Annotated in this window: 116 protein-coding genes and 1 pseudogene (2 of these 117 running past the window's edge); 51 read left to right on the forward strand and 66 right to left on the reverse strand. The window is 31.2% G+C overall.

Annotation, left to right across the window (positions count from 1 at the left end; translation table 11 throughout):
* From ACXAG4_RS13925 to ACXAG4_RS13935, 3 genes are all read right to left on the reverse strand, one after another.
* On the reverse strand, positions 1-271 hold the 5' portion of the coding sequence (locus ACXAG4_RS13925) for a DNA topoisomerase IV subunit B (protein WP_475296691.1). It extends 1,586 nt beyond the left edge of the window; only the first 271 of its 1,857 coding nucleotides appear in the window; the start codon lies at positions 269-271; its stop codon lies beyond the left edge, outside the window.
* A 215-nt stretch (positions 272-486) separates the two neighbouring features.
* Positions 487-1,581, reverse strand: a complete 1,095-nt coding sequence (gene ychF / locus ACXAG4_RS13930; protein WP_475296692.1) for a redox-regulated ATPase YchF — start codon at positions 1,579-1,581, stop codon at positions 487-489.
* Positions 1,582-1,925: 344 nt separating this feature from the next.
* A complete protein-coding gene (locus tag ACXAG4_RS13935; RefSeq protein WP_475296693.1) occupies positions 1,926-2,279 on the reverse strand; it encodes a 4Fe-4S dicluster domain-containing protein in 354 nt (117 codons plus the stop codon).
* A gap of 76 nt (positions 2,280-2,355) precedes the next feature.
* On the opposite strand from ACXAG4_RS13935, the gene ACXAG4_RS13940 reads away from it, so the two are divergent.
* The 9 genes from ACXAG4_RS13940 (at position 2,356) to ACXAG4_RS13980 (ending at position 10,883) form a co-directional block, all read left to right on the forward strand.
* Positions 2,356-3,414: an acyl-CoA reductase gene (locus tag ACXAG4_RS13940; protein ID WP_475296694.1), complete on the forward strand. Its 1,059-nt coding sequence runs from the start codon at positions 2,356-2,358 to the stop codon at positions 3,412-3,414.
* A 77-nt stretch (positions 3,415-3,491) separates the two neighbouring features.
* Positions 3,492-4,556, forward strand: a complete 1,065-nt coding sequence (serC, locus tag ACXAG4_RS13945) for a 3-phosphoserine/phosphohydroxythreonine transaminase (protein ID WP_475296695.1) — start codon at positions 3,492-3,494, stop codon at positions 4,554-4,556.
* Positions 4,557-4,686: 130 nt separating this feature from the next.
* Positions 4,687-5,637: a D-2-hydroxyacid dehydrogenase gene (locus ACXAG4_RS13950; RefSeq protein WP_475296696.1), complete on the forward strand. Its 951-nt coding sequence runs from the start codon at positions 4,687-4,689 to the stop codon at positions 5,635-5,637.
* A gap of 105 nt (positions 5,638-5,742) precedes the next feature.
* Positions 5,743-6,378 (forward strand): DUF937 domain-containing protein, encoded by a 636-nt coding sequence (locus ACXAG4_RS13955; protein ID WP_475296697.1) that lies wholly within the window; start codon positions 5,743-5,745, stop codon positions 6,376-6,378.
* 214 nt (positions 6,379-6,592) lie between these two features.
* Positions 6,593-7,045 carry a DUF6146 family protein gene (locus ACXAG4_RS13960; RefSeq protein ID WP_475296698.1) on the forward strand — a complete coding sequence of 151 codons (453 nt, stop codon included), beginning with the start codon at positions 6,593-6,595 and terminating at the stop codon, positions 7,043-7,045.
* Positions 7,046-7,130: 85 nt separating this feature from the next.
* Complete coding sequence (locus ACXAG4_RS13965; RefSeq protein WP_475296699.1) at positions 7,131-7,433, forward strand: DUF6787 family protein; 303 nt, start codon at positions 7,131-7,133, stop codon at positions 7,431-7,433.
* A 51-nt stretch (positions 7,434-7,484) separates the two neighbouring features.
* Complete coding sequence (locus ACXAG4_RS13970; protein WP_475296700.1) at positions 7,485-7,835, forward strand: hypothetical protein; 351 nt, start codon at positions 7,485-7,487, stop codon at positions 7,833-7,835.
* A gap of 43 nt (positions 7,836-7,878) precedes the next feature.
* Positions 7,879-10,278 carry a TonB-dependent receptor gene (locus ACXAG4_RS13975; RefSeq protein WP_475296701.1) on the forward strand — a complete coding sequence of 800 codons (2,400 nt, stop codon included), beginning with the start codon at positions 7,879-7,881 and terminating at the stop codon, positions 10,276-10,278.
* A 29-nt stretch (positions 10,279-10,307) separates the two neighbouring features.
* Positions 10,308-10,883: a type 1 periplasmic binding fold superfamily protein gene (locus tag ACXAG4_RS13980; RefSeq protein ID WP_475296702.1), complete on the forward strand. Its 576-nt coding sequence runs from the start codon at positions 10,308-10,310 to the stop codon at positions 10,881-10,883.
* 57 nt (positions 10,884-10,940) lie between these two features.
* Here ACXAG4_RS13980 and ACXAG4_RS13985 read toward each other — a convergent pair whose 3' ends face one another.
* Together ACXAG4_RS13985 and folE are read right to left on the reverse strand one after the other, a co-directional pair.
* On the reverse strand, positions 10,941-11,207 hold the full coding sequence (locus ACXAG4_RS13985) for a hypothetical protein (protein ID WP_475296703.1): 267 nt from the start codon (positions 11,205-11,207) through the stop codon (positions 10,941-10,943).
* Positions 11,208-11,260: 53 nt separating this feature from the next.
* The gene (gene folE, locus ACXAG4_RS13990) at positions 11,261-11,848 is read right to left on the reverse strand and encodes a GTP cyclohydrolase I FolE (RefSeq protein WP_475296704.1); all 588 of its coding nucleotides are present in this window, start codon (positions 11,846-11,848) and stop codon (positions 11,261-11,263) included.
* Between the two features lie 139 nt (positions 11,849-11,987).
* Between folE and ACXAG4_RS13995 the strand changes: the two genes are divergently transcribed.
* Positions 11,988-12,650, forward strand: coding sequence for an ABC transporter ATP-binding protein (locus ACXAG4_RS13995; RefSeq protein ID WP_475296705.1), 663 nt, complete (start codon positions 11,988-11,990; stop codon positions 12,648-12,650).
* Positions 12,651-12,711: 61 nt separating this feature from the next.
* Positions 12,712-13,926, forward strand: coding sequence for a sensor histidine kinase (locus ACXAG4_RS14000; RefSeq protein WP_475296706.1), 1,215 nt, complete (start codon positions 12,712-12,714; stop codon positions 13,924-13,926).
* Between the two features lie 59 nt (positions 13,927-13,985).
* Here the strand turns inward: ACXAG4_RS14000 and ACXAG4_RS14005 are convergent, their stop codons facing one another.
* Positions 13,986-15,155, reverse strand: coding sequence for an MFS transporter (locus ACXAG4_RS14005; RefSeq protein WP_475296707.1), 1,170 nt, complete (start codon positions 15,153-15,155; stop codon positions 13,986-13,988).
* Between the two features lie 128 nt (positions 15,156-15,283).
* Positions 15,284-16,093: a hypothetical protein gene (locus ACXAG4_RS14010; RefSeq protein WP_475296708.1), complete on the reverse strand. Its 810-nt coding sequence runs from the start codon at positions 16,091-16,093 to the stop codon at positions 15,284-15,286.
* 186 nt (positions 16,094-16,279) lie between these two features.
* Between ACXAG4_RS14010 and ACXAG4_RS14015 the strand changes: the two genes are divergently transcribed.
* Both ACXAG4_RS14015 and ACXAG4_RS14020 read left to right on the forward strand, forming a co-directional pair.
* Complete coding sequence (locus ACXAG4_RS14015) at positions 16,280-17,044, forward strand: TIGR02757 family protein (protein WP_475296866.1); 765 nt, start codon at positions 16,280-16,282, stop codon at positions 17,042-17,044.
* Positions 17,045-17,091: 47 nt separating this feature from the next.
* Positions 17,092-18,579: a S10 family peptidase gene (locus ACXAG4_RS14020; RefSeq protein WP_475296709.1), complete on the forward strand. Its 1,488-nt coding sequence runs from the start codon at positions 17,092-17,094 to the stop codon at positions 18,577-18,579.
* A gap of 71 nt (positions 18,580-18,650) precedes the next feature.
* Here ACXAG4_RS14020 and ACXAG4_RS14025 read toward each other — a convergent pair whose 3' ends face one another.
* Positions 18,651-20,543 (reverse strand): M61 family metallopeptidase, encoded by a 1,893-nt coding sequence (locus ACXAG4_RS14025; protein WP_475296710.1) that lies wholly within the window; start codon positions 20,541-20,543, stop codon positions 18,651-18,653.
* Positions 20,544-20,640: 97 nt separating this feature from the next.
* Between ACXAG4_RS14025 and ACXAG4_RS14030 the strand changes: the two genes are divergently transcribed.
* The 12 genes from ACXAG4_RS14030 (at position 20,641) to ACXAG4_RS14085 (ending at position 31,458) form a co-directional block, all read left to right on the forward strand.
* Positions 20,641-21,648, forward strand: a complete 1,008-nt coding sequence (locus ACXAG4_RS14030) for a glycosyltransferase family 2 protein (protein ID WP_475296711.1) — start codon at positions 20,641-20,643, stop codon at positions 21,646-21,648.
* A 113-nt stretch (positions 21,649-21,761) separates the two neighbouring features.
* A complete protein-coding gene (locus ACXAG4_RS14035; protein WP_475296712.1) occupies positions 21,762-22,334 on the forward strand; it encodes a magnetosome magnetite crystal formation protein family in 573 nt (190 codons plus the stop codon).
* Between the two features lie 171 nt (positions 22,335-22,505).
* Positions 22,506-24,431 carry a BatA domain-containing protein gene (locus ACXAG4_RS14040; RefSeq protein WP_475296713.1) on the forward strand — a complete coding sequence of 642 codons (1,926 nt, stop codon included), beginning with the start codon at positions 22,506-22,508 and terminating at the stop codon, positions 24,429-24,431.
* Positions 24,428-25,684: a dihydroorotase gene (locus ACXAG4_RS14045; protein ID WP_475296714.1), complete on the forward strand. Its 1,257-nt coding sequence runs from the start codon at positions 24,428-24,430 to the stop codon at positions 25,682-25,684. Before ACXAG4_RS14040 ends, ACXAG4_RS14045 begins: the two co-directional genes overlap by 4 nt.
* 2 nt (positions 25,685-25,686) lie before the next feature.
* Complete coding sequence (locus ACXAG4_RS14050; RefSeq protein WP_475296715.1) at positions 25,687-26,025, forward strand: hypothetical protein; 339 nt, start codon at positions 25,687-25,689, stop codon at positions 26,023-26,025.
* Positions 26,026-26,028: 3 nt separating this feature from the next.
* Positions 26,029-26,682 carry an alpha/beta hydrolase gene (locus ACXAG4_RS14055; RefSeq protein ID WP_475296716.1) on the forward strand — a complete coding sequence of 218 codons (654 nt, stop codon included), beginning with the start codon at positions 26,029-26,031 and terminating at the stop codon, positions 26,680-26,682.
* 167 nt (positions 26,683-26,849) lie between these two features.
* Positions 26,850-27,926 carry a LamG domain-containing protein gene (locus ACXAG4_RS14060; protein WP_475296717.1) on the forward strand — a complete coding sequence of 359 codons (1,077 nt, stop codon included), beginning with the start codon at positions 26,850-26,852 and terminating at the stop codon, positions 27,924-27,926.
* Between the two features lie 189 nt (positions 27,927-28,115).
* Positions 28,116-28,727, forward strand: a complete 612-nt coding sequence (locus tag ACXAG4_RS14065) for a Crp/Fnr family transcriptional regulator (protein WP_475296718.1) — start codon at positions 28,116-28,118, stop codon at positions 28,725-28,727.
* Positions 28,728-28,795: 68 nt separating this feature from the next.
* Entirely contained in the window at positions 28,796-29,593 is a 798-nt protein-coding gene (locus ACXAG4_RS14070; protein WP_475296719.1) for an alpha/beta hydrolase, read from the forward strand.
* On the forward strand, positions 29,577-30,146 hold the full coding sequence (locus tag ACXAG4_RS14075) for a hypothetical protein (RefSeq protein ID WP_475296720.1): 570 nt from the start codon (positions 29,577-29,579) through the stop codon (positions 30,144-30,146). The genes ACXAG4_RS14070 and ACXAG4_RS14075 overlap by 17 nt, the downstream gene beginning before the upstream one ends.
* 57 nt (positions 30,147-30,203) lie before the next feature.
* Positions 30,204-30,623, forward strand: a complete 420-nt coding sequence (locus tag ACXAG4_RS14080) for a hypothetical protein (protein WP_475296721.1) — start codon at positions 30,204-30,206, stop codon at positions 30,621-30,623.
* Positions 30,624-30,741: 118 nt separating this feature from the next.
* Positions 30,742-31,458 (forward strand): hypothetical protein, encoded by a 717-nt coding sequence (locus ACXAG4_RS14085; protein ID WP_475296722.1) that lies wholly within the window; start codon positions 30,742-30,744, stop codon positions 31,456-31,458.
* A gap of 89 nt (positions 31,459-31,547) precedes the next feature.
* Here the strand turns inward: ACXAG4_RS14085 and ACXAG4_RS14090 are convergent, their stop codons facing one another.
* The 13 genes from ACXAG4_RS14090 to ACXAG4_RS14150 all read right to left on the reverse strand — a co-directional run bounded on the left by ACXAG4_RS14090 (position 31,548) and on the right by ACXAG4_RS14150 (position 44,172).
* A complete protein-coding gene (locus ACXAG4_RS14090) occupies positions 31,548-32,252 on the reverse strand; it encodes a response regulator transcription factor (protein WP_475296723.1) in 705 nt (234 codons plus the stop codon).
* 5 nt (positions 32,253-32,257) lie between these two features.
* Positions 32,258-33,793, reverse strand: a complete 1,536-nt coding sequence (locus ACXAG4_RS14095; protein WP_475296724.1) for a sensor histidine kinase — start codon at positions 33,791-33,793, stop codon at positions 32,258-32,260.
* A 113-nt stretch (positions 33,794-33,906) separates the two neighbouring features.
* Positions 33,907-34,494, reverse strand: coding sequence for a dephospho-CoA kinase (gene coaE / locus ACXAG4_RS14100; RefSeq protein WP_475296725.1), 588 nt, complete (start codon positions 34,492-34,494; stop codon positions 33,907-33,909).
* Positions 34,491-35,450: a YbbR-like domain-containing protein gene (locus ACXAG4_RS14105; RefSeq protein ID WP_475296726.1), complete on the reverse strand. Its 960-nt coding sequence runs from the start codon at positions 35,448-35,450 to the stop codon at positions 34,491-34,493. Before ACXAG4_RS14105 ends, coaE begins: the two co-directional genes overlap by 4 nt.
* 30 nt (positions 35,451-35,480) lie before the next feature.
* Entirely contained in the window at positions 35,481-36,485 is a 1,005-nt protein-coding gene (locus ACXAG4_RS14110; RefSeq protein ID WP_475296727.1) for a glycosyltransferase family 2 protein, read from the reverse strand.
* Between the two features lie 204 nt (positions 36,486-36,689).
* The gene (locus ACXAG4_RS14115; protein WP_475296728.1) at positions 36,690-37,508 is read right to left on the reverse strand and encodes an enoyl-ACP reductase FabI; all 819 of its coding nucleotides are present in this window, start codon (positions 37,506-37,508) and stop codon (positions 36,690-36,692) included.
* A 131-nt stretch (positions 37,509-37,639) separates the two neighbouring features.
* A complete protein-coding gene (gene recN / locus ACXAG4_RS14120) occupies positions 37,640-39,292 on the reverse strand; it encodes a DNA repair protein RecN (protein ID WP_475296729.1) in 1,653 nt (550 codons plus the stop codon).
* A 46-nt stretch (positions 39,293-39,338) separates the two neighbouring features.
* Positions 39,339-40,226, reverse strand: a complete 888-nt coding sequence (gene porD / locus ACXAG4_RS14125) for a type IX secretion system protein PorD (RefSeq protein WP_475296730.1) — start codon at positions 40,224-40,226, stop codon at positions 39,339-39,341.
* The gene (gene coaBC, locus ACXAG4_RS14130; protein WP_475296731.1) at positions 40,219-41,430 is read right to left on the reverse strand and encodes a bifunctional phosphopantothenoylcysteine decarboxylase/phosphopantothenate--cysteine ligase CoaBC; all 1,212 of its coding nucleotides are present in this window, start codon (positions 41,428-41,430) and stop codon (positions 40,219-40,221) included. Before coaBC ends, porD begins: the two co-directional genes overlap by 8 nt.
* Before the next feature lie 8 nt (positions 41,431-41,438).
* Entirely contained in the window at positions 41,439-41,765 is a 327-nt protein-coding gene (locus ACXAG4_RS14135; protein ID WP_148544482.1) for a DNA-directed RNA polymerase subunit omega, read from the reverse strand.
* 11 nt (positions 41,766-41,776) lie between these two features.
* Positions 41,777-42,631 (reverse strand): outer membrane protein assembly factor BamD, encoded by an 855-nt coding sequence (locus ACXAG4_RS14140; protein WP_475296732.1) that lies wholly within the window; start codon positions 42,629-42,631, stop codon positions 41,777-41,779.
* A 145-nt stretch (positions 42,632-42,776) separates the two neighbouring features.
* Positions 42,777-43,652, reverse strand: coding sequence for a 4-hydroxy-tetrahydrodipicolinate synthase (dapA, locus tag ACXAG4_RS14145; protein WP_475296733.1), 876 nt, complete (start codon positions 43,650-43,652; stop codon positions 42,777-42,779).
* Positions 43,642-44,172, reverse strand: coding sequence for a DUF6913 domain-containing protein (locus ACXAG4_RS14150; protein WP_475296734.1), 531 nt, complete (start codon positions 44,170-44,172; stop codon positions 43,642-43,644). The genes dapA and ACXAG4_RS14150 overlap by 11 nt, the downstream gene beginning before the upstream one ends.
* Positions 44,173-44,230: 58 nt before the next feature.
* On the opposite strand from ACXAG4_RS14150, the gene ACXAG4_RS14155 reads away from it, so the two are divergent.
* Positions 44,231-44,989 (forward strand): 5'-nucleotidase C-terminal domain-containing protein, encoded by a 759-nt coding sequence (locus ACXAG4_RS14155; protein ID WP_475296735.1) that lies wholly within the window; start codon positions 44,231-44,233, stop codon positions 44,987-44,989.
* Positions 44,990-44,999: 10 nt separating this feature from the next.
* The gene (locus ACXAG4_RS14160; protein WP_475296736.1) at positions 45,000-45,908 is read left to right on the forward strand and encodes a bifunctional metallophosphatase/5'-nucleotidase; all 909 of its coding nucleotides are present in this window, start codon (positions 45,000-45,002) and stop codon (positions 45,906-45,908) included.
* On the opposite strand, the gene ACXAG4_RS14165 is transcribed toward ACXAG4_RS14160, so the two are convergent.
* Positions 45,894-46,685, reverse strand: coding sequence for a hypothetical protein (locus tag ACXAG4_RS14165; protein WP_475296737.1), 792 nt, complete (start codon positions 46,683-46,685; stop codon positions 45,894-45,896). The genes ACXAG4_RS14160 and ACXAG4_RS14165 overlap by 15 nt on opposite strands.
* Positions 46,686-46,858: 173 nt before the next feature.
* On the opposite strand from ACXAG4_RS14165, the gene ACXAG4_RS14170 reads away from it, so the two are divergent.
* Positions 46,859-47,239 carry a DoxX family membrane protein gene (locus tag ACXAG4_RS14170; RefSeq protein WP_475296738.1) on the forward strand — a complete coding sequence of 127 codons (381 nt, stop codon included), beginning with the start codon at positions 46,859-46,861 and terminating at the stop codon, positions 47,237-47,239.
* A gap of 7 nt (positions 47,240-47,246) precedes the next feature.
* On the opposite strand, the gene ACXAG4_RS14175 is transcribed toward ACXAG4_RS14170, so the two are convergent.
* The 4 genes from ACXAG4_RS14175 to ACXAG4_RS14190 form a co-directional block, all read right to left on the reverse strand.
* On the reverse strand, positions 47,247-47,975 hold the full coding sequence (locus tag ACXAG4_RS14175) for a hypothetical protein (RefSeq protein ID WP_475296739.1): 729 nt from the start codon (positions 47,973-47,975) through the stop codon (positions 47,247-47,249).
* Positions 47,976-48,059: 84 nt separating this feature from the next.
* Positions 48,060-50,054, reverse strand: coding sequence for an NAD-dependent DNA ligase LigA (gene ligA / locus ACXAG4_RS14180; protein WP_475296740.1), 1,995 nt, complete (start codon positions 50,052-50,054; stop codon positions 48,060-48,062).
* Positions 50,054-50,905: a peptide chain release factor N(5)-glutamine methyltransferase gene (gene prmC / locus ACXAG4_RS14185; protein WP_475296741.1), complete on the reverse strand. Its 852-nt coding sequence runs from the start codon at positions 50,903-50,905 to the stop codon at positions 50,054-50,056. Before prmC ends, ligA begins: the two co-directional genes overlap by 1 nt.
* Positions 50,902-51,393 (reverse strand): GNAT family N-acetyltransferase, encoded by a 492-nt coding sequence (locus ACXAG4_RS14190; RefSeq protein ID WP_475296742.1) that lies wholly within the window; start codon positions 51,391-51,393, stop codon positions 50,902-50,904. The genes prmC and ACXAG4_RS14190 overlap by 4 nt, the downstream gene beginning before the upstream one ends.
* 47 nt (positions 51,394-51,440) lie before the next feature.
* Here ACXAG4_RS14190 and ACXAG4_RS14195 point away from each other — a divergent pair, with 47 nt between their 5' ends.
* Genes ACXAG4_RS14195 through ACXAG4_RS14210 form a run of 4 tightly spaced genes read left to right on the forward strand, consistent with a single transcriptional unit; the run spans position 51,441 to position 54,174 of the window.
* Positions 51,441-51,902 carry an LEA type 2 family protein gene (locus tag ACXAG4_RS14195; protein WP_475296743.1) on the forward strand — a complete coding sequence of 154 codons (462 nt, stop codon included), beginning with the start codon at positions 51,441-51,443 and terminating at the stop codon, positions 51,900-51,902.
* A gap of 2 nt (positions 51,903-51,904) precedes the next feature.
* Entirely contained in the window at positions 51,905-52,957 is a 1,053-nt protein-coding gene (ribD, locus tag ACXAG4_RS14200) for a bifunctional diaminohydroxyphosphoribosylaminopyrimidine deaminase/5-amino-6-(5-phosphoribosylamino)uracil reductase RibD (RefSeq protein ID WP_475296744.1), read from the forward strand.
* Positions 52,950-53,558 (forward strand): HAD family hydrolase, encoded by a 609-nt coding sequence (locus ACXAG4_RS14205; protein ID WP_475296745.1) that lies wholly within the window; start codon positions 52,950-52,952, stop codon positions 53,556-53,558. Before ribD ends, ACXAG4_RS14205 begins: the two co-directional genes overlap by 8 nt.
* Entirely contained in the window at positions 53,518-54,174 is a 657-nt protein-coding gene (locus ACXAG4_RS14210) for an IMPACT family protein (protein WP_475296746.1), read from the forward strand. The genes ACXAG4_RS14205 and ACXAG4_RS14210 overlap by 41 nt, the downstream gene beginning before the upstream one ends.
* Here the strand turns inward: ACXAG4_RS14210 and ACXAG4_RS14215 are convergent.
* The gene (locus ACXAG4_RS14215; RefSeq protein WP_475296747.1) at positions 54,171-54,569 is read right to left on the reverse strand and encodes an acyl-CoA thioesterase; all 399 of its coding nucleotides are present in this window, start codon (positions 54,567-54,569) and stop codon (positions 54,171-54,173) included. The genes ACXAG4_RS14210 and ACXAG4_RS14215 overlap by 4 nt on opposite strands.
* 186 nt (positions 54,570-54,755) lie before the next feature.
* On the opposite strand from ACXAG4_RS14215, the gene dnaA reads away from it, so the two are divergent.
* From dnaA to ACXAG4_RS14230, 3 genes are read left to right on the forward strand one after another with little or no spacing between them, the layout of a single operon-like run.
* Positions 54,756-56,183, forward strand: coding sequence for a chromosomal replication initiator protein DnaA (gene dnaA / locus ACXAG4_RS14220; protein WP_475296748.1), 1,428 nt, complete (start codon positions 54,756-54,758; stop codon positions 56,181-56,183).
* Positions 56,184-56,195: 12 nt separating this feature from the next.
* Complete coding sequence (locus ACXAG4_RS14225; RefSeq protein ID WP_475296749.1) at positions 56,196-56,648, forward strand: low molecular weight protein-tyrosine-phosphatase; 453 nt, start codon at positions 56,196-56,198, stop codon at positions 56,646-56,648.
* Between the two features lie 4 nt (positions 56,649-56,652).
* The gene (locus tag ACXAG4_RS14230; RefSeq protein ID WP_475296750.1) at positions 56,653-57,366 is read left to right on the forward strand and encodes an SAM-dependent methyltransferase; all 714 of its coding nucleotides are present in this window, start codon (positions 56,653-56,655) and stop codon (positions 57,364-57,366) included.
* A gap of 33 nt (positions 57,367-57,399) precedes the next feature.
* Here ACXAG4_RS14230 and ACXAG4_RS14235 read toward each other — a convergent pair whose 3' ends face one another.
* From ACXAG4_RS14235 to dapF, 5 genes are all read right to left on the reverse strand, one after another.
* On the reverse strand, positions 57,400-58,050 hold the full coding sequence (locus ACXAG4_RS14235) for a peptidoglycan-binding protein LysM (protein ID WP_475296751.1): 651 nt from the start codon (positions 58,048-58,050) through the stop codon (positions 57,400-57,402).
* Between the two features lie 111 nt (positions 58,051-58,161).
* A complete protein-coding gene (locus tag ACXAG4_RS14240; protein ID WP_475296752.1) occupies positions 58,162-59,073 on the reverse strand; it encodes a DUF2279 domain-containing protein in 912 nt (303 codons plus the stop codon).
* Positions 59,073-60,116, reverse strand: coding sequence for an endolytic transglycosylase MltG (gene mltG / locus ACXAG4_RS14245; RefSeq protein WP_475296753.1), 1,044 nt, complete (start codon positions 60,114-60,116; stop codon positions 59,073-59,075). The genes ACXAG4_RS14240 and mltG overlap by 1 nt, the downstream gene beginning before the upstream one ends.
* A gap of 1 nt (position 60,117) precedes the next feature.
* Positions 60,118-60,642 carry a GNAT family N-acetyltransferase gene (locus ACXAG4_RS14250; RefSeq protein WP_475296754.1) on the reverse strand — a complete coding sequence of 175 codons (525 nt, stop codon included), beginning with the start codon at positions 60,640-60,642 and terminating at the stop codon, positions 60,118-60,120.
* Positions 60,639-61,412, reverse strand: coding sequence for a diaminopimelate epimerase (gene dapF, locus ACXAG4_RS14255; RefSeq protein WP_475296755.1), 774 nt, complete (start codon positions 61,410-61,412; stop codon positions 60,639-60,641). The genes ACXAG4_RS14250 and dapF overlap by 4 nt, the downstream gene beginning before the upstream one ends.
* 218 nt (positions 61,413-61,630) lie before the next feature.
* Here dapF and ACXAG4_RS14260 point away from each other — a divergent pair, with 218 nt between their 5' ends.
* The 3 genes from ACXAG4_RS14260 to ACXAG4_RS14270 all read left to right on the forward strand — a co-directional run bounded on the left by ACXAG4_RS14260 (position 61,631) and on the right by ACXAG4_RS14270 (position 65,383).
* Positions 61,631-63,034 carry a trypsin-like peptidase domain-containing protein gene (locus ACXAG4_RS14260; protein WP_475296756.1) on the forward strand — a complete coding sequence of 468 codons (1,404 nt, stop codon included), beginning with the start codon at positions 61,631-61,633 and terminating at the stop codon, positions 63,032-63,034.
* Positions 63,035-63,171: 137 nt separating this feature from the next.
* Positions 63,172-64,620 (forward strand): glyceraldehyde-3-phosphate dehydrogenase, encoded by a 1,449-nt coding sequence (locus tag ACXAG4_RS14265; RefSeq protein ID WP_475296757.1) that lies wholly within the window; start codon positions 63,172-63,174, stop codon positions 64,618-64,620.
* A gap of 139 nt (positions 64,621-64,759) precedes the next feature.
* The gene (locus tag ACXAG4_RS14270) at positions 64,760-65,383 is read left to right on the forward strand and encodes a tRNA (guanine-N1)-methyltransferase (protein WP_475296758.1); all 624 of its coding nucleotides are present in this window, start codon (positions 64,760-64,762) and stop codon (positions 65,381-65,383) included.
* A 73-nt stretch (positions 65,384-65,456) separates the two neighbouring features.
* Here ACXAG4_RS14270 and guaB read toward each other — a convergent pair whose 3' ends face one another.
* The 6 genes from guaB to ACXAG4_RS14300 form a co-directional block, all read right to left on the reverse strand.
* Entirely contained in the window at positions 65,457-66,929 is a 1,473-nt protein-coding gene (gene guaB, locus ACXAG4_RS14275) for an IMP dehydrogenase (protein ID WP_475296759.1), read from the reverse strand.
* Positions 66,930-67,054: 125 nt separating this feature from the next.
* On the reverse strand, positions 67,055-69,478 hold the full coding sequence (locus ACXAG4_RS14280; RefSeq protein ID WP_475296760.1) for a TonB-dependent receptor family protein: 2,424 nt from the start codon (positions 69,476-69,478) through the stop codon (positions 67,055-67,057).
* Entirely contained in the window at positions 69,459-70,826 is a 1,368-nt protein-coding gene (locus ACXAG4_RS14285; protein ID WP_475296761.1) for an HTTM domain-containing protein, read from the reverse strand. Before ACXAG4_RS14285 ends, ACXAG4_RS14280 begins: the two co-directional genes overlap by 20 nt.
* A gap of 17 nt (positions 70,827-70,843) precedes the next feature.
* Positions 70,844-72,028, reverse strand: a complete 1,185-nt coding sequence (locus ACXAG4_RS14290; protein ID WP_475296762.1) for an imelysin family protein — start codon at positions 72,026-72,028, stop codon at positions 70,844-70,846.
* A gap of 124 nt (positions 72,029-72,152) precedes the next feature.
* Complete coding sequence (locus ACXAG4_RS14295; RefSeq protein WP_475296763.1) at positions 72,153-73,352, reverse strand: DUF4856 domain-containing protein; 1,200 nt, start codon at positions 73,350-73,352, stop codon at positions 72,153-72,155.
* Positions 73,353-73,490: 138 nt separating this feature from the next.
* The gene (locus ACXAG4_RS14300) at positions 73,491-74,354 is read right to left on the reverse strand and encodes a hydroxymethylglutaryl-CoA lyase (protein WP_475296764.1); all 864 of its coding nucleotides are present in this window, start codon (positions 74,352-74,354) and stop codon (positions 73,491-73,493) included.
* Between the two features lie 240 nt (positions 74,355-74,594).
* Here ACXAG4_RS14300 and ACXAG4_RS14305 point away from each other — a divergent pair, with 240 nt between their 5' ends.
* Positions 74,595-76,517, forward strand: a complete 1,923-nt coding sequence (locus ACXAG4_RS14305; protein ID WP_475296765.1) for a M43 family zinc metalloprotease — start codon at positions 74,595-74,597, stop codon at positions 76,515-76,517.
* Here the strand turns inward: ACXAG4_RS14305 and ACXAG4_RS14310 are convergent.
* Entirely contained in the window at positions 76,510-77,544 is a 1,035-nt protein-coding gene (locus ACXAG4_RS14310) for a quinone-dependent dihydroorotate dehydrogenase (protein WP_475296766.1), read from the reverse strand. The two genes, ACXAG4_RS14305 and ACXAG4_RS14310, sit on opposite strands and share 8 nt — an antisense overlap.
* Positions 77,545-77,668: 124 nt before the next feature.
* Between ACXAG4_RS14310 and pepT the strand changes: the two genes are divergently transcribed.
* On the forward strand, positions 77,669-78,901 hold the full coding sequence (gene pepT / locus ACXAG4_RS14315) for a peptidase T (protein WP_475296767.1): 1,233 nt from the start codon (positions 77,669-77,671) through the stop codon (positions 78,899-78,901).
* 199 nt (positions 78,902-79,100) lie between these two features.
* Positions 79,101-79,433 (forward strand): PID-CTERM protein-sorting domain-containing protein, encoded by a 333-nt coding sequence (locus tag ACXAG4_RS14320; RefSeq protein WP_475296768.1) that lies wholly within the window; start codon positions 79,101-79,103, stop codon positions 79,431-79,433.
* Positions 79,434-79,677: 244 nt separating this feature from the next.
* Here the strand turns inward: ACXAG4_RS14320 and yajC are convergent, their stop codons facing one another.
* The 3 genes from yajC to nusB form a co-directional block, all read right to left on the reverse strand.
* The gene (yajC, locus tag ACXAG4_RS14325; protein ID WP_475296769.1) at positions 79,678-79,971 is read right to left on the reverse strand and encodes a preprotein translocase subunit YajC; all 294 of its coding nucleotides are present in this window, start codon (positions 79,969-79,971) and stop codon (positions 79,678-79,680) included.
* A gap of 10 nt (positions 79,972-79,981) precedes the next feature.
* A complete protein-coding gene (locus ACXAG4_RS14330) occupies positions 79,982-80,455 on the reverse strand; it encodes a DUF1573 domain-containing protein (RefSeq protein WP_475296770.1) in 474 nt (157 codons plus the stop codon).
* 83 nt (positions 80,456-80,538) lie between these two features.
* Positions 80,539-81,450, reverse strand: a complete 912-nt coding sequence (gene nusB / locus ACXAG4_RS14335) for a transcription antitermination factor NusB (protein ID WP_475296771.1) — start codon at positions 81,448-81,450, stop codon at positions 80,539-80,541.
* A 240-nt stretch (positions 81,451-81,690) separates the two neighbouring features.
* Between nusB and ACXAG4_RS14340 the strand changes: the two genes are divergently transcribed.
* Both ACXAG4_RS14340 and ACXAG4_RS14345 read left to right on the forward strand, forming a co-directional pair.
* A complete protein-coding gene (locus tag ACXAG4_RS14340) occupies positions 81,691-83,448 on the forward strand; it encodes an ABC transporter ATP-binding protein (RefSeq protein ID WP_475296772.1) in 1,758 nt (585 codons plus the stop codon).
* Between the two features lie 151 nt (positions 83,449-83,599).
* Entirely contained in the window at positions 83,600-83,992 is a 393-nt protein-coding gene (locus tag ACXAG4_RS14345; protein WP_475296773.1) for a PUR family DNA/RNA-binding protein, read from the forward strand.
* Between the two features lie 49 nt (positions 83,993-84,041).
* On the opposite strand, the gene ACXAG4_RS14350 is transcribed toward ACXAG4_RS14345, so the two are convergent.
* On the reverse strand, positions 84,042-84,377 hold the full coding sequence (locus ACXAG4_RS14350) for a tRNA-binding protein (RefSeq protein ID WP_475296774.1): 336 nt from the start codon (positions 84,375-84,377) through the stop codon (positions 84,042-84,044).
* Between the two features lie 47 nt (positions 84,378-84,424).
* Here ACXAG4_RS14350 and ACXAG4_RS14355 point away from each other — a divergent pair, with 47 nt between their 5' ends.
* A complete protein-coding gene (locus tag ACXAG4_RS14355; RefSeq protein WP_475296775.1) occupies positions 84,425-84,982 on the forward strand; it encodes a thioredoxin family protein in 558 nt (185 codons plus the stop codon).
* Here the strand turns inward: ACXAG4_RS14355 and ACXAG4_RS14360 are convergent.
* The 5 genes and pseudogenes from ACXAG4_RS14360 to ACXAG4_RS14380 form a co-directional block, all read right to left on the reverse strand.
* Positions 84,966-85,452, reverse strand: a pseudogene (locus ACXAG4_RS14360) (N-acetyltransferase family protein). The gene ACXAG4_RS14355 and the pseudogene ACXAG4_RS14360 sit on opposite strands and share 17 nt — an antisense overlap.
* Positions 85,453-85,454: 2 nt before the next feature.
* Positions 85,455-85,997, reverse strand: a complete 543-nt coding sequence (locus ACXAG4_RS14365) for a YfiT family bacillithiol transferase (protein ID WP_475296776.1) — start codon at positions 85,995-85,997, stop codon at positions 85,455-85,457.
* 42 nt (positions 85,998-86,039) lie between these two features.
* Positions 86,040-86,459 carry a hypothetical protein gene (locus tag ACXAG4_RS14370; RefSeq protein ID WP_475296777.1) on the reverse strand — a complete coding sequence of 140 codons (420 nt, stop codon included), beginning with the start codon at positions 86,457-86,459 and terminating at the stop codon, positions 86,040-86,042.
* A 122-nt stretch (positions 86,460-86,581) separates the two neighbouring features.
* Positions 86,582-87,514 carry a peptidylprolyl isomerase gene (locus ACXAG4_RS14375; protein WP_475296778.1) on the reverse strand — a complete coding sequence of 311 codons (933 nt, stop codon included), beginning with the start codon at positions 87,512-87,514 and terminating at the stop codon, positions 86,582-86,584.
* A gap of 93 nt (positions 87,515-87,607) precedes the next feature.
* Positions 87,608-89,812, reverse strand: a complete 2,205-nt coding sequence (locus ACXAG4_RS14380; protein WP_475296779.1) for a RecQ family ATP-dependent DNA helicase — start codon at positions 89,810-89,812, stop codon at positions 87,608-87,610.
* 203 nt (positions 89,813-90,015) lie between these two features.
* On the opposite strand from ACXAG4_RS14380, the gene ACXAG4_RS14385 reads away from it, so the two are divergent.
* The 5 genes from ACXAG4_RS14385 to ACXAG4_RS14405 all read left to right on the forward strand — a co-directional run bounded on the left by ACXAG4_RS14385 (position 90,016) and on the right by ACXAG4_RS14405 (position 93,571).
* On the forward strand, positions 90,016-90,981 hold the full coding sequence (locus tag ACXAG4_RS14385; protein WP_475296780.1) for a KpsF/GutQ family sugar-phosphate isomerase: 966 nt from the start codon (positions 90,016-90,018) through the stop codon (positions 90,979-90,981).
* Positions 90,981-91,805, forward strand: coding sequence for a twin-arginine translocase subunit TatC (tatC, locus tag ACXAG4_RS14390; protein ID WP_475296781.1), 825 nt, complete (start codon positions 90,981-90,983; stop codon positions 91,803-91,805). Before ACXAG4_RS14385 ends, tatC begins: the two co-directional genes overlap by 1 nt.
* The gene (locus ACXAG4_RS14395; protein ID WP_475296782.1) at positions 91,798-92,142 is read left to right on the forward strand and encodes a carboxymuconolactone decarboxylase family protein; all 345 of its coding nucleotides are present in this window, start codon (positions 91,798-91,800) and stop codon (positions 92,140-92,142) included. Before tatC ends, ACXAG4_RS14395 begins: the two co-directional genes overlap by 8 nt.
* An 83-nt stretch (positions 92,143-92,225) precedes the next feature.
* Positions 92,226-92,966: an LPS export ABC transporter ATP-binding protein gene (gene lptB, locus ACXAG4_RS14400; protein ID WP_475296783.1), complete on the forward strand. Its 741-nt coding sequence runs from the start codon at positions 92,226-92,228 to the stop codon at positions 92,964-92,966.
* Positions 92,967-93,073: 107 nt separating this feature from the next.
* The gene (locus ACXAG4_RS14405; RefSeq protein ID WP_475296784.1) at positions 93,074-93,571 is read left to right on the forward strand and encodes a hypothetical protein; all 498 of its coding nucleotides are present in this window, start codon (positions 93,074-93,076) and stop codon (positions 93,569-93,571) included.
* Here the strand turns inward: ACXAG4_RS14405 and ACXAG4_RS14410 are convergent.
* Entirely contained in the window at positions 93,568-94,395 is an 828-nt protein-coding gene (locus tag ACXAG4_RS14410; RefSeq protein ID WP_475296785.1) for a TerC family protein, read from the reverse strand. The two genes, ACXAG4_RS14405 and ACXAG4_RS14410, sit on opposite strands and share 4 nt — an antisense overlap.
* A gap of 9 nt (positions 94,396-94,404) precedes the next feature.
* On the reverse strand, positions 94,405-95,130 hold the full coding sequence (locus tag ACXAG4_RS14415; protein ID WP_475296786.1) for a CDP-alcohol phosphatidyltransferase family protein: 726 nt from the start codon (positions 95,128-95,130) through the stop codon (positions 94,405-94,407).
* A gap of 117 nt (positions 95,131-95,247) precedes the next feature.
* Between ACXAG4_RS14415 and ACXAG4_RS14420 the strand changes: the two genes are divergently transcribed.
* Both ACXAG4_RS14420 and ACXAG4_RS14425 read left to right on the forward strand, forming a co-directional pair.
* The gene (locus ACXAG4_RS14420) at positions 95,248-96,318 is read left to right on the forward strand and encodes a putative type IX sorting system protein PorV2 (RefSeq protein ID WP_475296787.1); all 1,071 of its coding nucleotides are present in this window, start codon (positions 95,248-95,250) and stop codon (positions 96,316-96,318) included.
* On the forward strand, positions 96,318-97,493 hold the full coding sequence (locus ACXAG4_RS14425) for a lipoprotein N-acyltransferase Lnb domain-containing protein (protein ID WP_475296788.1): 1,176 nt from the start codon (positions 96,318-96,320) through the stop codon (positions 97,491-97,493). The genes ACXAG4_RS14420 and ACXAG4_RS14425 overlap by 1 nt, the downstream gene beginning before the upstream one ends.
* Positions 97,494-97,509: 16 nt before the next feature.
* Here ACXAG4_RS14425 and ACXAG4_RS14430 read toward each other — a convergent pair whose 3' ends face one another.
* From ACXAG4_RS14430 to ACXAG4_RS14505, 16 genes are all read right to left on the reverse strand, one after another.
* Entirely contained in the window at positions 97,510-98,901 is a 1,392-nt protein-coding gene (locus ACXAG4_RS14430; RefSeq protein WP_475296789.1) for an exopolysaccharide biosynthesis polyprenyl glycosylphosphotransferase, read from the reverse strand.
* Positions 98,902-98,957: 56 nt separating this feature from the next.
* A complete protein-coding gene (locus ACXAG4_RS14435) occupies positions 98,958-99,968 on the reverse strand; it encodes a glycosyltransferase family 4 protein (protein WP_475296790.1) in 1,011 nt (336 codons plus the stop codon).
* A 15-nt stretch (positions 99,969-99,983) separates the two neighbouring features.
* The gene (locus ACXAG4_RS14440) at positions 99,984-101,345 is read right to left on the reverse strand and encodes an O-antigen ligase family protein (RefSeq protein ID WP_475296791.1); all 1,362 of its coding nucleotides are present in this window, start codon (positions 101,343-101,345) and stop codon (positions 99,984-99,986) included.
* Complete coding sequence (locus ACXAG4_RS14445; protein ID WP_475296792.1) at positions 101,345-102,418, reverse strand: glycosyltransferase; 1,074 nt, start codon at positions 102,416-102,418, stop codon at positions 101,345-101,347. The genes ACXAG4_RS14440 and ACXAG4_RS14445 overlap by 1 nt, the downstream gene beginning before the upstream one ends.
* A gap of 2 nt (positions 102,419-102,420) precedes the next feature.
* The gene (locus tag ACXAG4_RS14450) at positions 102,421-103,533 is read right to left on the reverse strand and encodes a glycosyltransferase family 4 protein (RefSeq protein WP_475296793.1); all 1,113 of its coding nucleotides are present in this window, start codon (positions 103,531-103,533) and stop codon (positions 102,421-102,423) included.
* Positions 103,530-104,531, reverse strand: coding sequence for a glycosyltransferase family 2 protein (locus tag ACXAG4_RS14455; RefSeq protein WP_475296794.1), 1,002 nt, complete (start codon positions 104,529-104,531; stop codon positions 103,530-103,532). The genes ACXAG4_RS14450 and ACXAG4_RS14455 overlap by 4 nt, the downstream gene beginning before the upstream one ends.
* Position 104,532: 1 nt before the next feature.
* Positions 104,533-106,071 (reverse strand): glycosyltransferase family 2 protein, encoded by a 1,539-nt coding sequence (locus ACXAG4_RS14460; protein ID WP_475296795.1) that lies wholly within the window; start codon positions 106,069-106,071, stop codon positions 104,533-104,535.
* Entirely contained in the window at positions 106,068-107,210 is a 1,143-nt protein-coding gene (locus ACXAG4_RS14465; protein ID WP_475296796.1) for a glycosyltransferase family 4 protein, read from the reverse strand. The genes ACXAG4_RS14460 and ACXAG4_RS14465 overlap by 4 nt, the downstream gene beginning before the upstream one ends.
* On the reverse strand, positions 107,207-108,283 hold the full coding sequence (locus ACXAG4_RS14470) for a glycosyltransferase family 4 protein (protein WP_475296797.1): 1,077 nt from the start codon (positions 108,281-108,283) through the stop codon (positions 107,207-107,209). Before ACXAG4_RS14470 ends, ACXAG4_RS14465 begins: the two co-directional genes overlap by 4 nt.
* Positions 108,274-109,671: a hypothetical protein gene (locus ACXAG4_RS14475; protein ID WP_475296798.1), complete on the reverse strand. Its 1,398-nt coding sequence runs from the start codon at positions 109,669-109,671 to the stop codon at positions 108,274-108,276. The genes ACXAG4_RS14470 and ACXAG4_RS14475 overlap by 10 nt, the downstream gene beginning before the upstream one ends.
* Positions 109,672-109,724: 53 nt before the next feature.
* Positions 109,725-111,434 carry an asparagine synthase (glutamine-hydrolyzing) gene (gene asnB, locus ACXAG4_RS14480; protein WP_475296799.1) on the reverse strand — a complete coding sequence of 570 codons (1,710 nt, stop codon included), beginning with the start codon at positions 111,432-111,434 and terminating at the stop codon, positions 109,725-109,727.
* A 1-nt stretch (position 111,435) separates the two neighbouring features.
* Positions 111,436-112,134, reverse strand: a complete 699-nt coding sequence (locus ACXAG4_RS14485; RefSeq protein WP_475296800.1) for an acylneuraminate cytidylyltransferase family protein — start codon at positions 112,132-112,134, stop codon at positions 111,436-111,438.
* On the reverse strand, positions 112,134-113,294 hold the full coding sequence (gene neuC, locus ACXAG4_RS14490; protein ID WP_475296801.1) for a UDP-N-acetylglucosamine 2-epimerase: 1,161 nt from the start codon (positions 113,292-113,294) through the stop codon (positions 112,134-112,136). Before neuC ends, ACXAG4_RS14485 begins: the two co-directional genes overlap by 1 nt.
* Positions 113,291-114,292, reverse strand: a complete 1,002-nt coding sequence (locus ACXAG4_RS14495) for an N-acetylneuraminate synthase family protein (RefSeq protein ID WP_475296802.1) — start codon at positions 114,290-114,292, stop codon at positions 113,291-113,293. Before ACXAG4_RS14495 ends, neuC begins: the two co-directional genes overlap by 4 nt.
* 97 nt (positions 114,293-114,389) lie before the next feature.
* On the reverse strand, positions 114,390-114,938 hold the full coding sequence (locus ACXAG4_RS14500; RefSeq protein ID WP_475296803.1) for a methyltransferase domain-containing protein: 549 nt from the start codon (positions 114,936-114,938) through the stop codon (positions 114,390-114,392).
* Positions 114,916-115,343, reverse strand: partial view of a hypothetical protein gene (locus ACXAG4_RS14505; protein WP_475296804.1) — the 3' portion only. It continues 388 nt past the right edge of the window; the window shows 428 of its 816 coding nt (coding positions 389-816); its start codon lies off the right edge, out of view; its stop codon occupies positions 114,916-114,918. The genes ACXAG4_RS14500 and ACXAG4_RS14505 overlap by 23 nt, the downstream gene beginning before the upstream one ends.

Genomic DNA, 115,343 nt, shown 5'->3' on the forward strand with positions numbered 1-115,343 from the left:
CATCAACCACTTTACCTAAAGGAATACCACGCCCGTAATCGCGCACTATAACTTTATTGCCTTGAATTGAAATATCGATGGTTTTACCTGCACCCATTACAAACTCATCAATAGAGTTGTCTAAAACTTCTTTTAGAAGGATGTATATACCATCATCTGGCGAAGAACCATCACCTAATTTACCAATATACATCCCTGGGCGCATTCTAATATGCTCTTTCCAGTCTAATGAACGTATATTATCTTCGGTGTAATTGGTTTGTTCAGCCATAAAGAAAGTAGATTTTTAGTGATTGCTTGCTAATATAATACAACACCACAAAATATAAAATAGGGTGCGCACAAAATAATTAACAATTGTGTGTAGATTGTTGTTGAGAACGTTTATTAAACGTTCTATTGTGGGTTTTTAACCTATAAAATCACGAAATTTCTTATGTGCTTTACAAAGAAACCATATGTATTTGTAAAATAACCTGGTTGGTTTTACACGTTAAATAAGAAATGCATTATATCGCCATCTTTAACAATGTAATTTTTACCTTCAACACGCATTTTACCGGCTTCTTTAACTTTGGCTTCGCTACCAAATGACACATAATCATCGTAAGCTATAACCTCAGCTCTGATGAAACCTTTTTCAAAATCGGTATGAATTACGCCTGCTGCTTGTGGTGCACTGGCGCCAACATCAACAGTCCATGCTCTTACTTCTTTTACACCGGCAGTGAAATACGTTTGCTGATTTAATAGTTTGTAAGCTGCTCTAATAAGTTTTGAAGCTCCTGGTTCTTCTAAACCAACATCTTCTAAAAACATTTGACGTTCTTCGTAGTCTTCTAATTCGTTAATATCGGCTTCGGTGCCAACTGCAAGCACTAAAACTTCAGCATTTTCATTTTTAACGGCTTCTCTAACCTGTTCTACATAATCATTTCCTGAAACAGCAGATCCTTCATCAACATTACAAACATACATTACTGGTTTATCTGTAATAAACTGTAATGGTTTTACGTAGTCTTCATAATCTTCTTCACTAAACTCAATAGCTCTTACAGATGTTCCTGCTTCTAAAGCTGCTTTAATTTTTAACAATACAGCCTCTTCTGCTTGTGCTTCTTTATTGCCTGTTTTAGCGGCACGCTTAACTTTATCTAACTTTTTATCGGCTGTTTCAAGATCTTTTAATTGTAGCTCCATATCAATGGTTTCTTTATCTCTAATAGGGTCTACACTACCATCAACATGTACAATATTATCATTATTAAAACAACGCAACACGTGCAAAATAGCATCGGTTTCTCTAATATTTGCTAAAAACTGGTTTCCTAAACCTTCGCCTTTGCTGGCGCCTTTAACTAAGCCTGCAATATCTACAATTTCAACAGTTGCAGGAATTACGCGTTCTGGGTTTACCAATGTTTCTAATTTTTCCAGTCTTGGGTCTGGAACATTCACCACGCCTATATTAGGTTCTATGGTACAAAAAGGGAAGTTTGCACTTTGTGCTTTTGCGTTTGATAAACAATTAAATAATGTTGATTTACCTACATTTGGTAATCCTACAATGCCTGCTTTCATTGAACTATATTTTTCATTTCCGTGAAAAACGGAAATTTTTTAACTTCTATTTCTTATATAAATTTCCCCACTACATGGGAATCTATTTTGCGAGTGCAAATGTAGTTAATTAGATGATTAGATTATTTAGAAATTTTGTTTTATTACATACTAGTAAAAAAGAAACCAAAAACTAAGAACATAAAACAAACAAAAACACTTACTATAGTAAAAACAACTATAAAGAACATTAGTTTACCAAAATACATCCAAAAGCCTTTATATGGTTTTTCATCATGCATTTTTCTAAAATAAAAAATCCTAAGCTTTCACTCAGGATTTTTATATAAAATAACGCTTAGCGTTTAATCTTCTGGGTGCATAAAACGTTGTTTAGCCAATAATTCTTCTTCTGTTTCAACAACATCTTCATCTGGCACACAACAGTCTACCGGACAAACAGCAGCGCATTGTGGCTCATCATGAAACCCTTTGCACTCTGTACATTTATCTGGTACAATGTAGTATAACTCATCACTAATGGGTTCTTGTGCCTCATCGGCATCAACTTCAATACCGTTAGTTAATACTATTTTTCCTTCTAAACTTGTACCGTCTTTATAACGCCAGTCATCGGCGCCCTCATAAATTGCAGTGTTTGGGCATTCTGGTTCACAAGCGCCACAATTTATACATTCATCTGTTATTATAATTGCCATACCGTTTTTTCTCTTGAGTTTGCTTAAATTTGCAGTTGCAAAAATAAAGCCAAAACCATTCAAAACCAAATTAAGCATGCATTTAGAACAAAGAATTAATGCTTTTGTAAAATTAGGAGATTTTTTAAGTCAATTTTCTAATGAAGTTGTTACTAAACACGATAATATTGAATATAACAACCTGTTTTTTGATGGTTTTAAGCATCAAATAAAACTAGCAAAAGAACACAATGGTTGGTTTACCACAGAAAACCTTCATTTTGCCTTTAAAAATTGGGCAAATGCTTTAACAACAAACAATATAAAAACTTGGTTAAAGCCTTATCAAATAGACGTTTTAACTCCTAAGAAGGTAGCTATAATTATGGCTGGAAACATTCCATTGGTTGGGTTTCATGATTTTTTATCGGTACTCATAACAGGGCATCATGTGCTTGTAAAACAATCATCAAATGATAAACATTTACTACCATTTTTAGCTAAATATTTAGAACATGTTGAACCCTATTTTAAAGGCAAAATAGCTTTCACACAAGAAAAATTAGAAAATTTTGATGCCGTAATTGCTACTGGCAGTAACAATACCGCTCGTTATTTTGAATATTATTTTAAGGGAAGACCTTCAATTATTAGAAATAACCGTAATTCTGTAGCTATTTTAACTGGTAATGAAACCGATGAAGATTTACAAAATCTTTCAGAAGATATTTTTAGATATTACGGTTTAGGCTGCCGCAGCGTTTCAAAACTTTTTGTGCCAAAAGGCTATAACTTTGACGCTTTTTTTAAAGCCATTTACCATTGGCATCCTATTATAGAAGGCGCCAAATACGCTAATAATTACGACTACAATAAAGCCGTTTATTTAATGAGCGAATTTGATATGCTAGAAAACGGTTTTTTAATGATAAAAGAAGATGAAAGTTACGCATCACCCATTGCAACCGTTTTTTATGAATTTTATGACGACATTACCCGTTTAAAAGAAAAATTAAACGATGAAGCGCAGCAAATACAATGTATTGTTGCTAAAGGTTTTTCTGAAAATGAAGTGGCTTTTGGAGCTACTCAAAATCCTAAACTTTGGGATTATGCGGATAGTGTCGATTCTATTGAATTTTTATTATCAATTTGACGAAAAAATTATTGAATTTTCACCAACAATTAGGCAATTAATTGCAAACTTTGCATCTTTAAATTTTACCACACAAAATGAGAAAACACAACTTTAGTGCAGGACCTTGCACTTTACCTCAAGAAGTATTATTAAAAGCATCACAAGCTGTTGTTGAGTTAGATAATAGCGGTTTATCACTAATAGAAATATCTCACAGAAGCAAAGCCTTTGTAGACATAATGGAAAACGCTAGAGCGCTTGCTTTAGAGTTGTTAGGTTTAGAAGGTAAAGGCTACAAAGCCTTATTTTTACAAGGTGGTGCTAGTACACAATTTTTAATGGTTGCTTTAAACCTATTAGAAAAAAGAGCTGGTTATTTAAACTCTGGTGCTTGGGCTGCAAAAGCTATTAAAGAAGCTGCCATTTATGATGATGTTTATGAAGTAGCATCATCAAAAGACGCCAACTATAACTACATACCTAAAGGGTATGAAATTCCTGAAAACTACGATTATTTCCACTGCACATCAAACAACACCATTTATGGTACGCAAATGAAAGCGTTCCCAAAATCGCCAATACCAATGGTTTGCGACATGAGTAGCGACATTTTTTCGCGTAGTTTAGATTTTTCTCAATTCGATTTAATATACGCTGGTGCTCAAAAAAATATGGGGCCTGCAGGTACAACATTAGTTGTTATAAAAGAAGATATTTTAGGTAAAGTATCGCGTAAAATACCATCAATAATGGATTACAAAGTACACATAGACAAAGGTAGTATGTTTAATACACCTCCTGTTTTTGCTGTGTACACATCAATGCTAACATTACAATGGTTAAAAGACCTTGGAGGTATTGCCGCTATTGAAGAAGAAAACGAAAAGAAAGCGCGTTTAATGTATTCTGAAATAGATTTAAACCCATTATTTAAAGGTTTTGCCGCTAAAGAAGACCGTTCTACAATGAATGCTACCTTTACTTTAGAAAACGAAAACCTTAAAGAAACGTTTGATACTATGCTAAAAGAAGCCAACGTTAACGGCTTAAATGGTCATAGAAGCGTTGGTGGTTACAGAGCATCAATGTACAACGCCTTATCTTTAGATAGCGTTAAAGCTGTTGTTGAAGTAATGAGCGAATTAGAAAGAAAAGCTTAAATAGTTTACCGTAAACAATTGCAATGTGCAGTTGCTTGCTCAAACTAAAAAATAAAATCAATATTACGTTGAAAGCCTTAAGTTTAAAAAAACTTTTAACTTTTAACATTACAACTTTTAATTAAAAAAAATGAACGTATTAGCAAATGATGGTATTTCACAAAGTGGAATAGATGCTTTAGAAAAAGCAGGTTACAATGTTAGCACAACAACAGTAGCCCAAGAGCAGTTAATAAATTACATTAATGAAAAAGACATCAGTGTACTTTTAGTACGTAGCGCAACCACTGTGCGTAAAGATTTAATTGATGCTTGCCCAAACCTAAAAATAATTGGTCGTGGTGGTGTTGGTATGGATAATATTGATGTAGAATATGCCAGAGAAAAAGGCTTACACGTAATTAATACACCAGCAGCGTCATCACACTCTGTAGCAGAATTAGTATTTGGACACCTTTACGGTTTAGCACGTTTTTTACATAACGCAAACCGCGAAATGCCTTTAGAAGGCGATAGTAATTTTAAGGGTTTAAAAAAGGCGTATGCAAAAGGCACTGAGCTTAAAGGTAAAACTTTAGGTGTTTTAGGCTTTGGTAGAATTGGTCAGGCAACAGCAAAAGTAGCTTTAGGTGCTGGTATGAAAGTTATTGCTTTTGATCCGTTTTTAGAGAAAGCTAACTTAGAGTTAGAATTTTTTGATGGCCAAAAAGTAAATTTTGATATTGAAACTATCTCTAAAGAAGAGGTTTTAAAACAAGCCGATTTTTTAACATTACACGTACCTGCACAAAAAGATTACGTTATTGATGAAGCTGAATTTAACATGATGAAAGATGGTGTTATTTTAGCTAATGCAGCACGCGGTGGTGTGGTAAACGAAGTTGCTTTAGTAAAAGCTATTGAAAGCGGAAAAGTAGCAAGAGCAGCACTTGATGTTTTTGAAAAAGAACCAAAACCAGAAATTCAATTATTAATGAATCCTTCATTATCATTAACACCTCATACTGGTGCAGCAACTAATGAAGCTCAAGATAGAATTGGTACAGAATTAGCATCGCAAATTGTAAGCATACTTGGGTAAACACTCAAAATGTGACCAAAATATTATAAATGAGTCTCAACTATAGAAGTTGGGACTTTTTTTGTACCTTCAAAATCCATTTTTTAACCATAAAAACTAATACAGATGTCTGGAATTTTAGATTTATTAAACAGCGACCTTGGAAAAACACTTATTAACGGTGTTGCGGGTCAAACCAACCAACCACAAAACAAAACACAAGATGTTTTAACAATGGCTTTACCAGTGTTAATGCAAGCTATGAAACGTAATGCTTCTACACCAGAAGGTGCCCAAGGCTTAATGAGTGCATTAAACAATAAACACGATGGTAGTATTTTAGATAACCTTGGCGGTTTATTTAATGGTGGTGTTGATGATAATGTAATGAATGATGGAAGTAAAATTTTAGGACACGTATTAGGTGGCAAACAACAAGCCGTAGAAAATACTTTAGGCGCAAAAGCAGGTATGGATGCTGGTTCTGTTGCACAAATATTAAAAGTTGCTGCACCAATTTTAATGGGTGTTTTAGGCAAACAAACAAGACAAAATAATGTAAGCAACCAAAATGGTATTACAGATTTACTAGGTGGTTTAATTGGCGGAAGTTCTGCTAGTAACGAGCAAAGCTTTTTAGAATCTATTTTAGATGCCGATGGTGATGGTAGCGTAGTTGATGATGTAGCAGGTATGGTACTAGGAGGAAGTAAAAAGAAAGGTGGCCTTGGCGGATTATTAGGTGGCCTTTTCGGAAAATAAATGTGTAATTTATTTTATTTATACAAAGACTGAGTTTTAAAACTCGGTCTTTTTTTTGTTAAAACTGTTATACAACAACCATTTACAGATTCATTTTTGTAAATTTAATACAAAACACAACGTTTACTCAAGCAAATAAACCGTTACCTCATTCACACTTTAAAAACTTAAGTAATGGTTTTAATTTTAGGGTATTATTATAAAAATATTCATCATGAAAAAACTAAATTACATACTTGTATTATTAATAACTAGCGTAATAGTTTTAAACTGTAATACCACCAAACAGCCTGTAAACAATAAAAATATTACAGAGCAAACTGAAAACTTAAAAGTTAATGATACTGTAAAAATTGCTAATGAAGAACTAGAATACGAGATTATAATTATAGATCCTGGTTACGCTACTTGGTTAGCATCTATGGCAAGACCCGAAGGTTTTTATTCACAACAATACATGGAAAACAGAAATAGAATTTTTGTTATTGAATGGAACCAACGCGTACTACAACCAAATGTTTACAATCCTAGTTTATATGAACTTCAAATAGATTACAGTCCGCAAATTGATTATGGTTATGAGGTAAATTATAAATTATACAATTACTTTATTTACTTTCAGTTAAAATACAACCAAAAGCTTGGGCCGTTTAATGTTAGAATTTAGCAATGCTTAAATAAACTCTAGTTCTTTAAAATTCTAAATTTTAATATGTGAAAAAGTTATGTACTTTTGCACACAAATTAACGCTGTGAATAAATTAAAAGAACGTTGGGGTATAGAATCTAATTGGCAAATTGCTGTAATTTTTATAGTTTTTGCTGTAACAGGCTCAACGGCATCGTACATTGGGAAACCCATATTAAAATTTTTAAATATAACTACAGAAGGTTTTGGTAGTTTTGGCTATTGGGCTATACGTATTGTTTTACTTTTTGTAGTATATCAATTTTTACTCGTTTTTTTTGGTTGGCTTTTTGGGCAGCACAAATTCTTTTGGAACTTTGAAAAGAAAATGTTGCGTAGATTTGGACTCTTCAAAGAAAAAAATTAAGATTTTATTAGCTTTTGTTTATTCAGTAAACTTTATATTTGCAAAATTGCAATGAAAAGCTATTTAACGAAAATACCTGCTCTTTTTTTTCTTTCAATATTGCTACTAAGTAATGTTGCTAATCTTCACATATACTTACATGATGAAATTCAAGACCAAAATCACCATAAAAATGATTTAGGTTGCGATAATGAAAACGAAGAAAATACTACTTGCGACATTTGTGTTATAGCCTTCAACATTAACAATTTAAAATATAGTTATACACCACAATTTTCTTTCACACCAAAAACTACTGTTCTCAAAATATCTGGTAAAGAAACATTTGGTTATGTTAATACACTTCAAAAACAGCTCTATTTAAATAAAAATAGAAATAAAGCACCACCGTACAGCGCTTAATACTTCACAAGAATAAATAAATTAGTAACTATGATATTTAAGTATGAAAAATATCTGCCTAATCTTATTTATACTATTATCAAGTTTTAATTACAGCCAAAAATGCAATAGAATTTTTATTGGTGATGTTACAGATTTTCATAATAATACACCCTTAGAAAACGCAACCATAAAACTTGTTGGTACTAATAAGATTACTATAACAGACCATAACGGTAAGTTTACATTTAATGAGTTATGCAACGGTATGTACACTGTTGAGGTATCTCATTTAGGATGTAAAACCAAAACATTAACATTAAGCATTAATGGCAACACACATAAAGCCATAAGTTTAGAGCATCACTTAGAAGCCCTAAACGAAATTGTAATTACAAAAAATATTAAAACAGCCACTACAAGTGTAGAGCAATCTATTTCTAAAAACGAGATTGAGCGTTTTACTGATAAATCTCTTGGTGATGCACTAAACACTGTAAGCGGTGTATCTTCCTTAAACACCGGCAACACAATTGTAAAGCCAATGATACATGGCTTACACAGTAGTAGACTTTTAATTGTAAACAATAATGTACGCCTATTTGACCAAGAATGGGGCGATGAACACGCACCTAATATTGATATAAATGCAGGCGGAAACATTACTGTTGTTAAAGGAGCCAATACATTAATATACGGCAGTGATGCTATTGGTGGGCTAATTTTAATTAAACCAAATAATTATGCTATAAAAGACAGCCTATTTGGAAGCACTGGGGTATCTGTAAACTCTAACGGATGGGGCAGATCTATTAACACTGAATTAGTAAAAACTTTTAAAAATGGATTTTACAGTAAAATTCAAGCCAATCAAAAAGTGTTTGGTGATTTTAGTACTCCTAATTATCAATTGTCAAATACTGGCTTAAAAAGCTTAAATGGTTCTGTTAGGTTTGGGTATAAATCTTTTGAAAAAGGCTTTGATGCCTTTTACAGTTACGTAAATAATACTATTGGTATTTTAAGAACATCACACATTGGTAACACCAATGATTTGGTACAAGCTATTAACAGTGGAGAACCCCAATATGTAAGCAATTTTTCATTTAACATTGAAAACCCTAAACAAGATATTGTTCATCACCTTGCTAAAATTGAAGCTTTTAAACGCTTTAAAGCTTTAGGTAAACTGTCTTTACAATACGATTTTCAATTAAACAGAAGAAAAGAATTTGATTTAAGACGCGGTGATAGAAAAAACACACCAGTAATAGATTTAAAACTACTTACAACATCATTACAACCCAACCTTAGAATAGATGCCATTGATGATATTAAAATTAATACGGGTTTTTTACTCAGATATCAAAAAAACCAACCAATATCGGGTACTGGTGTAAGCCCAATAATTCCAGATTTTGAAAAATATGAAGCTGGTATATACGCAACAGGAAGCTACAACTTAAATTTGTTTACTGAAATTAGTGCTGGCTTAAGATATGATTATTCTAAAATTGAAGCTGAAAAACGCTACAGAGTAACTGATTGGTATGATACATATAATTATGATGAACTTTTCCCTGAATTTGATACAGGCATCATAACCTCATCTAGAGTACTTACACTACCCCAATTTACATTTCATAATATTTCTGCAAGCTTGGGTTATGCTAGGCACTTAAGTAATGATTTTGATATTATGCTTAATTATGGTTTAGCATCAAGAACGCCTAATCCTTCTGAATTATTTAGCGATGGCTTACACCATAGTGCTGCCAGAATTGAAATAGGGCAACTAACTATAAAAAAAGAAGTTGCTAATAAACTGATAGCTTCAATAGAAAGAAATAATAAAAATTTTGGCTTTACAATAAGCCCATATTATAAGCGTATAAATAATTTTATTCAATTAATTCCGGTAGGTACAACAACAACCGTTAGAGGTGCTTTTCCTGTATGGGAATACAACCAAATAGAGGCACAAATTTTTGGCGTAGACGTAACTATGAATAAAAAAATAACACACAATTTTAATTATAATGGAAATCTTAGTTTACTAAAAGGTGATAATTTAACAGACAATGTTGCCTTAATAAACATGCCTGCAATAAACTTTACAAATACCATAACTTATACCAATAATAAGTTAAACCAGTTAACTGTAAACTTAACTCAAAAAACAGTATTGCAACAAAAAAGGTATCCTAATTATAATTTTTACACTTTTAACGCCGTACAACAACAAGATGTTTTTGTAGACATTAGTTCTCCTCCACCATCTTACACTCTATTTAACTTTAATACAGCTTTTATTTTTAAAACACTCAATAACAACACTTTAAAAATAGAATTCAACATTGAAAACCTTTTTAATACTTCGTATAGAGACTATTTAAACAGACTACGATATTTTACTGATGATGTTGGAAGAAATTTTAATATAAAACTCAAATTCAATTATTAATAATTATGTCACACTTTAAAATTAACACCATGAAACAAATCAAATTATTAGCCTTATTATTTTTATCAAGTTTAGCTTTTGTTAGCTGTTCTGATGATGACAACCATGATGACCACGACCATGATCATGAAGAGGAACTAATTACAACTGTAGTTTATACCTTAACAAACAATGATGACGCTACAGATGTTATTACTTTAACTTTTGAAGATTTAGATGGTGAAGGCGGTGCCGATGGCACTTATTCCGTTGAAGGTGAATTTACAGTAAACGCTTCATATTCTGGTGAAATAACATTATGGAATGGCACAGAAAATCCTGCTGAAGATATTACTGAAGAAATTGAAAACGAAAGTAATGAACACGAGTTCTTTTTCTCAAACACTGCTGGTTTAACTATTACAAAAACTGATAATGATGGTAACGGCAACCCTTTAGGCTTAAAAACCACCATTAGCACAGGTAATACACCTACCACTGGTACTGTTACTGTTATTTTAAAACACGAACCAACAAAACCAAACGATGGCACAGTTGAGAATTCTGGCGGAGTTGCCGAGGTTAATGTTACTTTTAATGTTACAGTAAATCCTGCTGCAGTTTAACAAACAATTATATTTCAATAAAAAAATCCCTTTCAAATTTTGAAAGGGATTTTTTTATTATTTAATAATATTTTCTTTCTGTGTTTTTAAAACAAAAGTATTCAACCACATTAACGTAAAGGTTGGTATAACATCTAAATAGGGAAATGCTTCTTCAATAAATGATATAACCGCAGCAATTTTCCCCTCTTTTCCTTTGTAAAGTTTTGTCATTAAATAAGCCGATGCTGGTGCCCAAATAAAATCGAACGCCGGAAAAATAAATGACACATACCCTAAAGCATCAAAAACAATACTTAAGGCTAATATTTTGTATCTACTCATAAATTATTTTTTAATAATTTAATTACAAGAAATATACCAAAAATTAGTAACTGCTACTTCCCTATTAACTTTAAAAACTCGTTACGTGTTTCAATTTTTTCAAATTGACCTCTAAAACCAGATGTTGTGGTTGTAGAGTTTTGTTTTTGTACACCACGCATCATCATACACATATGCGATGCTTCAATTACAACAGCAACACCTTGTGGTTTTAAAGTATCATTTATACAATCTAAAATTTGTTCAGTTAAACGCTCTTGCACCTGTAGCCTTCTTGCAAACACATCAACTATACGTGGTAATTTACTTAAACCAACAATATGTCCGTTTGGTATGTAAGCAATATGAACTTTACCAAAAAATGGTAATATATGATGTTCGCAAAGCGAATAAAGCTCAATATCTTTAACAATAACCATTTCATTGTAAGACTCTTTAAACATGGCGCTTGTTAAAATTTCAACAGGGTCTTGCTCATAGCCTTGTGTTAAAAATTGCATGGCCTTAGCTGCGCGTTCTGGCGTTTTTAAAAGGCCATCGCGTTTGGTGTCTTCACCTAAATCTTCAATAATTTTTTTATATCTATCTTTCACATCATCAGTTACCTGTATGCTGTATTCTTCAAACTTTTTATAAGGCATTGTATATATTTTTTCTTTTAAAGTAACATTTGCAAGTTAAAGTAGTTTTTTTATTAATAAATATCAAAAAAAACACCATCACATTAATTTTGCTGGTTAACATCTAATATAGTATTTTCATAGCCCTAATAAAAATTGCATGATTAAAGCCAAAAACATACATAAGTTTTATAATGATTTACACGTTTTAAAAGGTGTTGATGTTGATGTTAAAAAAGGTGAAGTAGTATCAATTGTTGGTGCTTCGGGAGCTGGTAAAACAACTTTGCTTCAAATTTTAGGCACTTTAGATAATGCTTCAAAAAAGGAAGATTTTGAGTTAAACATTAATAACACCAACCTAACATCACTATCTGATAAAGCTTTGGCTAAATTTAGAAATAACCATATTGGTTTTATTTTTCAATTTCATCAATTACTGCCCGAATTTACTGCTATTGAAAACGTTTGCTTACCAGCATTTATTAAAGGCACACCAAAAAACGAAGCAGAAACCAGAGCTAAAGAATTGTTAGATTTTTTAGGCTTAAAACACCGTTACAACCACAAACCTAGTGAAATGTCTGGTGGTGAACAACAACGCGTAGCGGTTGCTAGAGCTTTAATTAATAAGCCCGATTTAATTTTTGCTGATGAACCTTCGGGTAATTTAGACAGCGAATCGGCTGAAAATTTACATAATTTATTTTTTAAACTTCGTGACGAATTTGGGCAAACATTTGTTATTGTAACACACAACGAAGAACTGGCAAATATGGCCGACAGAAAGCTAACCATGGTTGATGGCAAAATTATTTATTAAGAAAAACTCTTTTTTTGTTTAGTTTTTTACTATTTTAGTTGAACACTTACAAAATAGAAAGATGCAGCTAAATACCATACCAAAAAATGAAGATGATAGGCTTTTAGCTGTAAAAAGCTATAATCTTGAAAGAAATCAAGACAACGCAGATTTTAATAATATTACAGAACTTGCTAGCGCTTTAACTAATATACCAAATGCCTTAATTTCAATTGTTGATAAAGAAGAGGTTTGGTTTAAATCGGCTAAAGGACTGGATATTTGTAGCTCAGACCGTAATTTATCATTCTGTAATTATGCCATAAACAGCAACGATGATGTTTTTACTATTGAAGACACCACAAAAGATTTACGTTTTATAAATCACCCATACACCAAGAATGATAAAAACCCTATTATATTTTATGCAGGCGTTTGTTTAATAGATGAAAACAACTATAAACTTGGTACTTTATGCGTTATAGATAGTAAGCCTAATTCTATAAATACTAAACAAAAAAACAATTTAAAAATTCTTGCTAAACAAGTTGTAAAACTTATTGAATTAAATAAAAGTAATGCCAAATTAAAGCAAACTAAAAGAAAACTAGTAAAAAGAAACAAAATGTTAAAAGGGTTTGCATCTCAAGTTGCACATGATATGAAAATGCCTTTAGCTAATATGATTTTAACCTCAGATATTTTAAAATCTAAATACAAAAAAAATTTAGATCAAAAAGGTGAAGATTATATTAACAACATTAAAAGTGCGTCATTATCACTTAATAACTACATTAACAACCTTTTAAATTACTACGAAAACAGTAATTTAAGTAAAAAAAATGTGGAAATGTTTTCATTTAATCAATTACTTGAAGAAGTCATTGATATGCTAAACATAAAAGTAAATTGCTCTGTAAATATTCCTGATAGAGACCAAGATATAACCACCAACAGAGCTGCGCTTGAGCTAATTTTGCTTAATTTAATAACCAACAGTTTAAAATACAACAACAAACCTGAAACTATAATTGATATTGATTTAAATACAACACAAAACGATTTTTATATTATTGAAGTTTCAGACAATGGCATTGGCATACCTAAAGAAAAACAAAAGAAAATTTTCAAATTATTTTCAACCATTGAAGAAACCGATCGTTTTGGGCAAAAGGGTCATGGTATTGGCTTATCTACTGTAAAAAAATTAGTAAGCAAATTAGGTGGCAATATTAGCGTAAAATCTACAATTGGCATGGGCAGCACCTTCAAATTTTCAATAAAAAAGAGACCTTAAATTTATAAATTTCAGTCTATTTTAAGGTGTTTTTTTAATGTACACTCTTCGGTTTTTAATTAAAACTTCCGTTTCACAAATACAAAAAGTGCTAATAACGGACCAATAGCTAGAATTAAAAACAAATATTGAACTGGTAAAACAAGCGTTAAATAATTTAATGTTTGTATACTTATTATGGTAATGCTAAACCCCAAACAATTAACTATTGTGAGTGCTGTACCTTTTTGATTATTAGGAACATTATGAGCTACCAAGGCCGAGAACAAAGGCGAATCTGCAATAACAACCATACCCCAAAAAATCATAAATAATAAAAACATATTTTTTGATGCGTATAAAAAAAACAGCGGTGAAACTATACAACATATGCAAGATAGCAACAATGCCATAGAAGCCACTAATTTAGTAGTGTAAACCTGAGATAACTTACCCGAAATTACACAAGCCAAACCACCAACAGCAATTATACAAAAAGCTAATATTGATACATTAAAATTAAAAATTTGGTGGTGTGCTTTATAAGCATTTAAAATGAAAGGAATAAAAGCCCAAAAAGCATAAAGTTCCCACATATGCCCAAAATAGCCAAGGGCAGCTACCCTAAACTTTTTGTTTTTAAAAACATTAAAAGTTACTTTAAAATTGAAACGTTGCAATGGGGCTCTAAATGGTCCGTTTGGTACAAAAACAACAACCAATAAACCACCAAAAATAGCTAGTAAAGATGTAGTATAAATAACAAAATTTATAGAGCCGCTAATACTAAAATAATTTAATAAATGCGGAAACGCAGTACCTAAAACTAGAGCGCCAACCAAAAACCCTAATGATTTTCCTAAATTGTTTTTATAATAATCTGCTGCTATTTTCATACCAACAGGATAAATACCCGCTAGAAAAAAACCTGTAAAAAACCGTAGAACAATTAAACTATAAACGCTATGGTTACCTATAAGCATAAACTCATTAAAAACTGAAGCTATACAGGCACTAACAAAAAATACTTTTGAAGGCGAAAACCTATCAGCAATTGTAAACATTGCAAATAAAAACGTTCCTAAGATAAAACCAAACTGTACAGCAGCTGTTAAATGCCCTAATGCCTGAGCGTTCAAACTAAAAATAATAACTAAATCTTTAATTATAGCATTTCCAGCAAACCAAAGTGACGTGCAACAAAACTGTGCTAAAACTATTATGGGTAAAATATGTTTACTAATGGGCATTAATTGTTTTTTATACCAAATATACGTCTGTTAAACACACTATTATTTACAAAATTTTCAAAAAAAATATGTCATAAAAAAAGGGCTTACATTAAAGTGCAGCCCTTTTTTTACTATAACGTTTATAATTAATCTCCAAACGGATATGATTTTCCAAAAACTGTAATTGTTGATGTTGTGTAGTTTATTTTAATGCCATTAATAGCGCCAACTTGTACATTTAAAATACCAGATTTTACTTGGCGTGGTAGCAATGTAAAATGTAAAGGCTCTTCAACAGTTAAAGAATAGCCAACATTTTTTGAGCTAATACCGGTTTGTGTACCTTCTAGTAAATATTCATCATCCCAAATGTTTAAAGGTGTATCACTACCCGCTACCCAAGTTCTTGTTGAATTCTCGGTATAATTTATTTCTACACCAGAATCTTTAATAATTTTTCCATTATTTATAGTTACTTCATACTGTAAATTACCATTTGTATTGGCTCCTAAATTTTTAGTTTTATGCGTGCCTTCAACTTTAAAATTATTATGGTAATAGTTTGTAAATGTTGTGGTATGCTCACTATTTACATTTCTATACCAGTCTGTTGAAACAATAGTTGCAATACCTTTTCTTGTTACGCCATCTTTACAAACAATGCCAGTTCCATAATCAATAGTTATTGTTTTAGGAAATGTGGTAAAATCTAAAGGTTCTACTGTAATTGATGGCGCATCATTTTTAGCTAGTATACTTTTGCTAGTAGCTGCGTTTTCTGAAACTAAAACAGCGTCTCCACTATTATTACCAATATCTTGAAAAACTTTGTTTATAGTGGTATACTCGGTTAGGGCTTCAACCGCTTCGGTTGTATTTTCTGCATTTGTTAATTGTTCAGTTTCTTCACAACTAAACAATATTAATAAAATAATTGGGGCTAAAATTTTTTTCATTGTTATTTTGGTTTGTTTTGTTAAATAACGCAAAAAGTTTCATATTATTAAAAACTCAAAGAACTATTTCATTTAAAACTAGCCATTTAAATGCATTTCATCGGATATTTATAAATAAATTGTTCTTTATCATATGAGTATTTTTAATGGCATTATTACTTTTGTAAAAAAACACATTTGAATTTTATTAAAACTGAAGATCTAAAAGATTTTTTAAACGAAAAAGTTTCACAATACAACAATCCTAAATTTATTGAAAGTGACCCTATTCAAATTCCGCATTTATTTTCTAATAAAGAAGATATTGAAATTGCCGGATTTTTAACAGCTACAATAGCTTGGGGCAACCGTAAAAGCATTATTAATAATGCTAAAAAACTTATGTTTTTGTTAGACAATGCACCTTTTGATTTTGTTAAAAACCATAAAGATACTGATTTAGAAAAGCTAGCACCCTTTGTACACCGTACTTTTAATGGTACTGATTGTATACAGTTTGTTAAAAGCCTTAAAAATATTTACATAAACCATAACGGACTTGAAAAAGTGTTTGCTACATATGCTGAAAAAGATTCTTTGCAAACAGCTATTTCTCAATTTAAATCTATTTTTTTTGAAATAAACCATTTAAAAAGAACCCAAAAACATGTAAGCGATCCATTAAAAAATTCTGCTGCAAAACGTATAAATATGTTTTTACGTTGGATGGTAAGAAACGATAATACAGGTGTAGATTTTGGTATTTGGAAACAACTTTCACCAAAGCAATTATCATGTCCTTTAGATGTACATTCGGGCAATGTGGCACGTAAATTAGGTCTACTAACTAGAAAACAAAATGATGCTAAAGCTCTTTTTGAGTTAGATACAAACCTTAGAAAACTTGACAGTGAAGATCCTGTAAAATATGACTTCGCCTTGTTTGGATTAGGAGTTTTTGAAGGATTTTAACATTTCTTTTAATTATCTTTAAAAAATATTTAAAATTTCAAATATTTATGAAAAAAACGTTTTTATTACTACTCCTATGTATTGCATTTGCTTCTAAAGCGCAATCTGTTAAAATTCCCACAGACACCACTGTTGTTACCACACATAATACAACTGTAAAAGGCACATCATTTACCTACACTGCCGAAACTGGTATGCAGCCTGTTTGGAACAAAAAAGGCGATGCTATAGCAACTTTGTATTACACATACTACAGCCGAAATAATGTAAAAAATAATGCAAAAAGGCCTTTGCTTTTTTCTTTTAATGGCGGCCCTGGTTCTGCTTCGGTTTGGATGCATATTGCTTATACAGGCCCAAAAGTTTTAAATATTGATGACGAAGGCTACCCAATACAGCCTTATGGTGTTAAAGATAACCCAAATTCTATTTTAGATATTGCTGATATTGTTTACGTAAACCCAGTAAACACAGGCTACTCTAGAATGATTGCCGATAAAGATGGAAAGTTTCCAAAGCGTGATACGTTTTTTGGCATAAATGCCGATGTAGCCTATTTAGCCGATTGGATGCACACGTTTGTTACCAGAAAAAATCGTTGGCAATCTCCTAAATATATTATTGGCGAGAGTTACGGTGGCACCCGTGTAATGGGGCTTGCTAAAGAACTACAAGCTAAACAATGGATGTATTTAAATGGTGTAATTATGGTATCTCCTGCAGATTATAAATTATATAACACCTCGCAACCCATTTATTCGGCCTTAAACTTACCGTATTTTACAGCTGCCGCTTGGTATCAAAAAGCATTGCATAACGATTTGCAGCAGCAAGATTTACTTGATATTTTACCTGAAGCTGAAGATTTTGCCATAAATAAACTAATGCCTGCTATTGCCAAAGGTGGTTTTATTTCAGAAACTGAAAAGCAGGAAATTGCTAAAAAAATGGCGCATTTATCTGGTTTAAGTGAAAAAGTTATTCTTCAGCATAATTTAGAAGTACCAACCTCATTTTTTTGGAAAGAGTTACTTCGTGAAAAATCAGGTCACACTATTGGCAGATTAGATTCTAGATACTTAGGTATTGATAAAACTGAAGCTGGCAATAAACCCGATTATAATGCTGAATTAACCTCATGGTTACACTCTTTTACTCCTGCCATTAACTATTACATTAGAGAGCATTTAAACTTTAAAACCGATGTTAAATATAATATGTTTGGTAATGTACACCCATGGGACCGTAATAATAATGATGTACGCGAAGGTTTAAGGCAAGCTATGGCACAAAACCCTTATTTAAAAGTGCTTATACAATCTGGGTATTATGATGGTGCTACTACCTATTTTGGTGCAAAATATACCATGTGGCAAATTGACCCTAGCGGAAAAATGAAAGACCGTTTTACCTTTAAAGGTTACCGCAGCGGCCATATGATGTATTTAAGGCATGATGATTTAATTAAAGCTAATGATGATATTAGAACGTTTATTAAAAACTCATTAAGCAACGGTAAACCTGCTAAATACTAATGACTTATACAAAAAAAAAGAGGCTATCTAAAAATAAGATAGCCTTTTTTTTATGCTTAAAGCTTATTGTTTTATCCTTTTAACCATGCTTTGCGTAGCGCTTTTTGAGCTTCGCTTACATTGGTTAATTCTACAATTTTTTGACCTGTAGTATAAGGCTGTTTAGTTTTAGTTTTTATGATGATTTCTTTACCATCTCTAACTAAAATTACTTCAACATCTTGCCCTTCTTCCCATAAAAACACTTCTTGTAAAACAGTATTAGCGTTTTGCAGTGTTAAATTGGTGCCGTTAATAGTTTTAATAACATCATTTGGCAAAGCACCTTGCTCAGTCCAAAAGCTATTTTTGGCTACCATATCAGAAAAGTAAATGATACCTTTTTGTCCATCGCCACCAACAATGGGCATTCCTTCCATTAAAATATAATTGGTTTTAACTTTACCTTCACCAATTTCTAAGCCTACTTTATTGAAAAACGCATTGTAATTTATAGGTGTATCTCCAATAACATGTGTGTTGAAAAATTCGGCTAAAGATGGATACGTCATTGTTACAATTTCATCAATTAATTTATCATCTTCAAACGGTTTATTTTTCCCGTATTTATTAGATAATTCTTTCATTAAAGATAAAATACCTCGATTACCATTACTTTCTTCACGCAATAAAATATCAATACACATACCTATTAATGCGCCTTTTTGGTACACATTTACGTATTGGTCTTTGTAAGGATCTTTCAGAACGTTTTCACTCATAATGGTAAAACTCATGCTGTCATCCATTAAAGCGGCCGATTGTATTTTACCCATAACTTTATTGTAAAATTCACTTTCATCAACCAAATCTTGATTTACCTGAAACAAGGTAGCAAAGTACTCTGTAACACCTTCATACATCCATAAATGTTTTGAGAAGGTTGGGTTATTATAATCAAAATAATGTACATCTTCAGAGTGTACGCTTAATGGTGTTACTATGTGAAAAAACTCATGAGACACAACATCTATCATACCTTCAGCTAAAGCATCATCACTCATGCTTTCTGGCATTACTACAACAGTAGATGTATGATGCTCTAAAGCGCCAAAACCTTTTGGTGAGTCTTCCTTTTCTTCTGATAGGTATAAATAAATATCATAGCGCGGTGTAGCATTAATATCGCCCATATATGTTTTTTGGGCTTGCATCATTTTATAAATAGTTTCTTTTAAAGACTTTGCAGAATGCACTTTATTTGGCGAGTACACGCTTAATACAATTTTAATATCGCCTACTTTAAATTCTTCAACATCTAAATTACCGTACATCATTGGGTTATCGGTAATATCAAAATAACGCGGTGCAAAATAACTTGTGGTTAACATTTCGCCATTAGCGCTTTTTGTTGTGTTTACCGTTTGTAGTGCCGATGTTCTAACAAAACTTGCTGGTGCGGTAACATCAACTTTGTATTGGTTGTTTTTTAAAGAATCAAAATACCCAATAAATCCGTGTAAGTTTAATACATAATTATTAGGTTCAATATTTGTGCCCGATGGCGAAAATGGTACATCTTTGCCAATACCACCCTCATCTTCTTCATCATAAGTATCGTTTACTAAATAGGTAATTTTGTCTAAATTTTTAGCTTGGGCAATGCTCCATGAGTTATCATCTAATTTAGTAACAGGCATTTCTTCACCTTTATAATTAATGGCTTTAAACCCTTCAATATATTTTCCAAAATCACTAACAGCATAAGTGCCTTGTACAACTTTTGGCAATCTGTAAGTTACGGTTTCACTAGTAAATCTTCCTGGGTTTATGGTTACCGGAGCTTTATCATTAGTTACCGCCGATAAATTTATGGTGGTTTCAATAGGGTTACTCACAGCTAAATCATTAACACTGTTTTTTGTAGAGCTACAACTAGCCAATACTATACCAGAAAAAATAGCTGCAAAAGTTCTTTTATTCATTATTTGTTAATTTTTAAGTTTGTTAAATGACGTGCAAAATAGTATTATGTTACAATTTCTCATCATAAGTTTTTGTTAAACATAGTATATTCGCACAATGCAAAGTACACTTATAAGTATTCTTACACCTTTTAAAAATACTGAAGTTTATTTAAATGAATGTATAGATTCTATTTTAAATCAAACTTACACTAATTGGGAATTATTAATTATTGATGATCATTCAACCGATAACAGCTACCAAGTTGTTGAAAAATATGCCCAAAAAGATAACCGCATTAAGCTTTACAAAAACAACGGCAGCGGCATTATTGATGCTTTACAACAAGCCTTTGCTAATAGTAGCGGTACATTTATTACCCGTATGGATAGTGACGATATAATGACCCCTAACAAATTAGAGGTTTTGGCCAACAATTTAATAACCCACGGTAAAAAACACGTGGCTATTGGTTTGGTAAAATATTTTAATGCCAATGGCGTTGGTGCTGGTTATAAAAGTTATGAAACCTGGTTAAACCAACTTACTTTACATGGTAATAATTATAATGAAATTTATAAAGAATGTGTAATACCATCGCCTTGTTGGATGATTCACAGAGACGATTTATTGGCTTGTGATGCTTTTAACCCAAATATTTATCCTGAAGATTATGATTTAACATTTAGGTTTTACAAACATAATTACAGCTGCATACCTTGTAATGAAATTATACATTACTGGAGAGATTACAGCACCCGAACATCTCGCACGCACGTACATTATGCACAAAACCACTTTACAAGTTTAAAAGTGCATCATTTTTTAAACATAGATTACAACCCCAACAAAACACCTGTAATTTGGGGCGCTGGCACCAAAGGAAAACTCATGGCTAAATTGTTTATTAATCATAACATAACGTTTAAATGGATTTGTGATAACCCTAATAAAATTGGTAAAGATATTTACGGAAAAACATTGCTGAAATTTAATGCATTAGCCAACATAAAAAACCCACAAAGTTTAATTACTGTAGCAAATAAAACTGCTCAAAAAGAAATTAAAACGTATTTAAAAAGTTTAAATTTAGAACCAATTAAGGATTATATATTTTTTTGCTAAAACTCAACAAAACAAACGTTTTGCACAAATGTCGTAAAAATGTCATGAATAAACCGCTATTAAAATATATAATAGAATTTAATTTTGAATCTATGATAAATTAAATATGCTTTATGATTGATATAGGTACCAAAATAAAAAATATTAGAAAAAAGAAAGGTCTTACGCAAGAAGAATTAGCAGAAGCTTCTAGAGTAAATTTAAGAACAATTCAACGCATTGAAAAAAATGAAAATGAGCCTCGTGGAAAAACACTTCAATTAATATGTGAGGCCCTTGAAATAAATACTGAAGAAATAATAGATTATGGCAAAGTAGATGACAAAAATTATTTAATTGTATTACATTTATCTGTAATTTCTTTCATCATTATTCCTCTAGGTAATATTATAATACCCCTTATAATATGGTTATTCAAAAAAGATAAAATTGTTGGCTTAAAAGAAACAGGTGTTAGATTATTAAACTTTCAAATATTCTGGACATTTATATCGTATTTAGCATTAATTATCTGTATAATCATGGCTATGATGCATATTGATTTTGGTTTTATTTCCTTTAAATCACTTTTGTTATTATTTTTCTTTGTTAATATTGTAAATATTGTACTTCCAATCATTTACACTATTAAAACAAGCAATAATCAAAAAGGCTTATACCCCAATATCATCAAACTAATTAGGTGATACATTATCATTTCATTAACCTAACGCTTTCAGGAATAAGTTTTTTTTTCATAATAAATTTATTTTATTGGACTTAATTCTCATTAATTCATAATAAAGCTTAATGTAAAATTATAATTATGCGTTTTAAAGTTGAAAATTTTACTTAATTTTGATTAATCAAAAAACAGTATGCAGTTTAAACACCCCGAACTTCTTTACGCTTTATTTTTACTGCTAATTCCAATTATTGTTCATTTATTTCAATTACGCAAGTTTAAAAGAGAAGCCTTTACAAATGTGGCATTTTTAAAAGAAATAAAACAAAACTCGCGTAAAAGTTCTCAAATAAAAAAATGGTTTATACTAGCCACAAGGCTTTTACTTTTAGCAGCTATTATTATTGCTTTTGCACAACCTTTTACAGCAAAAAACAATACGTTTAAAACCGAAAAAGAAACCGTTATTTATATTGATAATTCTTTTAGCATGCAAGCCAAAGGTAGCAAAGGCGAACTTTTAAAGCGTGCATTACAAGATATAGTTAGTAACTTACCTGAAAACAACAAGGTGTCAATATTAACCAATAACAGCCTTTTTAAAAACACCACATTAAAAGCCATAAAAAATGATGTTTTACAAATAGATTATACGGCTAATAAACTTACTTTACAAGCCGTTTTACTTAAAAGTAAAACACTTTTTAGCAAACAAAAAAACACGCAAAAAAACCTTGTTTTAATTTCAGATTTCCAAGAAAACAATTCTAATTTAACTCCAGAAATTGACACGTTAACCAACATACATTTGGTACAATTAAAACCCGTTAACACCAATAATATTGCTATAGATAGTGCTTATGTTGCTTCACAAAGTTTGGCCAACACACAACTAACGGTACTTTTAAAAAATAGTGGTAAACCTGTTAAAAATGTACCTGTTTCAATATTTAACAATACACGTTTAATTGCAAAAACATCGGTTGATATTAATAAAGAAGCCACCACAACGTTTTCTTTACCAAACACTAAAAATATAAACGGTAAAATAACCATTAACGATGCTAGTTTAAGGTTTGATAACAGTTTGTTTTTCAACATTAACAACAACCATAAAATAAACGTTTTAGCCATTAATAATGAAGATGATGACTATTTAAAACGCTTGTTCTCAAAAGATGAATTTAATTTAACATCGGTAAAAGCTAATGCGTTATCATATAACATAATTGACACTCAAAATCTTATAATTTTAAACGAACTTAACAACATACCAAATGCCCTAACATCGGCTTTAAATCATTTTACAAGTCAGGGTGGTATTGTTCTGTTAATTCCTTCAAAAACTAGTAATTTACAATCTTACAATACTTTTTTAACGCACAGAAACATATTATTTAACGCGTTAAATACTTCAGAAAAAAGTGTTACAACCATTAATTATGCTCACCCAATTTACAATAACGGTGTTTTTGAAAAGCAGGTTAGTAATTTTCAATACCCCAAAGTGCAAAGTTTTTTTGAATTAACCCCAAATAACGCAAGTTCTGTTTTAAGTTTTGAAGACGGCAAACCACTTTTACTTCAAAATAAAAACACCTTTATTTTTACAGCCGCTTTAAACACAAAAAACTCAAATTTTAAAAGCTGGAATGTTATTGTGCCAACCTTTTACAATATTGCAAAACAAAGCTTTAAAGCACCAAAACTTTATTATTCAATAGGGAAAAATAATAGTTTTGAAATTGAAACTCAACTGCAACAAGATGATATTTTAACACTAGAATATGAAACCATTAGCCTTATACCAAGGCAAAAATATTTTAACAACAAAGTAGAAATAAACACTCAAGAAATGCCAAATGTATCGGGTGTTTACGCTGTTAAAAACAAGAATTCAATTGTTAGCAATGTTAGCTATAATTATGATAATTCTGAAAGTGATTTAACCTATAAAAATTTAGAAAACATAAAAAATGTAACTGTAAGCAATTCAATAACCAATGTTTTTAATATATTAAAAAGTGACGCCAAAGTTAATGCCTTATGGAAATGGTTTGTTATTTTTGCATTAGTATTACTCATTATTGAAATGCTCATCTTAAAATATTTTAAATGAACATACTTATAAAATCTGCCACTATAATTGATTCAAAAAGCGAATTTCACAACGCAAAACAAGATATTTTAATTGAAAACGGCACGATTTTAAAAATTGCCAAAAGCATAAAAAACCCAAATAATTACCTTGAAATTACGCATGATAATTTGCATGTATCTCAGGGTTGGTTTGATAGTAGCGTATCTTTTGGTGAACCTGGTTTTGAAGAACGCGAAACCATTGAAAACGGACTTAAAGTTGCTGCGGCATCAGGCTTTACAACTATTGCTTTAAATGCAAATACCAAACCGGTGTTAGATTCAAATTCTAATATCACCTTCATAAAAACTAAAACTGCTAATAATGCTGTAAGCGTATTACCAATTGGCGCCTTAACCGTTGGCGGAAAGGGCGAAGATTTAGCCGAATTATATGATATGACCACTGCTGGTGCTGTTTCGTTTTATGATTACAAAAAGCCTATTAGTAACCCAAACCTCATGAAAATTGCATTACAATATGCTGCAAATTTTAATGGTTTGGTGCAATCATTTCCGCAAGAAAACAAAGTGGTTGGCAAAGGCGTTGTTAATGAACATATAACCAGTACAAAATTAGGCTTAAAAGGTATTCCGGCTTTAGCCGAAGAACTACAAGTGGCTCGCGATTTATTTTTATTAGAATACACGGGTGGCAAATTACATATTCCAACCATTTCAACAGCAAAATCTGTGGCACTTATAAAAGAAGCGAAAAAGAAAAAGTTAGATGTAACGTGTAGTGTAGCCATTCATAATTTATATTTTACTGATGACGTTTTAACAAGCTTTGACTCTAATTATAAAGTGTTACCGCCATTACGAACACAAACCGATATTGATGCCTTAATTGAAGGTATTAAAGATGGCACCATAGATATGGTAACCACAGACCATATGCCTATTGATATTGAAGAGAAAAAAGTAGAGTTTGACCACGCTGCATACGGAACTATAGGCTTAGAAAGTGCTTTTGGTGCCTTACAAACTATTTTTAAAACCCAAAAAACCGTTGATATTTTAACCAAAGGCAAGCAACGTTTTGGGGCTACATCAACCGCAATTAATGTTGGTGAACAAGCTAACATAACACTTTTTAATCCAGAAGGAGAATTCACATTTAGTAAAAACCATATAACATCAAAATCTAAAAACAGTATGTTTCTAGAAACAAGTTTAAAAGGAAATGTTTACGGTATAATTGCAAACAACCAAATTGTATTAAACAATTAATAATGAATCAACAAGATATTGAACGCGGTAAAAAAAACGCCATAATAAGTTATATCACTATTTTTGGAGTTATCATTGCATATTTTTTAAATAACGAAACAGACAAAAAAAGTGAATTTGCTAGTTTTCACATAAGACAATCTTTAGGGTTATGGCTTACATTTTGGGCATTGGGTTATATTATTGGTAGTTTTGATAGTTGGCTAGTTACCGCTAGTTTTTACTTATTTTTTGCAGTGCTTTTTATTTATGGTTTTTCTATGGCTATTTCTAAAAAAGCAACCGAAGTACCACTTGTTGGTAAATTATACCAAAAAATATTTTCAAATTTTGCAAGATAAACTATGAGTCAATCACTTTCACTTCAACATATTACAAAACCATCAAGTTTAAAAGAAAACGCACCTTTATTAATCATGCTACATGGTTATGGTAGTGATGAGAACGATTTGTTTTCGTTCGCTTCAGAATTACCAGATGAACTTTTTATAATTTCAGTAAGAGCTCCCTACCCTATGCAACCATTCGGCAATGCGTGGTACGCTATTAATTTTGATGCCGAAAAAGGCAAATGGAACGACCAACAAGAAGCCGAAGCTTCAAGAGATTTAATTGCAAAATTTATTGATGAAGCAACAGCTCATTATCCTGTAAACAAAAATAATGTAACGCTATTAGGGTTTAGCCAAGGTTGTATTTTAAGTTGTGCGGTAGCCTTAAACTACCCAGAAAAAATTAAAAATATTGTGGGCCTTAGCGGTTATATATATCATGATATTTTACCCGATAATTTACAAGAAAAAGACTATTCAAGTTTAGACTTTTACTGCTCTCATGGTAGTGTAGACCAGGTAATTCCTGTAGATTGGGCAAGACAAACTCCCGTTTTCTTTAAAAGTTTAAATATTAAACATAAATATTCTGAATTTCCGGTAGGACATGGCGTGGCACCGCAAAATTTTTATGAGTTTAAAACTTGGTTGTCTAATCGTATTTAATTTTTTCATACAAAAGTAATCCCCCATTATTTATTATACTATTGAACATTTGTTATACTGAAACACCTATAAAACAAAAGGTTGTTCAGGTTTTGTCAAGTTTTTTTCGTTACTAAATATCCAACAGATTTTAATTTTACAAACTAAAATTGAAATCAAAATTTAAAATGAAAAAAACCACTAAACTAATTATTGCATTATTTTCAATATTCCTTTTTATTGCATGCGGTTGTTCTAATAGCAATGGAGAACCTGTAGAAGAAGAACAGCAAGAAGAAATACCTAAAGATCCTGAACCTGAGGAAGAGGAAGAAGAAACAAATCAAACATTTGCAGATATTGAAGTTCCTGCTAACCCTGGAGACGGCATGATTTGGGAATTTCAAGAAGACTTATCTGATGATTTTGAATATGAATATGCTGGAGAAAACAAGTTAGCCACTTTTGGTAATGGAAAATGGACTAACTTTTATCATAATTCATGGAATGGTCCAGGGCCAACAATTTGGCGCTATGAAAATGTTACTGCCTCTGGTGGCAATTTAAGATTGATTACAAGCAGAGAACCCGGTGAAATGAAAACTTACAGCGGTTCTACCGGTAATATTACAGATAAAGCAACACGATTAGGTTGTATTACATCAACAAAACGCGTAAAATACCCTGTATTTGTTGAAGCGCGCGTAAAAGTAGCTAATGCTTTTTTTGCATCTGATATTTGGATGCTAAGTCCAGATGACACACAAGAAATAGATATTTTAGAAGCCTATGGCGCTCAAAACCCTAGAAATGAACAAACATGGTTTTCAGAGCGTTTTCACATAAGCCACCATGTATTTATTAGAAATCCGTTTCAAGATTACCAACCCAAAGACTCTAGTACGTGGCAAAAAATTGATGGCTACCCACACACCTCTAGTGATTGGGTTAGAATTGGTGTTTATTGGAAATCGCCTACTTACCTTGAATACTACATTAACGGCAAACTTATAAAAGTTATGGATAATTTAGATACCGCTAACGGTAAAGACGGTATAGATCCGCTTAATTACACCTCGCCTACCGGAAATGCTGCCGATAGAACTGGTTTAAGTAAAGAAATGGATATTATTATTAATGCCGAAGTACAAAACTGGAATGCCGAAAAAGGCAGAATACCAACAGATGAAGAAATAGAAAACAACAAAGAAGACCACACATTAAAAGTAGATTGGATTCGTGTTTTTAAACCTGTGGCCCAATAATAAATAAACTTAAATATAAAAAAAGGTTATGTTACTTAAAACAACATAACCTTTTTCATTGGATAAATTTGAAGCTTTGTTTTATTAAATAATTCATTTACTTTAGTTGACATTAAAGAAAATTCTCAATGTAAAATATGGTTGTGCATAATTTAAAAAGTATAACTTAAAATATCATATTTAAACTTAATGTTAGAAAACCTTTCAGTTGAAGAAAATATTGTATTCAATTTTTTTAATCAGGTATACCCTATTTCTAAAAGTGATTTTGAACCAATAAAAAAGAATATAAAAAAGAAAAGCCTAAGTAAGGGAGAAATTCTTTTAGATATTGGACAAATTGAGACTAAAACAAGTTTAGTTTTAAAAGGATTTATACATCAATATGTGATAATTGAAGAAAATTTATTCACCATAGATTTTTCTCTTACTGGCATGAGCTTTAATAATTTTACTAGCTATATGGAAGGTTCTCCATCAAACCAAGTACAAGAAGCTATTACTGATACTGAAATTCTATATTTTGAAAAAAAAGATATTGAGAAACTTTTGTTAGAAAGCCATTCGTTTTCATACATATATACCAAACTATTTGAACAAGTACATTTAGAGCGTGAAAAAAGATCTTTATTATTGCAGCATAAAAATGCATCAATAAAGTATGAACTTTTTTTAAATACAATTTCTAAATCCAAGGCTTTCTTAGAGCAAGTACCTCAAAAGCTAATTGCTAATTATTTAGGCATCACACCAGAAACATATAGCCGTGTAAAAAAAGAATATTTAAAAAAACAGCAATAAAAACATTTCTTGATTTAAAATAAGTTTTTTATTTAAAAGATTTAAGATTTTTGACAAAAATCTAAATCATGAAACTTATTCGGTATATATTTTTATTTATTATAATATTTAGTTGCTCCAAAGAAGATGATTTTACATTTAAAGGAGTAAAACAAGAATTTATAATAAAGTCTACATTAATAAATGATGATTACCCCATTTACGTTTTCTTACCTGAAAATTATAACACAAGAAGCAATAATAACCAGTTAATAATTGCCTTAGATGGAAACACAAGATTTAATGATATTGCTAAAATAATTTCTGAAAAGGCTCAAAAAAAATTATTACCACCCACTATTTTCATTGCCATAGGTAATAACGAACAAAGAAATAGAGATTATACACCAACCTCATATTCTCATGGCAAAGGTGGCGCCAATAATTTTTATTTATTTATAAAAGATGAATTAATACCAGAGCTAGAATCTAGGTATAACATTAACCCTAACAATAATAAATTATTAATGGGGCATTCTTTTGGTGGACTATTCACACAATTTGTTATGGCACAAAACAGAGCTTCAAACCCATTTAACAAATTTATTGCAAGTGGAACTTCTTACTGGTATGACTCTGGTGTTATTTTTGAATATGAGCAAAATTATGCAAAAAACCACACAGATTTAAATGTAACTTTTTACAATGGAATGGGAACTTTAGAAGGCGGTGTTATGCTTGCTTCTTTTGAAGAAATGAATGAACGCTTACAAAAAAGAGCCTACTTAAACTTTAAACACAAAAGTGAACTTATTGAAGGTAGCGGACACAAAAACTCTGCCAACACAACATTTAAAAAAGGTTTAGATTATGTTTTTAATAATTAAAAAAATTATTACACTTTGTTTATTGGTATTTGCCTTAACATTACAGTCTCAAAACACTCATAAAAACTCTTTAGAATTAGGGGTACTTGGTGCCGGTTATGAAGCATTTTATTACGGCGGTTACTGTAAATATAACATGGCTCTTTCCCCTAAAAAAAACCACATATTTTTAGGTTTTTCCTTTGTTGGTTATTTTGATTTTAAGGGAGAATCTGAGCCTGAAGCTTATTTAAAAAATGATGTTGACATGCGCCTTATGCCATCAATAAACATAGGTTACTCTTTAAATTTTAATAAAGTACAATTAAACTTTGAAGTTCCTGTTGGTTTAAATATTGCTATCACCAAAGGCACATTGGTTAATAATAAAATTGGCTTTGAAAGAAGCTTTTCTAATAATGAAATTTTTTTTAATTACGGTTTATCATTTTCTCCTAAGCTCAAACTAAACAACTCAAATAGCATAGGTCTATATAGTTTTTTTCCTTTAGTAACTGATATGGCGCAGTCTGGATATCAAATAGGTATAGGATGGACAAGAAATTTTCACTAATAATACTAACAACAAAATAAAAATAATCAAGTTCAATTTTATATAAACCAACGTATTATGATAAAAAAAGCATTTTTATTAATATTAACAGCCTTTATTTTGTCTTGCACATCAAATGATGATCCAAGAGATAATTACCCTAAAAATAAAAATATTTCATTTTGTGTAACATCAACAGATAATAATAGGTTGTCTGATATTACATTCTCAATACAAGGAAATGGAATAAACATCACTAATTTCTCAAGTAGTAATTCTCATTTACCATTAAAAAAAGATTATTTAAATCAAAAGATAGCACATTTAACAATATTAGATATTTCTTATCGAGATAATTCAGGAGGAGAAATTGGTATGCCATTTCAGCCTTATGAGGTAAAACTTGAAATAACAGTAGACTCTGATACCATTACAGAAAAAACATTTACTGTTTCAGAATCTGGAAATGTAAATTTTCTTCAATACACATTTGAATAAAACCAAAAATAGTATATAGTGTAAAATAATAACGTTTTAAACAACACGAAATAATTTTCCTATTTATCATATAGTTTTTTCTGTAAATTAGCCTAAAATTAACACAAAGCCTTAAAAAATGAAAAACACCTTATTACTAGTATGCTTGTTTTTAATAGTTTCATGCAAATCTGATAAAAACAAAACTACTGCTACAACAGCAACAACTGTTAACACTGAAACTGAAAACGAAACTCAAACAAGTACAAAAAGCAGTGATTATACACCCTACATAGTTATTGATGTTTCAGACAGAAATAAAGAGCGTATTGAAGAAACAGAAGATTTCTCGCCTGCCGAAGTTAGAACTACTTATTTAAAAAACAAAGGCTACATAACTACATTTAAAGTATTTTTAGGTTCTTTTGAAGATGAGCATTATTACGGGCTTAATTTAGCACACCTTAGAAAATCTGGAGATACCAAATTAGAACCAAAAACCTATAAAATTGCTACAACAAGTGAAATGGTTAAAATAGATAAAGGTGATAATGCTTATTTTGAAAGCTTAGATACGTATGATACTGAAGCCTTTACAACTGCAAAAAGCGTTGGTACTATTGAAGATTTTACAGATGAATTTTATGCGCCTTTAAGTGATGACAATATTTTGGTAATTGAAGCTATTGAAGATTTTGGGGAAAGCAACGAAGGTGCCTATTTTTCTGAAAGTTTTCAACGCATTAAAGGTTACTTAGTATTTAACGTTATAAAAATGATTACTGAAAAACCATATACTATTCGTGTAGATTTTGATGTTATTAATGAAATAAGATTACCTGTTAAAAGAGACTAAAAACTTTTTAAAACCATAAATGAAAAAATCCAGTTACTTAAAATTTAGTAACCGGATTTTTTTATTAAATCAAATTGAATACCTATTATCTACTCATTTATTACAAGCCTAAAACCTTCACCATGTATGTTAAGTATTTCTACTTTTTCATCTTGTTTTAGGTATTTACGTAATTTGGCAATGTACACATCCATACTACGCGATGTAAAGTAATTATCATCTCTCCAAATTTTTGTAAGCGCTAATTCTCGCGGCATTAAATCATTTTCATGTAACGCTAATAAACGTAAAAGCTCATTTTCTTTAGGAGATAGTTTTACTGGCTCACCACCATTAAAACGTAAAAAACGAAGTTTTGAGTTTAAATCAAACTTTCCAATTTTAAACTCAAATTGTTTACTATCAGAAATAGATTCTGTGGCCTTACGTTGAATAATTGCTTTAATTTTCATTAAAAGCACCTCGCTATCAAAAGGCTTATTTAAATAATCATCGGCACCTACTTTATAACCTTTTAAAACATCTTCTTTCATGGTTTTAGCGGTTAAGAATATAATGGGCACGTCGGCATTTTTTTCTCTAATTTCTTTAGCCAATGTAAAGCCGTCTTTGTAGGGCATCATTACGTCTAGGATGCATAAATCAAAGTCGTCTTTTTTGAACTTTTCAAAACCTTCCATTCCATTTTTGGCGTGGGTTACTTCATAATCATTCATCATTAAATAATCTTTTAGTACGGTTCCAAAATTAGGGTCGTCTTCAACTAATAAGATTCGTTTTTTTAGTTCTTCCATATTTTTTATGATATTAACGGAAGCTTTATTGTAAATGTGCTTCCTTTTCCTTTTTCACTTTCTACTGAAACATAGCCTTGGTGGTCTTCAACAATACGTTTAACGTAGGCTAAACCTAAACCATGTCCTTTTACATTATGTATGTTGCCTGTGCTTTCTCTATAAAATTTTTCAAACACATGCTTTACTGCTGTTTTACTCATACCACTACCATGATCGGTTATTTTTAAGAGCACATTGTTTCCAATATTTTCTGTGTAAACCTCAATTTTTGGCGCATTAGGTGAGTATTTTATTGCGTTATCTAAAATGTTAACTATAACGTTTGTAAAGTGCGTTTCATTTGCTAAAACCGATGTTTTATTGGCATTTAAAAATGGTTTTATATAGCCTTGTCTGTCTTCAACTATAAGTTCTACATGCGTAATCGCATCTTCAACTAAGTCGTGTAGTTTAACGCGTTCCTTACTTATGTTTAGTTCATTTTTTTCTAGTTTAGATATTCTTAATACGTTTTCAACTTGGGCGTGCATGCGTTTATTTTCTTCTTTTATCATAGATAAATAACGCTTCACTTTTTCTTTATCATCAATAATTGCAGGGTTTTTAATGGCATCTAAAGCTAAATTTATGGTTGCTATAGGTGTTTTAAACTCATGCGTCATGTTGTTAATAAAATCTGTTTTAATTTCAGATATTTTTCGCTGTTTAACTAACTGGTACAAAGCACTTGAATATGCTACTATAATAATTGATGTGAATACTATTGATAGTAAAATCATGCCTATTATTGATGATAGAATGAAACTTCTATCATTAGGGAAATTTACTAATAATTTGTATGGACTTTGATTGTTTTCATCATAAAGCACAGGTACTTTAAAGGTTGATGTGTTATCAAACTCAAAGTTTTCACTTTGTACTTTTGTTGCTAAATCATTGCTGTAAATGGCGTATTCAAAATCTATATCAATTTCGTCTCTTTTTAAAGCTTCAACTAATAATTTGTCAAGTTCTTTTTTAGAAACACGCTTATGTATTGGTGTTTTTTTTCGTATTTCTTTAAAACTTTTTTCAAAACTTAAGCGTTGTGCATCTTCAACAATGCCCGATGATATTATTTTAGTTACAGGGCTTTGGTTTATATCTTTATCAGATAATTCAATATTACTATAAACCTCGGCGCTAGAGCTGCCAATTATATTTTGTATTGTAAGGCTATCTAAACCAATGTCAAAGAGCGATGAAGATAATTTATAATTTTCTTCTAACACGTTGCTTCTGTAAATTAGCGTTTCTTTGGTGCTATTGTTTTGCTGATATATTAATAGCTGAGAAACGGCAACAGAATCGGTTTTATCTTCTTTAGGTAAGCTTTGGTATCTGTCATAATACTCAGCAATTTCAGTTTCCTCTAGGGTGTTTGAAACATAACTAAGCGCCCTTTGTACCTTGAATTTAAAACGTTCTTTTTCGTTTTTTACAGAGTCGTTAATAAAATAAGCTTGTACAAATATTATCCCAATTAAAGATAAACTCATTAAAAGTACCAGAAGGGAAAATATTTTTTTGCTCATCAAACCAAAATTAACATTTTAACATGTAGTACACTTATGTTTTAACCTTACATTAACAAAAATGTTAAAATGGTATGCTATTTATCTTTTAAAAGCAGTTGTTGGTGTATTTTTTCTACTTGTTTTTTTGTGTTTTTTAATGAGGTATTCTCAATTACAAAATCTGACAACTTAACTTTTTCATCATCAGGCAACTGGTTGTTCATTATAGCTTTTATTTTTTCTTTTGTAGTGTCATCACGTTTTAACAAACGCTCTATTCTAAGTTCTAATGGCGCCACAACTGTGATAACAAAATTACATTGTTTATGCCCTCCATTTTCAAATAAAATGGCTACTTCTTTAATTACATAGGTAGTATTTTGTTTAGCTATCCATTTTTTAAAATGCCTTGCTACCCTTGGGTGTACAATAGCATTCATTTGTTCTAAATAGCTTTTATCATTAAAAATAACACTGGCCAGATAAGGCTTATTTAAAGCATTATTTACATACGCATTTTCACCAAAAAGTTGTATTAATTTTCGTTTTATAACTTTTGATGTGTTCATTAGTTTTTTTGCCTCATCATCTGCAATATAAACCGGCACACCTAATCTTTTAAACTGTTTTGCAACGGTAGTTTTACCACTACCAATACCACCTGTAAGGCCTACAACTATCATTTTGTTATTATAAATTCTATTTGCTTGTTATTTATTTTAGCACTTTTTACTGTGCTAGGAATACGCACTAGTTCTGGCACTAAAAAGTTTTGATTTTCGGTTATTTTAGCATAATCGCAAACAACTTCAAAATCTGTTGTTGTTATGTTTTGAAAATTATTCAAACTCACATAATAGGCCACAGTTACTGCTTTTGGAAAAAATTTAACAGTAACACCTTTGGGCACATTAACAACATTAATTGGTACTTTTAAAGTGCCTTCAGTAAACTTTTCAACATTAGCTAATACCTGTATTTGTTTTGCAGATATATTCAAACCTTTATGCTTTTGGGGTAAATGTAAAGCTATTTTAGTATCAATATCATCTCTTACATCATTTAAAACAAGCGGTTCTGTTTCTATTTTATTTATTTTTGAAACCAGCATATCAGGCCCAATTACAACTACAGAATCTGGTTGTAATGCAATAGCGTTTAAAGTATTATAACCAACACTATAATTAATTGTAGCGTTTAAATTTACTGGTACTTTTTTTACCATATTAACATCAAATTTAAAAACTAATGTATCTGGGCTTATATTTAGAAGTTCAACTTGTTCATTAAACTGTGTGTTATTTATATAGGCTTTAGATTTATTGTACATATAGGTTTTATTATGTTTAGTAACATCTTTACTAAAATCTATTTGCACTTTAGGATTGTTAAAATAATAGTTTAACCACTTAAAACCGTGAGTTTTTAAAGTGATATGTAGTTGTACAGAGTCATTTAAAATAACATGCTCTTGGGGTACATTTATTTTTTCTATTTGAAATGAAATGGTGTTGGTATAATCTTTTGACAGTTTAGATACTATTAAAATAACAAACGAAAATAACAGAAATAAAAAGAACACATTATACCTTTTACTTTTAATAGATGCTGCTATTTTAGATTTTATTTTACCAATCATTTTAACAATGTAGCAAGATTAAACGTTTTATTAATTTTTAAAAAACAATTTAGGAAAACGTGTTTCGGGTTGCTTTTTTAGCACACTAACGGCCCATGTAGATTTTAAAAACCCATAGCCATAACCTAAAAATTGTATACTAATGGCGGGTATTGCCAACACCGAAACCTCTATACTTTTTGTTGTTGCCAATGCCATAAAAAAGGCTAACACAAAGTACAATGCGTACGCATATAATAAGGCGTTAAAATTGAATAAAATTAATAATAATGCCAATAAAAACCCTAAACAAAATACCGTAGGAAACCAATATGTTATTTTTTTTGTTGAAGGATGCCACGCATTTAAAATAGGCCTAACCATACCAAACTTATGTACTTGAATGTAGAATTTTTTCCAAGAAATACGACGTTTATGAAACACTTTAGCACCTGAAATAAGTTTGGTTTTGTAACCTAAATTCCAGAGGCGAATTGATAAATCTGGGTCTTCACCTGGATGAATACGCCCAAAACCTTTTGATGCTTTAAATGCTTGTTTTGAAATACCCATATTAAAACTTCTGGGTTGAAATTTGCCCACGCTATTTTTATTACCTCTAATACCACCAGTTGTTATTACCGATGTCATTGAAAAATTAATGGCCTTTTGTAAATTGGTAAATGATTGGTGTGCTGTATCTGGCCCGCCAAAACAATCTACATAATTTTTGTTTAAACTTTTTTCTACAGCATTTAAATAGTTTGGTGGCAAAATAACATCACTATCTAAAATAATAAAATAATTGCCTTTGGCTTTTTGCATTCCAAAGTTTCTGGAGTCTCCAGGGCCAGAATTTGGTTTAAAATAATAGGCTATATTTAAAATGGTATTAAATTGCTCTACTATATTTTTTGACGTTATTGTTGAGCCATCTTCTACAATTACAATTTCAAAGGGTGTGTTAGTTTTTAAGTTTATAAAACTTTGAAGAAGCTCCAAGATTTCATCGGGCCTATTATAAACTGGTATTATAAATGAAAATTGTAATGCCATTATTTGTTTTACGTTGCTTTTGCGTTAGGGATTGAGGCTTTGTTGGAACTCTTTATATTTTGCTTTTTGGGTATGCTATTTTACAAAATATAAAAGTGACTGCCGAAAGCCCGACCCTATGGGTAACGCCCAAATTGTTCATACACAAATGTAACAAAAAAGCCACCCAATAAAGGTGGCTTTTATAAGTATAATTTTATTTTTTTATTCTTCGTTCATAAACGTGCTCATTACAGCATCACTTACACCCATGTTGCTAAAACCACCATCATTATAAAGGTTTTGTAGCGTTACACGTTTTGTTAAATCACTAAATAGTGTTACGGTGTAGTTTGCACAATCTAGTGCGGTTGCGTTACCTAATGGCGACATTTTTTCGGCATATGAAATAAACCCATCAAAACCTTTTACACCACTACCTGCTGTTGTTGGTGTTGGTGATTGTGAAATGGTGTTTACACGTACTTTTTTATCTCTTCCAAAGAAATACCCAAAGCTACGTGCTATACTTTCTAAATAGGCTTTATTATCGGCCATGTCATTATAATCTGGAAATACACGTTGTGCGGCCATATATGTTAATGCTACTATGCTTCCCCACTCATTCATAGCATCGGCTTTGTAAAGTGTTTGCATAACTTTGTGAAAAGACATGGCAGAAACATCGGTTCCTTTTTGTGTCCAAGCATAATTTTGGTCTGTGTAATGTTTGCCTTTACGTACGTTTATAGACATACCAATGGAGTGTAAAACGAAATCTATTTTACCGCCTAATATTTCCATTGATTGCTCAACAAGATTTTTTAAATCTTCTTCTGATGTTGCATCGGCAGGAATAATTTGAGATCCTGTTTTTTCGGCTAATTCATTTATTTGTCCCATTCTCATGGCTACTGGTGCATTTGTTAATACAAATTGCCCGCCTTCTTCATGTACGCGTTCTGCAGTTTTCCAAGCAATTGAATTGGCATCTAATGCTCCAAAAATGATTCCCTTTTTTCCTTTTAATAAATTATGTGACATATCTCTTTGTTGGTTTATTCCTGTGTTTATGTTTTTGTTTTAATGTATGCAACTAATGCTAACAGTAGTTACTGTTTTAAAGCTTCAAAAATAAGAAACTTATAATTTATTATTTAAAACTTATTGTTTTTTTAGTTTAGTAATTCTTTGGCGTGCGCTAAGGCTGATGATGACATATCTGTACCGCCTAACATTTGAGCTATTTCTACAACACGTTCATCATGGTTTAATTTTACCAAATTGGTTTGCGTTACATTATCTACATCTTGCTTATATACTTTATAATGCGAATGCCCTTTGGCTGCAATTTGCGGTAAATGTGTTATTGAAAACACCTGCATAGTTTTACTCATTTGCAGCATAATATCGCCCATTTTATTTGATATTTCGCCAGAAACACCGGTATCAATTTCATCAAACATAATGGTTGGTAATTGCATGTATTTTGATAAAATAGACTTTATTGCTAGCATTATTCTAGATAATTCTCCGCCCGATGCAGCTTTTTTTAACTCATTAAAACTACCACCTTTATTGGCTGAAAACAAGAACTGCAAATCATCTTTTCCATTAGGTAAAAAGGCACTTTGTAATTTTACCGCAATATTAAATTGTGCATTTGCCATACCTAAATCTGCCAACATGGTTTCTAGTTGCTTTTTCAATTCTGGAATAGCTAAACTTCTATTTTTATTAATAGTTTTTGCAAGTGTATTTAATACGTTTTCTTGAGTTTTTATGGCTTGTTGCTTTTTTTCAATAGTATCATCTAAATTTTGGGTAACAGCCACTTTTTCTTCTAAAGTTTCTTTAATTTTTATTAATTCTGAAACATCTTCGGCTACATGTTTTTGCATTAAATCATGTAGTTTTTTTAATTTGGCATCTACCTCTTCTAGCCTACTTGGGTTTGCATCTAAATTGTCTTGTAGTGTATTTACTTCTGAAAAGACATCATCTAATTCAATTAAACTACTGTTTACTCTATTGAATAAATCTTGGTATTTTGATGATAAGCCAGTTAACTTCTGAAAAGTGTTTTTTAAATTCGTTAAGGTTGGAATAGCCCCTAATTGCTCATCGGTTAATAATTGATATGCTTCAGATAATTTTTCTTTGATGCCTTCAATATTATTTAAGGTTTCAAACTCTTCTTCAAGCTCGTGTAATTCGCCTTCAACCAAATTAGCTTCTACTAATTCTTTTAATAAAAAGGTATTGTAATCGTGCTCTTTTATGGCTTCTGCCTGAAAATTTAATAGTTCATTTAACTCTTTTTGTAGTTTTTTATAAACCTTTAATTCGGTTTTATAATTGTATAACGGTGTTTCGTTTTTTGCTAAAGCATCAATAATTTGAAATTGAAAAGCATCATCAGTTAATTGCAATGTTTGGTGTTGCGAGTGTATATCTAACAAACGCTCACCTAAAAGTTGTAAACTACTTAAGTTTACAGGCGAATCATTAACAAAAGCACGCGATTTTCCTGAGGGCAGAATTTCTCTACGTATAATGGTTAAAGGTTCATAATCAAAATCTTCGGCTTTGTAAAGTGCTTCTAATTTATAGTTGGCCACATTAAAAACAGCCTCAATAATACATTTTTTTGAGGCGTCTTTCAAACTACTTAAATCGGCACGTTTACCTAAAATTAAAGACAAGCCACCAAGTAAAATAGATTTTCCTGCACCGGTTTCACCTGTTATTATAGAAAATCCATTATTGAAATCTACTTTAAGATTATCAATTAATGCGTAATTTTTTATTGAAAGTGATGTTAGCATAAGTAATTAGTTGCAATTTTTAGTTAAAAAACTAAACGTTTGAAAATTAAAACTTAATATTTTGCCATTTGCTGCTGTGCATTGGCGCTACTTTTTGAAGTACATCTTTTAAATTAGCAATGTTTACATTGGGGCCATCGCTAAAAATTTCAGTAATTTCATTGGCCTTTGCATCAAAAAATGTGCGTTGTAAAAACGAATTTGGTCTGCGGCTATTCATACTTTGAAACTGTTGTAACACAGCTGCAATGGCTTCTTTACCTTGTTTAGTATTTTCACTCATAACATCTAAACCATCACGATGGTACACGTTTATTACTTGCCTATATTCTTTAAATGTTGGCGATAATAAATTGTCTATAAGCATAAACCTACTTTGCAAACCGTCTTCTAATTTCCAACCTTTAAAATTGCCTTGTTGCGAATAATTTGTAATGGTTTGTGCTTGCTTAAAATAAGCACTACCTCCATTGGGCGCAAAAGAATCGGCATCTAAACCTAAAATCATATACACATGAAAAGCGATAACCGATACTAAATTAGATTGAAATTGTTGCGGATTGAAAATAAGATTTTGATACTCTAAATAACTAAAATTAAAATCTTTATCATTAAAATTATAAACTGGCGTGCTGTAAGACGAGCCGTAAACTGGACGAGATGATTGTACTTGTAATGAGGCTTCAAAAGATTCGCTACTATAATTTGAAACATTAATAACCATACTACAATCTATACGCTCTTGTGGCAAAAATGTTTTGTTTGTCCATTTTGTGTTATTAACAAACTCTGTAAGTTGTTTTTCTAGAGTTTTAAAAATGGGAAAGTTTTCATTGCCCGTAAATTGCGCATTAACAACAACATTGCAATTTAACTCTTGCGCTAACCCAACCCATGTAATTAAAAAAGTAAAAACAATTAAAATGTTACGCATTAATTTGCTCTGTTATTTTGTTTAATAAATCTTTGGCTACATCGGCCTTAGATTTTAATTGAAATTCTGTAATAGTTTCGTTTTCATCAATAAAAGTAACTTTATTGGTATCGCCTTTAAAGCCTGCCCCTTTATCGTTTAACGAATTTAAAACAATTAAATTTAAATTCTTTCTTTTTAGCTTGCCTTTTGCATTTTCTAATTCATTATTAGTTTCTAAAGCAAAGCCTACTAAATATTGTTTGGTTTTAATGGCACCTAATGATGCTAAAATATCTTTAGTTTTTTCTAACTGTAATGTTAACGTTTCATCTTTCTTTTTTATTTTTTGAAGCGCTACATTTTTTGGTTTATAGTCTGCCACCGCAGCCGATAGTATGGCTACATCAACATTTTGATAATGTTTATGTACTTCATCATACATGTTTTGTGCACTTACAACTGGTATTACATTAATAAAACTGTGTAAAACATTTTGGTTTGTTGGCCCCGTAACCAATATAACTTTAGCGCCTAAATTAGCCGCTGCCTTGGCAATTTCAAACCCCATTTTTCCGCTAGAATGATTTCCAATAAAACGCACAGGATCTATAGCTTCATAAGTTGGGCCTGCTGTAATTAATATTGTTTTATTTTTTAATGGTAATTTGTTTACAATATCGTTTTCTATGAAGCTTACAATATCTTCGGGTTCTGCCATTCTACCTTCACCTACCAATCCGCTAGCCAATTCTCCACTAGTTGCAGGAATCATGGTATTACCAAAGTCTTTTAATTTTTCAAAAGATGCCAAGGTTGTTGGGTGTTTGTACATATCTAAATCCATAGCCGGTGCAAAATACACAGCACATTTAGCCGATAAATATGTTGCAAGCAACAAATTATCACATACACCATTTGCCATTTTAGACATGGTGTTTGCTGTTGCAGGTGCCACCAAAAGTAAATCTGCCCAAAGGCCTAAATCTACATGGTTATTCCATACACCGGTATCATCATCTTCGTTTGTAAAAGATGAATATACAGGGTTTTTAGATAATGTTGAAAGTGTTAAGGGTGTTATAAATTCTTTTGAAGCTGGCGTCATTACAACTTGCACATTGGCACCTGCTTTTATAAACAACCTTACTAGTGAAGCTGTTTTATAAGCGGCAATACCGCCACTAATTCCTAATAGTACGTTTTTGCCGCTTAGAATACTCATAAGAAATATTACTGAGCGTCTTCCTCTGTATTTCTAAAATAAATTTTATCAGTTAGCCATTCTTGAACAGCTAATGCATGAGGTTTTGGTAATTTTTCGTAGAATTTTGAAACCTCAATTTGCTCTTTATTTTCAAAGATTTCTTCAAGACTGTCATTGTAAGTAGCAAATTCTTCTAACTTATCAATAAGTTCTTTTTTAATCTCTGTGTTAATTTGTTCTGCTCTTCTAGCAATAATAGAAATTGACTCATAGATATTTTCTGTAGGCTCATCTACTTGATTTCTATCATAAGTTACTGTATTAACAGGAGCATTGATTTTTTTTAAATCCATTGTGATTATGTTTAACTTTGTGTGCTATACGTGTTTAATTCTTCTTCAACAGCCTTTACCATCTCATTTACTTGGTTGGTGTATTTTGAATTAGCAAACATTTTTTTAAATGAATTACCGTATTCTTTTGCTGTTTCTAAACGTTGTTTACGTAATTGAACAACGCCTTCTTCTCTAGAGCTTATGTATTCAAAACTATTTACAGCTTGCTGGTATACAGCATCTAGCCTGTAATAGAATGCATCTTCTCTTAATTTTGAACCTGGAAATTCATAAAGAAAATTGTCAAAAGATTTTATAGCCGCTGTAAAATCTCTTGTAAAACCAGGCGCAATATCACTATATTGTTTTGCTATATGAAATGCTTTTTGTTCTAATTTAAATTCTAGTTCTTTTACAAGTTTATTAGCATCTTCTAAATATTTAGAATCTGGAAACCTATTGATAAATTCTTGAGTTTTTTCAATAGCTTCAATAGTTTCTTTTTGGTCTTTAGTATATGCTGGCGATAACATATAATAACTTTTAGCACTTAAAAAAGCGGCTTCTTCAAGCTTTTCACTTTTTGGGTATGCTGTTGCAAATTGCTCAAACCTATATGCTGATGTGTAATAATCTTTCATTTCATAAAAGGTCATAGCATATAAATACATAAGCTTTTGGGCTTGAGGTTTCCCTCTGTATTCTGGTACTATTTGAGCAAATAAACGGCTAGCTTTTGTAAACTTACCTTCATTGTATAAAGTTTCGCCCATTTCAAACTTTTGTTTTATAGCGCCTTCTCCTGATGCTTTTAACACCTTTTGATATTCGCTACACGAGCTTAAAATGATTGTTGATAATAATATGTAAAAAAACTTTTTCATAATTTTTAACAGAGGGCAAAATTACGTTAATAATATGGATTTTAAAAATAATATTTTAAGCTAAAATAAACGCTTAAACTTAGTTACTGTACCGTTTAAGTTATATTTAACTTTTGTATGTATTAAAAACATACTATTGTTTAATTTATTTTGCTAAGTATGCTTTTATTTTTTCTTTTAAAGCACTTGTAGCTGGTACTACGGGTAACCTAACGGTATCTGCACATAAACCTAAGGCTTCAAAAACAGCTTTGATGCCTGATGGATTGTTTTCTTCAAAAATGTAACCAATAATGTCCATTAATTTAAAATGAATCCTGTAAGCATCTTTAGCATTTCCTTTTAAGCCTAAACGAATCATTTCTGAAAAATCTTTTGGTAATGCTTGCCCAATTACCGAAATAACACCGGCACCTCCTGCTAGAACAACACCCAAAGCTAAATCATCATCACCTGAAATAATTAAAAAATCGTCTGGTTTGTTTTTAAGTAACTCTAAATATTGTGCCATATTATTACCTGCTTCTTTCACACCAATAATATTTGAAAAATTGTTAGCTAAACGAAGTGTTGTAGCTGCATCCATATTTTTGGCAGTTCTACCAGGTACATTGTATAAAATGATATCAACTGGTGAAGCTTGAGAAATTGCTTTAAAATGCTGATAAAACCCTTCTTGAGTTGGCTTATTGTAATACGGCGCTACCGATAAAATGGCACTAATACCCGTAAAATCTGTAGTTTTAATTTCATCAACCACTTGCTTTGTATTGTTTCCGCCAATACCTAAAACCAAAGGTAAACGCCCATTATTAGCTTTAGAAATGGTTGCAATAACATCTTGTTTTTCTTGCTTTGTAAGTGTAGCGCTCTCTGCTGTTGTACCACAAATAACAAGGTATTCTGTACCGTTTTCAATATTATGGTTTACAATGTTGGTTAAAGCTTGGTGGTTTACACTTAAATCTGCATTAAAAGGTGTAACTAAAGCAACGCCAGTTCCTAAAAACTTACTGTTCATTTTTAATTTTGTTTAATATAGTTAGGTATTTAAAAAGTTCATTTTTAAACACATCAAATTCATTAATATTTGTTTTAATTATAAGGTCGTTTAAACGTTCATCGGTTTGCAAAACACCTACTTTAAATTGAGCTTTTGAAGATGCTGTAATTAATTTTAATTCTAAAATATCTTCTTGATAGTAACTTAAAAGCATGTCAAAATCATGCTCTAAGAAAGATTTTAACTCTACATTACTTACTGCACCGTTCCATCCAAAATCTTTAGGATTAAAACATTCTACCCAAGAGAGTAGCGCTTCCTTTTTACTTTCAGAAAACACTACTACTTTTAATTTATTATGATGTACTTTTATTAAATCTGCAAGTTTTCTAAAAGTATCAAGATCATCAAACTCATCAACATTTAATATAACTCCTAAACTTCTAATCTTAGAACTGGTAACATTTACCTGTCTTTTAGATAACAATTTATTCAAGTACTTTTTATTAGATTTCTCTTTAAAACCCTGTAAAATCATTTATCTTTAACCTTTTCGCAAAGGTAGCAAAACTACATTCAAAATTTTGATTAAACACATGAGGTTAACACATTTATTTATTTTGTTAATAATTTTTGGCTTAACTAGCTGTAAAGAGCAAACCTATCATTTACATAAAATTGAAGGTAAACGTATTGAAATTTCAGATTCGTTACTTACAAATCCTGAAATTGACTCTTTCATAAAACCTTTTAGAGAACACATTAACAACGATTTAGACAGCACTCTAGCCTACTCTAAAAATGTGTACTCTAAAAAAGACGGCGAATTTAACACTGCTATAGGCAACTTTTTAGCCGATGCCGTTTACACCCAAGCCAACCCCGTTTTTAATAAAAGAACTGGTAAAAATATTGATATGGTTTTACTAAATCATGGTGGCATTAGAGCTATTTTACCTAAAGGAAACATAAGTAAAAGAACCGCTTTTGAAATTATGCCTTTTGAAAATAGTATTGTGGTTGTAGCCCTAAAAGGTACTCAAATTGATAGTATTGTAAATTTTTTATCTAGCCACAAAAGCGCGCATCCTATTTCACAACTTAAGCTTAAAATTGATGCAGATTTTAAACCAATAAACGCCACTATTAAAGGTGAAAATATTAATAAAAACAAAACCTATTATGTAGCTACAAACGATTATTTATACGAAGGAAATGATGGCATGACTTTTTTTAAACCAAATGATTCATTATACAAATTGAATTATAAAATTAGAACCGCTTTAATTGATCATTTTAATACAATTGACACCATTAGCCCTGTTATTGACGACAGGTTTATTCAAATTAAATAATCTTTAAAACATGAAACGTAGAGCATTTATTCAACAAGCAACAGCAGGAACCGCTTTAGTAACTTTAGGCAGTGTTGGTTTACAATCTTTTTCAGCTTCAAAAGCAAAAAAAATAACCATTTTGCACACCAATGATGTGCATAGCCATATTGATGCTTTTGGGCCTAATGACGGCAGAAATGCTAATAAAGGTGGAATTGCCAGAAGAGCAACATTGGTTGAAAGTATTAGAAATGAAAACCCAAACACACTTTTATTAGATGCTGGTGATATTTTTCAAGGTACGCCTTATTTTAATTATTACGGTGGCGAACTAGAGTTTAAACTTATGAGCATGCTAAAATATGATGCAGCAACTATTGGAAATCATGATTTTGACAATGGTATTAATGGTTTGTATGCGCAATTACCGCATGCTAAATTCGATTTTGTTTCCTCTAATTACAACTTTAAAAACACCGTAATGGATACACACGTTAAACCCTATAAAGTGTTTACTAAAGATGGTATTAAAATTGGTGTTTTTGGCTTAGGTATTGCTTTAAAAGGTTTGGTAGCACCTTCTCTTTACAAGGAAACTGAATATTTAGACCCTATTGAAACGAGCCAAGAAATGACTAGAGTTTTAAAAACCGAAGAACAATGTGATTTAATTATTTGTTTATCGCATTTAGGTTATAATTACAAGAGTGATAAAATTGGCGATTTAAGTTTAGCCAAAGCCACCCGAGATATAGATTTAATTATTGGTGGCCATACTCACACGTTTTTACCAAAACCTACTGTTGTGAAAAATATTGATAACAAAAACACGCTTGTAAACCAAGTTGGATGTTACGGTATTTATTTAGGAAAAATTGATTTTTATTTTGATACTGATAAAAACAAATCGGCTAACGGCACATCAATAATTGTTTAAACTTAAATTACCACTACCCGAACTAAGTTTTTTGGGTAATTTTAATGTATGACTTGGTGTTTTTACCTTATTGTAGTTAGTTTTTGTTGTTTCTTTAAAAGCCATTGAATTAACTAAAAAATAAATACCAGATACATGCATGATTTTTTCTAGCATTTCAAAAGTCCAATGATATACATAATATAAGTTTACATAATTTAAAACTGTTGCAAAACCTAAAAATATAATACTTACTAGAAACCAAACAGATTGTCTGCTTTCTGAAGACAAATACACGCCGTAAGCCAATAATGCTAAAAGCATAACCACAGCGTTTTTTATAGCAAATAATAACACTTCACTACTATCACTCACCACGTTATTAAGAGCTGTGTACAAACTGAATAAAAAGTAAAATCCAATAAAAAAAATCATTATTAAATAACCAATAATAAGTTTATCTAATTTATAAACTTTAAACTTAGGTAGTTTAATAGCTATTAAATATAAGAAACCCATAACGTATAAAGCGCTAGAAATTTTTAACTGCAAATCTTCATAAAAAAATAGTGATGCTAAATTGCCTAGAAAAGCAAATACTAAAAAGAAAGCAAACCCAACGTTTAAACTTTTAAATTTTGAAACATAAATAACTAAAAAAGTGGGTATAATTAATGAGTATACATATTTAGCTATTTCTAAATTATTTGCCACATAACTGTATACAATTACTGCTACAAATAAAGAAAATACGCTAAAAATTAATTTACCAAAGGGCAGAGTGAATAATTTTTTCATAACGATAACAATAAGTAGGTTAATCAAATATAATAAAAAATTGTTATTTCAACGTTTAAAAACTACTTTTTATCGATTTTTATATCAAAATCATGTTCATTCGTCGATACTCTTATTACTAAATTGGTAAGTAAATGAAAAATAATCGTCTAATAAAACAACACACTCAAAATATGAAAAAGCATATTCCATTTATATTACGTTTAATTGTAGCCATTATTCTTATTCAAACATTACGATATAAATTTACAGCACACCCAGACAGTGTTTATATTTTTACTAAGGTTGGTTTAGAACCTTATGGCAGAATTATTATTGGTGTTTTTGAATTAATTACCGGCATATTGTTGTTAATACCAAAAACAGTATGGGTTGGCGCTTTATTAACTTTAGGCATTATTGGTGGCGCAATAATTATGCACATAACTACATTAGGTATAATTGTAAATAATGATGGTGGTGTGCTTTTTAGTACCGCAATATTTACTTTTATAATAGCTGTAATTATATTGATTTTGTACAAAAAAGATATTCCTTATTTAAAACAGGAATAAAAAAAGTTTAAACATACATACCATCTTTTTTCACATCTAATAAAGTTGCTTGTTTACAAAAAAAGAAAAAAGCAAATAGTGTAAGCGTAGTAGACAATAATACAAGTAAATGCCTGTGTGCCATATATATATAAGCAACATCAACAACCTCAGAAAACACAATACACATAGTGCCTAAAAAAAGAAACAATGCCTTTTTATTGTCTTTATAAAAATAGTTAAGAAGCGCTACGGAAAGCAAGAATAGCATAACTATGTTGTAAATAAACTCCAAATAATATTCGCCATTAAAATTTGTATTAGGTGACACTATTACCTGTAAAACATACACTAACCATATATTTAAAAACAATAAAACAATTAAATGAATTTTAAAATTTTTAACTACTTGGGTAAAATTAACACCCTGAGCTATTAGCAATATCAAGAAAAAGTATGCCAGAATATAAAGTGTATTACCTATATAATAATCTGCATTAAATATAAAGTCAAAAGTAGCTGTATTTGGTAGTAAATTAACAAATAAACCTTCTACATCTGATATGGTGTAACATATCATAAATAATATAAAATACTTTGTTTTGCCTTTATAAAAAAGAAAGTAATTAACAGCAATTAAAGGTACTATAAGAGCATTTAAAATAGCCGACATATCATCATAACCCATAAACCCCGTTACGGCAAACAAAATATACGCTAGTAATACAAACAAATATATTATCTTTGATGTTGACATTCAACTACTTTTAATTCAATACAAATATAAAACTTGAATTCAATTTAACGGTAAAAAAATACATTTTATCGATGAAATACACGATTATTTTATTTTTTGTAAAAATTCACTTTCACTTAAAATAGAAATACTTAGCTTTTTTGCTTTTTCTTTTTTACTTGGCCCCATATTATCGCCAGCAACAATAAAACTTGTTTTTGACGATATTGAACTGGCAACCTTACCGCCATTATCTTCAATTAACTTTTTTAATTCATTTCTTGAAACAGTATGAAACACACCTGAAACCACAATGGTTTTCCCTTCTAAAATGGTTGTTTGTCCTGCAAGCTCTTCTTCAGATATTTGTAATTGCACACCAAAACTTTTTAATCTTTCAATAATATTTTTATTAACTTCAGAATTAAAAAAGTCTACAACACTTTGCGCAATTTTAACACCAATTTCATCAACATTAACTAAATCTTCTTCAGTAGCCAAAGCAATAGCATCAGCAGTTTTATAATGTTTAGCTAATTTTTTTGCTACAGTTTCACCAACATAACGAATACCTAAAGCAAATAAAACACGCTCAAACGGAATGTTTTTAGATTTTGAAATACCTTCAATTAAATTGTCGGCACTTTTTTCTGCCATACGCTCTAAAGGCAACACTTGTTCTTTTGTTAATTCATATAAATCTGCATAATTACTTATAAGTCCTGCATTTACTAAAAGCGCTACGGTTTCGCCTCCTAAACCTTCAATATCCATAGCTTTTCTGGATATGTAATGCTGAATTCGACCAATAATTTGCGGATTACAACCATTGTAATTAGGGCAATAATGTTGCGCTTCGCCTTCTTTTCTTATTAATTCTGTACCACATTCGGGGCAATGCGTAATATAATTTGTTGGTTGAGAATTTGGTAAACGTTTTACTACATCTACACCCAATATTTTAGGAATAATTTCACCACCTTTTTCAACATACACTTCATCACCAATTCTAACATCTAATTTTTCAATTTGATCTGCATTGTGTAATGACGCTCTTTTTACTGTTGTTCCTGCCAACTCAACTGGCTCTAAATTAGCTACCGGTGTAATTGCACCAGTACGCCCAACTTGATATGTTATACTATTTAATTTGGTTGAAACCTGTTCTGCTTTAAACTTATAAGCCATTGCCCAACGTGGTGCTTTTGCGGTATAACCTAACTCTTCTTGTTGTTGTAAACTATTTACTTTAATTACAACACCATCTGTTTCATACGGTAAACTATGCCTATGTACATCCCAATAGTTTACAAACTCTAAAACGTCTTCAATTGAATTAGCTAATTTAGCTACTTCTGGTACTTTAAAACCCCACGATCTTGCTTTTTCTAAACTTTCAAACTGTGTTTTTACACCTAAATTATTACCTGTAATATTATAAAGCAAGCATTCTAACGGGCGTTTAGCAACTTCAGAGCTATCTTGTAATTTTAAACTTCCTGAAGCCGTATTTCTTGGGTTTCTATATGGTTCTTCACCATTAGCTAAACGCGCTTCATTCATTTTATTAAATCCATCAAAAGGCAACACAATTTCGCCTCTTATATCAAATTTAGAAGGAAAATTACCTTTTAACTGTAATGGTACAGACTTTATGGTTTTTACGTTGGCCGTAACATTATCTCCTTGAAAACCATCACCTCTGGTTACAGCACGCGCTAACAAACCGTTTTCATAAGTTAAACTTATTGAAGCCCCATCATATTTAAGCTCACAGGTGTATTGTACGTTACCATCAACTAGTTTTTTTATACGCGTTTCCCAATCTTGTAAATCTTCTTTTGAATATGAATTATCTAAAGAATACATACGGTGTTCATGCTTAACAGTTTCAAAATTTTTGGTAATAGCACCACCTACACGTTGTGTTGGTGAGTTAGCATCAAAAAACTCAGGATACTTTTCTTCTAAAGTTTGAAGTTCTTTTAATTTTACATCAAACTCAAAATCTGAAATTGTTGGAGTATCTAACACATAATAATTATAATTATGTGCACGTAACTCTTCTCTTAGTTGGTTTATTTTTTGTTCTGTATTCATTAAAATACGCCTTTTATCATTCTGTCTTTTTTAAAAATATCTTGTTTTAATTCTATATTTTTAAACTTATAATTTTGTAGTAATTGTGCCATGTCTTCTCCTAAATATTCATTTATTTCGAAAAATAAAGCGCCATTTTCTTTTAATTTATTAGAAGCAAACTTACAAATAGCATTGTAAAATATTAACGGATTATTATTTTCTACAAACAATGCTAAATGAGGCTCATTGTTTAAAACATTGGGTTTCATTAATGCTTTTTCTTGCATTCTAACATAGGGCGGATTTGAAATTATAACATCAAAATCTGGTAGTTGATTTTCTAAATTAGGTTTTAAAATATCATCTTGAACAAACTTAATATTTACATTATTTAATACGGCATTTTGTTTAGCAATGCTTAACGCGTTTTCACTAACATCTAAAGCATAAACAGTTGGTTTTGGTAAGTTTTTAGCTAATGCTATAGCTATGCAACCGCTACCGGTACCAATATCTAAAATAGTAATAGGTTTATGTTTGTTTGTTTTTGATGCATTTATAACCCAATTTACTAATTCTTCGGTTTCGGGCCTTGGTATTAAAACATTTTGGTTTACCTTAAAATTTAAGCCAAAAAATTCAGTTTCACCTAATATATATTGTATTGGCTCTTCTTTTTTTAAATGGTCTAAGGCTTTAAAAATTGCATCTGTGTTTTCTAGCTGTAAATTAGTGTTTAAAGCCAATTGTAACCGTGAAATGCCGTAATAGGCTTCATTCAACATAAAAAAGAAGTTATTTATTTCTTCTTTTGAATAAATACCTTTTAATGTTGTGTGAAATGTATTTTGAATATCTTTTAACTTCATAAATCTTTAATCATCCAAATACCACAACTGTAATGCCCTGTATTACCTAAAGCGCCATCTAAATGCTTGAATCCAAAACTTTCATAAACATGAATAGCTGCCTTTAATTGGGGTGCAGATTCTATATAACACTGTTTATAACCCATTTTTTTTGCTGCTTTTAAACAGGTTTCAAACATTTTTTTACCGTAGCCTTTTCCTCTAATTTTTGGTGAAAAGTACATTTTTTGAAGCTCGCAAATATGCCCATTTGAGTTTGGTAAAGGCTTTATACCTGCACCTCCTAAAACTTCGCCGTTATTTTCAATAATATAATAAACATCATTTGTGTTTTGGTAGGCTTGGTACATTTGCGATGTTTCTGGGTCTGTGTATGCAGTGCCTTCTAACGGAATGTTAAACTCATAAAAACAATGGCGTATTAATTGCTCTAACGGCTCATTATCATCTGGCTTAATTTCTCTAATAACAATAGTATCTTTAATCACTTTAAAATAGTATTTTTACCCAAGTGAAGATACTTAAATATAAAAACATGCAAAAAAGGGCTGCCATTATTTTATCAACAATAGTATTTTTAATTTTTGGTTGTACTATAAAAGAAAAACCTGAATTTTTAAGTGTTGAAAACATAAAAGTTTTAGAATCTACCAAAAACCACATTACCATTACCGCAAACGCTGTTTTTTTAAACCCTAATGATGTTGGTGGCCAGTTAAAAACTGATGCCATAAAAGTGTATGTTAATAATAATGAAATTGCTACCGTATCTACCGAAAGCTTTGATGTGCCAGCAAAAAAAGAATTTTCTATTCCATTAAAAACACATATTCCAACAGATAGCATTTTAAGCAGTAAAAATATTGGTGGTTTAATAGGCAGTTTATTTTCTAAAAAAATTAAAGTACAATATAAAGGCGCTATTATTTATAAAGTTTTTGGTTTTTCATACGCTTATAATGTTGATAAAACCGATAACGTAAATATAAAATTTTAATAGTGACAGTTAACGAATTTTACATAAAACGTACCATACAAATAGCCAAAAACGGTTTAGGCACCACAAGACCAAACCCCATGGTTGGCGCTGTTATAGTTTACAATAACACAATTATTGGCGAGGGTTTTACAAGCGCCTATGGCGGAAGTCATGCTGAAGTAAACGCCATAAATGCGGTTAAAAACAAAAGCTTGCTTAAACACGCCACTATTTATGTAACTTTAGAACCATGCTCACACTATGGTAAAACACCACCATGTAGTGATTTAATAATAAAACACAACATACCCAATGTGGTAATTGGTTGTATTGATGATAATGAGCAAGTTGCCGGAAAAGGCGTAAAAAAACTACAAAATGCAGGTATAAATGTTACCGTAGGTGTTTTAGAAAATGAATGTAAACAGCATTTAAAACGTTTTTTTACGTTTCATAACAAAAAAAGGCCCTACATAATTTTAAAATGGGCACAAACCACCGATGGTTTTATAGCTCCTGAAACAAAAACCGAACAAAAACCTGTTTGGATAACAAACACATACTCAAAACAGTTAGTACACAAATGGCGTATGCAAGAACAGGCTATTTTAGTTGGCACCAATACCGTTTTGCAAGATAACCCAACGCTAACAACACGTACTTACAAAGGGCAAAACCCCACAAGAATTGTAATTGATAAAGATTTAAAACTTAATAAAAGCTTAAATATTTTTAATAATGAAGCTGAAACCATTATAATTTGTGAAAAGCACAACAACATCACCAGCAAAGCACCTAACCTGCATTTTGAATTTATAGATTTTAGTGCAAAAAACAACATAGCTAAGCAAATATGCACTGTACTTTTTAAACACAACATAAACTCTGTTATTATTGAAGGTGGTAGCCAAACATTGCAAACCTTTATAAACGAAAACCTTTGGGATGAAGCGCGTATTTTTACAGGACATTTAAATTTTAAAAAAGGTACAAGAGCTCCTAAATTTTCGGGTAATGTAATTGCTAAAACCAACATTCAGTCAGATATTCTAAAAATCTACACCAATGATTAACACCTTAATTTTTGACTTTGGCAACGTGTTTATAAATTTAAACAAGGCGTATACCGCTAAATACATAAAGCATTTTGAATCTTCAAAACATTTTGATGCCATTTTAAAAACCAATTTAAAGTTTGAAAAAGGCGAAATTTCAACCCAAGAGTTTTTAAAAAATTACAATAATTATTTTCCAGAATTATCAGAAAATGAAATTATTGAAAAATGGAATTCAATTTTAGCCGATTTCCCAAAACATCGCTTTGATTTTATTAAAGATTTAAAAGACAACGCCTCATACAAACTCATATTATTAAGCAATACAAATGCATTACATATTAAATTGATTGAAGAAAACATTCCCTTTTATAACAGTTTTAAAAACTGCTTTGATAAATTTTACCTTTCTCACGAAATAAACCTAAGAAAACCCGATTCATATATTTATAAATTTGTTTTAAATGACAATAATATTGAAGCTGATACCTGTTTATTTATTGATGACGTGAAAGATAATATTACTGCTGCTAAAAACATGAACATACACACATGGCATCTTAACCCTGAAAAAGAAGATGTCACCAATTTATTTAAAACCAAAAGCGCTCTATTTTAATTTTTTGGAAGAAACTGATACATACAAAACTATTACCCACAAAACCAACAACGTTTTATTTAAAGACAAAAACAGTAAGTTTTTTGGTTACGCATTTCCTGTTTTAACAGAAGACGAGGTAAAAACACACATTGAAACTCTAAAAAAAGAACACCATAGTGCCAGACATTGGTGTTATGCCTACAAAATTGGCACAGAAACTATACGCTTTAGAGCTAATGATGATGGCGAGCCTAATAACTCTGCAGGCATGCCCATTTACAATCAAATATTAGCATTTAATGTAAACAATATTTTAATTGTGGTTGTTCGGTACTTTGGCGGCGTAAAACTGGGTGTTAGCGGCTTAATAAACGCCTATAAAACCACTGCTCAACTTACTTTAGAGGCTTCAAAAATTATAAAAAAAACCATTAATATAGATTATGCAATACATTTTGATTACCCAAATATGAATACCGTAATGCGCATAATTAAAGAGAAAAACTTAAACATTATAAACCAAAAATTAGAAATAGATTGTGAAATAACTATTTCTGTTAGAAAAAAAGATGCTGAAGCTGCTTTTAACAGCTTCAATACATTACATCAAATAACCATAAAACCAGTAAACTAGTCTTCTAGTAAGTTTAAAATATAATCTGGCGCTTGTGTTGGCCGTTTAGTTTTCATATCAACAAACACTAAAACAGTGCTTGCTGTTGTTAAAATTTCGCCTTTTTCATTGGTTATTTCATAATCAAACTCAATCTTAGCAGTTGGCTTGTTTTTTAGTTGAGTTTTTACTGTAATTAACTCATCATAACCTGCTGGTTTTTTATAATTTATGTTTAATGAAACTACAGGAAGCATAATACCATTTTCTTCCATTGTTTTATATGAAACACCAAGCTTACGCAACCATTCAACCCTTGCCATTTCTAGATACAGTGCATAGTTACCATGATACACTACCCCCATTTGATCTGTTTCACCATACCTCACTCTAATTTGTATTTCGTCGATTTTCATAGCTTTTTTTAAATATTTTTTTGTAGTTTCGGAATCGGATTAAACATGAGGAAAAATTTCTAAAAATTCAATAATATTTCATTTTTTTTTTAAGAATTTTGTTCACATATTTGCCCCACTGTAAGAGGGAGCGGGATTGTACACCTCTTTTCTAATTTGCTAATTAACAAACCTTAAAATTTAACAATGAGTAACACTGCGAAATCGGTATGGAATAATTGTCTTAACTTCATAAAAGATAACATCCAACCGCAAGCATATAAAACATGGTTTGAGCCCATTGTTGCAGTGAAACTCACTGACAATGCGTTAAGCATTCAGGTACCTAGTAAATTTTTTTATGAGTGGCTAGAAGAACACTACGTAAAAATTCTTAAAGTTGCATTAACAAAAGAGTTGGGTAAAAATGCCAAATTAGTTTACATTATTAAAATGGAAAACACTTACGGCAACAAGCAACCCTTTACAGAAAAAATACCTAGCTCAAATAGGTCTGCAGTAAAATCACAAGATGTTGATATTCCTTTAAACAATAAAAGTCCAGAATTACGAAACCCTTTTGTTATACCTGGTATTAGAAACGTTAAAGTAGAATCTCAACTAAACCCAAATTATAGTTTTGATAACTTTTTAGAAGGAGACTCTAACCGTTTGGCACGTAGTGCAGGTTTAGCTGTAGCAAACAAACCAGGAGGCACATCTTTTAATCCGTTATTAATTTTTGGTGGTGTTGGTTTAGGTAAAACACATTTAGCTCATGCTATCGGTGTTGATATTAAAGACAAATACCCAGAAAAAACAGTTTTATATATTTCTGCCGAAAAGTTTACACAACAATATATAGACGCCATAAAGAAAAATAATAGAAATGATTTTATTCATTTTTATCAAATAATTGATGTTCTTATTATTGACGATGTACAATTTTTATCAGGAAAAACAGGAACGCAAGATGTTTTCTTCCACATATTCAACCACCTGCACCAAAACGGCAAACAAGTTGTTTTAACCAGTGATAAAGCACCGGTTGATATGCAAGATATTGAACAACGCTTATTATCTCGTTTTAAATGGGGGCTTTCGGCTGAATTGCAAACACCAGATTTTGAAACGCGCGTATCAATTTTAAAGAATAAATTGTATCGTGATGGTGTTGAAATGCCCGAAGATATTATTGATTATGTTGCTAAAAACATAAAATCGAATGTTAGAGAACTTGAAGGCGCTATTATTTCGCTTATTGCACAATCTTCTTTCAATAAAAAAGAAATAACTATAGATTTAGCTAGAGTTATTGTTGAGAAATTTGTTAAAAATACCAAACGAGAAGTATCAATAGACTACATACAAAAGGTAGTCTCTGATTATTTCCAAATGGATATTGACACCTTGCAATCTAAAACTAGAAAACGTCATATTGTTCAGGCCCGTCAATTAGCTATGTTTTTTGCAAAAAAATTCACAAAAGCATCATTAGCTAGTATTGGTTCACAAATTGGAAAGCGTGACCACGCTACCGTTTTACATGCTTGCAAAACCGTAGACAACCTTACTTCAACAGATAAACAATTTAGAAAATACGTTGACGATATTACCAAAAAGCTTTCAGTTTAATATTTTTTTACAATGACAAAAATACTAATGGTGTGCTTAGGTAATATTTGCCGATCTCCATTAGCAGAAGGTATCTTAAAATCTAAATTACCCAAAGAAAAATTTTTAGTTGATTCTGCAGGAACCGCAAACTATCATACTAACAAACAACCAGATAGCCGCTCAATTGCCGTAGCAAAAACACATGGTTTAAATATTTCAAACCAAAAAGCAAGACAATTTATAGTAAACGATTTTGATGCGTTTGATTTTATTTACGTAATGGATCAAACAAATTACCAAAACGTTGTAAACCTTGCCAGGAACCAAGCAGATAAAAGTAAAGTTGAAATGATACTGAATGTAGTTTATCCTAATAAAGATTTTGAAGTGCCAGATCCTTACTATGGTGGAGATCAAGGATTTGAAAACGTATACCAAATGCTTGATGAAGCTTGTAATTTAATAGCCAAAAAACTACAATAAAATCATGCAAAGCAAAGCAAACCTATATTTAATACCAACAACTTTAGGTGATAATGAGCCGCTAGATGTTTTACCTATTACAGTAAAAAACACCATTGAGCAAATTGATATTTTTATTGTTGAAAACGAAAAAACAGCTAGACGATTTATAAAAAGAATAGCCCCTAATAAGCCCCAACCATCTTTACACCTTTTTGTTTTAAACAAGCATACCGAAATTTCAGAATTACCCGAATTTTTAACACCATGCTTAAATGGCAAGAATGTTGGATTACTATCTGAAGCTGGCTGCCCAGGTGTTGCAGATCCTGGTGCAGAAATTGTTAAAATAGCACATCAAAAAAATATTAAAGTAATTCCGCTAGTTGGTCCTTCATCAATATTACTAGCTTTAATGAGTTCTGGTATGAATGGCCAAAGCTTTGCTTTTAACGGTTACCTTCCTATTGATAAAAGTGAGCGTAAACAAGAATTAAAACGTTTAGAGCGCTTATCATTTGATCAAAATCAATCACAAATTTTTATTGAAACACCTTACCGTAATAACAAAATGCTAGAAGATATTTCAACTGTTTTATCTGAAAACACAAGTGTTTGCGTAGCGTGCGACATTACTTTACCTTCTGAATTTATAAAAACTTTACCCGCGGGTAACTGGAAAAAAAATATGGTAAATCTTCATAAAAGACCCACCATATTTATTATTCATAAAAGCTAATAATGATTATTTTTTGTTGCAAAGCACAACAACTTACATAGCTTTTGCTTTCTTATTAGGTTTTATAAAAGAAGTATCATAGCCAGAAAAACGCTTCATGTAAGTGTACACTGTTGTACCAAAACCATCAGCAAAATTGTCTAATCCGTAACTTCTTAAATACTTTTTCACACTTCCAGGTCCTGCTAAATGCGCAGCTGCCAAAATACCAGATTCTGTTACCAAAACGCCATTTATGCGTTTACCAACAAAATTTCTGATGTCTCTTCTAAGAATCCATTTGTTTCTTGATGCATTAGCAATAAATGCTTTTTCCTGAAGTTTAGGGTCATTTAAAAACGCCTTGGCATTATAGATACCAATGAGTTTTAAAGTTTCTTCGCCAAATTGATACTTACCTAAATAACCAAACGTGTTAATACACGCATAATCTCCTCTAGATTCTTTAAAAGCCACCGCTTCTTTAAAACCAATAAAGGATTTACCTAGATAAGGCGTAAAAACTTCTTTAGATGCTATAAGATCCTGGTCTTTAACATCATTTAGGCCTACTGTGTAATTTAAGCCTAGTCCTTTTGTAGAATACTTACTCAAGTCTATAGTCTCGTTTTCTGTATAAGAAATATATGCTATGACACATATAGTAAGACTGAGGGTAATATAACCTGCTATATTCTTTACCATAGTTCTAAATTTTTTCAGCATATTTTATACAAAAAACATGCCTTGAAATTTGAGCGTGCAAATATACGCAAAATATTAATACGCGCAAACCTACTCGATTAAATACGTAATTTAATAGTAGAATGGATGAAATACAGTGCCTTTTTTATTAAATTCTAAGGCAGGAAAAGGTATTTTTATCACATTCAAAACGCTAAAAATAGAACTTAAAACTGGAGACTTAGTTTTTATGTTTTTCAAATTTACATCAAAACTTAAATAGAATTGACGCATAGGTTTTTTATTTGTTAACAACTGATTGTCAATATCTTTTGAATTACCAAGCATACCATGTGCGCCATAACCAACGGCAATATTTAACCATTTTGGTAAATGGCTATGTTTAAAAAAAGCATGTAAATTGAAGCTTAACCAATAGGTTTGACCATTGTAATCTTTTAAAATTTCTTCTAAAAAATTAGCACCAAGTGTATCCGGGTTTTGTTGTGCGTATGCTGTTTGATGAAAAGAATATTTTAAATTAATGCGTTGTTCTTTCCATAATAATTCTTGACTAACATACAATCCTGTACCGGCAGCATTGGCAAAAACATCGCCCCATGAAAAGCCCCATTCTTTTGAAAAACCATCTAAAACTTCAACAGCCGTTAAAAAAGAAAAGCCTAAAGTTGCACCATAAATTAATTGCTGCTTTTTATTTACACCACTCCAATTTAATAAATTGGCTCCCACTTTTCCCATTTGGTAGGCTGTAAACATATGGCCCGCTTTATCCATTTGTAGCCACTCATTATTATCATTTACGGTGTGAAATTTAGATCTTTCATAATCTGCATACCACAACGCATTTAATCCTAAAAGCGAAGCGGTTGCTAGTGATGCTTCAGAAATAATAACCAAATTGCGCCTTGGTTTGTTTAAAGTATCACTGGGTTTAAAAAAATGAGATTTTTCAACTTGCCCAAATGCAATATTTACAAATAGAATAAAGGGTAAAACATATTTGTGTTTACGGCGCTTCACTATCTATTTATACCTTGTGAAGACAAATACCTTTGGTAAGCTCTGGCATTTTGATTGTGTTGTGAGAGTGTTTTTGCAAATTTATGGTAGCCTAAACGCTTAGCATCGGCAGCAAAATATAAGTATTTATGCTTTTCATAATTTAAAACCGCATTAATTGCCGATAAATCTGGCATTGCTATAAGCCCAGGCGGTAAGCCTGTGTTTTTATAAGTATTGTAAGGTGAATTAATATCTTTATGAACATTTAATACACGCTTTATAACCGTGTTTTTATATTTTGGTAGCTGATAAGCTGCAAATTTAAGTGTTGGGTCTGCTTGTAGAGGCATACCAATTTTAAGGCGGTTTATGTAAACACCTGCAATTCTGGGTTGCTCTTGTGCTTGTTTAGATTCTTCGTAAACAATAGAAGCCAATGTCATCACTTCATCTTGTGATAACCCTAATGTTTTGGCTTTATTTAAACGGTTTTTATTCCAAAAAGCCTTGTATTCTTTAAGCATTCTTGCTCTAAAATCTTCAGCATTAGTATTCCAAAAAAACTCATAACTGTTTGGTAAATACATACCTAAAGCTGTTTTTTTTGTAAAACTATTTTCTGTATAAAATGTTTTATCTGTAAAAGCTTTAATTAATGAAACACTATCGGCTTCAATTTGTAACGCAATTCTACCGGCTAATTTTTCTAGAGAACTTTGGTTGTTAAAAGACACTTTAACGGGTATATTTTTACTACGTATGGCATTAATAATTTCGTTGTTACTCATGCCTTTTTTTATGGCATACTTACCGGGTTTTACGTTATTAGTGTACTTTTTTTGTTTTGCTAGTGCATCAAATTTTGTTATATTTTTTAACAATGGCTCTAGTTGTTCTCTAACTTGAGCATAATTATCAGTAGATTTGATATAAATGTAAGCTTCTTCGTTATTAAAAGCAGTATTTGGCACCATCATAGCACTGTAAATAAAATATGCAAAATAACCTGCTATTACCAAGCCTATTAATGCTATGGCCCAAAGAATTTTTTTTATGTACATGTTAATTATTTATTAGCTGAAATAAATATTCGTTTTTATAAGAATTGTTAATAAAATTCCAATCTTTTTTTAAACCCACTTGTTTAAAACCCTGTTTTTCAAAAAGTTTTATGCTAGCTAGGTTATCTTCAGAAATATTGCAATACAATTGGTGCAACCTTAAATGTGTAAAACAGTAATTAACCAACAAGCTTAAAGCCTGAGCACCATAACCCTTGCCTCTACTTTTTTCGTCATTAATTAAAATGCCTATGCCTGCTCTACTATTTTTAACATCAAAATCAAAAATATCAATCATTCCCAAAGCTTCATTATTGTAATTTGAAATTACCAAACGTAGCTGCTTAACTTCATAAACATCTTTATGAGCATTTTCTAAATACTGCTTAATTATGTATTTTGAAAAAGGTGTTTGTGTGTTACTTATTTGCCAAATGGCCTCGTTATTTTCTACTTGATGAACAAAAGTTAAGTCTTCAGGCTCTAAAGCGCGCAAATAAATATCTTCGCCTTTTAATGTAATCATACTGTGCCTTTAAATACAAATTTTGCTGGCCCTACAAGCCATACGTTTTTGTAGGCTCCGTTATCTTCAGTAAATGATACATTTAATTTACCACCTTGCACATTCAAATTAACGTTATTGCTAGTTGTTTGGTTTGTTGCATGCATAGCAATGGCTACAGCAGTAACACCGGTACCACATGAAAGGGTTTCATCTTCAACACCGCGTTCATACGTTCTAACTGTAAATGTGTCATTTGTTATTTTTTTTACAAAATTAACATTACTACCAGCTTCATTGTAAAGTGCGCCGTAACGTATTTTTGCACCTTCGGTTTTAATATCAAAATCTTCAATATTATTTTTAAATTGAACATGATGAGGCGAACCTGTATTTAAAAACACGTGGTTTTCATGTTTTTCAATAGCATCAACATCTAACATTTGAAGTTTTACAATATCATTTGTAATTGATGCATGATGCAAACCATCAATAGCTTCAAAAACAGTATTTTTTGTAATAATACCCAAATCTCTGGCAAAAGCTACTAAACAACGGCCGCCATTACCACACATGGTACTTTCATTTCCATCAGAATTATAGTAAACCATTTTAAAATCATGTTTTTCATGGTTTTCTAATAGAATTAATCCATCAGCACCTATGCCAAAACGTCGGTCACATAAAAAAGCAATGTGTTTGGTATTATTTTTGTCAAACGTTTGTAAACGATTATCAATCATTACAAAATCGTTACCTGTTCCTTGATATTTATAAAATTCTTGTTGCATAATAATGCACAAATATAGGAATATAAAACCATTTTTTTGTTTGTTAAAACTAGTTAAAGTTGAAGTTAAAAACCGTTAAAGAGCAAGTTGTAAATTCAATAAATAATTAATTTTAATTTTGAAATACGTTTACTTAATTATGTAACGTTTTAAGAAGAACTCAAATAAAACAAGTTCAACATAGAAATAATTTAAAATAAACTTAATTCTGAAAAATTATGAAGAAGATTGTATCATTAGTCCTTATTTCGGCCTTAGGTGGTGTTTTAACGCTAGGTGGTTACAAATTATTTTTAGAAAAAGATAAAACCGTTGTTGTTGATACTACACAAACAACACCTAATTTTTTCCCTACTAGTAATATAAACACCTTGTATAATACTACTGAGGCACCAGATTTTGTAAGTGCTGCAGAAAACACTGTACATGCTGTTGTACACGTAAAAAACGTATCAATGGGCTCTGGACAAATGACCTTTGAAGATTTATTTTGGGGTCGTAATTCACAACGCCCACAGTTGGGTACAGGTTCTGGTGTTATAATAAATGCCGATGGCTATATAATTACCAATAACCACGTTATTAAAAATTCACAAGAGCTTTCAGTCACCTTAAACAATAACAAAACTTATGAAGCTGAATTAATTGGAGCCGATGAAAAAACAGATATTGCACTTTTAAAAATTGAACCTGATGAAGCTTTACCATTTGTTACTTTTGGAGATTCAGACAACGCTAAAATTGGCGAGTGGGTATTAGCTGTTGGTAATCCTTTTAACCTAACATCTACTGTTACAGCAGGTATTATTAGTGCAAAAGCCAGAGATTTATCGGGTAAAAGTATTCAATCGTTCATTCAAACCGATGCTGCTGTAAACCCAGGTAATTCTGGCGGCGCTTTAGTTAATACTAATGGCGAATTAATAGGTATTAACACAGCCATTACATCGCAAACAGGTTCATACGTAGGCTACTCTTTTGCAGTACCAAGTAATATTGCTAGAAAAGTTGTTGAAGATATTATGGAATACGGTAATGTACAAAATGGTATTTTAGGTATTAGAGGCGGCGCTTTAAATAGCAGATATTCTGATGAACTAGGCATTAATGATACCGAAGGTGTTTATATTGCTGAAGTTGTTGAAGACTCTGGAGCAGATAGAGCTGGTTTAAAAGAAGGCGACATCATTAAGAAAATTAATAACATTAAAATTTCAAAATTCTCAGACTTAACAGGTCAAATAGGCTCTAAAAGACCAAATGATGTAGTTGAAGTAACTTATACCAGAGACGGAAAAATTAAAACCGTTAATGTTACTTTATTAAAAAATCAAACCTATACAATACCTTTAGTTGGTGAAGTGAAAAACGTTAAACCAACCGATTTAAAAAAGCTAAAGGCTTCAAATGGTGTAAAAATTATTAAACTAAATGAAAAGTATAGAGATTACTGGACGCGTAATGGTGTTGAAGCCGGTAGTATAATTACTATGGTAAATGATGTTGAAGTGAACTCTATTGATGATGTGCAAAAAGCATTAAAAAATGCTACAGAATTTGAATCTTTAAAAATTGAACTTATCAATACTAAAGGCGAAAAAGACCGTTTTAACTTTAGATAATTTCGCTAAATATTCGATTAAAAGTATAGCTTCCTCGTGTAAAATCAAGGGAGCTATTTTTTTTACAAAAAGCGCTACGAAAACGTTTGAAATATGATACTTTTGCAAAAAATTAAACCCAACTAAACATTTTTTGTATGAGTACAAACAAAACTTACGAAAAAGAATTAGCCTTTCAAGCAGACCGCAGAAGAGCTACCGTAGAATTCATTAAAGTTGTAAGCGATTTGTGGTATGACAAATCTATTGAACTAGTGCTTTTTAGAAATCAATTAATAGACCGCAACGTAAGTCAAATACTAAATTTACATGACTATGCCGGTAAATTTGTGCAAAAACACATTTCTATTTTTGATTCTGTTGAAATTGCTCGTGCAATAAAAACATTAAACGTGCCGCCCGCAAAATTAGATATTGGCAAACTTACCTATGAGTTTCATTTAGACGATAATAAACACGAAAACGCCACCTCATTTGTAGCTAATAAACTTAAAAACGCCGATAACAGTAAAAACATTACGCCAAAAGATGTTGTGCTTTATGGCTTTGGAAGAATTGGCCGTTTAGTAGCCAGAGAACTAATGGTTAGAACCGGTAAAGGTAGTCAATTACGTTTAAGAGCCATAGTTACCAGAGGCGAAACCAATGCGCAGGTTTTAGAAAAAAGAGCATCGCTTTTACGTAATGATTCTGTTCATGGTGATTTCCCCGGTACTGTTGCTGTTGATACTGAAAAAAATGCCTTAATAATAAACGGTACTACGGTAAATATTATTTCTGCCAACGCTCCCGAAGAAATTAATTATACCAATTACAATATTAAAAACGCACTAGTTATAGATAACACAGGCGTTTTTAGAGATAAAAAAGCTTTAAGCAAACACCTAAAAGCTAAAGGGGTTGAAAAGGTATTATTAACAGCACCCGGAAAAGAAATACCTAACATTGTTTATGGGGTAAACCATTTAGAACACAACCCTGATAATGTTGATATTTTTTCGGCAGCATCATGCACAACCAATGCCATTACCCCAATTTTAAAAGTAATTGAAGATTCTTTTGGAATAAAAAGCGGCCATTTAGAAACCATTCACGCTTACACTAACGACCAAAACTTAGTAGATAACATGCACAACAAATACCGCCGTGGTAGAGCTGCTGCATTAAATATGGTTATTACTGAAACAGGCGCTGGTAGTGCTGTTGCCAAAGCGCTACCTAGTTTAGAAGGTAAATTAACATCAAACGCCATACGCGTACCTGTTCCTAATGGTTCTTTAGCTATTTTAAATTTAGAATTAGATAAAAAAACATCACTAAATAGTGTTAATACCATTTTAAAAAAATATGCTTTAGAAGGCGATTTAGTTGAACAAATAAAATACGAATTAAGTGACGAATTAGTATCAAGCGATATTGTAGGCTGTTCTGCTCCTTCAATTTACGATAGTAAAGCCACTATTGTTAGAAAAGATGGAAAAAACATAGTGCTATATGTTTGGTATGATAACGAATATGGCTATAGCCACCAAGTAGTAAGGCTTGCAAAATATATTGCCAAAGTAAGACGTTTTACTTATTATTAATTAATAACATCTCTTTTTTAATTTTATGCGTATATACAAAAGCCTCTTTATTAAAGAGGCTTTTTATTAAAAATGCATTTGTTTCACTTAATTTTATAAATTAGCAACACCAAAACCACACTTAAAAAAACCAATAATAATGAAGTTCATAAAATCACATACTATTTTACTACTTATGCTATTAATTTCTGCCACAAGTTTTTCACAAACTAATGCAGATGACAACCTATCATTAAATAGTGGTACAATAGACAGTCAGTTTGAATTTGTAATTAGAAAATCTGGTAATTTTAAAGGCACTAATGGTCAAGCTTACGAAGCCGTAAAACAAGCATGGTTATATACCTTAAAAGCTCATACATTGGATTCTTTAAAGACCATAAGAAAAACATTGGTTGATACTGAAGCTGTTGTGAAAAATCAAGCCAAAGAAATTTCAGAATTAAAATCTAAACTAACGAATACAAAAGACAATTTAGATAAAACAAATTTAGAAAAAGATAGTATGGCTTTATTTGGCTTGCAAATGAGTAAAACTGGCTATAATATGCTTATGTGGACTATTATTGCCGCTTTACTTGCACTGTTGCTATTCTTTATATTTAAGTTTAAAAACAGCAACGCTATTACCAAACAAGCTAAGAAAAATTTAGCCGAAATTGAAGAAGAGTTTGATGAACATCGTCGTGTTGCTTTAGAGCGCGAACAGAAAGTAAGACGCCAGTTGCAAGACGAAATTAATAAACAAAAAGGGGTTCAATAACCTTAATAGAATAAATACATAAAAAAAGCTGCAATTAAAAAATTGCAGCTTTTTTTTATAATAAATTCACTAATTATCTTGAATAATTAGGAGACTCTTTAGTAATAGTTACATCATGCGGATGACTTTCATTAATACCACTAGCTGTAATTTTAACAAACTGTCCGTTTTCTTTTAAAGCTTCAATATCTTTAGCACCGCAATATCCCATACCAGCACGTAAACCACCAATAAACTGATGAATACTTTCATATAAATCACCTTTGTAAGGTACTCTACCAACAATACCTTCGGGTACTAATTTTTTAATATCATCTTCAACATCTTGAAAGTATCTATCTTTACTACCTTGTTTCATAGCTTCAACAGAACCCATACCACGGTAAGATTTAAACTTTCTACCTTCATAAATAATAGTTTCACCAGGAGATTCCTTGGTTCCTGCTAAAAGAGACCCTAACATTACGGTATCTGCACCAGCGGCAATAGCCTTTGGTATATCGCCAGTGTAACGTATACCACCATCTGCAATAACAGGCACGCCAGTACCTTTAACAGCAGCAGCAACTTCTAATACAGCAGAAAACTGGGGAAAACCAACACCAGCAATTACACGTGTTGTACAAATAGAACCTGGACCAATACCAACTTTTACGGCATCGGCACCTGCTTCAACTAAGTATTTTGCAGCAGCAGCGGTTGCTATATTTCCAACAATAACATCAAGTTCAGGGAATTTACTTTTCACCTCTTTAAGTACGCTAACAACACCTTTGGTATGCCCATGCGCTGTATCAATAACAACGGCATCAACACCTGCATTTACAAGTGCTTCGGCACGTTCAACGGCATCGGCAGTTACACCTAAAGCTGCAGCTACACGTAAACGCCCGTATTGGTCTTTATTAGCCATTGGTTTTTGGCTAACTTTTGTAATATCTCTAAAGGTGATTAAACCAGATAATTTATAACTATCATCAACTATCAGTAATTTTTCAATTTTATGAGCTTGTAAAATAACTTCGGCCTCGGTTAATGATGTTCCAACAGGAGCAGTTACAAGGTTTTCACCCGTCATAACTTCTACAATTGGTTTTTTATTATCATGAACAAAACGTAAATCGCGGTTTGTTACAATACCTTTAAGTTTTCCATCTTCATCTACAATTGGAATACCACCAATACTATGTTCTGCCATGGCACGTTTAGCATCACCAACCACAGCGGTAAGTGGTAGCGTAACGGGGTCTATAATCATACCACTTTCGGCACGCTTAACACGCCTTACTTTATTGGCTTGTGCCTCAATGGTCATGTTTTTGTGTAAAACACCAATACCACCTTCTTGCGCCATAGCAATTGCCATTTTACTTTCGGTAACCGTATCCATGGCTGCCGAAATAATAGGTACATTAATAGTAATGTTACGTGTTAATTTTGTTTGAATATTTACCTCGCGTGGAAGTACTTCAGAAAAAGCTGGAACTAGTAGAACATCGTCATAGGTTAAACCTTCTCCTACTATCTTGTTTTGATGTGCGGTCATTGTGCAATTACATTAATAATTGCGTGCAAATATACATCTTTTTTTCTTATTTAATGTTAATACAAACTTAAGAAGTCTTAAGTAATACATATAGTTATTTCTGGCTCCATTAAATGAATTGGTATTTAAAATGTAATTTGAAGCGTTGCATACCAATTTCTAGGTGCCGAAGGAATAATACCTGGCCCAGGATAACCTGTTGCTCTTCTGGTAAAATAACTATTATCTAATAGGTTATTAACACCTGTTTCTAACTTAAAATTATTAGTAAATCTATATGAAAAAGATACATCTAAAATATTATAACTTGGTATTGCACCAATAACATCGGTAGCATTATTAGGGTTGTACGGTGAGTTTGTAACATCTGTAAACTGTTCTGAAATAGCAGTGTATTGTAATGCCATTACCGCATTTTTGTAACCAAAATTAACTCCTGCTTTTAAATTTATAGCTGGTATAAATTCTACTTCATTGCCTTCTATACCATTTTCTTCAGATTTTGTGTATTCTGAAGTTGTTAAAGCTAAATTACTAAAGGCATTAAATGAAATATTGTTGTTGTTTTTAAAAAATGTTTCTTTAATATTCCATTGTATTAAAGACTCTAAACCATAAATAAAAGCTGTACCAATGTTTTTTCGTACCCATTGCGCTCTGTTATTTAAAACTTGCCCAATTCTATTATCATACAATAGTGAAAACGCATTTACATCATAAGACAGTGCTTTATTAAATTTACCGCGTACACCAACATCAAAAGTATAACCTTCTTCATCTGTTATATTAGGATCAATTATAAACGACGGATTTACAGTACGTATATTTGAAAATGTAACTGATCTGTAATTTTGTGATACGTTACTGTATAGCTCAAAATACGGTTTTGGTTTGTAGCTTACACCAATGCCTAACAATACAAAATTTCTAACAAATGTGTTATTGTCTGGTATAAATTCATCTAAATTAACATCATAGTAACTTCCTTTAGATTCGGTGTTAATATGCTCAAACCTAAAACCTGGTGTTACACTTAAATTATTGGTTATATTGAAAATATGCTCTCCAAAAAATGACGCATTAAAATTAGGGTAATCAAAACTATTTTGGTTGGGGTATTGTGCTGCATTAATAAAATTAAAATCGGCATCGGCATTTTTACTTCCTGGTCCTTGTTGTGAGCTATTATTGGCATTGTAAACTTTAGAACCTAATAGCAAATAAGCGTCTTTATTTCCTATTTTGTAGTTTGATAAAAACCTTACTTCTGCACCCCAATTACTAAACTCATCAATTAGTAAATCTCTTTGGTATTCATATTCACCAAACTCATTAACCGCATCACCATTAGGATTAAAAATTCTTGGATTATCTGCACCTGGAACACCTCTAAAACCAACTGCTTTTCTTGCGGCTTCTAAAGCAAAAAGGCTAACTGTAATTTTATTATTTGTGTTAAAATTGTGCTCTAATTTAAGGTTAAATAAATTCCAGTTTACATCAAACCAGTTTCTTTTAAAATAACTTTGCTTTGGGTTTTCTAGAAACTGCACATCAGACAAACCACCTGGTTGGTGTGCTAAATAATCGAAATATGTATATTCAAATGCTATACGTGTTTTTTCATTGAATTTATATGCCAAATGCGCAAAAGCGTTATGCGATTCATAATCTGAATTTGGCCTGAAACCATCTCCTTTTTTTCCGTTGTAAAACGTGTAATACGAAACCTTATTTAACGTGCCACTTAAAGAGGTAAAGTTTGAAAACGAATTAAATGAAGACACAGTATTGCGAGTTGTAAACTCAATAGAATTTAAACTTGGATTCTTAAATTTAAAATTTACCAAGCCACCAAATTGCGTACCATATTGCAATGATGCTGCACCCCTAATTACCTGAATTTGAGATAAAGCCTCTGTTGGTGGTGTGTAATAACTTTCGGGGTAGCCTAAAACATCGGCACTAATATCGTAATCGTTTTGTCTGGTGTTAAAATTGGCCGTTCGGTTAGGGTCTAAACCACGCCCTCCAATGTTTAGTTGCAATCCGCCATCATTAGCATCATAAATATTTAAACCTGCTACTTTTGAAAATATTTGACGTGCATTGTTTGCTGCTTTGTTACCATCAATTAAATCTAAATGCACAACTTCAGATTTTTTTCCAGCATAAATATGCGTGCCTTCAACGGGTGCTAATGCAGTTACTGTATAATCTTGTTGCTTTTTTGTTCTAATTACAACTTCAGAGAGTGTTTCAGATAATGGTATTAAATACACTTCAAAGGTGTTGCTTAAAGTATTGGTAATTACTTCAGCAATTTTATAATCTTCATTTTGAAAAAAGAATTGGGTTTCTCCTTCGGTATTAACTTTTAATATTCCTGTGTTATTTGTTATACCTAATAATTTACTTTTTGCTGTTATAATTTTTACATTTGAAACGGGTAGTAAAGACGTTTCATTGTATACTTTAAATGTAATTTCTTGTGCAAATGTTAAGCTTGTAAACAAGAAAAAAAACAGACTAAAAACCTTTAATTTCATCTTTAAATGGTAAAACCCATGTTTTGTGTTTAAACCCTTTTTTTTCATGATACAAATCTACAGTAGGGTTTATAAACTGCTGATTTAATCTGCCATTTAGCGCTACATAACTTTCGGCAAAAATTTGAATATTTTCATGTCCTTGGCTTTTAAAATGATCTCCTAATTTATGAGCATATTCTAAAATAAAATCTGGCTGAAAACTCATTTGCTTTATTTGAAAGCTGGTTAAAAAATCGGTATTATCTACATAAAAATATTTACCAGTAGTCGCATTTTTTACAATAAGTTGTGTTTCGCCAACCTTTTCCATAAGCATAACACGCCATGAAAATCTGTAACCTTGTTCATGCCAAAATAATTCTTCTGGATACAACAAATTTCTAAACGGCAAAAGTAGTTGTATTACAAAAAATATAGAAATAATACACCGTTTAATATTTTGATTTTTAACTGAATATTTTTCTTCAACATTACATATTTCAAAACGGTTCAACTTAAAAATGTGTTTTATAATACTTATAAATTTATTGTGAACTGAAGCGTTAAAAAACACCAATGTAGCCACTATCATGATGTAAGGAAACATACCAATGTTGAACAAAATTCTTGTAAACACATGAAAAACAACCACCAAAACAAAAGCAAATGGCCTTGTTTTTTTGTAGAGTAATAAAAACGGAATTGTTAAATCATATAAAGCACCACTCCAACTCATGGCGTAATGAAACCATGTTTCTTTCATTAATGGCCCTACTAACCATAAATCGGTTTTTGATGATAACCATATTTTTAACGGTTGTGCTTTAAGCAACCAATCTGAATTTAATTTTGCCAAACCTGCATAAAAATATACAATACCTAAAAGTAATTTTATACTGTCTACGGTGTATGCTGGCACATATTTGTAGTTTATTTTTCTTTTAAAACTATCTATTGAAAATGTAGCGTTTAATGGTAAAAAATAAAGTAAAAAACTTAAAATACTTACAAAATAATAGTGGTTTAAATAGGTTGTTTTATCAATTAATTCTATGTAAGTGAATGATAAAAAGAAAAGCAACATTGAAATTCTATACCAAAATCCTAAAATGATACCAACGCAAGCGGTTATGGCTATACCAAATAAAATATATGTGTATTTGCCCCAAGTTTTAACCCATTCAAAACCATAATATTTAAAATGAAATTTTGGCGTTATATAAAAATCTTCAACCCAACCCATGCTTATAAATCTTACTAAACTTAGTAACATAAGCACACCAAATAAAACACGAAAAGAAGCTAATATACTAGCTTCTTTTCTATTATTTTTTAAATATGACTTGATAATTAAACCGTTTGCCATTTTGTGTTTATAGTTTATTAATCACCATCACTATCAACAAAATCTACCGTTACATCCATGGCATTTAAAGCACTTGTTTTTAAAACGGTAACGTACAGTTGAATGACGTTAAAGGTTTCTAAAAGTTGGTTGTTGTTAGTTTCAACTTGTATGGTAAAATCACTATTTAAACTGGCTACAACTTGATCTATTGCGGCAAAACGTTCTTCAATAATGGCTGTAATATTTTTTGTTGCTCTTTCATCGGCATCAAAAGCGGTTGCTTGTAAAAAATCTAAATAATCATCAATACTTTGTCCGTTTGTGCTGTTAGAAAAAGATGTTCCGTAATATAAATTTTTCACAGCTTTATAAGCTTCTAAAAATAAAGCTTTTGAGTTTTGCGAACTGTAAAAAGACTCAACAGTTTCTTTATTTGGGCTACCGTTTCTTTTACCAGATGGTGTAGCAATTTTAAGTTCTCTAAAACCTTTTTCAACGTAGTTAACATAATCATTAACCAACTTATCAAAAGATGCTGTTGCAGATGATCCATTGTTAGCAATTACAGCGTTTGCATTACTGTTCCAGTAGGTTACAACCTCATTTGTTAGGCCTACCATTCTGTCTAACACTTTTTCTAAATACGCAATGTAATTGTCTTTAATAGCATTAGTTGTGTAATACGAAACTATTTCGGTGTTTGTTGCAGCAAGACCGTTTACCATATAATCTACCGCTGGAAAGCCTTGTTCATTATTTCTTTTCTCTAGTGTAAAATCTATATCGGCAATTGGTAATGTGTTAGCCTCAATATTGCTTACAATAGTGTTATCATCTTCTTGAGAATCATCGGCAGTAGTTATAAAATCTACAGGATATGAATTCATAAACAACCTATAATTTAACTCTTCGGCTTTACCAAAATTAAACATTGCTATGTGTTGCCATGATTTTTGCGCATTAAATAATGCTGTTTGCAACGCTACTAAATTAGTTTCGTTTGGTGTTGTTGTAAACTGCGTTTGACTAGATTTTAATGTTGTTAATTTGGTGTTGAAATCGGTTATTGCTGGTGTAATTATATTGTTAACCCAATTGGTTAATAGCGCTTCTCTGTTGAATGTGTTATTATTGCCTTTATCACCAGAATCATCACTTGAACTACATGAAATAATTACTAAAGTTGCAAAAGCAAAACAAACTAAAAATCCTTTTTTCATTTTCTTTTTTTTTTATTGAAAAGCAATTTACTGCCACGAATATACTGCTTATTTGTAAAACCAAAAGAGTGGCTTATTTACATAAGCCACTTTTGTTAATTTATTGTGTGTTATAATTTTTAAATTATGCACCTGCTTGGGCTACGGTGAAATTAAACTTTGCTGCAATTGCTGCAGAAATTTCATCTAATTTCGTTTCGGTAATATCCCAGAAGCCATCTCCTTCAACTAAATCGTCAATAAAACCTTGTACTTCAGTTTGTGTAAATAATGGTGTTACACCATCTAGAGACAAAAATTGTAAAGAGTATACAAAACCGTAACCTTCAGATAAATCATGAAAAGCAGTAGATCTATCAGTTAATTTAGCTTTACCTTGTTGTAAGTAATAAACGGCTCTAATACCAATTACTTTGGCAAGCTCTTTTCTAATAACTGTTATAGCTTCATCTCTAATATCGTATTTTTTTTGAGCAACGGCTGCTCTACCAATAATAAATGCATCAATAATAGTTTGTGCAGTACCTGTAAAATCACTATCACCCTCTACTCTGTTAATGTATTTTTGCATTAAAATATCATCATCGGCAGATAACCCGTACACGTAACCATATGCTTCATCAAAATGGTGCTCCATGGTGGTGTAATCTTTACCTTCTGCATTTTCACCAGCATCATTTGCTGTACGGAAGCTATTTGTACCATCAAAATCATCTTCATCTAATCTATTAAAATAATGGTTAGCAGCTTGATCAAACACTAAAGCACCAATTAAAGATTTATAAAATGCTTGATTATACTCTAAACCATCACCATTTACATTTCTATTTCCATCGGCTATTCCAGCATTGCCTTTAGTAGCTACTACCGCATTTGAAACTGGTGTTTGTACTTCAGAAATAAAATTAGCTATATACGCATCAAAATCTGCTTTTAAGGCATCGGCATTGTTTGTAACGCCTACAGAAAATAAACCTAATGAATTAGCTACTTTGTTTCTTATTTTCTTTCCGGTGCCGTTTAATGAAGGATCATCAAAACCTTCGCCGTTTTTAAAATTATTTTCTAATTCAGTAAGTGTTGAAGTTGTAGCGTTTAAATCGCTACCAATAGCAGCCACTTGTTTTAAACGCGTTGTTTGCCCAGAAAAACTTACTGTTGTGTTTCCATCTCTTGTAAAAGTGTATGATGTTGGCACTGTTAAATCTGTAATATCTATACCTGTTGTTTGAGAAATTATGCGTTGTGCGCCATCATTATCATCATCTGAACATGATTGAAATAATGCAGCAACTGCTACAAGCGATAAAACTAATTTTTTCATTTCGTCTGTTTATTTAGATTTATTTAAAATAATTTTCACAAATATAAAACCCATTTTAAAGGACGCAAAATTTATTTAGATTAATTTTAAATTAAAAAACAAAAAGACAATTAATCTACTGTATTTAAGAAAGATATACTAAAAATAATTTCTAAATATTTTTGAAGCTTCGTTAAAAGCGCTTTCAAAACTCATAGCGTTTAAAGTGTTTTGCTGTTTTGAAGTAAAGTATGACAGTAGTTTTTCAGTTGGCATATTGCCTGTAAGTTCATTTTTTGCCATAGGGCAACCACCAAAACCTTGAATGGCACCATCAAAACGTAAACAACCAGCATTGTATGCCGCATCAATTTTTTCAAACCAAGTATTTGGTGTGGTATGTAAATGTGCACCAAATTCTATTTTGGGGTACTTAGGAATTAAATTAGAAAACAAATACGATATATTTTCTGGGTTTGAACTACCAATGGTATCACTTAATGATAAAATTTCAACACCCATAGTGCTTAAACGCTCGGTCCACTCTCCTACTACATCAACATTCCACGGGTCGCCGTAAGGGTTTCCAAAGCCCATTGAAATATAAACAACTACTTTTTTATTGTGCTTGTTAGCTTCTTCTAAAATATCATTTAAAATATCAACAGACTGCGCAATGGTTTTATGTGTATTACGCATTTGAAAATTTTCAGATATTGAAAACGGGTAGCCTAAATAATTTATTTCAGAATGTTTACAAGCATCTTGGGCCCCACGTAAATTGGCTACAATTGCCAATAATTTACTGCTGGTTTTAGTTAAATCTAACTGCTCTAAAACCTGAGCAGTATCAACCATTTGCGGAATGGCTTTTGGTGAAACAAAACTACCAAAATCTATAGTATCAAAACCAACACGTAATAACGACTGGATATACTGTACTTTTTTTTCTGTTGGAATAAATTGCTTAATGCCTTGCATAGCATCACGCGGGCATTCTATAATCTTAATTTTTTCTAACATATACTCGTTTAGTTTCGGTGTAAAAATACTACTAATTTTTATAAGGTTTAAAATTAGAAATTAATAGATATAACAGTTATGTTGGTTTATATTTATTAAATTTTAATTTAATTGATAACGTAAGTGTAAGCAAAAACTAATTGTCAATTATTTCCTATTTATCGATTAATATTTACACTTAACGTTTATTTTACAATATTTTCACATTAACAGGTACATTTGATTTACCAAATTTACCCAATGATACCCAACCTAAAAAAATCATTTCTTTTTTTTGTAGCAGTAATGCTAACTGCATTTGGTTTTATATCTGCGCAAAACAATGATTTTGCTTGCGGAACCTCATTTTCTGAAGCACAAATTGAACTCTTCAACAGTATAAATTACAACGAGACTTTAAGTAACAAGCATTTAAATTTAAAAGACTTATCGGAAAACATTGTTAATTATATTCCTGTAAAAATTCATGTTTTAAGATATTCTAACGGAAATGAAGGTATATGTGATGCCGATTTAAATGCTGCACTTAATAATTTAAACAACCATTTTAACAACGCTAGAATGACATTTTTTGTTTCTAGTGAAATTAATTACATTGATAGTAACCCTACTGCTCACATAATAAAAGGAGAAGATGATACTGTTTTTGAAACTAATAATTCTCCAGGAGTTATAAATATTTATTTTACGCATGCTTTAAAAAACGAAGCAAACCAAAGTATTTGTGGTTACACCAATAATACTAGAAACAAAGATTATTTAGTAATTAAAAATAGTTGTGCCACATCATCACTTGTGCATGAAATGGGTCACTTTTTTTCACTATTGCACACACATGGTAACGACAATAATGCATTAACCACAGAGCTTGTTGATGGTAGCAATTGTGATACAGATGGCGATGGTATTTGTGACACACCTGCAGACCCAAAATTAACAACTAGTAATGTTAATGAATTTTGTGAATATATAGGTACAGAAACCGATGCTCATGGGCATACTTTTAAACCCGATGTTAGCAACATAATGTCTTACGCAAAAAAAGTATGCAGAACGCATTTTACCAACCAACAATTACAAAGAATGTATGCTTTCTATATAACACAAAAGCATTATTTATCTAGCCCTACGTTTAATGCAGACATAGAAGCATATAATACCATAAGTTGTGAAAGTGAATTAACAGTAAACTTTAGTAATTCTTGCGCTAACATATCTGCTTGGGAATGGGATATAAATTCTGATGGTATTATTGACTATACCACACAAAACCCAACACATACATTTAATACCGGTATTTACAGTGTAACACTTTCAGTTTATAAAAATTCAAAAAAAATAACTAAAACATACCATAACCTTGTTAAAGTTGGCGTATTAACTGAAACTCTTTTTGATGAAGGTTTTGATACTTTTGACGTAGCAGGAGATGATGGATGGACTGTAAACGATAACAACAGTGGTTACCACTGGGTTATTAACCATGGAGAAACACACTCTGATGCTACTGGCCCCTTAAATAATCATCATCACAAAAATGGTAATTTAAACAGGTATATTTATACCGAAGCTTCAGGTGCAGAAGAAGGCGCTACAACAGCGTTTATTTCGCCATGTATTGATGTAGTTCATCAAAATTCTGAAATAGATTTTAACTACCATATGTTTGGTGAAAATATAGGTGAACTTCATGTTGATATTAAAACCATTGATGGCTATATAAATGATGTTATTCCGCCATTTATTGGTAGCCAACAAAATAACCAAACCGATGATTTTTTAAAAGCATCTATCAATTTATCATATTATGTTGGTGAAACTATCAATATTAGGTTTAGGGCCGTAAGAGGTAATGGCTGGAAAGGTGATATTGCTATTGATAATGTACACTTAAAAACAATTAGTGTTCCTGTTACAGATAAAGACATTAAATTGTACCCAAACCCTGTTAAAAACAACCTACTTTATATACAAAGAGTAGCATCTAATTTTAATGATGAAAACAGTGTTTTATACTTTGAAATTGCAAACTTAGTAGGGCAAAAATTTTCATCAGGCGTAGTTACTAACAAACCAATTGACACCAGTAATTTAGCTTCAGGCTCATACTTACTTACGGTTATTAGTAATTCTGTTAGGGTAGTAAAACGTTTTGTTAAGTAGCTTTTAAAATTGCTTTGTTTATAGATTTCACCAAACGTGGCCCTTCATAAATAAAACCTGTATAAACTTGCACTAAATCTGCACCAGCATTTATTTTTTCAAGAGCATCATTAGCAGAATGAATACCACCAACACCAATTATTGGAAATGCTTTATTGCTTTTAGTTGCTAAATACTGTATAACTTTGGTGCTTTTATCTTTTATTGGTTGCCCGCTTAAACCACCATTACCAATAGCTTTTAGCATATCTTCAGATGCTTTTAAACCAGTTCTATCTACAGATGTGTTACTTGCAATAACACCATCTAACTTTGTTTCGCTTATTAACTCTATTATTTCATCTAATTGCCCTTCATTTAAATCTGGTGCAATTTTTAATAATATAGGTTTCTGTTTTTCAAATGTTGTATTAGCCTTTTGTACCGCGCCAATTAGTTCTAGCAAATAATCTTTATCGTTTAATTTAGCATGACTACCAACATTAGGGCAACTTACATTTAGCACAAAATAATCTACATACGGGTGCAGTGCATTAAAACACGTTAAATAATCTTTGGTATAGTCTTCAGGTTTTGTATCTGTGTTTTTTCCAATATTTCCGCCAATAATTAAATTTCCCTTATTTTTTTTTAATTTTTCAATAGCAGCTTCAACACCTTCATTATTAAAACCCATTCGGTTTATAATACCTTTATCATCTTTTAACCTAAACAACCTTTTTTTAGGGTTTCCCATTTGCCCTTTAGGCGTTACAGTACCAATTTCAATAAACCCAAAACCAAAGTTTGCCAATTCGTTATATAAAATAGCATTTTTATCAAAACCTGCTGCTAAACCAACAGGATTTTTAAAAGTTAAACCAAACAAATTGCGTTCTAGAGTTTTATCATTCACAACATATAAACTTTTAAAAACAGCTTGTAAACCAGGTATTTTTGATGTGAATTTTATTAAACTAAATGTGAAATGATGAATTTTTTCAGGATCGAAAGCGAAAAATATCGGACGGATAAGTTGTTTGTACATCAGTATTATTTGTGCAAAAATACACTTAATAGTTTAAATAAAAAATCAATATAGTTAAAGAGCTAAACAATTAATAATTGTAATTTTGAAATTATAATTACACATTTAAAAATTCACTTTTAAAATGATTTCAAAAGAACATATAATAAAACGTTTTACTAGTTACGTAACTATTGATACGGAATCTGACCCAAACTCTAAAACCACACCAAGCACAGAAAAACAATGGAATTTAGCCAATAAACTAGTTGAAGAGTTAAAAGCTATTGGCATGCAAGATGTAACTATTGATGCTAATGCATATATTATGGCAACCTTACCAAGTAATGTAAACCATGAGGTACCTACTATTGGATTTATTTCGCATTTTGATACATCGCCAGATTTTACAGGCGCTAATGTTAAACCTCAAATAATTGATAATTATGATGGTAAAGACATTGTTTTAAATGAAGAAGAAAATATTGTTTTATCACCAGATTATTTTGAAGATTTATTGCAATACAAAGGACAAACTTTAATTACCACCGATGGTACAACACTTTTAGGAGCCGATGATAAAGCAGGTATTTGCGAAATTGTATCTGCTATGGAATATTTAATTCAAAATCCAGACATAAAACACGGAAAAATACGTGTTGGCTTTACACCCGATGAAGAAATTGGACGAGGCGCTCATAAATTTGATGTTGAAAAATTTGGAGCAGATTGGGCTTACACCATGGACGGAAGCCAAATTGGTGAATTAGAATACGAAAATTTTAATGCCGCCGGTGCCGTAGTTAAAATAAAAGGGAAAATTGTGCATCCTGGTTATGCTAAAGGAAAAATGATAAATTCAATGTACATAGCCACCGAATTTATAAATTCACTACCAAGGTTAGAAACGCCAGAGCATACTGAAGGTTACCAAGGTTTTTTCCATTTACATAACATGGAAGGTGATGTTGAAGAAACCACACTACACTATATAATTAGAGACCATGATAAAGAGCATTTTGAGGCCAGAAAAGAAGTAATGGTAAAACTAACAAACGAACTTAATGCCCAATACGGTAATGAGGTTATTGTTACCGAAATAAAAGACCAGTACTTTAACATGCGTGAAAAAATTGAACCCGTAATGCACATTGTTGCTATTGCAGAAGAAGCAATGAAACAATTAGAAATTAAACCACTTATAAAAGCAATTAGAGGTGGTACTGATGGTTCTCAATTAAGCTACATGGGCTTACCTTGCCCCAATATTTTTGCTGGCGGACACAATTTTCATGGGCGTTATGAATATGTTCCTGTTGAAAGTATTATAAAAGCCACAGAAGTAATATGTAAAATAGCAGAATTAACTGCCAAATAAACTTTCATATTGATAGCTTAAGTATATTTTCACTTTATATTTATCGATAAAAATCGTAATTATTCGGCTTAATGTAAATTGTTTTTACAAAAACAATTTTAATCTAATAAATACAGTGTTTATCGAATAAAAACTGTTATTTCATTGACATATAATATTTTTACAATGCTATTAATCTAATATTAATTAATTTATAACAATGAAAGACAAGGGTAATTTTTTATTAAAAAATTTAAAGGTTATAGCATTTGTATTGACTTTTATGTTCTGCTTTGGTTCTAGTGCCAATGCAACAACAAATGCGCCTTCAATGAACTTAACTACAAACACACTAACAATTTCAGCACAAAACCCAACATTAACTTGGGGCTTTGGTTGGTATTATAAGTGGAAAAAGAAATGGTACAAAAAGAAGAAAAAGCAATGGAAAAAACCAAAGCAACCTACAGATTCTGTACCATTAGATGGTGGTTTAGGTATCTTGCTTTTAGGTGCAACTGCTTTTGGAGTAAGAAAACTTAGAAAAAACTAAATATCAAAATTACTTTTAATATTTATAAAAAAGGTCTCAATTTGTATTGAGACCTTTTTTATATATGAAACTTTTAATATATTTCTAATGTAAAAACTTTCTCTTTTTTATATTTACGGTAATGCTTTATGCTACTTTTTTCAACATAATCCCTTTAATATTTTATTAGTTGAGAAAATAATATATTAAAAAAGGCTCCATTAAAAATGAAGCCTTAATATATTTTTATAAACAATTTAAGTGTTTATTTTGTAGTTGCTGGAGTATTAATTTTGTTACTCATTTCCATTGAAATTGAAGTGCGTTCAAACTTAATTTTACCTGATAAGGTTTCAATAACGCAGCTACCATCTTTATCATTAAGCTCTAAAACTTTACCATGCATACCGCTTTTAGTAACAACTTTGTCGCCTTTTTTTAGTTCTGCAGCAAACTTTTTTTCTTTTTTTGCTCGTCTCATTTGAGGTGCAATCATAAAAAAATAAAGCACTACAAATAATAAAATCATTGGCATAAATGCCCCAAATCCTTCTCCCATAATTTATATGTTATTGTACTGGTGAATTAGTTGCTTTTGCATCTGTTTTTACAAAAGCTGTTATTTTTACTGTTTCTTTACCTTTTTCGGTGTTAGCAGTAACTGTTATTGTTTTTGATATTTTATTTGAACCACTACCATTATAAGTAACAGTAAATTTACCAGATTCTCCAGGAGCTAAAGGTGCTCTACTCCAATCTTGTGGTACAGTACAACCGCAAGAACTTTTAATATCTGTAATTACCAAAGGCGCATCTCCTTTATTTGTGTAATTAAACACTGTAGATACTGATTTTTTAGCCTCTATTTCACCAAAATCATGTTCTGTTTTATCAAACTCAATCACAGGGAATTTTGATGCTTGAGCATCTCTTTCGGCAGCAGCTGCAATATTACTTTTATCTATTTTACTTGCGGCATTTTCTTTACAAGCTGTAAAAGCCAGTAAACACATAGTGCTTAAACCTAAAATTACTTTTCTCATGTTAATTATTTTTCTATTTGTAAGGGTAAAAATACTAATTATTTAATCTATTAAAAATTTTTCAACTTCAACTTAACAACATTTTATAATAAACCGCGTCCAATTTTATTAAGGGCTCCATTGTCAGTATATTCTTTCACGAGTTTGTCTAAAATACCATTTATAAAAATACTACTTTTTGGGGTAGAATATTCTTTAGCTATTTCTAAATACTCATTTATAGTAACTTTTACTGGTATTGAAGGGAAGTTTTTAAGTTCGTTAATTGCCATTTGTAACAATACATAATCAATATCTGCAATTCTTTCTGCGTCCCAATTTTTGGTTTTGGTTTCTATTTCTTTGTTTAAATTAGCTCTATTTAATAATGTTTTCTTAAACAAATCTATCGCAAATTGTTTATCATCTTCTTCTTTAAAAAGTTTAGGTACAAAATGGGTATCTAAACTGTTTGGTTTTACTTTACGTAACAATTTTAAAATGGTGGTATTTACGGTAGGCAAATCATCTAACCATGTTAAGTTTTTATCTTCAATGTAATCGTAAAGTTTATCATTTGGTGCAATAATATCTTTAAAAACATCTACAATAAATGCTTTATCTTCTTTAAAATCAGATACACGTGTGTTCATGTATTCTTTGTAAAGATCACTGCTTATAATATTTTTAAAAAGTATTTCAACATATTCAGTATCTAACTCCCAATTAGTAACTTTATGTAAATCTAACTCATCTTTAAGAGATAAGCTATTGCTTAAAAAAGTTAACAACTGATTATTAATAAATTTTTTATTGGGGTCTTTATCTTCTTTTGTGGCTAAGTGTTTGTTTTGCTTTTTTTGAAGATCTTTTTCAGCTCTTTTTCTAATTTCTAGCAGTAAAGAAATTAATAACAAGTACAAATTGTACATATTATTTATACTAAACAATAGAAATTTTTGGTCTTTACTAAAATCATCACTTTCACTACCTTTAAAGGCGTATAAAGTTTGCATAACTTTTACTCTAATATGTCTTCTGTTTAGCATAATTACAAAGAACTTAATTTAAGAAATAATAAAACATTTACTGTTTGTTTTTCGCTGCAAAAATAATATTATTTTATAAAGAAACTTCATTTTTAATTTTAATTATTTCACTAATAATTTAGAGTATTTTTAACAATTACTAAACGCGTTTTAAAAGTATATAACATATATATGCGTTATATTTGCTTTCTTGTTTACCAATATTCAATGAAAGAATTAAAACATTTAAATAAATATTTTTTAAAATACAAAACACACCTTATTATTGGTAGTTTAACCACTGTTGCAGCACGTATATTTTTATTATACACACCGCGTTATGTGAAAAAAATTATTGCTACGGTTGAAAATTACAGAGCCAATACCATTACAGAGGCTGTTTTTAAAACGCAATTAACACAAGCAATTCTATACATTATTGGTGCTGCGGTAATTGCTGGTATACTTACCTTTTTTATGAGGCAAACCATTATTAATGTTTCGCGTTACATTGAGTATGATTTAAAAAACGAAATTTACGAACAATACCAAAAACTATCTTTAAATTTTTATAAGCAGAACCGAACGGGAGACCTCATGAACCGCATTACTGAAGATGTTGGTAGAGTACGTATGTACTCTGGCCCCGCTTTAATGTATAGTATAAACACAGTTGCACTTTTTGTGGTGGCATTAATTTATATGTTTAAAGAAGCACCAACGCTTACGCTTTACACTATTTTACCGCTGCCTGTGCTATCTGTAATAATTTATAAATTAAGTAAAGAAATACATAAAAGAAGTACCATTGTACAAGAGTATTTATCTAAACTTTCAACCTTTACACAAGAGTCATTTAGTGGTATTTCGGTAATAAAAGCTTATGGTATTGAACCTCAAACCTCTACTAATTTTGAAACTTTAGCTATTGAAAGCAAAGACAAACAAATAAGTTTAACAAGAGTGCAAGCATGGTTTTTCCCTATGATGATTTTATTAATTGGCGCCAGTAATTTACTTGTAATTTACGTTGGCGGCATGCAATACATAAACGGAGAAATAGACAGTATTGGCACCATTGCAGAGTTTATTATTTACGTTAATATGCTTACATGGCCTGTTGCTACAGTTGGTTGGGTAACTTCTATTGTTCAGCAAGCCGAAGCATCGCAAAAACGGATAAATGAATTTTTAAAACTAGAGCCTGAAATTAAAAATACTGTTACCAAAAACACTGAAATAACTGGAGATATTGTGTTTAAAAACGTGTCTTTTACTTACGATGACACTAATATTAACGCTTTAAAAGGCATCAGTTTTTCTGTAAAAGAAGGAGAAACACTTGCTATACTTGGCAAAACAGGTTCGGGTAAATCTACTATTTTAGATTTAATTGGAAGACTTTACGATATTGATAATGGCAGCATTACCATAAACAATAAAGAAATAAAAAACTTAAATTTAAACAATTTAAGAGACAGTATTGGCTATGTGCCACAAGATGCTTTTCTTTTTTCAGATTCTATAAAAAACAATATAAAATTTGGTAATGAAAACGCTACTGAAGAAACTGTAATTGAAGCCGCTAAAAACGCCCAAGTACACAAAAACATTATTAAGTTTAACAACGGCTATAACACTGTTTTAGGCGAACGTGGTATTACGCTTTCTGGCGGGCAAAAGCAACGTGTTTCTATTGCCAGAGCTATAATTAAATCTCCAAAAATATTACTTTTTGATGATTGTTTATCTGCCGTAGATACTGAAACTGAAGAAAAAATACTTAAAAACCTTAACAAAATTTCAAAAGGAAAAACTTCTATAATTGTTAGCCATAGAGTATCATCAGCAAAAAATGCTCATAAAATTATTGTTTTAGATGATGGTAAAATTATTCAAGAGGGAACGCATGAAACCCTTATAAACACTGATGGTTACTACAAAGATTTGTATTTAAAACAAATTAGCGAAACTTCAAGCAAATAACCTTTAAATCAACATTTTACGGTTAACATATTTAAAATAAAATCAACAAAACTTAACATTTCAAAAAGAAAATTCATAATTTGTTGGTTAATAAAGGTTTTTTTTAGATTTTTGGTACACAAACCATAATACTATAAATTTCTATACAACTATGAATAATAATGATATGATGGAGCGAGAAGAAATATTTTCTAAAGTATTGAGAGCAGGTAGACGTACCTATTTCTTTGACGTAAGAGCTACTAAAGCAGATGATTACTACTTAACTATTACAGAAAGTAAAAAGTTCACTAATGACGATGGATCATTTCACTACAAAAAGCATAAAATTTATATTTACAAAGAAGATTTTGCTGAATTTAAAAGTATTTTATCTGAAATGACAGATTATATCATAGAAGAAAAAGGTGATGAAGTAATAAGCGAACGTCATCAAAAAGATTTTAAAAAAGAATACAACAATGAATATTCTGCAAAATCTGAAACCGAAGACACCCTTAAAGCTACTGAAAGTTTTACAGATGTAGATTTTGATGATATTTAATTAAACAAATACAGTAAAAAGCAGCGTTTAAAACGCTGCTTTTTTGTTTTTACGATACAACCATACCGTTTTTAACCTTATGTTCTGGTTTTAACAAAATAACATCTTTACCATTTACAGCTCCTAACACCAAGCATTCACTCATAAAATTAGCTATTTGTTTTTTTGGGAAATTTACAATTGCCATAATTTGCTTATGCAGTAAACTTTCTTTGGCATAACGTGTTGTAATTTGTGCCGATGTTTTTTTAATTCCTAAATCGCCAAAATCTATAATTAATTGATAAGCTGGATTTCTTGCTTTAGGAAAATCATTAACTTCAATAATGGTTCCTACTCTTAAGTCTACTTTAGTAAAATCTTCAAAAGTTATTGTATCATTCATTTTTTAAAAATACAAATTATACCGAAATTTGATTAAAAATTAACACCATGTCAAATACACCTTCAAATATGTTACCTTTAGGTACAAAAGCACCAAATTTTTCACTATTTGATACTGTTTCAAATAAAACATTACATTTTGATGATGTAAAGGGTGAAAAAGGCACTGTAGTTATGTTTATTTGCAACCACTGCCCTTTTGTAATTCATGTAAATACTACTATTGTAAATATAGCCAATAACTATATAGAAAAAGGCATTGGTTTTGTGGCTATTTCAAGTAATGATGCTATTAATTATCCACAAGATAGTCCTGAAAAAATGGTTATACATGCCAAAAATGAAGGGTACCCGTTTCCTTATTTATATGATGAAACACAAACCGTAGCTAAAGCTTATGATGCAGCGTGTACGCCAGATTTTTATGTGTTTAATGCTGAAAATACGTTAGTTTACAGAGGACAATTAGATGATTCTAGACCAGGAAACAACATTCCTGTAACTGGAACCGATTTAAAACATGCTTTAAATTGTATACTTGAAAACACTGAAAATAAAGCTTTACAAAAACCAAGTATTGGTTGTAATATTAAGTGGAAAGTATAAGCTGATACATACCTACATCTTGCCACTGTTCAAATTTAAAACCTACCTGATTTAAATGTGCTACTTTTTTAAAGCCAAATTTTTCGTGTAATTTAACACTGGCTTCATTTGGCAACGTAAGTACACCTAAAACGGTGTGATATTTTTTTTGCTTTAAGGCTTGTATTAACGCTTGGTATAATTGTGCCTAAATTTTTACCGTGTGCGGTATGCTTAATATAAATGGTAGATTCTACTGTGTTTTGGTATGCTGGTTTAGGCCTAAATTTACTTGCATAGGCAAAGCCTAAAAGTGTGTTATTTTCTTCAAAAACTAAAAACGGAAATTCTGAATTTATAGTTTTTAACTTTTCATAAAAAACACTGTATTTTAGTGGCTCATCATCAAACGTGGCTACAGAGTTTTGTACGTAATAATTATAAATTTCTAGTAATTGTTGGGTATCTTCTTTTTTAAAAGTTCTAATCATTTTTACAACCAGCCTTTTTCTTTTAAAACATTTTCAACGTGTGCATAATGGTGTTTGCTATGCCATGCATAATTACCAACATTGTGTGATAAAAACACTTTACTATTAGTTTCGGGGTGTATGAAACTTTTATTAAAATCGGCTGTTTTTAATAGTTTTAGCAATGCTACTAGTTTGTAATGCACAGCTTTAATATGCTCTAAAGACATTTGAATTGGCGCTTGTTTGCTATCGGGTAATTCGGCCCAAAGCTTTTCGTTATAAGCTTTAATTAGTGGAGTATTTTCAGTTAGAGCCCACTTAAAACGTATGTAACTATGGTGATGACTATCGGCTACGTGATGCACAACTTGCCTAATAGTCCAACCTTCAGGCCTGTAAGGTGTATCTAGTTGCTCCTTTGTTAAGTGTTTAACAAGCGCTTCAAACTTAATTGGGAATTGCTCTAAAGTTAAAATCCAATTATTTAAATGTTGTGTTGTAACAGTTTCTGGGCATTGAAACTTACCTATGGGATATTTTAATTGCTCTAAGCTTTTTTTCAAAACGTATATTTTTATAAAATAAATATAGTTTTAAAAATTATGTTAAGCAACTTCTTGCTTTCTTGTTTTGGCTTTATTTACGGCCTCAACTAAACAATTAAAAGTTTTTATTTTACTTCTAAAAAAAAGTTTTTCAAAAGTTATATTAAAGTGCCCTTTATTAGCTGCTGTAACAACAAAATATTCTTTTAAACCATAATTTAGTTTGAAATATTTTAACCAATCTTGTGGCACAACAGAATATGAGTTTACTCTGTTTGATATATATACTAAGTTTGTACCATCTGTACCTAAAAAGCTTTCAACGTCTGCAACCATTTGTTTGGCATTATCCCAACTTAGGGTAACACCTTCACCTATTTCTGAAATTACAAAACCCGAAAAAATATAAAGTTTACCAAAAGGGTAAATACACACTTTTAAAACTTCTTTATAAAAAGGAGCGTCTTCTACTCTAATCATACTAAAAATTATTGAGGCAAGGTAAATTTAAAGAAAACAAGTAATAACTCACAAAAATACTCGATATAATAAAAAAAGCACACCCCAAAAGGTGTGCTTTTATATAAAATATAACTTTATTTTTATTTTACATTCATTAATTCAACATCAAAAATTAATGTGGCATTTGGTGGTATTACTCCACCAGCACCTCTGCTACCGTAGCCTAAATTACTTGGTATTACTAAACGTGCTTTATCACCAACTTTTAAAAGTTGAATACCTTCATCCCAACCAGGAATTACTTGGCCAACTCCTAAAGGAAAATCTATGGGTTGGTTTCTTTTGTATGAAGAATCGAAAACAGTGCCATCAGCTAATTGCCCTTTGTAATGTACAGATACTGTTTTACCTTTTTCGGCTTTAACACCATCTCCTTTTTGAATAATTTGGTAACGCAAACCGCTTTCTGTTTTTTCAAAACCTGTAGCTAATTTATCTAATTCGGCATCGGCTTTTGCTTTTTCTTCAGCTATTCTTTTTTCTCTTGCACCTTCAAAAGTTCTAAAAGCTTCAATAGCATTAAATGCTTCAGCTTCTGTACCAACTCTTACTATTTCTAAGGTTTCAATAGCATCATCTTGTGCAATAGCATTAACAACGTCTTGCCCACTTTGTACTTTACCAAAAACGGTATGATTATTATCTAACCAAGGTGTTTCAACGTGTGTTATAAAAAACTGGCTTCCGTTAGTTCCTGGGCCAGCATTTGCCATAGATAATACGCCAGGGCCATCATGTTTTAAATCTGGGTGAAATTCATCATCAAATTGATATCCAGGATTTCCTGTACCGGTACCTTGTGGGCAACCGCCTTGAATCATAAAATCTGGAATTACTCTATGAAATTTTAAACCATTGTAGTATGGTGTGCCTTGTGGTTTTGCTGAATTTTCAAGGTTACCCTCTGCTAAAGCTACAAAGTTACCAACTGTTCCTGGTGTTTTTTTAAATTCTAAAGCAACTAAAATTTCGCCTTTTGTTGTATTGAATTTTGCGTATAATCCGTCTTGCATTGTTCTAATTTTTAAGAAAGTGCAAAGATAAGAATGATTGACGATTTACAATTGACGATTTACAATTTTATTTAAAATACTGAATACGGCTTTTTAATTAGCTACTTCGCTAATAAACTTAATTCTGTAAAGGCGTAGTTCTTCTTCATCATAATCGCCATCAAACTCTTCAATAGCTTCGTTTATGGCATCAGATTCAGAATCCATAAAATACTCGTGTATTTCTTCCTGCTGGTCTTCGTCTAATATTTCATCAACCCAATAATTAATATTCAATTTAGTACCAGAATATACAATGGCTTCCATTTGTTTTATGAAATCATTCATTTCTAAACCTTTTGCTGATGCAATATCATCTAAAGGTAATTTCCTATCAATACTTTGAATAATGTAGAGTTTATTTGCTGAATTGGTTCCGGTAGATTTTACAACTAAATCATCTGGACGTACAATATCATTTTCTTCAACATACTTTGCTATTAGGGCTACAAAATCTTTACCAAATTTTTTGGCTTTTCCTTCGCCTACACCATGAACATTACTTAATTCTTGTAATGATATTGGGTATTTAAGCGCCATATCTTCTAATGATGGATCCTGAAAAATAACAAACGGTGGCACGCCTAGTTTTTTTGCATTCTTTTTTCTTAAATCTTTAAGCATGCCCATAAGTGTTTCATCGGCAGATACGCCGCCACCTTTTGATGCTGTTACTATGCCGGCATCATCTTTTTCATTATCAAAAACATGGTCTTCGGTCATCATAAATGATACGGGCGATTTTATAAAATCTGCACCAGCTTCACTTAATTTTATAACGCCATAGGTTTCAATATCTTTTTTAAGATAACCTGCAACAAGAGCTTGCCTTAAAAGTGCCATCCAGTAATTTTTTTCTTTATCTTTTCCTCTTCCAAAAAACGGTTGTTCATTGGTTTTATGAGAATTTATCATGGCATTTTCTGTACCAACAATTACGTTTACTAAATCTTTTGATTTGTATTTTTCATTGGTAGCCTGTATGGTTTCTAGCAAAACTACTACATCATCTTTAGCTTCTGTTTTCTTTTTTGGATGCCTAACGTTATCATCCATATCGCCACCTTCGCCGGTTTCATTATCAAAAGCTTCACCAAAATAATGTAAAATAAATTTTCTTCTAGAAATAGATGTTTCTGCAAAAGCAACTACTTCTTGTAATAAAGCGTGCCCAATTTCTTGTTCGGCAACGGGTTTACCAGACATGAATTTTTCTAATTTTTCAATGTCTTTATATGAATAGTACGCTAAACAGTGGCCTTCGCCCCCATCACGACCAGCGCGCCCTGTTTCTTGGTAATAACTCTCAATGCTTTTTGGTATATCATGGTGAATTACAAACCTAACATCTGGTTTATCTATACCCATACCAAAGGCTATTGTTGCTACAACCACATCAATATCTTCCATTAAAAACATGTCTTGGTGGTTGGATCTTGATTTGGCATCTAAACCTGCATGATATGGCACTGCTTTTATACCGTTTACTTGTAATACTTGAGCTAATTCTTCAACACGTTTTCTGCTTAAACAGTAAACAATACCAGATTTCCCTTCGTTTTGCTTAATAAACCTAATAATATCGGCATCAACATTTTTAGTTTTTGGCCTAACTTCATAATATAAATTTGGCCTGTTAAACGAAGCTTTAAACGTATTTGCCCCAGTAATTCCTAGGTTTTTTATAATATCTTCTTGTACTTTTGGTGTGGCTGTGGCTGTTAAACCAATTATTGGAATATTATCTCCAATTCTGCCAATAATATTGCGTAGGTTTCTGTATTCTGGCCTAAAATCATGTCCCCATTCACTTATACAATGGGCTTCATCAACAGCCATAAATGATATTTTAACCGATTTTAAAAACTCTATGTTTTCATCTTTGGTTAAAGACTCTGGTGCTACATACAGTAATTTTGTAACCCCATTAACTATATCTTCTTTAACACGTTTAACTTCGGTTTTATTTAATGATGAATTTAATACGTGTGCTATACCTTCTTGGTTTGATACACCTCTAATAGCATCTACTTGGTTTTTCATTAAAGCAATTAAAGGCGAAACCACAATGGCTGTACCTTCTTGCATTAATGCAGGCAATTGATAACAGAGTGATTTACCACCACCCGTTGGCATAATTACAAATGTATGATTACCTGATAAAATACTTTCAACAACATCTTCTTGTAACCCTTTGAATTTGTTAAACCCAAAATACTTTTTAAGCGCAGAATGCAAGTCACTTTTTGCTACCAACATGAAATAATTAAAATTTATTTATACTTAAAAACACTATAAAATATTCAATATTTTTTTTGAATAATTTAAGAGACTATTTTAAAGAACCCCCATATTTTTTTCGTTAGCTTTGTAACGAAAAACCAAAATACAACAAAATTTAAATTTGAATACCTTTAAAGATAAGAAATTCTTTAAAAGCATCAACTAAAACCATATAAATTTTGAATAGCGAGAATTCTATTATAAAAATTGCTAAACAAACTATTGAAGCAGAAAGTAAAGCCATATTAAATCTTTCAAGCTTAATTACAAATGATTTTGAAGAAGCTGTAAAGCTTATATACAACTCTAAAGGGCGAGTTATAATTACTGGTGTTGGTAAAAGTGCCATAATAGCTCAAAAAATTGTAGCTACATTAAACTCTACGGGTACACCTGCTATTTTTATGCACGCTGCCGATGCCATTCATGGCGATTTAGGCCTAATTTTAGAAGATGATGTAGTTATTTGTATATCAAAAAGCGGTAATACGCCCGAAATTAAAGTACTAGTTCCTTTAATAAAAAGCGCAAAAAACAAAATGATTGCTATTACAGGCAACACACATTCTTTTTTAGCACAACACGTAGATTTTATTTTAAATGCTTATGTTGAAAAAGAAGCTTGCCCAAACAATTTAGCACCTACTACAAGCACTACAGCCCAATTAGTTATTGGCGACGCTTTAGCTATTTGCTTACTTGAAATGCGCGGGTTTTCTAGTAAAGATTTTGCTAAATACCACCCAGGTGGTTCACTTGGCAAAAAATTATATTTAAGGGTTGAAAACATTTCGTCAATTAGCGAAAAGCCTCAAGTAAAACCCAGTGCCAACGTAAAAGATGTTATTGTTGAAATTACCGAAAAACGCTTAGGTGTTTCGGCTGTAGTTGAAAACAATAAAATTGTAGGTATTATTACCGATGGTGATATTAGACGTATGCTAAGCAAAAATATTGACTTCACAACACTAACGGCCAAAGATATTATGAGCACAAACCCAAAACGAGTTGATGCTGATACTATGGCGGTTGATGCGTTAGATATTATGGAAGAAAAAGGCATATCGCAACTACTTGTTGAAAGTAATGGTAATTATGCAGGCGTTGTACATTTACATGATTTAATAAAAGAAGGTATTATATAATGGCTAAAAAAAATATAAACGAGATGTCTTTTTTAGATCATCTTGAAGATTTAAGATGGCATTTAATACGAATTTGTTTAGCGGTAATTATTGTAGCTACTTTAGCATTTGTTTTTAGTAGATTTATTTTTAAGTCTATTATTTTTGCACCGTTAGATATGAGTTTTCCAACATATAATTTTTTATGTAAAGCAGCTACTTATATTGATGTAACCACCACATTTTGTAACGAAAAAATACCAATTATAATACAAAACCGCACCATGGCCGGACAATTTTCGGCCGATATTTGGACCGCCATTTTAGGTGGTTTTGTTATTTCTTTCCCCTATATAATTTATCAACTCTGGAAATTTATAAGCCCAGGCTTGCATGACAATGAGCGTAAACACTCTAGAGGTTTTATAATCATTTCATCATTATTATTCTTTATAGGTGTTTTATTTGGTTACTACATAGTTACACCACTATCTATAAACTTTTTAGCAAATTACAGCGTTGCCGATATTGTTGATAACCAAATAGATATAAGCTCATACATTGGTTTAGTACGATCATCTGTACTAGCCTCTGGTTTAATTTTTGAATTGCCAATAATTATCTATTTTTTAACTAAAGTTGGTTTAGTAACACCTCAAACCTTAAAAAAGTACAGAAAATATGCCTTGGTAATTGTTTTAATACTTTCGGCTGTAATTACACCGCCAGATATTGCTAGCCAAGTAATAGTAGCCATTCCAATATTAATTTTATACCAAGTAAGCATTTACATTTCTAAAATTGTAGTTAGAAATCAAAAACGAAAAGAAGCCAAAAATGTCTGATATAGTAAACGAATTTAATGAATATCGTTCTAAAATGAACGACAAAATATTAAACGACAACAACAAAATAATAAAACGTATTTTTAATTTAGATACCAACGCATACGCAGAAGGCGCTTTAGATGTAAAAACAAAAGAACTACTTGGTTTAGTAGCATCGGCCGTTTTACGTTGTGATGATTGCGTAAAATATCATTTAGAAAGCTGCCATAAAGAAGGTTTAACAAAAGAGCAAGTTGTTGAAGCCTTAAGTATTGCAACCTTAGTTGGCGGCACTATTGTAATTCCGCATTTAAGACGCGCGTATGAGTTTTGGGATGCCTTACAAGAAAACTAGTTATTTAACAATTTTAAAGCCACAAAGGCGTTTAGCGTTGTATAACACTTTTTCAATTAAATAAAAATTACGTTATTGCAAGTATGATTTTAAAAGCTGAAAACTTAATGAAGTCCTATAACGGACGAAAAGTTGTTAAAGATGTTTCTCTTGAAGTAAAACAAGGTGAAATTGTTGGATTATTAGGGCCTAACGGTGCTGGTAAAACCACCTCTTTTTACATGATTGTTGGGTTAATTAAACCTAATGGCGGACACATTTTTTTAGATAATACTGAAATAACAAAATTCCCCATGTATAAGCGTGCCCAAAACGGTATTGGGTATTTGGCTCAAGAAGCTTCGGTTTTTAGAAAATTAAGTATTGAAGATAATATTTTAAGCGTTTTGCAACTTACCAAATTAAGCAAAAAAGAACAACGCATGAAAATGGAATCTTTAATTGAAGAATTTAGCTTAGGCCATATTAGAAAAAACCGAGGCGATTTATTATCGGGTGGTGAACGCCGAAGAACTGAAATTGCCCGCGCTCTTGCTACAGACCCTAATTTTATTTTATTAGATGAGCCTTTTGCTGGTGTAGACCCTGTTGCTGTTGAAGATATTCAACGTATTGTAGCACAACTTACCAAAAAAAATATAGGTATTTTAATTACAGACCACAACGTACAAGAAACTTTAGCAATTACAGACAGAACCTATTTAATGTTTGAAGGTGGTATTTTAAAACATGGTATTCCAGAAGATCTTGCTAGTGATGCCATGGTGCGTAAAGTATATTTAGGCCAGAATTTTGAACTTAGAAAGAAAAAAATTAGAGATTAATCTAACTAAAAAATATAACAATGAGATGACTTATTGTTTTGTTGACGACTTTTATATTTCTCAGTTGTTCTAATCCTCTAGAAAAATCTATTCTTGAAAAACTTACCTTGGATGAATTAAATCATGAATTACAAAAGGATTCTGAGTTTAAGTACATATACGAATCGATTCAAGAAACTATTAAAAACCCTGATTTTAAGGATACTGATAAAGCTGAATTTAAGAACCTCACATATAAAGATGGGTTAGAATTCCATCATTTTCTTTTAGATACTACCTCAAAAGAATACGTTCAATATAAAAATGAATGGATAAAAAACAACCACAAAAAAGAGTTTTTGTTTGATTCTGTTATTAGACTTTTCAATAACAGAAAACATAATAACTTTATTAAATCGGAACTTGGAAAAAAAACATTTGTGTTAGCTCATATATACACTAACTCTAATGATTTTTTAATGAAAAGAGATTCAAAAGTTGATTTAATGAATATGTTAGGTTATTATAATTATGTTCCATTGAGAAAATTTGTCATAAAAAGAATTGACAGTATTTCGGAAGAAAGGTATCCGTTATTTTATAAATTTTCAAATCTTTACAATTAATACTCCTTTTTATTCAATTCTTCTTTTGCCTTTTCTTTTAATAATTTCTTTTGGTAACGCCCTTGCACAACATCAACAATTACCAATACAGCCAGCACAAAATAAAAGGTAGTTTTACTCATAGGTACTATATGATTACCAAATAATTCAAGATGCGCTAAATGCCCTCCTTCAGTAACTAGCATAATTCCAACAATAAAAAGTATGAATAATCCTAGTACTTCATACATTCTATTTTTAGCTAAAAACACTGATATTCTATCGGCTAAAAACAGCATTAATAATCCGCTAATTACAATAGCAATGGCCATAACTATAAATGCTGTTGTTGCATTTTCTATTTCACTTGTAAGCCCAATAGCAGCCAAAATAGAATCAAAAGAAAACACTAAATTCATTAACACAATACTTGCTATAACAGCATTTGATGATTTTTTTCCTTTATCTGCCTCATCATTTTCAACATCATGATCTAAATCTTTTAAAGAAATCATATGCCAAATTTCTTTAATAGCCGTATAAATTATAAAACCGCCACCTGCTAAAACTATCAAACTGTGGCCGTTAAAAGCAAAATGAGCAACACCATCTATTCCGCCAGATAAAAATGAAAATGGTTCTTGAAAATAGCTTATTAATGATACTAAAACAAATAGTAAAACAATGCGTAATGCTATGGCAATTAAAATACCAACTTTTCTAACACGTTTTTGGTCGTTTTGTGGGGCTTTTTTAGATTCTAATGAAATGTATAATAAATTGTCAAAACCTAATACAGCTTGTAATAATACAAGCATTAAAAGGGTAAAAATAATTCCTAGCATTTTTAAATGTTATTTTGAGGTTAAATTGTTTAAAACAGACATGGCTATGTACAATAAAATAATTAAAGGAATGGCTGCAAACTTAAGCACAACAAGCAATACAACGCAAAGTATTATAAAAATATAGCGTGTAGCGTTTTCTTTAAAATTCCAATTTTTAAACTTTAAAGCAAATAGTCTTATACCAGAGTTTAGTAGCCAACAGCTTAAAATTGTTAGAGCTATTAAAAAATATTTGTTCAAAATAATAGCATTTATAGCATCATTATTTTGAAACTCTATTATTAACGGTAATGATATTATAAGTAAGGCATTTGCTGGTGTTGGCAAGCCTTTAAAAAATGTTTGCTGTTCTGTATCTACATTAAACTTTGCAAGCCTATATGCCGAGGCTAAGGTTATGGCAAGCCCTAAAATTGGTAAAAAAGGCAGGTTAAATTCGTTTTCAAAATTTAAAGTACCCCAATCTGCTTCAACAAGTTCAAACAACTTAAACATTACAATTCCTGGTACTAAACCACTGGTTACAACATCGGCTAAAGAATCTAGCTGTAAACCTATTTCACTTTGTACATTAAGTTTTCTGGCAGCAAAACCGTCAAAAAAATCAAAGAAAATGCCTAAAAAAACAAAATATGCCGCCCAAGTAAAATTACCATTAACAGCAAATATAGCCGCAATACATCCGCTTAAAAGGTTTAAAAGTGTAAGAGCATTAGGTATGTATCGCTTCATAAAATGTATTATAATTTGTGGTAAAAATAACAAACAATTTTAGTTACAAGCAATATCTAATATAAATTCAAGTTTATAGGTTTGTAAATTATGTGCATCTTTGTAAAAAAATTGCAGTTGAAAGTTTATTTAAGTACACTTTTTTGTTTGGTATTTTTTGCCGTTTTCAGTCAAACCACTAGAAAATACTCTAATGAGTTTATGAATATTGGTGTAGATGCTGCTGCTTTGGGTATGAGTGGCGCTGTTACCTCGCATACCGCCGATGTTAATGCAGGCTATTGGAATCCTGCGGGTTTACTAGCCTTAGAAGACAACCAACTTGCCTTAATGCATTCTAGTTATTTTGCAAATATTGCTAATTATGATTATGCCGCTTATGCTATGCCGCTTGACGACAGAAGCGCTATGGCCATTTCATTAATAAGGTTTGCTGTTGATGATATTTTAAACACCACCCAACTTATTGATGAACAAGGCAATATTAATTATGACAGAATTAGTCTTTTTTCTACTGCCGATTATGGCCTAACATTTTCATACGCCCGAAAACTACCCGTTCAAGGCTTAAACTATGGTATAAATGCAAAGGTAATTAGGCGTATTATTGGAGATTTTGCATCATCATGGGGTTTTGGCTTTGATGCTGCTGTACAATTTGAAACTAATAATAATTGGAAGTTTGGAATTATGGGCCGTGATATTACCACAACTTTTAACGCGTGGGCTATTGATGAAACTGAATTTGAAACTATTAGAGATGCTGTTGAAGGGCAAAATCAAGAATTGCCAGAAACTACCGAAATTACCATTCCTAAATTACAAATAGGTATTTCTAAAAAATTCGATTTTAACTATGATTATACACTTTTAGCCGCTGCCAATTTAAATGTTAGGTTTGAAGAAAATAACGATATCATTTCAACATCATTTGCCAGTATAAACCCTGCTTTAGGTTTTGAATTTGGCTATATTGATATGGTTTACTTACGTGCTGGCATGGGTAATTTTCAAAACGAATTACAAATTGATAATTCTGAACAATTAACCTTTCAACCTAGTTTTGGTTTAGGCTTTAAATACAATGGTATTCAAGTAGATTATGCCTTTACTGATATTGGAGACCAAAGTGTTGCACTATACTCAAACGTATTTTCATTAAAACTAGATTTTAGTATTTTTAGATAATGGCAAAACAACTACTTTTTCTTTTTTTAATTTTTACATCGTTCACATTTTCACAAGAAATCACTCTATCAAACACTGCCGAAATTAGCATATTAACTGCTGGCCCCGGAAACGCATTAAACGATGCCTTTGGGCATAGTGCTTTTAGAGTTAGAGACCCTGAAAACAAAATAGACGTTGTTTATGGCTACGGTGAATATGATTTTGATGCCCCTAATTTCTATTTAAAATTTGCCCAAGGCAAACTAAATTACTTAATGAGTAAAGATAATTTTAGTAGATTTTATAAAATTTATGTTTACCTAAACCGCACATTAAAAGAACAAGTTTTAAATATATCGCAAAGCGAAAAACAACAACTATACAATTACTTAATTACCAATTACAAACCTGAAAACCGAGGCTATTTATATGAGTTCTTTTTTGATAATTGTGCCACAAAAATTAAAGATGTAACCAATATTGCTACAAACAAAAATATTACTTTTAACTTACCTGATAGTTATACCGAAAAAACTTTTAGAACCTTAATTTACGATAATGTAAACAAAAATACATGGGGAAGTTTGGGTATAGACATTGCTTTAGGCTCTGTAATTGATAGAAAAGCCACCGCCGAACAACATATGTTTTTACCTGAAAATATTTATAAGTTTTTTGAAGCAGCAACTCATAAAACAACCAACCAACCGCTAGTTAAAAAAACGCATATAATTTATAAACGGAAAGATGTAAAAACATCAAATTCGTTTTTAACAAGTCCGTTATTTGTATTTAGTATTTTAGCAAGTATTATTATTTTTATTACCTATACCGATTTTAAAAAACAAAAAAGAACCACTTGGTTAGATGTTGTACTATTTATTTTTACGGGGCTTGCTGGTGTTTTAATTTTACTACTTTGGTTTGCTACAGACCATACTGGCACACACCAAAACTATAATTTACTATGGGCTTTTGCTTTAAATATTTTTATGGTTTTTCAATTAACAAAAAAACATGTTAAACCATGGTTTACTAAATACCTAAACTTTTTAATAATTATGTTATGCCTTTTAACCTTACACTGGATTATTGGTGTACAAGTATTTGCAATTGGCTTAATACCACTGCTAATTGCGTTGTTTATTAGGTATGTATTTTTAACAAAGCACTTTTCAAAAAAACAGCAATAATTAATAGTTTACTTTACTACTGCCCTCTAAAAAATATAATGGTGCTTAGTGTTTTTATTATAATATTTATATCTAATAAAAAACTACGACGTTTAATATAATACAAATCGTATTGAAGTTTTAATAAACTATCATCAACAGAAGAGCCGTAACGTGTTTTTACTTGTGCCCAACCTGTTAAACCTGGTTTTATTATGTGGCGTGTTTCATAAAAAGGCAACATTTTTGATAGTTCTTTTACAAAGAAAGGTCGTTCTGGTCTTGGCCCAATTAAACTCATATCACCTTTTAAAATATTTATAAACTGCGGAATTTCATCTAAGCGTGAATGCCTTAAAAACCTTCCAAAAGGCGTTACACGCGTATCATTTTTTTTAGCCCAAGCAATGCCATCTTTTTCGGCATTTTTTATCATGGTTCTGTATTTAATAATATTAAAAGGTTTTCCGTTTTTACCTATACGCTCTTGTGTGTAAAACAGCGGCCCTCTATTAGCTAAAATATTACCAATTAAAACTATTGGTAAAAAAAACAGACCGAAAAACAAACCTATTACTGCAACAAACACATCAAAAAACCTACGAAAAAACAAGTACATTTTATTTTGGTTACTTCGGCTAAACGGAAAATATTTATAAAAATCTTTACCAACAAATTGTACAGGTATACGCTCGGTTAAATCTTCATAAACATGAGTGTACTCTCGTATTGGAATACCATCTTCTAACAAAGATATAAGCGCATAGTAAATTTCATATGTAATAGTTTCAGCATTATAACTGGCTACTACAATTTCAGAAATATTTTCTTTAGCAACCAATGCTTTTAAATCTTTTGGGTTGTATTCTTTTACGCCGTTAAACTTTATAGATTCTTTACTATTAGCTTCACAATTCACAAAACCCACAATTTTATAATTAGGATCTGCATCTTTAAAAGCTTCAATAATAGTTTCAATGTATGATGTTTCACCAACTATTAGGGCTTTTCTGTAAAACCTAGGTGATACTATAAAATTTATATACGCTAAACGCCATAAAATTAATGCTATTAAAATGGCAAAATAAAAGTATACTATTTGCAATCTATTATCGGGTAAAACCGGAGTAAAATATGGTGTTAGCAAATAAAACAATACGGTTGTAGAAACTGTAAAAACAACACTTGTTGAAATTTTTTCTATACGGCTAGATTTTTGTAAATCGTACATTTCAAAAATAGATCCAAAAAGTGATAAATACACTATTAAAACAAACACCCAACGCCAGTTTTCTTGGGTTATAGTGAAATAATCAAAATGAAAAGAATAACCTAAAAAATACAGTATTGTAAGTACCGAAAGTACATCAAAAACACGCAACAACACCTTACGTTCAGATATATTAAAGTGTATACTGCCTTTTGCCATAAACCGAAAAAGAAAATTAGTTTGCTGTAAAGATATAAAGTTTGCGCAATTAACTATTATGATAAAATTTTAAACCATGCATATTTTACAACATCCCAGTTAAAATGTTCAACTGTTTTCAATGCATTATGCGTTATATTACAAACTTCATTAGGGCTATTTATTAAAAACTTTATGGCTTTAACAAAAGCCTGTGTATTATTTGCTTCAACTAAAATACCGTTTTCTTTATTTGAAATTAAAAAAGGAATGCCTCCAACATTGGTTGATATTACTGGCAAGCCTAAAGCCATAGCTTCAATTACACTTACAGGCATGTTATCAAAATGTGTTGTATTTATAAAAATGTTGTAGTTTTTTGAAAGATTAATCCAATCTTGCTTTTCTAATTTACCCGTAAATGTGACCTCAACGCTTAACTTATTGGCTAAATTTTTAACTTTTTTTAAACTTCCATCTTTCTCAGGCCCAACCATACATAAACTGGTATTTATGCCTTCGTTTTGTAATTGTTTTAAAATATGAACTGCTAATTCTGGATTATATATTTTTGAAAAAGACCGCACCCATAGGAGCTTTACACCATGTATTTGTTTTTTTTCAAACGGATAATTTTCTAATTGAATACTGTTAGGAATACAAGTGATATTAGTAATACCAAATGTTTCAAAATGATGTTTTGTATATGCTGATGGTGCCACATTTATATAAGCGTTATTAAAAATAGCTTTTGATAATTTAGGCGATTTTTTTAAGCGCTCGGGTAAATTTCCACCATGTAAAATGGGTATGTATTTCAACTTAAAAAACCTACAAAGTAAACTACTAAAATAAGCGTAGTAAAAATTTAAAGTACTGTAAGTATCAATTAAAACATAGTCTATATTATTTTTATGTTTCACAATATGAAATAACATATCTAACATACGATACAGTTGTTGTTTTTTATTTGAAGCAGTTATTACGTGATAGCCTTCTTGCTTTAAATGCTTACTTAGGGTATCAATTGTTGTTACTGTATTATTAACAGACTGTAATTTATTACCTATGTAAAGTATATTTTTCATTATTACAAAATATAACTACTTTAAACTGTTATTTACAGGTTTTAATTTCCTTTTAGGAATATCATATTTCACATTTAACAATGTTAAACCATAAATAAATGCGGGAGCTGCAATACGCATTGCAGAATGATTTATTGTTAACAACCAAAATGCATAAAACGAATAGAAAAAAATATTAGACCGGTTTTTTAATCTTAAAGTTAATGGTGTAATAAGTAAAATTAGAAAAGCAACTACGCCAAACAAACCGTGTTCTGCTACAATACGGCTCATTTCGTTATGTGATGCAGCTACAACACCGGTTTGATTAAAACGAACTTCTTTTACTTTACCTACGCCAATACCAAAAAACGGATTATCTATAAATTCTTTAAGTTCAAAAGCCAATAAATCAGATCTTCCTGTGGTTACATCTTCTTTTGATCTGCCTTTGGCATCTTGGTTTGCATAACGCTTATCAATTAATCCGCTTGTTTGCACTGAGCTTATAAACCACATAAATAGAACTGCGCCTACAAAAAATAACAATGAAAATTTTATTTCAAATTTCTTTTTTAAATTCACTTTTAAGTAATACAACCCAATAAAGGCCGCTACCATTATGGCTGCTGTTAAAACGCCCCCTCTGCTAAAAGTTACAATAGCTCTAAAGCCTACAAGCGCCAAAATAGCCAAATCTATAAGCTTAAATAACCAGGCTTCTTTAGACATAAAAAAGCGTACTGCAAGTACAAACATAGCTAAGCCTAAAACAGTAGCTACTTGGTTGGGACCAAAACCACCTGAAGTTGCAAAATTTGAGCCTGTTCCATCTATAACAGCACTAACATCTGGCGTAAACAAAAACAAATATACCGTCATGCTTACCAAAGGCATTAAAAACCCCAACAAGATTACACGTATTTGCTTGAAGGTGACTGTTTTTCCGAAGCAAAATACAGCTACCAAGCCTAAACATATGGGGCCACTTAAATTAAAGGCTATAGCCTTACGTATGTTCGTTTCAAAACCCATTTGGGTTACTGCCACAAAAATACCGGGTAAAAGGAATAAAATATATAGTACATATGAAAATGCTTTATTAGTAAAGCTTACACTAAACATACCCAAAAGCACGTATATTATTACTAAATACTTGCTAGCTTCATAAAATATGGTACCGTTATTCATTCTTAAAAACACCTCAGCACCAACAATATAGGCACAAGCTAACAACACATAAAATACTTTGTTTTTTTTTGAAACTTTAATGATTTTATATCCTAAAAAAGCAGATATAAACAAAAAATAAACCGTTGCAAAAGGCCTTAGTGCAAACACCAAAAGTCCTAAACATACATGAAATATTAATAATTTATAATATAAGTTTAGTTTCATTAAACGTACTGCTTATAAATAGTTACAAGTTTATTTATTATTGCTTTTTCAGAAAAATTTTGAGTTACTTTTTTATGTAAATTTTGAGCTAATTTTGCTTGCAACCCTTCGTTATTTATGAGTTTTGAAATAGCTTTAGCCAAGGCTTCACTATTTTGCTTTTCTACTAAGAAACCTTCAGTTTGTGAGCTTACAACTTTTTTACAATCGCCTACATTGGTTGCTACACTAGGTAAATTTGCTATGCCATATTCTAACAATGCTAAGGGCATGCCTTCAGATTTTGAAGATAATACACCTATGGTACTCTGCTTTAAAATATGCTCAACATCAGGCTTGCTTCCGTATAAAAATACATGCTCTTCAAGTTTCAAAATTTTAATTTGTTGTTTAACTTGTTTGCTGTAATCATCATTGAAATTTTTACCAACACAATGTAATGTCCAATTGGGATTATTTTTAACTAAAATAGCAAACGCCTCTAATAGTGTTTTATGATCTTTTTGAGGTCTTAAATTTGCTAAATGTACAAGACGTTTTCCTTCAATACCTTTCAATATTGTTTCTGGTTTATTTAAAACCGAAACAGCAAAATTTGGCAAAAAATTTACGTGCTTACAATGTAAATTACTTATTGCCCATTTTTTTAGAGTTTCATTTACACATAAAACATGCTCAAAAAAATAAGATGCTAGTTTTAGTACTTTTGATTTTCTGTTATTTAAAAAGGCACTATTTCCGTAATGATCATGCCAAATAATTTTAACTTTTGAATGCCATAACTTTACTAAAACTGCTAAGAAAAATGAACTTGAATGTGCATGTATTATGCTTATGTTATTTTGCTTTACGTAATGTTTTAATGTTTTTAATGCTGAAACATCAAAAGTAGATTTTTTGTTTAAAAACAGATAACCAACATCTGCATTTAAACTTTGTTTAAGTATACCTTCTTTACGGGTTGCGCACAAAAAAGATGCTTCAATTTTAGTAGATAACGCATTAGCAATGTTAACGGCAACGCGCTCTGTACCGCCAACATCTAAAGAATCTACTAATTGAAGTACTTTCATAATTAGTGTAATAAAGTTTTTATTTCAGCTTCAAAAACATCTAAAGTATATTGCTGCGACCATTGTTTAGCTAATTCTGATATTTTTAATAAATCCTTAGAATTTAAATAGTTCAAAAAAGCATTCAAAGCACTATTTAATTCAAGTTCAATTAAAATACCTCTATTGCCAAAATCTAACATATAAGGCAAACAAGATACTTTTGTTGCAATAGGAATAACGCCATAAAACATAGATTCGGCAATTGCCTTTGGCCAACCTTCAGATTTTGATGGTAATATAGAAAAATGTGCTTGTTTCAGGGCAGTTTTTATAATTTCTTTTGTTTGGTTTCCATGTAAAAAAACAGATGTTTTTAAATTTTTACAGTCTATATAGTCTTGTAATTCTTGTTTTAAAACACCATCACCATACATATTTAAACAAACACGTTTTCCTTGTTTTATAAGTTGCTCAACAAGCTTTATGGCAAAAAGCGGATTTTTTCCTTCAACCAAACTACCTATAAACACCATGTTTAATGTTTTTGAATAATCTTTAGGTTTTAAAACTTCTATTTCATTTTTATAAAAGGATGCTGTAAAAAACGGTTTAATATTTTTTGTTTGATGTTCCCAATACCCATAAACCAAAACCTGCATATTCTTGGTTAAAAATGTATTGCTCAAAATCCATTTTTGTAGTTTATAACTTAATGGTTGGTTAGCTTTGGGATCCCAATTACCAGCATATTTGGCAGTTTTTATCTTCTTAGGAAATAATATTTGCACTAAACACCCCAACAAACCAATATTTCCAGGGCATCTTAAATGTATGTGATCTGCTTTTTTACAAGCCTTATAAATAGCATACAAAATAGTTGGAAATTTAAAAACAGAACGTATTGCGCTTATAGCCGATATAAATGAAACTTGAGGAACCTCTGTAAAATGTAATGAAGCATGTTTATAAGCTAAATCAATATCAGAAATAGCATCCTTTGTTAAGGGAGCAACAACATGAAACTCATCCACATGGTTTAACCACAAATTCATTTCTCTTACGTAAGGCGCATAACCAAAATAATCTTCATTATTTTTTTTATGTAGAACATGTGTTATTATTAAAAATCTCATGGTTTCACTTTTGGTTTACTAAAAATTAATGAAACCCAACCTATAAATCGCCCTAAACTTTCTGTAAAAGCTTCTTGTCTTCTATGGCTATTGCTTGTTAATATGTTGGTAAATCTAATAAGGGTTAATAAAAAAGCGGTAGCATGCCATTTTAGTTGAGCCTTAATAGAAGGTTTGGGGTATTTAACCCGCCAAACATACCAGCCATTTCTTATCACCATTTTACCATACTTGAGTTTATTAGGTCTCCCTGATATATTGTGATGATGCTCTAATTGTGCGGCAGTATTTACATAAAGATTGCCCTTTTTTGATAATCGCAATGAAAAATCGGCATCTTCATACAATCCGTAACCTTCAAAATAGGTTGAAAACTGCATGGTTTTAAAAACCTCTTTTTTGTAAGACGACACACCTCCCATAATTTGTTCTACCTGATAAATTTTGCCCGATGGTGGTAAAAAACTCACCGAACGCCCATGAGAAAATGTAGGCATATAACCCGGTTTAGCATCTGGCAGCAAACCTAAGGTTCGCCTTATCCTAAAACGCAAAGGCTCCTTTCGTTTCCAACCATCATAATAAAAATAATTACTATGGTCTGTCTTATCAGAATGCTCCCAATGGACTTCATTAGTTATATAACCTCCTACTGCCAAAGCTTCTGGTTCTTTTGTATAAGTTGAAATTAATGCATTAAAATAATCTGATTTTAAAATAATATCATCATCTAAAAAACAAATAACTTCAGAGTCAACTGAAACCTTTTTAATCCCAAAGTTTCGTTGTTTGGTTAAACCTCTATTATGAGCGTCAACTTTAAAATATTTAAGTTGTTTAAACGTATGTTCTTTTAAAAGAATACCTGTATCATCATTGTTAGAGCCATCAACAATAATAATCTCATTAGGATATAAGGTTTGAGCCTTTACAGAATGTAGTAATTCTAAAAGCGCTTGTGGTCTCAAATATGTACATATAACTAGTGAAAATTTCATATCATTTGGTACGCTTACCTAAAGCCATTAATTTTTTTGCATAAAAAACAGATTTATTGAATTGAAGCAATCGTATAGGAAGTTTAATAAACCTTAAAAACCATGCTACTTTAGGTGCTTTAGTAAAATAAAACACAAAATATTTGATTTTGTATTCCTTACGCTGTCTTTTGCTATAGTGCTTAAACAGTTGATACATTATTGTTGGGCTTGGCTTGGGCACAATCCATTTCACAGGAGTATCCAATTCCCACGGTTGTCGTTTTCGTTGCTTGCCTTTAACACCGGCTTGCTGCCCCCAAAACCTATATCCGCCTTGAGGTGGTTTTAAATGGAGGTTTACCGAAAAAGGGTTGTGTAAAACGGTAACTCCTAGTTTGGTTATTTCTAAACCAAAATCGGCATCTTCTCCATAACCGCCATCATAATTTATATCGTTGCCTACCAAAATATCTACAACTCGTTTAGATACGCATGAATTAGCATTACTAAAATTTTGACTTGCACCTACCTTCCAACGTTGTGCGCCTAAAGCGTTTAATTTAATAGTTAAATCGTTTAAATCTTGTTGTTGATGATCGGCTCTAATATCTAGTCCGTTACATGCTTCCGCATTATAAGTTTGTAGTAATTTAATATGGTTTTCAATAAATTCTGGCGGCACTCTAATATCATCATCCCCAAAAACTATACAATCTCCTGTACATAAGGCTAGAGCCTCATTTCTTGCTCTACAACTACCCTTGGTGGTTTGCCATTTAAAAACCACTTTAAAAGAATAGTTTTCAGGATTATACAAAGAAACGTTACGTTTATTTTTTGGAGTAGCATCAACTACAATAACCTCATAAGGTTTATAGGTTTGTTGTTCTAAATCGTTCAAAAGATTTAGCGTAAACTCCTGACGTAGCATGGTAGGAATTATATAACTCACCTTTGGCGAACCCTTTATAGGCTGAAGTGTTCTAGGTGCTAACTGTATAGTCTTATGTTTAAACGTATAATATTTATTAGCAAATAAATAACTATGTAGGTCTTTGGGTTTCCAAAAACCGCGCCTGAAAAGCATATAAATACTATGAGCTTTTTTAAAGTTTTTCTTGTAAAACGTATAAATATCTTTTGTAGATAAACGCACTGTTTCATTTGAAGAAGGAAACAAACCTTTTACATACAATGGAATAGCCCCTTGATACCTTAATATATTAAACCCAAAATCTAGAGCAGACATTTGAGTAGACTCATAATCATAATCAAAACCCCCAAATGTTTCCCAAACGTGCTTACGTATAGCAAATGCCTGCGGATTAATACGCCAACTAACGCAGGTATCAATATTGTCAAAATCGTTAGCATACCAAAAATACACCACAGTTTGATAAATAATCTCTGGAAAAGCATTTTTATAACCTTGGTCTAAGGCACTATGCCACACATCTCCTTCGCCTAAAGCTAATGTATTTAACAATTCAATATGAGGCTTACCCGTGTAGAGTATAGTTTCTCCTGTTGGTGCTATATGTTCTTTAAAATGTATCAACTTACTGTAATGCTATTATAAAAATCAACGGAACGTTGGGCTACATGTTCATGATTAAATTGTTCGACAACCTTTTTTCTTGCCGCTTTTCCAAACTGATGTCGTTTTTCTAAATTTTCCAACAACTCTAAAATACATGCCGCATAATCTTTATGATTGGTAGGATGTACCAAAAAGCCCTCTTTACCATGCTCTATCATTTCTGTTGCCCACCCAATATTAGAAGCTACAATAGCTTTTTCCATAGCCATAGCCTCTAACCAAGATACTGGTAAAGCTTCAGCAAACGTAGGAAACACACATACGGTGGCTTCTTTTATTAAGGCTTCAATTTCAGAATAGCTAACAGCTCCCATGTAATTAACTTGTTTTATGGCCGCTTTACTAAACAGGGGTTTTATAAGTTCCCAGGTAGAAGGTGCTCCGGTTTTAACATCGCCACTATCTTTTCCTACTAATACCAATTCAACGTCTGCATGTTTTTCTTTAACTAAATTAAAAATTTCAGGAAGCTCAAAAAGTCCTTTTTTTCTAATTAAAGTCCCAAAATAAAGAATTCGCAAGGTTTTGCTTTTGGGTTGTTCTGGCGTAAAAGCATGGGCATCTATACTGTTAGGTATCACTGTAAACGCCCTATTAAGTCCAAATAATTCATTGGTTAAATGGCCCGTAAAAGCACTAACACTTATAACGCCATCGGCTTTTTTTAAAGCACGCTTTTCTAAAAATTTATTTTTAAATTTTACGGGACGCTTATCTAAATGACAAAAATAAGTATCACTACCATTTTGCCTGATAATTAACGGACATTTTATATTTAAAAAAGAAGTAAACCCCGTCCAATCGGGTGCTTCAACAATATCAATCTTACCACTTTTATATAACGAATTTAATAAACGTGCTACCTTATTTTGAGTGAGTAAGAGTGATAAACCTATAACTTTTATATTCTTTACCTTATAAAAATGAATATGGTTGTCTTTAAAATAAGCATCAACATCTTGACCATAAATAATAACACTTACCTCATGCCCTAACCCCACAAGCGCCTTAGACAAATTAAAAATACTAGTCCCTATACCGCCGAATTTACCGGTTTTAGGATGTGGAAATTCTGGGGTTAAAAATGCTATTTTCATGAAATAAGTTTAAAATATTGTGTCACCATATTATCTATAGAAAATGACGTTTCTATTAATATTCTAGTATTTATTGTTATCTGTTCTTTACCTAAATAAACAGCCTCTATAATATCCTTTAAATCTAAAATAGCTTCAGCTTTAAAAATATAACCATTCTCACCATGCCTAACCACCTCTAAATTACCACCAACAGGTGTTGTAATTACAGGTACATTGGCAGCTAAACTTTCTAGAATAGATAAGCTAAAACATTCCATATGGGTAGGTTGAATCATGTAATCATAAAGGCAATACAATTCATTAAGATTATGAACACTGCCTTTAAAATTAAAAACCGTTTCTAATTTAAACAAACTGACCTTTTTCCTTAATTCAGATTCATAAGGGCCTTCACCGTAAATATCTATTTTAAGTTTTTCTTTTATAGATTCTGGCAGTTTATTTACTGCATCAATTAAATCTTGTATCCCTTTTGATGCTCTTAAATGAGAGACTACTACAAACTTAGGATGCATTACATTTCGGTTTAAATTGGGCTTAATATCTTTAACAATAATTCCATTATAAATAACCGAAGTTTTCGTTTTTAAATGGCTCCCAAAATCTCTAAATATCTCATTGGTAGTGTATTTAGAAACCCCGATAAACTGGTCTATACACCGTGAATACAACCATCCCTTTAAACGTTTCTTTAGTCGTTTTTTTAAAGGGTAGCCACCAAGCGGTCTTGGGTTATGATCTACGGCTATAACTTTAGCTTTTGTTTTCTTTTTAAGCTGACAATAAAATGAAGTACACAGTTCTACAAAGTGAGTAAACACCACATCATACTTAACTTCAACAGCTTGCAATACAAAGGTTTCTAAAACCATGTCCGTATCTGGAAACATGATATTCATACTTGAATAATTGCCATGATTTGAAGTATTAGGAAAAAACCAATCAATCTCTAAATTATTAGCCTTACAGGTTTTATCAAAAGCCCAGAAAAAATAATCCATTCCTCCTACTCTATTGGGTAGTAATTTATAATTACATATAATGGCAACTTTCTTTGTATTTAAACCCATGAAAATAAACTATTAACCAATTGTTTATTAGTTGCTTTTAAAGGAACCCCTAATTGCTTATTAATAAATGCTTTTCTGTTTTCAGAACCTTCAATACCCGATAAACATTCTGAAATAGCTTTTATTAATGCTGCTTCATTTTTTACAACCTTACTAGCCTTACTCTTTACTAAATGCTGAATATGCTCATAATTTAAAAAACGCTGATCATCATATAAGCCATTATGTTTATTTCCAAATACAGGGTTAATAACAGGCTTGTCAAACATCATAAAATCTAAACTCATAGTAGAAAACATATTGATATTTAAATCTGAATATTCTAATAAAGCTCTTAATTGTTTTACATCATCTATTGTTGGAATACGTTGAGACCATGCTTCTTGATGATTAGCTCTTACCTGCTTCCATTTTGGAAAATGCCATTTTATAAAAGGGAATTTTTCAACTAATTCCTTAAACCTTATGGGGTCTTCGGCTGGCGAAGTTCTAACTATAAAATTAACAAGTTCTATATGGCCTGCATCAATAGCTTTGGCTATGGTTTCTATATACAATTCATCATTTTTACTGGTTGAAATATCACCGCAACTAAAACAAATGCTTTTTAATTTTGGGTTCAAATCAAATTCATTAAAAAATTCAAATGCTTGCATCTTATAAACATCCATTACATAAGGTACAAACTGCGGTGTTCCTACAACTTTAACAGTAGCTTCCTTAACAGACTTATAAAACCTCAACAAATCACGCTTCATTAAATCACTCCAAACCAAGTAATAATCAAAGTTTGAAGCCATTCTGCCTTTTGATGCTAAATTATCCCAACTAAATATAAATGCTGCTGTTTTTATGTGTTTCTTTTTGGCAGCGTATACCAAAGGCGCTATATATGGCGGACGTTGGTGTGTAAAGAACAACAAGTTAAATTGCTCCTTTTCTAATATTGATAAATAGGTTTTGGTAATGCTATGATACCTAAATGTAAAATCTTGTAGCTTTTGAAACAGTTGTATGGTAGTTTCTGAATGACATAGAGTGGTAAGCTTATAAATAAATCGAGTGGCGTATCCTCTTGTAGTCTTTAATTTAGAATGGTTGGCTTTTAAATTATCTAAAATGCCAAAGTTACCTTCCTTATTCAACTTAAGGTGAGCAATCTCTTTGGCTTTTCTAAAAAACCAGGTTTTAAAAGTTTCTTCAAACACATCAAGTTCTATGATCTTTACTTGTGTATGCTTTTTATATACAGATTTTGGTAAACATGATAAAATGACCACCTCATCAAAATGCTGAGTTGCATCATCTAAAAAATCACTTAAAATGAAGTTTCTAAAGCCAACCCCGTCTGTAATTACAAGAGCTAATTTTGATTCTTTTTGTTGCAAATTTTAATTGGGTTTAAAAAGCTAAAGATACCATTTTTAGAAATAAAAATGGACTATGAAACTATTAACAATGAGAAGTTAACCAACTGCCAAATATGAAAACTAGATTCATTATCACCTGCCAAATACCTATGCCACTCTATATCTAATGCTTTTTCATTAAACCAGTGTTTGTATTCTGAAGATTTAATACTATCAATACACTCTTGAACAAATTCCTTTAAATCATCACCTAACCATTCCCGTTGCGGTGTTTGTAAAGGACGCTTAGGAGTATAAGTAACGTTACTATCTACATATTTTGAAATAACATCTCTTAAAAGCTGTTTTCCTTGATTGTTTTTAAGTTTGAATTCTTTAGGTAACGAAAAAGCAAATTCTACCAATCTATAATCTAAAAAAGGAACCCTTAACTCGGTTGAATATGCCATAGAAACTCTATCATTAAAACGTAAAGCTCTAGGTATTTTTGTGTAAAACAAATCTCTATATTGAAGGTTTTTTTCTAATGAATTAAAAGATTTAGGATAGGTATTGAATTTAGAAAGTTCTACAAATGATTGATGTAGCATATGGGCTCTAAACGGACTTTTTGAAACCCCTTGTATGGTAGCATTTGAAACGTTTCTATAATAATCATAACCAGCTAATTGTTCATCCATTCCCTGACCATCTAACAACACCTTAATACCTCTATTTGATGCCGAAGCAAATAATTTTGAATAAGCCAATGTAGGTATACCTCCAAAAGGTTCATCTTGTATATCTGAAATTTTTTCTGATAATGTCATTACTTCATGAGGCTGTAACAAAACTTTATTTAAAGGATTTTTATAAGAGGCTATAATTTGTTCTACCCATGGTAATTCATCATAATTTTTATCATTGGTATAAAATGTAAAAGCCTCAATTTTAGAAATATCAGTTTGAGAAATATTGGCCAAGGCTAAAAGCGCAGAACTATCTAAACCACCACTAACATTAAAGCCAATTGGCACATCGGCTCTAAACCTAAGTTTTATACTATCAATTAAAAGTTTTAAATAAACAGCTTTGGCTTCTTCGTAATCTTTTATTTTAGGTTGAAAATTTACAGCTTTTACAAAATCATACCAATGCTCCATTTTTAAAACACCATGAGCATATTCTAAAAAATGTCCTGCAGGCAATTGATGGATACCTTCCCAAAAGGTTTCATGAGGCAAGCCATAGCTACCATTAACAAAATAACCAGACCATACCTGTTCATTTGGATTTTTTTTTATACCTGCTTCATGTATGGCTTTAATTTCACTAGAAAAAATTAAGGTTTTATTATGCTTAGTATAATAAAATGGTTTAATACCAAAACGGTCTCTTGCTGCAAAAAGCTCTTTTTTTAAACAATCCCAAATAGCAAACGCAAACATGCCATTTAACATACTTAAACATGCTTTTCCGTGTTTGATAAAAACAGCCAATAATACTTCGGTATCTGATGATGTTTGAAAGTTATAATCATCTTTTAACCCAGCTTTAAGCTCTAAATAATTATAAATTTCGCCATTAAAGACAATAGTAAACCTTCCCGATGCATCTTGAAATGGCTGATTAGCATTAGATGTTAAATCTATAATAGACAATCTATTATGTCCTAATGCAGCAAATCCACTGTCAAAATAAGTACCTGTAAAATCCGGACCTCGGTGATGCTGAGACCTCAGCATATCATCTATTTGATATTGATAATGATCTTCTCCTATAACTCCAACAATACCGCACATGCTATGTATTTTTAGAATTTAAAAACAGCTCCGCTTGTTTCCAATCATCTAGAGTATCAATATTTATAGTATAGTCTAAAGGTGATTTTATATAAGCCAACTTAGTACCATAAAGTGAATGTTGTTCTAATAACACCTCGGTTTTTGTAATGTAAATAAGCCCATCTCTATGATAAACTTTGGGCAAGTCCTGACGTCTAGAAATTATTGTTTTATCGCCTGTTGCTAATTCTAAGTAACCTTTATTATTTTCTTTAAATGTCCAATGCGGATTATATTCATCTGGTACTTTTTGAACCGAGACTAAAGCATCACAATCAGATTTCTCAAATTTTTCTATGGCTTCATCAATAAAAGCTCCTGTTTTAAACGGACTGGTTACTTGTAACAAACACACAGCATCAAAATGTATGTTTTGTGTTTTATAAAATTGTAAAGCATGCTGAATAACCCCCAAAGTTGGTGATGCATCTTCCGCTAAGTGTTTTGGCCTTACAAAAGGCACCTCTACGCTTAACTCTTTAGCTACATGAATAATGTCATCATCATCAGAACTTAAAATGAAATGCGTTAACTTTTTAGAGTTTTTAGCAGCTTCAACGGTATATTGCAACAAAGGCTTGCCTTTGAGCTTTTTAATATTCTTTCCTGGAATAGATTTGGAACCGCCACGTGCTGGTATAAGTCCTAATATCTTCATTAATACGATATGGTTTTATGGAAACGTAATGTAACATCTGCTAAAATGTTGGCTATTTTTTCTCCTGAATTGCCATCGCCATAAATTGAGTCACTTGGTATTAGAGATTTTTGCGCCATTCTATTTTTAATAGCTAATTCAATATCATCTTCATTATAAGACACATCTAAAACATTAACTCCACGTGTTCTTCCTTGTTGGCGCGTTCCTATATTAACAACAGGCACCCCTAAATAAGCACATTCTCTAATGCCTACACTAGAATTACCAACCAAACATTGACTATTTATTAGTAACCTTAAAAAATCTTCTGGTATCATATTTTTAAAAAAACGAATATTCTCTGGCTTATAAATTTCTCTGTATAACCTAATACCATTTGAAGTACCATCGGCACCTGCATCTACATTAGGCCAAAACCAAAATGCAGGAATACCTAACTTATGAACTACTTTTAAGGTTGTTAATACGTTTTCCTTTGCTTTAGTATATTCTGTAGTTACAGGATGTTGCATAACCACTATATAACCTGTTTGCCAGTTGATGTCATTCCCTACACCACCATACTTTTCAATAGGATTAAAATTCAATGCGGGTGCTTTATTTACATTGTAAGCTAAGTCTATAGAAGGACAACCTGTATTAAAAACATAGCGTTCATCCTCTCCCATTTTAATAACTCTAGTTCTAGCATCTTCAGAGGCTACTAAATGAATATCGGCTAATTTGGTATTGGCATGACGTACTTTTTCATCTATATTACCCGTAACCTCACCACCTTGAACATGAATTAAAGGGATATTTTGATACGAAGCCGCTATAGAGGTTGCTAAAGTCTCAAACCTATCGGCAATGGTTACCACCGCGTCTGGTTTTAAATTATAAAAAGTATTGGCTAATTCCATAACCCCCAAGCCCGTGGTTTTAGCCATAGAGGTTTTATTTTCGCCTTCTAACACCATAAACACTTTGGCATCTATTTTAAAACCATCGTTTTCTATATAATCTACAGCGTTTCCGTACCTATCTAACAGTGCAGACCCCGCCACAACAAGCTGTAATTGTAATTTAGGATGTTGTTTTATGGCTGCTAAAGCGGTTTTTATCCTACTATACGATGGTCTTGCGGTAATAACTACGCATATTTTTCTTTTACTCATGTAATATCTTCTTGTGTTAAAAAATCCCACTGCTTCATATCACGCACCAATGCCTTACCTATCACTGCTTTAAATTTAGAAGCACTTATACCCTTATTGGCTGGTTTTTTGGCTTCCAAATCCTCAAATTGAATAATATGTCCTGCTCTTAAATCTTTATTAATGGCTAATGATTTTTCAAAAATGCTCTTGAGCTCTGTAAATTTAGTATTGTCATATTTATTAACAGGATTATTTTGTGCTTTTTCAATAGTTCTAACAGATTGGGTCAATAACTTAATCGCTTCTATTGTTAATGAAGAGCTCACATCAGGCCCAAAATCATCTTTACTAAAAACAGCATGAAACTCTAAAATTTCGGCGCCCAAAGCAACAGCAGCAATACAGGTTTCTATTTTTGCCGAATGATCTGAAAACCCAACAGGTACATTATACCTTGTTTTTAATGCTTGTATTACATTTAAACCATAAACTTCTGGTTGTGTTGGATAAGCGGTAGTACATTGTAAAATTGAAAATTCAACTGCTTTCGATTTTAAAAATGCAACGGTTTCATCTAATTCCTGATAAGAGCTCATGCCAGATGACAAAATAACGGGCTTACCGGTTTGCGCTATTTTTTCTAGTAACAAAAAATTATTAACCTCTCCTGAACCTATTTTGTAAAAAGTAACTCCTACTGCTTCTAATAAATCTACAGCAGCATTACTAAAAGGCGAGCTCATAAACTCTAAGCCAACATCATCACAATGCCTTTTTAATGCTTGCCACTCTTTAAGTGTAAATTCCATGGCTTTCCAATAGTCAAATCTAGTGGCATATTCATCTGTAAATTTCACTCTAAATGGCTCGTAAATACTACTCTCTGCCGCCGCTATATGGGTTTGAAACTTAATAGCATCAACACCTGTTGTGGCTATGGCTTCAATATAGTCATGGGCTTTTTGTAAACTCCCATTATGGGCTTGCCCTATTTCTGCTATTAATTTTACCTGCATTATCTAATTTTTCGTGCCACTATACCGTAACTCATTCCTTTTGCTAAAGGATTTCTATATTCTATATAGGCTTCAATTTTAGCCTTAATCCAATCTTTTAATGATGTTGCTTTTTGCTTTTATATTCTACATCTACAATAGCATATTCTAATACTTCAAAACCACTTCGGTTTAAAAATGCATACACCACATGTTTCCAGGGTGTGAATACATGATTTTCTTTAATATGCTTTTCTTGAAAGACATACAAAGCGCCTCTTAAAAACAAACTTAAAGTATTTTTACTAGATTGCGGATTAGGGATTGTTAAAATCAAAACCCCTTCTTTTTCCATATGCTCAGAAATATTTTGCAACCCTAATAACGGATTATCTAAATGTTCTAATACTTCTAAAAACAAAACCGTACCTGCTTTCTTAACCCCTTGAGGTGCTGTATTATTTAAATCCCAAATAACAGAAGCTTCAATTTTCCTTATATAATCAAAAGGTAGCCATAGAGTGTTTAAGGCTTCTACATGGGGTTGCATATGCCCAAAGCCTGCGCCTATATCACTTACAACATTATTAGGCGATGTTTCTATATATTCACGCAGTTTTGCTTTGGCAAATGCTGCTCGGTTACTATATGTTATAACTTTTTCCACTTAATCTATATAGTATTCTTCTATAATACTTTTTCATTTTCATTTTTACAGAAAAAAATGCATCTCTATAAATTTTATAATCCAAAGTATTCGAGTTATTACTGTTAATATCAACATCTAAACTCATTAAAATATTATTTATTCTTTTGGTATGCTTTTCATTTACATTATAACTCCTTGCATACCAAGTATGATAAGCAAATTCTTTTCCATTAAACAAAATGGAGTTTGAAATGTTATCCTCCAACATATTTCCTTCTAAATATAAAAACTTCTTTCCTTTTCTTTTTAGCCAAAGAAAAAAACAATAGTAGGGTTCGTAAAGACTATTTACATCATATTGTCCCTTTATTTCATTTTCTTCAATTGTAAATTCATTTGGTAGTATATATTGATGTGATTTTA

This window comes from Seonamhaeicola sp. ABD4_175 (assembly GCF_056160885.1).

Coding starts and splice junctions, on each gene's coding strand:
- ACXAG4_RS14135 (WP_148544482.1), bottom strand. CDS start 41,765: ATGGATTTAAAAAAAATCAATGCTCCTGTTAATACAGTAACTTATGAT.
- pepT (WP_475296767.1), top strand. CDS start 77,669: ATGATTTCAAAAGAACATATAATAAAACGTTTTACTAGTTACGTAACT.
- dapA (WP_475296733.1), bottom strand. CDS start 43,652: ATGAACAGTAAGTTTTTAGGAACTGGCGTTGCTTTAGTTACACCTTTT.
- ACXAG4_RS14310 (WP_475296766.1), bottom strand. CDS start 77,544: ATGTACAAACAACTTATCCGTCCGATATTTTTCGCTTTCGATCCTGAA.
- asnB (WP_475296799.1), bottom strand. CDS start 111,434: ATGTGCGGTATTGTTGGAGTTATAGGAGAAGATCATTATCAATATCAA.
- porD (WP_475296730.1), bottom strand. CDS start 40,226: ATGCGTAACATTTTAATTGTTTTTACTTTTTTAATTACATGGGTTGGG.
- ACXAG4_RS14210 (WP_475296746.1), top strand. CDS start 53,518: ATGTCACCAATTTATTTAAAACCAAAAGCGCTCTATTTTAATTTTTTG.
- ACXAG4_RS14445 (WP_475296792.1), bottom strand. CDS start 102,418: ATGAAAGTACTTCAATTAGTAGATTCTTTAGATGTTGGCGGTACAGAG.
- ACXAG4_RS13955 (WP_475296697.1), top strand. CDS start 5,743: ATGTCTGGAATTTTAGATTTATTAAACAGCGACCTTGGAAAAACACTT.
- ACXAG4_RS14320 (WP_475296768.1), top strand. CDS start 79,101: ATGAAAGACAAGGGTAATTTTTTATTAAAAAATTTAAAGGTTATAGCA.
- ACXAG4_RS14355 (WP_475296775.1), top strand. CDS start 84,425: ATGTCAAATACACCTTCAAATATGTTACCTTTAGGTACAAAAGCACCA.
- ACXAG4_RS14330 (WP_475296770.1), bottom strand. CDS start 80,455: ATGAGAAAAGTAATTTTAGGTTTAAGCACTATGTGTTTACTGGCTTTT.
- ACXAG4_RS13970 (WP_475296700.1), top strand. CDS start 7,485: ATGAAAAGCTATTTAACGAAAATACCTGCTCTTTTTTTTCTTTCAATA.
- ACXAG4_RS14055 (WP_475296716.1), top strand. CDS start 26,029: ATGAGTCAATCACTTTCACTTCAACATATTACAAAACCATCAAGTTTA.
- ACXAG4_RS13940 (WP_475296694.1), top strand. CDS start 2,356: ATGCATTTAGAACAAAGAATTAATGCTTTTGTAAAATTAGGAGATTTT.
- yajC (WP_475296769.1), bottom strand. CDS start 79,971: ATGGGAGAAGGATTTGGGGCATTTATGCCAATGATTTTATTATTTGTA.
- ACXAG4_RS14010 (WP_475296708.1), bottom strand. CDS start 16,093: ATGAAAAAAATTTTAGCCCCAATTATTTTATTAATATTGTTTAGTTGT.
- ACXAG4_RS14285 (WP_475296761.1), bottom strand. CDS start 70,826: ATGGCAAACGGTTTAATTATCAAGTCATATTTAAAAAATAATAGAAAA.
- ACXAG4_RS14270 (WP_475296758.1), top strand. CDS start 64,760: ATGAAGTTCATAAAATCACATACTATTTTACTACTTATGCTATTAATT.
- ACXAG4_RS14105 (WP_475296726.1), bottom strand. CDS start 35,450: ATGATTGGTAAAATAAAATCTAAAATAGCAGCATCTATTAAAAGTAAA.
- ychF (WP_475296692.1), bottom strand. CDS start 1,581: ATGAAAGCAGGCATTGTAGGATTACCAAATGTAGGTAAATCAACATTA.
- ACXAG4_RS14160 (WP_475296736.1), top strand. CDS start 45,000: ATGAAACGTAGAGCATTTATTCAACAAGCAACAGCAGGAACCGCTTTA.
- ligA (WP_475296740.1), bottom strand. CDS start 50,054: ATGAATACAGAACAAAAAATAAACCAACTAAGAGAAGAGTTACGTGCA.
- ACXAG4_RS13935 (WP_475296693.1), bottom strand. CDS start 2,279: ATGGCAATTATAATAACAGATGAATGTATAAATTGTGGCGCTTGTGAA.
- ACXAG4_RS14165 (WP_475296737.1), bottom strand. CDS start 46,685: ATGAAAAAATTATTCACTCTGCCCTTTGGTAAATTAATTTTTAGCGTA.
- ACXAG4_RS14090 (WP_475296723.1), bottom strand. CDS start 32,252: ATGGAAGAACTAAAAAAACGAATCTTATTAGTTGAAGACGACCCTAAT.
- ACXAG4_RS14025 (WP_475296710.1), bottom strand. CDS start 20,543: ATGAATAAAAGAACTTTTGCAGCTATTTTTTCTGGTATAGTATTGGCT.
- folE (WP_475296704.1), bottom strand. CDS start 11,848: ATGCCTTATAAAAAGTTTGAAGAATACAGCATACAGGTAACTGATGAT.
- ACXAG4_RS14075 (WP_475296720.1), top strand. CDS start 29,577: ATGTTTTTAATAATTAAAAAAATTATTACACTTTGTTTATTGGTATTT.
- ACXAG4_RS14450 (WP_475296793.1), bottom strand. CDS start 103,533: ATGAGATTTTTAATAATAACACATGTTCTACATAAAAAAAATAATGAA.
- ACXAG4_RS14085 (WP_475296722.1), top strand. CDS start 30,742: ATGAAAAACACCTTATTACTAGTATGCTTGTTTTTAATAGTTTCATGC.
- ACXAG4_RS14150 (WP_475296734.1), bottom strand. CDS start 44,172: ATGATTTTACAGGGTTTTAAAGAGAAATCTAATAAAAAGTACTTGAAT.
- ACXAG4_RS14350 (WP_475296774.1), bottom strand. CDS start 84,377: ATGAATGATACAATAACTTTTGAAGATTTTACTAAAGTAGACTTAAGA.
- ACXAG4_RS14495 (WP_475296802.1), bottom strand. CDS start 114,292: ATGCAGGTAAAATTAATAGCAGAAATAGGGCAAGCCCATAATGGGAGT.
- coaBC (WP_475296731.1), bottom strand. CDS start 41,430: ATGAGTATTCTAAGCGGCAAAAACGTACTATTAGGAATTAGTGGCGGT.
- ACXAG4_RS14080 (WP_475296721.1), top strand. CDS start 30,204: ATGATAAAAAAAGCATTTTTATTAATATTAACAGCCTTTATTTTGTCT.
- ACXAG4_RS14070 (WP_475296719.1), top strand. CDS start 28,796: ATGAAACTTATTCGGTATATATTTTTATTTATTATAATATTTAGTTGC.
- serC (WP_475296695.1), top strand. CDS start 3,492: ATGAGAAAACACAACTTTAGTGCAGGACCTTGCACTTTACCTCAAGAA.
- ACXAG4_RS14295 (WP_475296763.1), bottom strand. CDS start 73,352: ATGAAAAAATTAGTTTTATCGCTTGTAGCAGTTGCTGCATTATTTCAA.
- ACXAG4_RS14305 (WP_475296765.1), top strand. CDS start 74,595: ATGATACCCAACCTAAAAAAATCATTTCTTTTTTTTGTAGCAGTAATG.
- ACXAG4_RS13975 (WP_475296701.1), top strand. CDS start 7,879: ATGAAAAATATCTGCCTAATCTTATTTATACTATTATCAAGTTTTAAT.
- ACXAG4_RS14465 (WP_475296796.1), bottom strand. CDS start 107,210: ATGAAAATAGCATTTTTAACCCCAGAATTTCCACATCCTAAAACCGGT.
- ACXAG4_RS14005 (WP_475296707.1), bottom strand. CDS start 15,155: ATGCCCATTAGTAAACATATTTTACCCATAATAGTTTTAGCACAGTTT.
- ACXAG4_RS14035 (WP_475296712.1), top strand. CDS start 21,762: ATGATTGATATAGGTACCAAAATAAAAAATATTAGAAAAAAGAAAGGT.
- ACXAG4_RS13985 (WP_475296703.1), bottom strand. CDS start 11,207: ATGAGTAGATACAAAATATTAGCCTTAAGTATTGTTTTTGATGCTTTA.
- ACXAG4_RS14230 (WP_475296750.1), top strand. CDS start 56,653: ATGCAAAGCAAAGCAAACCTATATTTAATACCAACAACTTTAGGTGAT.
- guaB (WP_475296759.1), bottom strand. CDS start 66,929: ATGACCGCACATCAAAACAAGATAGTAGGAGAAGGTTTAACCTATGAC.
- ACXAG4_RS14095 (WP_475296724.1), bottom strand. CDS start 33,793: ATGAGTTTATCTTTAATTGGGATAATATTTGTACAAGCTTATTTTATT.
- ACXAG4_RS13995 (WP_475296705.1), top strand. CDS start 11,988: ATGATTAAAGCCAAAAACATACATAAGTTTTATAATGATTTACACGTT.
- ACXAG4_RS14250 (WP_475296754.1), bottom strand. CDS start 60,642: ATGATTACATTAAAAGGCGAAGATATTTATTTGCGCGCTTTAGAGCCT.
- ACXAG4_RS14020 (WP_475296709.1), top strand. CDS start 17,092: ATGAAAAAAACGTTTTTATTACTACTCCTATGTATTGCATTTGCTTCT.
- lptB (WP_475296783.1), top strand. CDS start 92,226: ATGATTTTAAAAGCTGAAAACTTAATGAAGTCCTATAACGGACGAAAA.
- ACXAG4_RS14455 (WP_475296794.1), bottom strand. CDS start 104,531: ATGAAATTTTCACTAGTTATATGTACATATTTGAGACCACAAGCGCTT.
- ACXAG4_RS14040 (WP_475296713.1), top strand. CDS start 22,506: ATGCAGTTTAAACACCCCGAACTTCTTTACGCTTTATTTTTACTGCTA.
- ACXAG4_RS14260 (WP_475296756.1), top strand. CDS start 61,631: ATGAAGAAGATTGTATCATTAGTCCTTATTTCGGCCTTAGGTGGTGTT.
- ACXAG4_RS14205 (WP_475296745.1), top strand. CDS start 52,950: ATGATTAACACCTTAATTTTTGACTTTGGCAACGTGTTTATAAATTTA.
- ACXAG4_RS14235 (WP_475296751.1), bottom strand. CDS start 58,050: ATGGTAAAGAATATAGCAGGTTATATTACCCTCAGTCTTACTATATGT.
- ACXAG4_RS14265 (WP_475296757.1), top strand. CDS start 63,172: ATGAGTACAAACAAAACTTACGAAAAAGAATTAGCCTTTCAAGCAGAC.
- ACXAG4_RS14030 (WP_475296711.1), top strand. CDS start 20,641: ATGCAAAGTACACTTATAAGTATTCTTACACCTTTTAAAAATACTGAA.
- neuC (WP_475296801.1), bottom strand. CDS start 113,294: ATGAGTAAAAGAAAAATATGCGTAGTTATTACCGCAAGACCATCGTAT.
- ACXAG4_RS14225 (WP_475296749.1), top strand. CDS start 56,196: ATGACAAAAATACTAATGGTGTGCTTAGGTAATATTTGCCGATCTCCA.
- ACXAG4_RS14470 (WP_475296797.1), bottom strand. CDS start 108,283: ATGGGTTTAAATACAAAGAAAGTTGCCATTATATGTAATTATAAATTA.
- ACXAG4_RS14175 (WP_475296739.1), bottom strand. CDS start 47,975: ATGTCAACATCAAAGATAATATATTTGTTTGTATTACTAGCGTATATT.
- ACXAG4_RS14440 (WP_475296791.1), bottom strand. CDS start 101,345: ATGAAACTAAACTTATATTATAAATTATTAATATTTCATGTATGTTTA.
- ACXAG4_RS14140 (WP_475296732.1), bottom strand. CDS start 42,631: ATGAAAAAGTTTTTTTACATATTATTATCAACAATCATTTTAAGCTCG.
- prmC (WP_475296741.1), bottom strand. CDS start 50,905: ATGAAGTTAAAAGATATTCAAAATACATTTCACACAACATTAAAAGGT.
- ACXAG4_RS14045 (WP_475296714.1), top strand. CDS start 24,428: ATGAACATACTTATAAAATCTGCCACTATAATTGATTCAAAAAGCGAA.
- ACXAG4_RS14195 (WP_475296743.1), top strand. CDS start 51,441: ATGCAAAAAAGGGCTGCCATTATTTTATCAACAATAGTATTTTTAATT.
- ACXAG4_RS14155 (WP_475296735.1), top strand. CDS start 44,231: ATGAGGTTAACACATTTATTTATTTTGTTAATAATTTTTGGCTTAACT.
- ACXAG4_RS14065 (WP_475296718.1), top strand. CDS start 28,116: ATGTTAGAAAACCTTTCAGTTGAAGAAAATATTGTATTCAATTTTTTT.
- ACXAG4_RS14395 (WP_475296782.1), top strand. CDS start 91,798: ATGTCTGATATAGTAAACGAATTTAATGAATATCGTTCTAAAATGAAC.
- ACXAG4_RS14380 (WP_475296779.1), bottom strand. CDS start 89,812: ATGTTGGTAGCAAAAAGTGACTTGCATTCTGCGCTTAAAAAGTATTTT.
- nusB (WP_475296771.1), bottom strand. CDS start 81,450: ATGCAAACTTTATACGCCTTTAAAGGTAGTGAAAGTGATGATTTTAGT.
- ACXAG4_RS14410 (WP_475296785.1), bottom strand. CDS start 94,395: ATGCTAGGAATTATTTTTACCCTTTTAATGCTTGTATTATTACAAGCT.
- mltG (WP_475296753.1), bottom strand. CDS start 60,116: ATGTACATAAAAAAAATTCTTTGGGCCATAGCATTAATAGGCTTGGTA.
- ACXAG4_RS14115 (WP_475296728.1), bottom strand. CDS start 37,508: ATGTCACATAATTTATTAAAAGGAAAAAAGGGAATCATTTTTGGAGCA.
- ACXAG4_RS14345 (WP_475296773.1), top strand. CDS start 83,600: ATGAATAATAATGATATGATGGAGCGAGAAGAAATATTTTCTAAAGTA.
- ACXAG4_RS14170 (WP_475296738.1), top strand. CDS start 46,859: ATGAAAAAGCATATTCCATTTATATTACGTTTAATTGTAGCCATTATT.
- ACXAG4_RS14000 (WP_475296706.1), top strand. CDS start 12,712: ATGCAGCTAAATACCATACCAAAAAATGAAGATGATAGGCTTTTAGCT.
- tatC (WP_475296781.1), top strand. CDS start 90,981: ATGGCTAAAAAAAATATAAACGAGATGTCTTTTTTAGATCATCTTGAA.
- ACXAG4_RS13960 (WP_475296698.1), top strand. CDS start 6,593: ATGAAAAAACTAAATTACATACTTGTATTATTAATAACTAGCGTAATA.
- ACXAG4_RS14050 (WP_475296715.1), top strand. CDS start 25,687: ATGAATCAACAAGATATTGAACGCGGTAAAAAAAACGCCATAATAAGT.
- coaE (WP_475296725.1), bottom strand. CDS start 34,494: ATGATAGTTGTAGGCCTTACAGGTGGTATTGGTAGTGGTAAAACTACC.
- ACXAG4_RS13980 (WP_475296702.1), top strand. CDS start 10,308: ATGAAACAAATCAAATTATTAGCCTTATTATTTTTATCAAGTTTAGCT.
- ACXAG4_RS14300 (WP_475296764.1), bottom strand. CDS start 74,354: ATGTTAGAAAAAATTAAGATTATAGAATGCCCGCGTGATGCTATGCAA.
- ACXAG4_RS13950 (WP_475296696.1), top strand. CDS start 4,687: ATGAACGTATTAGCAAATGATGGTATTTCACAAAGTGGAATAGATGCT.
- ACXAG4_RS14280 (WP_475296760.1), bottom strand. CDS start 69,478: ATGAAATTAAAGGTTTTTAGTCTGTTTTTTTTCTTGTTTACAAGCTTA.
- ACXAG4_RS14340 (WP_475296772.1), top strand. CDS start 81,691: ATGAAAGAATTAAAACATTTAAATAAATATTTTTTAAAATACAAAACA.
- ACXAG4_RS14435 (WP_475296790.1), bottom strand. CDS start 99,968: ATGAAAAATATACTTTACATAGGTAATAAATTACAGTCTGTTAATAAT.
- ACXAG4_RS14430 (WP_475296789.1), bottom strand. CDS start 98,901: ATGGCAAAAGGCAGTATACACTTTAATATATCTGAACGTAAGGTGTTG.
- dapF (WP_475296755.1), bottom strand. CDS start 61,412: ATGCAACAAGAATTTTATAAATATCAAGGAACAGGTAACGATTTTGTA.
- ACXAG4_RS14370 (WP_475296777.1), bottom strand. CDS start 86,459: ATGATTAGAGTAGAAGACGCTCCTTTTTATAAAGAAGTTTTAAAAGTG.
- ACXAG4_RS14425 (WP_475296788.1), top strand. CDS start 96,318: ATGGCAAAACAACTACTTTTTCTTTTTTTAATTTTTACATCGTTCACA.
- ACXAG4_RS14215 (WP_475296747.1), bottom strand. CDS start 54,569: ATGAAAATCGACGAAATACAAATTAGAGTGAGGTATGGTGAAACAGAT.
- dnaA (WP_475296748.1), top strand. CDS start 54,756: ATGAGTAACACTGCGAAATCGGTATGGAATAATTGTCTTAACTTCATA.
- ACXAG4_RS14110 (WP_475296727.1), bottom strand. CDS start 36,485: ATGGCATTACAATTTTCATTTATAATACCAGTTTATAATAGGCCCGAT.
- ACXAG4_RS14415 (WP_475296786.1), bottom strand. CDS start 95,130: ATGAAGCGATACATACCTAATGCTCTTACACTTTTAAACCTTTTAAGC.
- recN (WP_475296729.1), bottom strand. CDS start 39,292: ATGCTAACATCACTTTCAATAAAAAATTACGCATTAATTGATAATCTT.
- ACXAG4_RS14485 (WP_475296800.1), bottom strand. CDS start 112,134: ATGAAGATATTAGGACTTATACCAGCACGTGGCGGTTCCAAATCTATT.
- ACXAG4_RS14375 (WP_475296778.1), bottom strand. CDS start 87,514: ATGCAAGACGGATTATACGCAAAATTCAATACAACAAAAGGCGAAATT.
- ACXAG4_RS14060 (WP_475296717.1), top strand. CDS start 26,850: ATGAAAAAAACCACTAAACTAATTATTGCATTATTTTCAATATTCCTT.
- ACXAG4_RS14290 (WP_475296762.1), bottom strand. CDS start 72,028: ATGAAAAAAGGATTTTTAGTTTGTTTTGCTTTTGCAACTTTAGTAATT.